This is a genomic window from Breznakia pachnodae, from assembly GCF_030814225.1.
GTDB lineage: Bacteria > Bacillota_I > Bacilli_A > Erysipelotrichales > Erysipelotrichaceae > Breznakia > Breznakia pachnodae.
Map to the genome: position 1 here is coordinate 461,373 of NZ_JAUSUR010000001.1, position 115,343 is coordinate 576,715.

The 115,343-nt window shown below is 32.2% G+C and carries 106 protein-coding genes, 1 pseudogene and 2 other annotated features (2 of these 109 cut by a window edge); of the genes and pseudogenes, 9 read left to right on the forward strand and 98 right to left on the reverse strand.

Translation table 11 applies throughout. From position 1 onward, the window contains the following. The 8 genes from J2S15_RS02210 to J2S15_RS02245 form a co-directional block, all read right to left on the reverse strand. On the reverse strand, nucleotides 1-481 hold the start of the coding sequence (locus tag J2S15_RS02210) for an ABC-F family ATP-binding cassette domain-containing protein (RefSeq protein ID WP_307405053.1). It extends 1,112 nt beyond the left edge of the window; 481 of the gene's 1,593 nt are visible here — the first part of the coding sequence; the start codon lies at nucleotides 479-481; its stop codon lies off the left edge, out of view. Between the two features lie 123 nt (nucleotides 482-604). After that, a complete protein-coding gene (locus tag J2S15_RS02215) occupies nucleotides 605-1,945 on the reverse strand; it encodes a sensor histidine kinase (protein ID WP_307405055.1) in 1,341 nt (446 codons plus the stop codon). Further along, nucleotides 1,935-2,663: a LytR/AlgR family response regulator transcription factor gene (locus tag J2S15_RS02220; RefSeq protein WP_307405057.1), complete on the reverse strand. Its 729-nt coding sequence runs from the start codon at nucleotides 2,661-2,663 to the stop codon at nucleotides 1,935-1,937. Before J2S15_RS02220 ends, J2S15_RS02215 begins: the two co-directional genes overlap by 11 nt. A 336-nt stretch (nucleotides 2,664-2,999) precedes the next feature. After that, entirely contained in the window at nucleotides 3,000-3,179 is a 180-nt protein-coding gene (locus J2S15_RS02225; protein WP_307405059.1) for a MarR family transcriptional regulator, read from the reverse strand. A gap of 98 nt (nucleotides 3,180-3,277) precedes the next feature. Then, nucleotides 3,278-4,984, reverse strand: a complete 1,707-nt coding sequence (ptsP, locus tag J2S15_RS02230) for a phosphoenolpyruvate--protein phosphotransferase (protein ID WP_307405060.1) — start codon at nucleotides 4,982-4,984, stop codon at nucleotides 3,278-3,280. Between the two features lie 138 nt (nucleotides 4,985-5,122). Beyond that, complete coding sequence (locus J2S15_RS02235) at nucleotides 5,123-5,440, reverse strand: MG284/MPN403 family protein (RefSeq protein WP_307405062.1); 318 nt, start codon at nucleotides 5,438-5,440, stop codon at nucleotides 5,123-5,125. A gap of 83 nt (nucleotides 5,441-5,523) precedes the next feature. Next, nucleotides 5,524-5,985: a cupin domain-containing protein gene (locus tag J2S15_RS02240; RefSeq protein WP_307405064.1), complete on the reverse strand. Its 462-nt coding sequence runs from the start codon at nucleotides 5,983-5,985 to the stop codon at nucleotides 5,524-5,526. 60 nt (nucleotides 5,986-6,045) lie between these two features. Beyond that, on the reverse strand, nucleotides 6,046-7,248 hold the full coding sequence (locus J2S15_RS02245) for a 6-phosphofructokinase (protein WP_307405066.1): 1,203 nt from the start codon (nucleotides 7,246-7,248) through the stop codon (nucleotides 6,046-6,048). Nucleotides 7,249-7,388: 140 nt separating this feature from the next. Here J2S15_RS02245 and J2S15_RS02250 point away from each other — a divergent pair, with 140 nt between their 5' ends. Together J2S15_RS02250 and J2S15_RS02255 are read left to right on the forward strand one after the other, a co-directional pair. Continuing rightward, nucleotides 7,389-7,982, forward strand: a complete 594-nt coding sequence (locus J2S15_RS02250; protein WP_307405067.1) for a hypothetical protein — start codon at nucleotides 7,389-7,391, stop codon at nucleotides 7,980-7,982. Nucleotides 7,983-8,036: 54 nt separating this feature from the next. Further along, nucleotides 8,037-8,162, forward strand: coding sequence for a hypothetical protein (locus tag J2S15_RS02255; protein WP_307405069.1), 126 nt, complete (start codon nucleotides 8,037-8,039; stop codon nucleotides 8,160-8,162). A 19-nt stretch (nucleotides 8,163-8,181) separates the two neighbouring features. Here the strand turns inward: J2S15_RS02255 and J2S15_RS02260 are convergent, their stop codons facing one another. The 9 genes from J2S15_RS02260 to J2S15_RS02295 form a co-directional block, all read right to left on the reverse strand. Beyond that, complete coding sequence (locus J2S15_RS02260; protein WP_307405071.1) at nucleotides 8,182-10,023, reverse strand: ABC-F family ATP-binding cassette domain-containing protein; 1,842 nt, start codon at nucleotides 10,021-10,023, stop codon at nucleotides 8,182-8,184. 14 nt (nucleotides 10,024-10,037) lie between these two features. Beyond that, the gene (locus J2S15_RS02265) at nucleotides 10,038-11,369 is read right to left on the reverse strand and encodes a hypothetical protein (RefSeq protein WP_307405072.1); all 1,332 of its coding nucleotides are present in this window, start codon (nucleotides 11,367-11,369) and stop codon (nucleotides 10,038-10,040) included. Continuing rightward, the gene (locus J2S15_RS02270; protein ID WP_307405075.1) at nucleotides 11,369-12,205 is read right to left on the reverse strand and encodes a LicD family protein; all 837 of its coding nucleotides are present in this window, start codon (nucleotides 12,203-12,205) and stop codon (nucleotides 11,369-11,371) included. The genes J2S15_RS02265 and J2S15_RS02270 overlap by 1 nt, the downstream gene beginning before the upstream one ends. Nucleotides 12,206-12,366: 161 nt before the next feature. Continuing rightward, nucleotides 12,367-13,689 (reverse strand): NCS2 family permease, encoded by a 1,323-nt coding sequence (locus J2S15_RS02275; RefSeq protein ID WP_307405077.1) that lies wholly within the window; start codon nucleotides 13,687-13,689, stop codon nucleotides 12,367-12,369. Between the two features lie 129 nt (nucleotides 13,690-13,818). After that, nucleotides 13,819-14,802, reverse strand: a complete 984-nt coding sequence (locus tag J2S15_RS02280; RefSeq protein WP_307405080.1) for a diaminopimelate dehydrogenase — start codon at nucleotides 14,800-14,802, stop codon at nucleotides 13,819-13,821. 78 nt (nucleotides 14,803-14,880) lie between these two features. After that, entirely contained in the window at nucleotides 14,881-15,354 is a 474-nt protein-coding gene (locus J2S15_RS02285) for a RidA family protein (protein WP_307405082.1), read from the reverse strand. An 11-nt stretch (nucleotides 15,355-15,365) separates the two neighbouring features. After that, entirely contained in the window at nucleotides 15,366-16,631 is a 1,266-nt protein-coding gene (locus J2S15_RS02290) for a hemolysin family protein (protein ID WP_307405083.1), read from the reverse strand. 170 nt (nucleotides 16,632-16,801) lie between these two features. After that, on the reverse strand, nucleotides 16,802-17,029 hold the full coding sequence (locus J2S15_RS20295; RefSeq protein WP_370872481.1) for a GNAT family N-acetyltransferase: 228 nt from the start codon (nucleotides 17,027-17,029) through the stop codon (nucleotides 16,802-16,804). A gap of 18 nt (nucleotides 17,030-17,047) precedes the next feature. After that, nucleotides 17,048-17,623 (reverse strand): GrpB family protein, encoded by a 576-nt coding sequence (locus J2S15_RS02295; RefSeq protein WP_307405085.1) that lies wholly within the window; start codon nucleotides 17,621-17,623, stop codon nucleotides 17,048-17,050. A gap of 158 nt (nucleotides 17,624-17,781) precedes the next feature. Beyond that, nucleotides 17,782-18,021, forward strand: a binding site (T-box leader). A 38-nt stretch (nucleotides 18,022-18,059) separates the two neighbouring features. On the opposite strand from J2S15_RS02295, the gene asnB reads away from it, so the two are divergent. Beyond that, entirely contained in the window at nucleotides 18,060-19,640 is a 1,581-nt protein-coding gene (asnB, locus tag J2S15_RS02300; RefSeq protein WP_307405086.1) for an asparagine synthase B, read from the forward strand. A 146-nt stretch (nucleotides 19,641-19,786) separates the two neighbouring features. Beyond that, on the forward strand, nucleotides 19,787-21,124 hold the full coding sequence (gdhA, locus tag J2S15_RS02305) for an NADP-specific glutamate dehydrogenase (protein ID WP_307405088.1): 1,338 nt from the start codon (nucleotides 19,787-19,789) through the stop codon (nucleotides 21,122-21,124). A gap of 60 nt (nucleotides 21,125-21,184) precedes the next feature. On the opposite strand, the gene J2S15_RS02310 is transcribed toward gdhA, so the two are convergent. The 4 genes from J2S15_RS02310 to J2S15_RS02325 are packed head-to-tail and all read right to left on the reverse strand — an operon-like array spanning nucleotide 21,185 to nucleotide 24,797. Then, nucleotides 21,185-22,042, reverse strand: a complete 858-nt coding sequence (locus J2S15_RS02310; RefSeq protein ID WP_307405090.1) for a hypothetical protein — start codon at nucleotides 22,040-22,042, stop codon at nucleotides 21,185-21,187. Between the two features lie 12 nt (nucleotides 22,043-22,054). Further along, nucleotides 22,055-22,561 (reverse strand): tRNA (cytidine(34)-2'-O)-methyltransferase, encoded by a 507-nt coding sequence (locus J2S15_RS02315; RefSeq protein WP_307405092.1) that lies wholly within the window; start codon nucleotides 22,559-22,561, stop codon nucleotides 22,055-22,057. Continuing rightward, nucleotides 22,558-23,139, reverse strand: coding sequence for an XTP/dITP diphosphatase (locus J2S15_RS02320; RefSeq protein ID WP_307405094.1), 582 nt, complete (start codon nucleotides 23,137-23,139; stop codon nucleotides 22,558-22,560). The genes J2S15_RS02315 and J2S15_RS02320 overlap by 4 nt, the downstream gene beginning before the upstream one ends. Continuing rightward, on the reverse strand, nucleotides 23,136-24,797 hold the full coding sequence (locus J2S15_RS02325; protein ID WP_307405096.1) for a B12-binding domain-containing radical SAM protein: 1,662 nt from the start codon (nucleotides 24,795-24,797) through the stop codon (nucleotides 23,136-23,138). Before J2S15_RS02325 ends, J2S15_RS02320 begins: the two co-directional genes overlap by 4 nt. 133 nt (nucleotides 24,798-24,930) lie before the next feature. Here J2S15_RS02325 and J2S15_RS02330 point away from each other — a divergent pair, with 133 nt between their 5' ends. Continuing rightward, nucleotides 24,931-25,746, forward strand: a complete 816-nt coding sequence (locus tag J2S15_RS02330; RefSeq protein ID WP_307405098.1) for a choline kinase family protein — start codon at nucleotides 24,931-24,933, stop codon at nucleotides 25,744-25,746. Here J2S15_RS02330 and J2S15_RS02335 read toward each other — a convergent pair. The 3 genes from J2S15_RS02335 to J2S15_RS02345 are packed head-to-tail and all read right to left on the reverse strand — an operon-like array spanning nucleotide 25,743 to nucleotide 27,628. Further along, entirely contained in the window at nucleotides 25,743-26,108 is a 366-nt protein-coding gene (locus J2S15_RS02335; RefSeq protein WP_307405100.1) for a GntR family transcriptional regulator, read from the reverse strand. The genes J2S15_RS02330 and J2S15_RS02335 overlap by 4 nt on opposite strands. A gap of 21 nt (nucleotides 26,109-26,129) precedes the next feature. Beyond that, a complete protein-coding gene (locus J2S15_RS02340; protein ID WP_307405102.1) occupies nucleotides 26,130-26,933 on the reverse strand; it encodes a hypothetical protein in 804 nt (267 codons plus the stop codon). Beyond that, nucleotides 26,933-27,628, reverse strand: coding sequence for an ABC transporter ATP-binding protein (locus J2S15_RS02345; protein WP_307405103.1), 696 nt, complete (start codon nucleotides 27,626-27,628; stop codon nucleotides 26,933-26,935). Before J2S15_RS02345 ends, J2S15_RS02340 begins: the two co-directional genes overlap by 1 nt. A gap of 108 nt (nucleotides 27,629-27,736) precedes the next feature. On the opposite strand from J2S15_RS02345, the gene J2S15_RS02350 reads away from it, so the two are divergent. Further along, the gene (locus J2S15_RS02350; protein WP_307405105.1) at nucleotides 27,737-28,693 is read left to right on the forward strand and encodes a biotin--[acetyl-CoA-carboxylase] ligase; all 957 of its coding nucleotides are present in this window, start codon (nucleotides 27,737-27,739) and stop codon (nucleotides 28,691-28,693) included. 101 nt (nucleotides 28,694-28,794) lie between these two features. Here J2S15_RS02350 and J2S15_RS02355 read toward each other — a convergent pair whose 3' ends face one another. From J2S15_RS02355 to J2S15_RS02400, 10 genes are all read right to left on the reverse strand, one after another. Continuing rightward, entirely contained in the window at nucleotides 28,795-29,019 is a 225-nt protein-coding gene (locus tag J2S15_RS02355) for a hypothetical protein (protein ID WP_307405108.1), read from the reverse strand. A 29-nt stretch (nucleotides 29,020-29,048) separates the two neighbouring features. Beyond that, a complete protein-coding gene (locus J2S15_RS02360) occupies nucleotides 29,049-29,639 on the reverse strand; it encodes a TetR/AcrR family transcriptional regulator (RefSeq protein ID WP_307405110.1) in 591 nt (196 codons plus the stop codon). 131 nt (nucleotides 29,640-29,770) lie between these two features. Further along, entirely contained in the window at nucleotides 29,771-31,702 is a 1,932-nt protein-coding gene (locus J2S15_RS02365) for an ABC transporter permease (RefSeq protein WP_307405113.1), read from the reverse strand. Continuing rightward, nucleotides 31,695-32,459 (reverse strand): ABC transporter ATP-binding protein, encoded by a 765-nt coding sequence (locus tag J2S15_RS02370; protein WP_307405115.1) that lies wholly within the window; start codon nucleotides 32,457-32,459, stop codon nucleotides 31,695-31,697. The genes J2S15_RS02365 and J2S15_RS02370 overlap by 8 nt, the downstream gene beginning before the upstream one ends. A gap of 98 nt (nucleotides 32,460-32,557) precedes the next feature. Continuing rightward, nucleotides 32,558-33,565, reverse strand: a complete 1,008-nt coding sequence (locus tag J2S15_RS02375) for a sensor histidine kinase (protein ID WP_307405117.1) — start codon at nucleotides 33,563-33,565, stop codon at nucleotides 32,558-32,560. After that, nucleotides 33,562-34,224, reverse strand: coding sequence for a response regulator transcription factor (locus J2S15_RS02380; protein ID WP_307405119.1), 663 nt, complete (start codon nucleotides 34,222-34,224; stop codon nucleotides 33,562-33,564). Before J2S15_RS02380 ends, J2S15_RS02375 begins: the two co-directional genes overlap by 4 nt. 81 nt (nucleotides 34,225-34,305) lie before the next feature. Further along, nucleotides 34,306-35,754, reverse strand: coding sequence for a glycoside hydrolase family 1 protein (locus tag J2S15_RS02385; RefSeq protein WP_307405121.1), 1,449 nt, complete (start codon nucleotides 35,752-35,754; stop codon nucleotides 34,306-34,308). 3 nt (nucleotides 35,755-35,757) lie between these two features. Continuing rightward, nucleotides 35,758-36,096, reverse strand: coding sequence for a PTS sugar transporter subunit IIA (locus tag J2S15_RS02390; protein ID WP_307405123.1), 339 nt, complete (start codon nucleotides 36,094-36,096; stop codon nucleotides 35,758-35,760). Then, nucleotides 36,083-37,393 carry a PTS sugar transporter subunit IIC gene (locus J2S15_RS02395; RefSeq protein ID WP_307405125.1) on the reverse strand — a complete coding sequence of 437 codons (1,311 nt, stop codon included), beginning with the start codon at nucleotides 37,391-37,393 and terminating at the stop codon, nucleotides 36,083-36,085. Before J2S15_RS02395 ends, J2S15_RS02390 begins: the two co-directional genes overlap by 14 nt. 24 nt (nucleotides 37,394-37,417) lie before the next feature. Continuing rightward, nucleotides 37,418-37,714 carry a PTS sugar transporter subunit IIB gene (locus J2S15_RS02400; protein WP_307405127.1) on the reverse strand — a complete coding sequence of 99 codons (297 nt, stop codon included), beginning with the start codon at nucleotides 37,712-37,714 and terminating at the stop codon, nucleotides 37,418-37,420. A 214-nt stretch (nucleotides 37,715-37,928) separates the two neighbouring features. On the opposite strand from J2S15_RS02400, the gene J2S15_RS02405 reads away from it, so the two are divergent. After that, nucleotides 37,929-39,845, forward strand: a complete 1,917-nt coding sequence (locus J2S15_RS02405; protein WP_307406397.1) for a BglG family transcription antiterminator — start codon at nucleotides 37,929-37,931, stop codon at nucleotides 39,843-39,845. Between the two features lie 15 nt (nucleotides 39,846-39,860). Here J2S15_RS02405 and J2S15_RS02410 read toward each other — a convergent pair whose 3' ends face one another. The 17 genes from J2S15_RS02410 to J2S15_RS02490 form a co-directional block, all read right to left on the reverse strand. Beyond that, nucleotides 39,861-40,559, reverse strand: coding sequence for a lysophospholipid acyltransferase family protein (locus J2S15_RS02410; protein ID WP_307405129.1), 699 nt, complete (start codon nucleotides 40,557-40,559; stop codon nucleotides 39,861-39,863). Nucleotides 40,560-40,568: 9 nt separating this feature from the next. Beyond that, nucleotides 40,569-40,895, reverse strand: coding sequence for a holo-ACP synthase (gene acpS / locus J2S15_RS02415; RefSeq protein WP_307405131.1), 327 nt, complete (start codon nucleotides 40,893-40,895; stop codon nucleotides 40,569-40,571). A 4-nt stretch (nucleotides 40,896-40,899) separates the two neighbouring features. Continuing rightward, nucleotides 40,900-41,331, reverse strand: a complete 432-nt coding sequence (gene fabZ / locus J2S15_RS02420; protein WP_307405133.1) for a 3-hydroxyacyl-ACP dehydratase FabZ — start codon at nucleotides 41,329-41,331, stop codon at nucleotides 40,900-40,902. Further along, entirely contained in the window at nucleotides 41,331-42,572 is a 1,242-nt protein-coding gene (fabF, locus tag J2S15_RS02425; RefSeq protein WP_307405135.1) for a beta-ketoacyl-ACP synthase II, read from the reverse strand. Before fabF ends, fabZ begins: the two co-directional genes overlap by 1 nt. Nucleotides 42,573-42,580: 8 nt before the next feature. Further along, nucleotides 42,581-43,318 carry a 3-oxoacyl-[acyl-carrier-protein] reductase gene (gene fabG, locus J2S15_RS02430; RefSeq protein WP_307405137.1) on the reverse strand — a complete coding sequence of 246 codons (738 nt, stop codon included), beginning with the start codon at nucleotides 43,316-43,318 and terminating at the stop codon, nucleotides 42,581-42,583. Then, nucleotides 43,311-44,240 carry an ACP S-malonyltransferase gene (gene fabD / locus J2S15_RS02435; protein ID WP_307405139.1) on the reverse strand — a complete coding sequence of 310 codons (930 nt, stop codon included), beginning with the start codon at nucleotides 44,238-44,240 and terminating at the stop codon, nucleotides 43,311-43,313. The genes fabG and fabD overlap by 8 nt, the downstream gene beginning before the upstream one ends. Further along, a complete protein-coding gene (locus J2S15_RS02440) occupies nucleotides 44,237-45,325 on the reverse strand; it encodes an NAD(P)H-dependent flavin oxidoreductase (RefSeq protein ID WP_307405141.1) in 1,089 nt (362 codons plus the stop codon). The genes fabD and J2S15_RS02440 overlap by 4 nt, the downstream gene beginning before the upstream one ends. After that, on the reverse strand, nucleotides 45,325-46,266 hold the full coding sequence (locus tag J2S15_RS02445; protein WP_307405143.1) for a nitronate monooxygenase: 942 nt from the start codon (nucleotides 46,264-46,266) through the stop codon (nucleotides 45,325-45,327). Before J2S15_RS02445 ends, J2S15_RS02440 begins: the two co-directional genes overlap by 1 nt. A gap of 12 nt (nucleotides 46,267-46,278) precedes the next feature. After that, nucleotides 46,279-47,247: a beta-ketoacyl-ACP synthase III gene (locus J2S15_RS02450; protein ID WP_307405145.1), complete on the reverse strand. Its 969-nt coding sequence runs from the start codon at nucleotides 47,245-47,247 to the stop codon at nucleotides 46,279-46,281. A 1-nt stretch (nucleotide 47,248) separates the two neighbouring features. After that, nucleotides 47,249-48,172 carry an acetyl-CoA carboxylase carboxyltransferase subunit alpha gene (locus J2S15_RS02455; RefSeq protein ID WP_307405147.1) on the reverse strand — a complete coding sequence of 308 codons (924 nt, stop codon included), beginning with the start codon at nucleotides 48,170-48,172 and terminating at the stop codon, nucleotides 47,249-47,251. A 1-nt stretch (nucleotide 48,173) separates the two neighbouring features. Beyond that, on the reverse strand, nucleotides 48,174-49,043 hold the full coding sequence (accD, locus tag J2S15_RS02460; RefSeq protein ID WP_307405149.1) for an acetyl-CoA carboxylase, carboxyltransferase subunit beta: 870 nt from the start codon (nucleotides 49,041-49,043) through the stop codon (nucleotides 48,174-48,176). Continuing rightward, nucleotides 49,027-50,394, reverse strand: a complete 1,368-nt coding sequence (accC, locus tag J2S15_RS02465; RefSeq protein ID WP_307405151.1) for an acetyl-CoA carboxylase biotin carboxylase subunit — start codon at nucleotides 50,392-50,394, stop codon at nucleotides 49,027-49,029. The genes accD and accC overlap by 17 nt, the downstream gene beginning before the upstream one ends. A gap of 8 nt (nucleotides 50,395-50,402) precedes the next feature. Beyond that, nucleotides 50,403-50,834: an acetyl-CoA carboxylase biotin carboxyl carrier protein gene (gene accB / locus J2S15_RS02470; RefSeq protein WP_307405153.1), complete on the reverse strand. Its 432-nt coding sequence runs from the start codon at nucleotides 50,832-50,834 to the stop codon at nucleotides 50,403-50,405. Between the two features lie 49 nt (nucleotides 50,835-50,883). Next, nucleotides 50,884-51,108, reverse strand: a complete 225-nt coding sequence (locus J2S15_RS02475) for an acyl carrier protein (RefSeq protein ID WP_307405155.1) — start codon at nucleotides 51,106-51,108, stop codon at nucleotides 50,884-50,886. A 405-nt stretch (nucleotides 51,109-51,513) separates the two neighbouring features. Next, on the reverse strand, nucleotides 51,514-52,368 hold the full coding sequence (locus tag J2S15_RS02480) for a DUF3800 domain-containing protein (protein WP_307405157.1): 855 nt from the start codon (nucleotides 52,366-52,368) through the stop codon (nucleotides 51,514-51,516). A 325-nt stretch (nucleotides 52,369-52,693) separates the two neighbouring features. Next, nucleotides 52,694-53,221 carry a biotin transporter BioY gene (locus J2S15_RS02485; RefSeq protein ID WP_307405159.1) on the reverse strand — a complete coding sequence of 176 codons (528 nt, stop codon included), beginning with the start codon at nucleotides 53,219-53,221 and terminating at the stop codon, nucleotides 52,694-52,696. Between the two features lie 124 nt (nucleotides 53,222-53,345). Next, a complete protein-coding gene (locus J2S15_RS02490; RefSeq protein WP_307405161.1) occupies nucleotides 53,346-55,229 on the reverse strand; it encodes a MucBP domain-containing protein in 1,884 nt (627 codons plus the stop codon). A 323-nt stretch (nucleotides 55,230-55,552) separates the two neighbouring features. Here J2S15_RS02490 and J2S15_RS02495 point away from each other — a divergent pair, with 323 nt between their 5' ends. Further along, the gene (locus J2S15_RS02495; protein WP_307405163.1) at nucleotides 55,553-56,887 is read left to right on the forward strand and encodes an MATE family efflux transporter; all 1,335 of its coding nucleotides are present in this window, start codon (nucleotides 55,553-55,555) and stop codon (nucleotides 56,885-56,887) included. Between the two features lie 26 nt (nucleotides 56,888-56,913). Here the strand turns inward: J2S15_RS02495 and J2S15_RS02500 are convergent, their stop codons facing one another. From J2S15_RS02500 to J2S15_RS02630, 27 genes and pseudogenes are all read right to left on the reverse strand, one after another. Next, a complete protein-coding gene (locus tag J2S15_RS02500; RefSeq protein ID WP_307405165.1) occupies nucleotides 56,914-64,305 on the reverse strand; it encodes an immunoglobulin-like domain-containing protein in 7,392 nt (2,463 codons plus the stop codon). A 66-nt stretch (nucleotides 64,306-64,371) separates the two neighbouring features. After that, a complete protein-coding gene (locus tag J2S15_RS02505; RefSeq protein WP_307405167.1) occupies nucleotides 64,372-65,541 on the reverse strand; it encodes a hypothetical protein in 1,170 nt (389 codons plus the stop codon). A gap of 19 nt (nucleotides 65,542-65,560) precedes the next feature. Then, nucleotides 65,561-66,832 carry an RNA polymerase sigma factor gene (locus tag J2S15_RS02510; protein ID WP_307405169.1) on the reverse strand — a complete coding sequence of 424 codons (1,272 nt, stop codon included), beginning with the start codon at nucleotides 66,830-66,832 and terminating at the stop codon, nucleotides 65,561-65,563. A 108-nt stretch (nucleotides 66,833-66,940) separates the two neighbouring features. Continuing rightward, the gene (locus tag J2S15_RS02515; protein WP_307405170.1) at nucleotides 66,941-67,405 is read right to left on the reverse strand and encodes a MarR family winged helix-turn-helix transcriptional regulator; all 465 of its coding nucleotides are present in this window, start codon (nucleotides 67,403-67,405) and stop codon (nucleotides 66,941-66,943) included. A gap of 398 nt (nucleotides 67,406-67,803) precedes the next feature. Then, a pseudogene (gene rplT / locus J2S15_RS02520) lies at nucleotides 67,804-68,160 on the reverse strand (50S ribosomal protein L20); the annotation flags it as partial. Between the two features lie 18 nt (nucleotides 68,161-68,178). After that, nucleotides 68,179-68,373 carry a 50S ribosomal protein L35 gene (rpmI, locus tag J2S15_RS02525; RefSeq protein WP_307405171.1) on the reverse strand — a complete coding sequence of 65 codons (195 nt, stop codon included), beginning with the start codon at nucleotides 68,371-68,373 and terminating at the stop codon, nucleotides 68,179-68,181. A 17-nt stretch (nucleotides 68,374-68,390) separates the two neighbouring features. Beyond that, a complete protein-coding gene (gene infC / locus J2S15_RS02530) occupies nucleotides 68,391-68,942 on the reverse strand; it encodes a translation initiation factor IF-3 (protein ID WP_307405172.1) in 552 nt (183 codons plus the stop codon). Nucleotides 68,943-69,527: 585 nt separating this feature from the next. Beyond that, entirely contained in the window at nucleotides 69,528-70,436 is a 909-nt protein-coding gene (locus tag J2S15_RS02535; RefSeq protein ID WP_307405173.1) for a sugar phosphate nucleotidyltransferase, read from the reverse strand. A 9-nt stretch (nucleotides 70,437-70,445) separates the two neighbouring features. Continuing rightward, nucleotides 70,446-71,435 (reverse strand): ABC transporter substrate-binding protein, encoded by a 990-nt coding sequence (locus J2S15_RS02540; RefSeq protein WP_307405174.1) that lies wholly within the window; start codon nucleotides 71,433-71,435, stop codon nucleotides 70,446-70,448. Then, complete coding sequence (locus J2S15_RS02545) at nucleotides 71,428-73,059, reverse strand: ABC transporter permease subunit (RefSeq protein WP_307405175.1); 1,632 nt, start codon at nucleotides 73,057-73,059, stop codon at nucleotides 71,428-71,430. The genes J2S15_RS02540 and J2S15_RS02545 overlap by 8 nt, the downstream gene beginning before the upstream one ends. After that, nucleotides 73,052-73,804 carry an ABC transporter ATP-binding protein gene (locus J2S15_RS02550; RefSeq protein WP_307405176.1) on the reverse strand — a complete coding sequence of 251 codons (753 nt, stop codon included), beginning with the start codon at nucleotides 73,802-73,804 and terminating at the stop codon, nucleotides 73,052-73,054. Before J2S15_RS02550 ends, J2S15_RS02545 begins: the two co-directional genes overlap by 8 nt. A gap of 124 nt (nucleotides 73,805-73,928) precedes the next feature. Further along, nucleotides 73,929-75,350 (reverse strand): LTA synthase family protein, encoded by a 1,422-nt coding sequence (locus J2S15_RS02555; protein ID WP_307405177.1) that lies wholly within the window; start codon nucleotides 75,348-75,350, stop codon nucleotides 73,929-73,931. Between the two features lie 101 nt (nucleotides 75,351-75,451). Then, a complete protein-coding gene (locus J2S15_RS02560) occupies nucleotides 75,452-76,846 on the reverse strand; it encodes a cadherin-like beta sandwich domain-containing protein (RefSeq protein ID WP_307405178.1) in 1,395 nt (464 codons plus the stop codon). A 12-nt stretch (nucleotides 76,847-76,858) separates the two neighbouring features. Continuing rightward, nucleotides 76,859-78,613, reverse strand: coding sequence for a dockerin type I domain-containing protein (locus tag J2S15_RS02565; protein WP_307405179.1), 1,755 nt, complete (start codon nucleotides 78,611-78,613; stop codon nucleotides 76,859-76,861). A 142-nt stretch (nucleotides 78,614-78,755) separates the two neighbouring features. Next, nucleotides 78,756-80,024: a lipopolysaccharide biosynthesis protein gene (locus J2S15_RS02570; RefSeq protein ID WP_307405180.1), complete on the reverse strand. Its 1,269-nt coding sequence runs from the start codon at nucleotides 80,022-80,024 to the stop codon at nucleotides 78,756-78,758. 1 nt (nucleotide 80,025) lies between these two features. Continuing rightward, entirely contained in the window at nucleotides 80,026-81,039 is a 1,014-nt protein-coding gene (locus tag J2S15_RS02575) for a glycosyltransferase family 2 protein (RefSeq protein WP_307405181.1), read from the reverse strand. A 181-nt stretch (nucleotides 81,040-81,220) separates the two neighbouring features. After that, nucleotides 81,221-82,960 carry a threonine--tRNA ligase gene (thrS, locus tag J2S15_RS02580; RefSeq protein WP_307405182.1) on the reverse strand — a complete coding sequence of 580 codons (1,740 nt, stop codon included), beginning with the start codon at nucleotides 82,958-82,960 and terminating at the stop codon, nucleotides 81,221-81,223. Nucleotides 82,961-82,998: 38 nt separating this feature from the next. After that, nucleotides 82,999-83,203: a binding site (T-box leader), on the reverse strand. Nucleotides 83,204-83,246: 43 nt separating this feature from the next. Continuing rightward, nucleotides 83,247-83,684: a GtrA family protein gene (locus J2S15_RS02585; protein ID WP_307405183.1), complete on the reverse strand. Its 438-nt coding sequence runs from the start codon at nucleotides 83,682-83,684 to the stop codon at nucleotides 83,247-83,249. An 84-nt stretch (nucleotides 83,685-83,768) separates the two neighbouring features. Continuing rightward, nucleotides 83,769-84,635, reverse strand: coding sequence for a LicD family protein (locus tag J2S15_RS02590; protein WP_307405184.1), 867 nt, complete (start codon nucleotides 84,633-84,635; stop codon nucleotides 83,769-83,771). 16 nt (nucleotides 84,636-84,651) lie between these two features. Next, nucleotides 84,652-85,719 (reverse strand): NAD-dependent epimerase/dehydratase family protein, encoded by a 1,068-nt coding sequence (locus tag J2S15_RS02595; RefSeq protein ID WP_307405186.1) that lies wholly within the window; start codon nucleotides 85,717-85,719, stop codon nucleotides 84,652-84,654. A 2-nt stretch (nucleotides 85,720-85,721) separates the two neighbouring features. Beyond that, nucleotides 85,722-86,438: an IspD/TarI family cytidylyltransferase gene (locus J2S15_RS02600; RefSeq protein WP_307405188.1), complete on the reverse strand. Its 717-nt coding sequence runs from the start codon at nucleotides 86,436-86,438 to the stop codon at nucleotides 85,722-85,724. 2 nt (nucleotides 86,439-86,440) lie between these two features. Beyond that, nucleotides 86,441-87,286, reverse strand: a complete 846-nt coding sequence (rfbD, locus tag J2S15_RS02605) for a dTDP-4-dehydrorhamnose reductase (RefSeq protein ID WP_307405190.1) — start codon at nucleotides 87,284-87,286, stop codon at nucleotides 86,441-86,443. A gap of 10 nt (nucleotides 87,287-87,296) precedes the next feature. Continuing rightward, the gene (locus J2S15_RS02610; RefSeq protein ID WP_307405192.1) at nucleotides 87,297-88,079 is read right to left on the reverse strand and encodes a glycosyltransferase family 2 protein; all 783 of its coding nucleotides are present in this window, start codon (nucleotides 88,077-88,079) and stop codon (nucleotides 87,297-87,299) included. A gap of 80 nt (nucleotides 88,080-88,159) precedes the next feature. Next, nucleotides 88,160-89,188 (reverse strand): dTDP-glucose 4,6-dehydratase, encoded by a 1,029-nt coding sequence (gene rfbB / locus J2S15_RS02615; RefSeq protein ID WP_307405194.1) that lies wholly within the window; start codon nucleotides 89,186-89,188, stop codon nucleotides 88,160-88,162. A 2-nt stretch (nucleotides 89,189-89,190) separates the two neighbouring features. Continuing rightward, nucleotides 89,191-89,766 (reverse strand): dTDP-4-dehydrorhamnose 3,5-epimerase, encoded by a 576-nt coding sequence (gene rfbC / locus J2S15_RS02620; RefSeq protein WP_307405196.1) that lies wholly within the window; start codon nucleotides 89,764-89,766, stop codon nucleotides 89,191-89,193. A gap of 11 nt (nucleotides 89,767-89,777) precedes the next feature. Next, nucleotides 89,778-90,656 (reverse strand): glucose-1-phosphate thymidylyltransferase RfbA, encoded by an 879-nt coding sequence (gene rfbA, locus J2S15_RS02625; RefSeq protein ID WP_307405198.1) that lies wholly within the window; start codon nucleotides 90,654-90,656, stop codon nucleotides 89,778-89,780. A gap of 62 nt (nucleotides 90,657-90,718) precedes the next feature. After that, on the reverse strand, nucleotides 90,719-91,879 hold the full coding sequence (locus J2S15_RS02630; RefSeq protein WP_307405200.1) for a MerR family transcriptional regulator: 1,161 nt from the start codon (nucleotides 91,877-91,879) through the stop codon (nucleotides 90,719-90,721). Between the two features lie 127 nt (nucleotides 91,880-92,006). Between J2S15_RS02630 and J2S15_RS02635 the strand changes: the two genes are divergently transcribed. After that, nucleotides 92,007-93,053 (forward strand): acyltransferase, encoded by a 1,047-nt coding sequence (locus J2S15_RS02635; RefSeq protein WP_307405202.1) that lies wholly within the window; start codon nucleotides 92,007-92,009, stop codon nucleotides 93,051-93,053. A gap of 137 nt (nucleotides 93,054-93,190) precedes the next feature. Here the strand turns inward: J2S15_RS02635 and J2S15_RS02640 are convergent, their stop codons facing one another. The 20 genes from J2S15_RS02640 to J2S15_RS02735 all read right to left on the reverse strand — a co-directional run. Further along, the gene (locus tag J2S15_RS02640; protein ID WP_307405204.1) at nucleotides 93,191-93,544 is read right to left on the reverse strand and encodes a DUF2304 domain-containing protein; all 354 of its coding nucleotides are present in this window, start codon (nucleotides 93,542-93,544) and stop codon (nucleotides 93,191-93,193) included. After that, nucleotides 93,544-94,242, reverse strand: a complete 699-nt coding sequence (locus tag J2S15_RS02645) for a glycosyltransferase family 2 protein (protein WP_307405206.1) — start codon at nucleotides 94,240-94,242, stop codon at nucleotides 93,544-93,546. Before J2S15_RS02645 ends, J2S15_RS02640 begins: the two co-directional genes overlap by 1 nt. Nucleotides 94,243-94,257: 15 nt before the next feature. After that, on the reverse strand, nucleotides 94,258-96,402 hold the full coding sequence (locus J2S15_RS02650; protein ID WP_307405208.1) for a DUF2142 domain-containing protein: 2,145 nt from the start codon (nucleotides 96,400-96,402) through the stop codon (nucleotides 94,258-94,260). A 12-nt stretch (nucleotides 96,403-96,414) separates the two neighbouring features. Next, complete coding sequence (locus tag J2S15_RS02655; protein ID WP_307405210.1) at nucleotides 96,415-98,889, reverse strand: glycosyltransferase family 2 protein; 2,475 nt, start codon at nucleotides 98,887-98,889, stop codon at nucleotides 96,415-96,417. A 74-nt stretch (nucleotides 98,890-98,963) separates the two neighbouring features. After that, nucleotides 98,964-99,743 carry an ABC transporter permease gene (locus J2S15_RS02660; RefSeq protein ID WP_307405212.1) on the reverse strand — a complete coding sequence of 260 codons (780 nt, stop codon included), beginning with the start codon at nucleotides 99,741-99,743 and terminating at the stop codon, nucleotides 98,964-98,966. A gap of 12 nt (nucleotides 99,744-99,755) precedes the next feature. Further along, nucleotides 99,756-100,913 (reverse strand): ABC transporter ATP-binding protein, encoded by a 1,158-nt coding sequence (locus tag J2S15_RS02665; RefSeq protein ID WP_307405214.1) that lies wholly within the window; start codon nucleotides 100,911-100,913, stop codon nucleotides 99,756-99,758. A 68-nt stretch (nucleotides 100,914-100,981) separates the two neighbouring features. Beyond that, nucleotides 100,982-101,932 carry a glycosyltransferase family 2 protein gene (locus J2S15_RS02670; protein ID WP_307405216.1) on the reverse strand — a complete coding sequence of 317 codons (951 nt, stop codon included), beginning with the start codon at nucleotides 101,930-101,932 and terminating at the stop codon, nucleotides 100,982-100,984. A gap of 12 nt (nucleotides 101,933-101,944) precedes the next feature. Then, complete coding sequence (locus tag J2S15_RS02675; protein WP_307405218.1) at nucleotides 101,945-102,907, reverse strand: glycosyltransferase family 2 protein; 963 nt, start codon at nucleotides 102,905-102,907, stop codon at nucleotides 101,945-101,947. A 20-nt stretch (nucleotides 102,908-102,927) separates the two neighbouring features. Next, nucleotides 102,928-103,788, reverse strand: a complete 861-nt coding sequence (locus J2S15_RS02680) for a glycosyltransferase family 2 protein (RefSeq protein WP_307405219.1) — start codon at nucleotides 103,786-103,788, stop codon at nucleotides 102,928-102,930. A 37-nt stretch (nucleotides 103,789-103,825) separates the two neighbouring features. Then, on the reverse strand, nucleotides 103,826-104,302 hold the full coding sequence (gene pssE, locus J2S15_RS02685; RefSeq protein WP_307405221.1) for a PssE/Cps14G family polysaccharide biosynthesis glycosyltransferase: 477 nt from the start codon (nucleotides 104,300-104,302) through the stop codon (nucleotides 103,826-103,828). Then, on the reverse strand, nucleotides 104,302-104,772 hold the full coding sequence (gene pssD, locus J2S15_RS02690) for a PssD/Cps14F family polysaccharide biosynthesis glycosyltransferase (protein ID WP_307405223.1): 471 nt from the start codon (nucleotides 104,770-104,772) through the stop codon (nucleotides 104,302-104,304). Before pssD ends, pssE begins: the two co-directional genes overlap by 1 nt. 149 nt (nucleotides 104,773-104,921) lie before the next feature. Then, nucleotides 104,922-105,890, reverse strand: a complete 969-nt coding sequence (locus J2S15_RS02695; RefSeq protein ID WP_307405225.1) for an LCP family protein — start codon at nucleotides 105,888-105,890, stop codon at nucleotides 104,922-104,924. A gap of 102 nt (nucleotides 105,891-105,992) precedes the next feature. After that, nucleotides 105,993-107,009, reverse strand: coding sequence for a UDP-glucose 4-epimerase GalE (galE, locus tag J2S15_RS02700; protein ID WP_307405227.1), 1,017 nt, complete (start codon nucleotides 107,007-107,009; stop codon nucleotides 105,993-105,995). Between the two features lie 44 nt (nucleotides 107,010-107,053). Next, the gene (locus J2S15_RS02705; RefSeq protein ID WP_307405229.1) at nucleotides 107,054-108,286 is read right to left on the reverse strand and encodes an aminopeptidase; all 1,233 of its coding nucleotides are present in this window, start codon (nucleotides 108,284-108,286) and stop codon (nucleotides 107,054-107,056) included. A 133-nt stretch (nucleotides 108,287-108,419) separates the two neighbouring features. Then, on the reverse strand, nucleotides 108,420-109,586 hold the full coding sequence (locus J2S15_RS02710) for a nucleotide sugar dehydrogenase (protein WP_307405231.1): 1,167 nt from the start codon (nucleotides 109,584-109,586) through the stop codon (nucleotides 108,420-108,422). 40 nt (nucleotides 109,587-109,626) lie between these two features. Beyond that, on the reverse strand, nucleotides 109,627-111,084 hold the full coding sequence (locus J2S15_RS02715) for a lipopolysaccharide biosynthesis protein (RefSeq protein ID WP_307405233.1): 1,458 nt from the start codon (nucleotides 111,082-111,084) through the stop codon (nucleotides 109,627-109,629). Nucleotides 111,085-111,095: 11 nt separating this feature from the next. Beyond that, entirely contained in the window at nucleotides 111,096-111,968 is an 873-nt protein-coding gene (locus tag J2S15_RS02720; RefSeq protein ID WP_307405235.1) for a WaaS/CpsH family glycosyltransferase, read from the reverse strand. A gap of 21 nt (nucleotides 111,969-111,989) precedes the next feature. Next, on the reverse strand, nucleotides 111,990-112,991 hold the full coding sequence (locus tag J2S15_RS02725; RefSeq protein WP_307405237.1) for an SDR family NAD(P)-dependent oxidoreductase: 1,002 nt from the start codon (nucleotides 112,989-112,991) through the stop codon (nucleotides 111,990-111,992). Between the two features lie 294 nt (nucleotides 112,992-113,285). Continuing rightward, a complete protein-coding gene (locus J2S15_RS02730) occupies nucleotides 113,286-114,692 on the reverse strand; it encodes an O-antigen polymerase (protein ID WP_307405239.1) in 1,407 nt (468 codons plus the stop codon). A 3-nt stretch (nucleotides 114,693-114,695) separates the two neighbouring features. After that, on the reverse strand, nucleotides 114,696-115,343 hold the 3' portion of the coding sequence (locus J2S15_RS02735) for a glycosyltransferase domain-containing protein (RefSeq protein WP_307405241.1). It continues 252 nt past the right edge of the window; only the last 648 of its 900 coding nucleotides appear in the window; its start codon lies off the right edge, out of view; the stop codon is at nucleotides 114,696-114,698.

A 115,343-nucleotide genomic window follows, 5' to 3' on the forward strand; every position in this document is an offset into this window, starting at 1 on the left:
TATCATTACCTTCCAGTTCCTTCATAAGTGAATCATGAAATTCAGTAGTAATACCTAATCCCTGCAGCAAAATTGCTGCATCAGCTTCGGCATTCCAACCATCCATATCAGCAAACGCTTCTTCTAATTCCCCAGCACGAATTCCATCCGCTTCACTGAAGTCAGCTTTTGCATACAATGCATCTTTCTCTTTCATGACATCATATAATTTTTCATTTCCCATAATAACGGTCTCTAATACAGGTTTATCATCAAATTGGAAATGATCCTGTTTCAAGAAAGAAAGACGTTGTCCTTTATCAAGACTTACGTTTCCTTTGGTTGGTTCTAACTCTTTTGATAACAGTTTCAAAAAAGTGGATTTACCAGCACCATTGGCACCAATTACCCCATAACAATTATCTTCTACAAAATTTATATTTACATTATCAAATAATGGTCTCCCATCAAAATGTAATGACAAATCAATTACTTTCAACATGCTATTTCTCCTTTACACGCAATGATAGTATTATAGCATAAACCAACCTATAAATCGAAACTATTTTCGATATAGAAAAAGCAAATATATTCATCTAAGATTACATTTGCTTTATTAATTATTTTATTGTGATAAGAAAATTGAAACATAGAATTTATGCTTATCATACTCATATTTCAAAACACCATTGTACTTTTTTAGTATTGCCTGCACGCTGCTGACTCCAATTGCATCCTGTGCATGTTTTGTAGACACTAGTTTTCCTTTTTCTTCAATAACATTTCCATCAAATGTATTATCAATAGAAAAAACTAACGAATGATTATCCTGTCTCCCCCTTACATAAATCAATCGGTTTTCTTCACTGACCAGCTTACTTGCCTGAATTGCATTCTCAATACAGTTTCCTAAAATAATACTAATATCAGCAACTGACACCTTAATATCATTTCTGATATCCAGTTTAATATCTATAGGTATCTTCTCAGCTTTTGCCATCCCTGCATAATATCGCATTAATAAATCAATTTCTGTATTCTCACAATATCTTATATTGTCTAAAAAATACTGATTTTGCATATACTCCTGTATATAAGCATTGATTTTCTTATAATCCTGATTTTGTGCAAGAGCATCAATTGCTCGCATATGATGAATAAAGTCATGTTTGATTTTACGAAACTGATCCATCTTCTCAACTAACTGATTATATCCTTGATTATGCAAATGTAACTGCAAATCAAGAATTTGTGCTTCACTCTCTAAAATAATATTTTTTCGATATTGTTGAAGCAGATTAAATGATAAATAATAAGTAGATAAAATACTTATAAAAATTAAAATAAATATAGAAAGTGTTGTACCATTAAATTCCAACGTTCTTGCCATCATAAATGATAATAGTGATATAACCATTAAAATTAAAGGCAACAAGCATAGTTTCTTCCAGGTATCCGAAGTTACAGTAAATGTTGATAATCTCTGCATTACAATTTTAATAAACTTACTGACAAGTGGAAATACTAAAACCGTAATTAATGAAATAATCCATAAATCATTTATACCATTAATGAAACGATCTTCAACTGCTGATGTGTTTACAATCCATGCATGACGTATATAGTTTGAAATTGTGCTCACAATAAGTGCATAATGAATTACTAATAAAATAAAAAATACTTTTTCATAAAATGGACGATTGATGAAACTGTCAATTATCGCAAATGTTATAATCACAATCACAATAAACAAGTAATTTACCATACTGTTATCACTTGTATAAGAGTAAAGTATCATCCCCAAAATTGTAAATACTATTGCACTAACTGCAACTAAAAATACTGCGTGAATAATGGTTTTCCTGTTTACTTGATGAATCGCTTTATATGGCATTAGAATAAGATAACAACATGGTATTGTCTGTATTGCATATGCCAAAAAGAGGCGTAGAGCATTAATTGCCATATTTGATATCGCCTCTTACATCATTAAACAGATAATCATAATAATCATTCTTTAATTTAGAGCGAATCTTTCGATTCATTGAAATTTCTAAATGATTCTTTAAAACTAATACACTTGTTTTTACTTCCAAAATAAAATTATAATTCACAATATAACTTCTCTGAGGTCGTGTAAATAAAGTAGGACTTAATTGTTCATATAATACTTCCAAAGTTGAATAAGAACGTAGCAATCCCTGTTTTGTATGAATCAGTGCCACTTTCCCTTCTTTTTCTATATAAGAAATATGACTCTCTGGAAGAATCACTTCTGAGTGACCAACTTTAATCTTTATCTGTTTTGTATCTTCTATTTTTTGTTGTCGCTTATAACGACGCATTACTTCTTGTATCTGTTTACCATTAATTGGTTTTAGAATGTAATGCAACGCCCTTACTTCAAATGCATCAAGTGCAAATTCATTGCTGCTTGTTAGAAAAACAATATTTACATCCTGATATTCACGTATCTTTCTGGCAATTTCAATTCCATTTTCTTTATCTAAATAAATATCAAGAAATACTAAATCATAATGATCATTTAAAATATCACTAAGCTTTTCTGAATTACGAAAATAATCAATCTCCAAGTGAGTTTGATTTTCTTTTTCATATTGTCGCAGCCCTTCAATCAATACTTTAGCATCTTTCTCCACATCTTCTAATATACAAATTTTCATAAACATACCCCTGTCCATTTCTTTTTGTGTTAGAATTGATGCCCCTCCAGTTCAAATTCATTGTTTAAAATAAAGATAAATAATAATCCTTATCTTTTGAATATACTTATCACCTTATTTATTAACTGTCTTTATTATATCATCCTTTCTTTAAATATCACTCATTTGATTTTATACATTTTCTATTAAATTATAATACATAATTCTTAATTTTATGGAAATGAGTATAGGGTTTCTTTTCTTTTTTTTATTTTATTTTTCTAGGAGTATAGGGTTTTTTGAATATAAAATTAAAAAATACCTTTCAAATTATGAAAAGGTATCTCTTATTTCTACTTATTTTGTTGGTTCCCACTTACAACGAACTGGTGAAACAATCGCTTCATCTTTCTTTAACTCTTTAAATGCTTTATCGATTTCTTTACGATCCATTCCCGTTGCTTTTTCCACTTCTCCAGCACTCATTGGTTTACCAAATTCTTTCATTGCTTCTAATACTTTTGCTTTTGTGTCCATTGTTATTTCCTCCATTATGTTAATCATAGCATAGCATATCCTACAATTAAACTCTATGGATTTGCTTAAGAAAAGCTGGCTAATTGCCAGCTTCAACTTTATTTATTAATAACGCTTTGTACGTATGCTTGAACCTCTTCAGCATTGTCCATTTCCAGACATTTTGCTGCTACGTCTTCCATTTCTTTCTTGCTTAGAGAAGTAATTACTTTTCTAGCTTTCAGAATTGATGAAGCACTCATTGAGAACTCATCTAATCCAAGACCTAATAGGATTGCTGCTGCATCTGGCTCTCCAGCCATTTCTCCACACATACCAGCCCATTTTCCTTCTTTATGAGCTCCATCGATTGTCATTTTAATCAAACGAAGAATTGAAGGGTTGTATGGTTGGTATAAGTAAGATACTTTTTCACTCATACGGTCAGCTGCCATACTGTATTGGATAAGGTCATTTGTTCCAATTGAGAAGAAATCAGCTACTTTCGCAAATTGGTCAGCTAATACTGCTGCTGCTGGAATTTCTACCATCATACCAACTTCGATATCATCTGCAACTTTTACACCTTCTGCAATTAATTCTGCTTTTACTTCTTCAAAGATTGCTTTTGCGTCTTTGAATTCTTGAACAGTCGCGATCATTGGGAACATAATACATAGTTTTCCATAAACTGAAGCACGACATAATGCTCTTAACTGAACCTTGAAGATATCTGTACGGTCTAAACATAGACGAATTGCACGGTATCCTAAGAAAGGGTTCATTTCTTCTGGGAATTCAAAGTAAGGAAGTTTCTTGTCTCCACCAATATCTAGTGTACGAACAACAACTCTTTTTCCTTTCATTCCTTCTAATACTAATTTGTATGCTACAAATTGTTCTTCTTCCGTTGGGAAGTCTTGAGAGTTCATGTAAAGGAATTCTGTACGGTATAATCCAATTCCTTCTCCACCATTATCTAACACACCTTGCACATCATTTGGAGTTCCAATGTTACCAGCTAATTCAACATGGTGTCCATCAGTAGAAATAGATGGTGCATCGATTAATACTTTCAATGCTTCTTTTTCTTCTTCAAATGCAGTACGTTTTACCTCATATTCTTTTACAGTTGCATCATCTGGATTTAAGATAACTTTACCAGCGATTGCATCCATAATAATACTGTCACCGTCATTTGCTGTTTCTAAAATTCCAGCACAACCTACTACTGCAGGAATTTCTAAACTTCTTGCCATAATAGCAGAGTGAGAAGTTCTTCCTCCAATTTCAGTAGCAAATCCTTTTGTGTACTTTTTGTTTAACTGAGCAGTATCAGAAGGTGTTAAATCGTATGCTACGATTACTACTTCTTCATCAATTGTAGTTAAGTCAGGAATTTTCACTCCTAATAGATTTGCTTTTAGACGTACAGTAACATCTTTAATATCTGCTGCTCTTTCACGCATGTAAGCATCATCCATTGATTCGAACATTGAAACATACATGTTAGCAACTGTTTCTGCTGCAAATTCAGCATTACAGTTTTCAGTCGTAATTTGACCTTCTACTGCACCAATAAATTCTGGATCTTGTGCTACCATTAAGTGAGCATCAAACACAGCAAGTTCTTCTGCAGATAGGTTTGCTGCTGCACGCTCTTTGATTAGCTCAATATCTTGTACAGTTTTATCTACTGCACTTTTAAGTTTTGCTACCTCTTCAGCAGCATCTGCGGATTTCTTTTCGATTTCCATTTTTGGCATTTCAAGTTTGTATACTTTTGCAATTGCAATTCCACTTGAAGCCGCTATTCCTTTTAACATACTGGTTCCTCCATACATATTTTACATAAAATTATTATAACAAAGATAAGACCCCTTATCAACGAACAAATTGGAAACCTGTTATATTTTTCACAAGAAAAGCAATAATTTTCCTTTAAAGTTGTAAGGGCTCACAAATTATCCATATAAAGCATGGAGAAATGCATTCATACTGCGCTCTTTACATTCATAAAAAGTCGCATCATCATAAAATTCAATATACCAATTTTTACGATAATGACCTAGATATTCTTTTCTGATAATTTGAATCTGGTAGTCGCATAGTTTACGTAGAGCACAATCTACTTGATGCTTTACTTCAAAGTAATGACTTACCTGATCACCAACCTGAAATACACCGCATATATCTGTATGTAATTCACAACTACGATACATGTTAGCTACCTGTTTGATTAAATTATCTTTCTTTTTAAATTCAATTCTTTCAAAATCCATATTATCACCTATTCATACATAAACAGATAATTGAATTATTCCTAAATAAAAGTATTCATCTTTTACAACGAATACTTCTTTTTCTATTCATTAGGATCAGTTTCCCAGTCCTCTAACTCATTTTCTTCTTTAAAGAAATGTGGTTTTCCATTTTCTCTTACCAGATACATGTTATCATTTGGGTAATAACAGACATCATCACGTTCGACAGAACCAACATCTAAAATTTCAAATACATCATCACTATTATTATAAAACTGATGTGCATTACGCTTTCCAGCTGGCTTTGATATAAAATCACCTTCACTTACTTCATATTCATCACCATTATAGCGCATAAGTCCCTTTCCTTTTAAAATTAGAAAGAACTCTTCCTGTAATGAATGAGCATGATAGCGACAACTATAAAAACCAGGCATAATCTTATCAACATTTATATACAGTTTTTCACTACCTGCTGCATTGCCCAGAAACTTTGTTGTCAACCCGTTTTTGCTTTTCCAGATAAATTCATCTTCTAGCTTATTTATATTATTTATTTTCATCACTTACCTCTTAACGTTATTGTATATTAAAAAACACTATGTTTCCATAGTGTCTTGAGATTATCTCATGTGGTAAGGTTTCACGTAAGCAGGAACACCGTTTTCCATAATTAGGTCTGGTTCACCTTGAATTAATGGTGTGAAGTATTCGTAAGCTTCTTTTGTTAATCCTTTGTAATCTGGAAGAATCCATTCAGCTGGAATGTTCTTAACATGGTTAGCAAATTCGCTAGCTGGTCCTGCAATGTAATCTACATCATATTCAGCACCTTCTTTACGAACTACACCAACTACTTGTCCAGTGAATTCTCCATCAGCACTACGCATATGTCCACTCATTCCTAATTTGAATGCTTCTTCAACATCTACGTATGATTGTAAGTAGTTAGCACAACGTTGTGCAGTACTTAAATCTTGTACTTTTGCACGTGGTGCGATACCAGCGTCCAAAATCATGTTTTTAAGAGCGTTTCCAGCTCCACCTAGTACTGCATGTCCGAAACCGTCATTCTTAGCGTCAGCAGCTGCTAAATAGCTACCATCAGCAAAATGAGCACCTTCACTAACAACAATATAACATTTTCCTTTTGTATCCATACAGTTTTTTACTTGTTTTAAGAAGTTGTCTTGATCAAAGTCTTCTTCTGGTAATACAAGTAAATCTACTTTGTCAGAAATAACACTAGATCCTGCTAACCAACCAGCATCTCTACCCATTGTTTCAAGGATAAATACTTCCGCACGAGTATATACATTGTAGTCTAACCAAGTACTAGTTACTACAGCATTTACAAATTTTGCAGCTGAAGCAAATCCAGGACAGTGGTCAGTAACCATTAAGTCATTATCTACTGTTTTTGGAATTCCAACAAAACGTTTTGCAATTCCATTTTTCTTAGCCCATTGGCTAAGTGCATCAACTGTATCCATTGAGTCATTTCCACCAATGTAGAATAAAACTTCAATATCGAATTGATCCATGATATCTACCAATCTACGGTAATCTGTATCGTCATCTCTTTTTAATTTGTAACGACATGATCCTAACGCTGATGATGGAGTTTGTTTTAATATACGGTTCTCCAATTCACTCATATTTGTTAAGTCATATAGTCTTCCTTCTAAAATACCTTCAATCCCATTTAATCCACCATATACTGTTTCATATACTGGGTTCAATTGGTTTGCCTTAACCACACCTGCTAAAGAAGCATTGATAACGGTAGTAGGTCCACCAGATTGTGCAACTAAACAATTTGCCATGTTTTTACGTACCTCCTATGTAATACATACAGGAGTATTTTACCACAGTAAAATGACCTTTTCCAATAAAACTTGTGAATATTAGAACAAATTAGAATAATTCTTTGACAAGACATTTCATTCACGTTATCCTAATGTATATGAAATTATGGAAACCAACCAATACAATTGAGACAATTCTGTGTATTTTAGCTGTTATTGTTATCCCAGTAACTTCCCTAATTTTAGGGCTTCAGGAGTCTGTGTTGTATGAAAACCTTACCTATATTGGAAACCAGCCACAGTATCGTTTACTATTTCAGATATGGGGTGTTTTAGTTTCTGTAGATTATCTTGTTTCCTTCTATTATCTAACAAGAAAAACAGGAGTTTATGGAAAACGACTGATTCCACTTGCCTGTGTATTAACAATTATGAGTATTTCATCATTCTTTATTCCTTATAATACAGAAATATATCCTATGCTTTCTAACTTACATGTATATGCTTCACTGCTATCAAGTGTCTTTACCATCTTCTTAATTATTTATTATGTATATTTATTTCAGTTTATTCAGCCTGTATATTTTGAAAAATGTTTTCGCTTTATGATAAGCTTTATTATCATTGCAGTTACCTTGTTATTTGTATTAGGGGATATCTCTGGAATCTTAGAGCTCGTAATGTCTATCTTCTTAAGTTTATTTCTATATTATATGATTCGTGCATATGATGTTCACAAAACTTTAACATAAACAGCGTTTAGATTTCATTTCACTTCTGTATGATAATCCCAAGAGGTGATTAATATGAAACAAGATGAACTACTATACTTAGCATTATTATGCATTATCAATAAACCGAAAACAAATAAGGCTTCATCAATCAAAACATCACAAAAGCCTAAGAAAAGTCAAAAGCAACTAAATCCATAATAGTTGCTTTTTTAGTTTATTATAAGTATTCGTTGTATTCTTCCCATAACTCCATCATCGTATTGATTTCATTATGAACCTGATCAATTTCTTCATCAAGTACAGACATCTTCTTAGGATCATGATAATACTCTGGTTCAAAACGAAGTTCACGTAGCTCTTCTAACTTCTCTTCTGCAGTGTTAATCTTCGTCTCCAATTTTGAAATTTCCTTACCATAATTAATATGTTTTGGTTTTTCCTTTTTGTTTGTTGTTGGTGCATTTTCCTGTACCTTTACTTCTTCTTTTTGATTTAATTCTTCATATGTAAGGGCATGATATTCTGCTTTTCCTTCATCAATCGTTAAGATTCCATTAGCAATCTTTGATATAAAATATCGATCATGAGATACAAACAACATCGTACCATCATAATTTAGCAAGGATTCTTCCAGTGCTTCTTTCCCTAAAATATCCAGATGGTTGGTAGGCTCATCAAGTAATAACAGGTTTGGTTTTTGAAGCATCAAATCAACAAATGACAATCGTACCTTTTCTCCACCACTGAGTACTGCAACATCCTTAAAGACATCATCACCAGTAAATAAGAAACTTCCAAGTGCCGTCCTTACCTGAGTACGATTTAGGTCTGGGTATTTATCCCATACAGTTTCTAATACATTTTTTGTGTATTGAAACTGAGCCAAATCCTGATCAAAATAACCAATCTCAATCTGATGACCAAACATAAATGAACCACCTAGTGGTTTTACTTGTCCCATTAAGGTTTTCATGAAGGTACTCTTCCCCTTCCCATTAGGTCCAATAATAGCAATCCTCTGTCCTCGAAGAATATCTAGATTGATTTTACACAGTACCTTATCATATCCTATTTCCAAATCTTGAATCGTTAGTACTTGATTTCCACCTTTGATTCTAGAACGGAAGGTTGGATGAAAAGTTTTTGTATCACTGGTTTCCAGTTCAATCTTATCCATCCGATCCAAATACTTAATTTTTGACTGTGCAAGTTTTGCCTTATTTTTCTTATAACGGAATTTTTCAATGATTCCTTCAATTCGTTCAATCTCTTCCTGTTGATTACGATAGGCACTCTGATTTCGTTCCATTTCTACTTTTTTCGTCTGTACATATGCAGAATAATTTCCTGCATATTTTTTTAATTTATGTCTTTCAAGTTCATAAATTGTAGTTACTACTTCATCCAGAAATGTTCTATCATGGGAAACCATGACTACTGCTTTTGGATAACGTTTTACATATCCTTCTAGCCATTTGATGGTTTCCAAGTCCAAATGATTGGTTGGCTCATCCAACAATAAGATATCTGGTTTACTCAACAACAACTTCACAAACGCAATTCTTGTCTTTTGTCCTCCAGAAAACTCATTTACCTGTTTCTTTAAATCTTCCATCTTAAAGCCAAACTTTGTAAATATATTATGTATTTCACTTTTATAGGTATACCCTCCCAGTATTTCATGCTGGTGCTGGTATTTTCCATATTGTTGTAACACTTCATCGCTATAGTCTTCCTGCATCTGTAGTGTTAACTCTTCCATCTTCTTTTCTAATGTATGTAGTTCTTCAAATATTTGTTCAAATTCTTCTTCAACACTGTGATTTTCGTCAAAGAAAGAAGTCTGAGCCAAATACCCAATACTTATTTTCTTATCTTTATGGATTTCTCCTGAATCCATACTTTCTTCGTTCGCAATAATTTTTAATAATGTTGTTTTCCCACAACCATTTCTACCAACAATTGCTACTTTTTCGTTATCTTTAACTTCAAATGTAATATTACTAAAAATTTCTTGCGCTCCAAAAGATTTATATCCTTTACTTATCTGGTAACGCATAATTTACTCCTTTATTATTCTGTATCTAAATCTAAATATACTGCTATCGAATTCGCTACTGAATCAACAATCGTTTCTTTGCTGTTTTTCCAATATGTTGCATTATCACTATTACTAAAGTAACAGAAATAAATATTCAATGTATTGATTCCATATAAATTGTCTTTGGAAAAAGATGCAGTTCCTTCTTGTGAATTCTCTGAATACATTCCAGCCTGTGTTGCTTTTCCACCTGACTCACGAATGTATAAATCACTATCATATACCTCACGACCATCTATATCTCCAGCATTCACACCAGAACTAATCACACCTTGGGTACTATCACCTGAACGCATATGAATCGTATCTCCCACTAAATTCTTACCTGTATTTTTAGGCAAATCATATCCAATCTGAGATGCTAACATTCCTGTTGAATGAGAGGAATGGAATATATTAAATCCATTCAAGCTTGGTGATGTTTCATCAGATGAGAAACCTAGACGGAAATAGTATTTCGCATTTACTTCATATGCTTTTGCGATCCGTCCATCTTCCCCATAAGTAGATATAACTTCATCTTCGCCTCTAAGAATTAATACTTTTAATCCTTTTTCTTCTAATTTTGTTTTTAATAATTCTGCAGCTATATAACTCTCTGTTGCCTCTGTAAGTCCATTCCCTGAACTTCCTGCAGTACTTCCATAACCACCAGTAATTCCACTGTCATTGGCAGCTGGATCAATTACTACATCATATTCATCTTCTTTAAGTTTTGTTTCACTCACTGAAAGATATGCATATGCATAGTTTGTTGTTACATCATAATCATTCAACAACTTTGTATCTGCCAGCAGTTGAACTTTCTTATTTTTTCCATTTCGAGTAACTGTTGTAGTACTTATATCCACTTCATCACTCATATATAATCTTCGCTCTTTTAAATCCTCTACAATATACATTTCATAAAATCCTGGTTCTAAGTTTCCTAACAGAATCTTACGATCAGCCGCACTATCCATTAAAAATGAATATTCTTCATCACCACAGACACTTTTTAACTTTATTGTTTTCGCATTAAATCCATCACTGTTCTCACCTTTATAAGGGTCCTGATAGATTCCTAAACTTTCTCCATAAAATAAATAGTCCTTTACTTCAGTTACATCTTTATATTCTTTTTCCAATGTAGTTTTTGTTTTTTCACTACTAAAGTCACAGACAGTAAATAATACCTGCTGTTCTTCATTACTCTTATTAATAAAATTCACCAAAAAATACGCAATAAAAATTAATAACACTAAAAGTGGTACTACAATTTTATAGTTTAATTTAAATCGTCTTTTTCTTGGTGTATACGCCATTATGCTTCCTCGCTTGTTAAATTAACATCTACAATATGTTTTGGATGTTGCATCTTTTCTGGTGGATAACTCATATGATTCACCGATACTTCAGCATCCAACAGTGATTTTGGGACTCTTGGAATTGGCAGTTGTGTATCCACAAACTTATGATATTGTAATGGATAAATATCATCCTTCTTATAAACTACAGGATGAAATGGTGAGTTAAATACCCATGACAAATCAAATCCAATCAGAGAACTTCCACGTTCTCTACTTTTTCTAGAGTATCTACGAACAAAACGGACAAAGCGTTTCTTTAAACGATATGGATTGATTCCAAGATTTTCAATCAAGGTCACAACAACCAAATAAAGAGTAGCTTTCAGTCTACACAAGACATCAACCCACTTTCGCTCATCAATATAATCAATTATAAAGACATCAATAAATAAACCATCTCCATCTTTACAACGATTTCTCAACAGTGTATTCGCTTCCTTTACATACGTTCCGCGTTTGCGAAACTTCATTGCTGGAATAAATACATTGTATTCTTTGTGTGTATCAAATGTCTGAAAGTAATAGTTCTCTGTATCCAACTCGGTTTTTACAACGTCTAAAAACCGTAAGTAGTCTTCATATAACATTCCAATATCGGCATCATCATCCCAAGGAATAAATCCTTCATGACGAACTGCCCCAAGACACGACCCACCTACTAAGAAGTAAGGAATATCATGTTTTTGACAGATTTTATCAATATCTTTCAACATTTCCAGTAAAACCATTTGTACATCATGTACGGTAATTTTACTGCCATCACTATTCGTCTTTAATATGTACTCTTTCAAAATAAATCACCTGCTCCTATTATACTAATTTTTCTTTTAAAAAGATACTTCAAATAGTTTATCCTCTTATTTTAGAATTCTTAAACTTATCTACCATTTTATAATAAAAGAACACCTAATAACAAGTGTTCTTTTCGATATCTATTTATTTTTATTTATAATTAAGCTAAGAATCCAAAATACAGTACAAAGATAGCTACCAAACACCAAACTACTGGACTAACTTCTTTTGAACGGTTTGTTGCAACCATTGCAATTGCATAAGTGATAAATCCTAATGCCATACCATTTGAAATTGAGTATGTAAGAATCATCATTGCGATTGTAATAAAACTTGCTGCTGCAAATGCAAAGTCATCCCAATCAATTCCTTTTAACTGTTGAGCCATTAAGATACCAACTGCAACTAATGCTGGTGTTGTTACCGCACTTGTTACTACTGATAATACCAATGGTGCCAAGAAAATTGATAAGAAGAACAATACTCCAGTTGTTACTGCAGTAAGACCAGTCTTACCACCAACTGCAACACCACTACTTGATTCTACGAATGATGTAACTGTAGATGTACCTAAGGCAGCACCTGCAATTGTACCAATTGCATCTGATAGTAATGCTTTTTCTACGTTTTCTAATTCACCTTGTTCATTTACTAAACCAATACGGTTACCAATTGCTACAAGTGTACCTGCTGTATCAAAGAAGTCTACAAATAAGAATGAGAATACAATAATGAACATATTTCCAAGATCTGAGAACAATTGGTCAAATCCATCCATAAATGCTCCTACTGTGTTCATTTCGAAATTCATTGCCATTGATTCTGGTAATTGAGGCATACCTTCAACTCCCATAAATCCAGCAATCAATCCAATTACTGCTGTAATAAGTAATCCAAAGAATACTGCTGCTGGTACATTTTTACCAATTAAAGCAATTGTAACTAGAATACCAACAATCGCTAATAATACAGTAGGATCTGTTAAGTTACCTAATGTTACACCTGTTGATTCACTAGAAACAACAATACCTGCATTCATAAGTCCTACAAATGCAATAAAGAAACCAATTCCTGCACCAATAGCAAGTTTCATTTGTTTAGGAATAGCATTGATAATCATCTTACGAACTCCAGTAACTGAGATAACCAAGAAGATTACACCAGAAACAAATACTGCTGCCAATGCACTTTGCCAAGTTTCTCCCATTGTTAATACTGCTGTGTACGTAAAGAATGCATTTACTCCCATTCCTGGTGCCAATGCAACTGGATAGTTTGCAAGAATTCCCATAAGAATTGAAGCAAATCCTGAAGAAATTGCGGTTGCCATAAATACTGAATGCACATCCATTCCTGCTGCACCAAGAATACCTGGGTTAACAGCTAAGATGTATGCCATCGCTAAGAATGTAGTTACCCCTGCAATGATCTCCGTCTTAACGTCAGTTTTCTTTTCGCTAAGCTTAAATAAATTTTCTAACATTTTGTCCCCCTTATTAAAAAAAATACTCTTCTATTATATAATGATTGACATTTTTTTCAAAGGGTAAATTATCGCAAACAACAATATCTAAAAAAGAGAACCTGAATCTGGTCCTCTAATCATATGCTTCTATAATAACTTCTTTCTTAATTCTTCAACACTAGAAGCATGTAAATATACTGGTGCTACTTCAAACACACTCTTACATCCAAATTGTTTTTCATTTGCTAAACGATATGCGGCTCTGGCATAGGCTACTAATACACTGGAAGTAAACTCAGGATTAGAGTCTAAATCTAATTTATATTCAATCACTTGTTTATGCTCATTATCAAACCCTGTATTTGCAGTATGTAATACGACCCCACCATGAGGTAAACCCTGGTGGTCTCTTTGTAATTCTTCTTCACTAATGAAATGAACAATTGTTTCATAATCAGCAAAGTAGTTTGGCATTGTTTTGATTGTTTCCTCAATCACCTTTTTATCTGCACCATCTTCCACTACAACATAACATTCACGTAGATGTTTTTCACGTGCTGTAAATTCACTATTATTTCCACTTCTTACTTTATCTAAAGTTTCTTGAATTGGAATAGTGTATTGACGAGCATCTTTTACTCCTTCAACACGACGAATTGCATCCGAATGTCCCTGGCTAACACCTTTTCCCCAGAACGTTTGTACGTTTCCTTGTGGTAGAATTGCTTCTCCATATAGACGTTGTAATGAGAATAATCCTGGATCCCATCCTACTGAAACAATTCCAACATGATTGCTGGCTCTACATGCATCATCTACACGTTTAAAGTGCTCTGGTATATTTGCATGTGTATCAAAACTGTCTACTACATTAAATGACTTTGCAAATAATGGAGTCTGTTCTGGTAAATCTTTTGCACTACCTCCACATAAAATCATTACATCAATATCATCTTTCATATTCTGCGCATCCTCTAGTGTATATGCAGGAATATTTGTTTTCGTTTTTATAGTACTTGGATCACGACGAGTAAAAACACCTACCAGTTCCATATCTTCATTATAAGATATAACGTTTTCTACTCCTTTTCCTAAGTTTCCATAACCTACGATTCCGACTCTAATTTTCATATCATCACCTCTTTGTTCCTTAATTGTTTTTCTAATTATACCAAAATTTAAAACCAATGGCGAAAAAAAAGGATATCACTATTCGTGACATCCTCCACATCCGCAATCATCTCCACAATCATCACTGCTGCAACCACCACAACTTTGTTGTTGCTGTTGCTCATAAATCAATGTGTCAATTACAAGACATTCAATTTCTACTAATGCATTTTTAGGTAACTTCGCTACTTCAAATGCGCTTCTTGCAGGAAAGACTCCTGAAGTAAAGTAACTTCCATAAATATCATTCACTACTGAGAAGTCATCAATGTTATCCAATAAAATCGTTGTCTTAACGATATGATGCATATCCAATCCTTTTTCATTCAATAATGCTTTAATATTTTCCATTACTTGTTTTGTCTGTGCTTCGATTCCATCAACCATTTCATTCGTTTGTGGATCTAAACCAATTTGTCCAGACATATATACAAAATCTCCCAACTTAACTGCTGGAGAATATGCACCAACTGGTTTTGGTGCATTCTTACTTTCTATTTTTTGAAGAAACATTTTTCCACCTCTTAATCTTCTTCTACTGGTGTTAACACCGTAAGTTCTATCTTTGTTGCCATTCCTTCTTTGGTAGCAAGTACTTTGATATGATAGTTTTCAAATACTATCTGTTTACCTTTTCTTACTTTTCCACCTGCAAGTTCTTTTACCCATTGGGAAACAGAACGTGCCGAAGTAATTGGTAAGATATAATCATCTAAATATTCATCAAAGAAATGTGCTAAATTAACCTGGCCTTCTACTTCAAATGTATGATGACCAAATTCTACTACATGGTCTGGTAATGCATCATACTCATCATAGATTTCACCAACTAATTCTTCAAGCACATCTTCTAAGGTAACTACTCCCACAAAATTCTCGATCTTCGAACTTTCAGTAACAATTGCCATATGCACACGATTCTTTTGAATATCTTCTAATATCTGAGGTAATTTACGACGCTGAGAAACAAATAATGGTTCGCTCATCATCTTTACAATATTCACTTTACGATCAGCTAATAGACAATCTAAAATATCACGTACTCTTAATACCCCTACCACTTTCAATGTCTCATGAGAGATCACGGGGAATCTTGACAATTTATTTTCTGAAATAATCTTTTTAAGTGTTGTATACGATGCATTATCATAAATCCAGATAACATCATCTCTAGGAACCATAACGTCCTTCACACTTGTATCATCAAATTCAATAACACTTTCAATCAATTCGCGTTCATCCTGAACAAGAACACCTTCCTGCTCGATTGTTGAAACAATCTCTAGCAACTCATCCTCTGTTGCAGTTACTTTTTTAACCTCATCATTGTCTTCCCATTTTGTTTGTGCCACTACAGCAATTGAACTAAGCGGTTTAAAGACTTTGACAAGAATTGACATTGGACGTGCCATGAACATACAAATACTTTCTGGCTTTGATTGGGCAATTACCTTTGGAGTAATCTCTCCAAACACCAAAATAAGTACGGTCATAACAGCTGTTGCCACGGCAACACCTGCACTTCCTAATAACTGCGAGAACAACATCGTTGCTAATGATGTCGCTAAAATATTAACAATATTATTTCCTATTAGTATTGATGTTATTACGGCTGTAGAATTCTTCCACACCTGATATGCTAACTCTGCTTTTTTATTACCTTCTTTCGCAAGATTTTTCAATCGTATTCCATTTACTGAAGAATACGCTGTCTCACTTGAAGAGAACAATGCTGACATAGCAATTAACACTACTAATGCTACTATGATACCAATCTGCTGGGGATCCAAAATTTACCACTCCTTCTGTTATTTTTCTCAAAAATATTCTAATAAATATCTAGTAAATAGTATTATAATATAATACGCTCATTTTATCAATTTTTCACGCTTTTTTTTGAAAATTTGCTTGTTCTGATTTTTATATAATTTTTATTGTTTGATTTAGTGAAAATCATTTCTTATTTGTGATTACTTTTCCATTGTGATTTCGTTAGACAATATTCATAAGAATCAAATGTTTTATCAAGACTTGAAGAATAAAAGTTTCCTTCTTGTTGAAGTATAAATCCTAATTTTTCAATTAATTTCTTTGATGAAATGTTTTCCTTAAAACAACATGCCCATACATACTCAATATCATGTATAAACAAATAATTTAATATTTCATTTACTACTTCACTTATAATTCCTCACTCTGACATTTATTATATAGTCACTTTATTATATTTATTCTTATATAGTTTTTTTGCTTTTTTCGTATACTTATTTACAAACTCTGTCTTATGATTTGTATAAGCATCACGATTATGTTCAAAGCGTTTCCATAAACCTAATTTCATTGTTTCATATTCTTTTGCTACTTTGAGATGTTCATTAAGATAATCTCTAAAATATAACTCATCATTATCCCCAATGTGTCGTAAATGCAGATGAAAAACTTTCTGAGCAAATCCATTCTCGGTATAACCTTTATTAAAAGATTTACGATTATCCGATTGAGACATAAAAATATAACCACTTTGAATTAATTGTTTTTCTATTATATTCCAATCCCCATCTGTTTCAATTAAAATATCAACAATTGGCTTTGCATAGATTGCAGGAATTGCAGTACTTCCGATATGAGCGATTCGAAGTGGATATACGTCTTTTAAAATCTGGTCTAATAGCATTTTTTCTTCGTCAAACCAGCATTTCCAATCTTTATTATGCTCTGTCAGTTGTATAGGAAATAACTCCCATAATTCTTCAATCGACATTTGTGATAATTGTTTTTTCATATTATATCCTTATTTGTAATTTACTGTAGTGATCATCTTCTCACTCCTTCGTATATGATATTAGTATATCAATAATCAAATTAAGACTCAATCTCTATTAAAATTCTAAAATTGTGTATTTTTTCTTGACATCAGATTATTTAAGTGTAAAATATGCAATAACAACATTGATGAGGACGAGTACCTTTAGAAACTATTTATAGTGAGTTGGTGACAGTGGAAAACCAATAAGAAGCCTAAAGCGAAAAACACCTTGGAGTTGCTTATGCGAAAACGTAGTGTAAGCCGTGAGTACGACGTTAAAAGTACTTATTAATGATAGTTAATAAAAGAGATCATAAGTTTTCAGTTATGATAATTTGGGTGGTACCGCGGATTCACAGTCATTCGTCCCTTGTAGGATGAAGGACTGTTTTTATTTTAGGAGGCCGCTAATATGTGTGGATTTATGTATTGTAGTGATACAAGTGTATCAGAAAAAGAATTTCAAACATCGTTTGAGAAAATTGCTTATCGTGGACCAGATATGAGTAAAGTGATAAAAAATGAACATGGATACTTTGGTTTTCATCGTCTTGCGATTATGGGACTTGATGAGCATGGTATGCAACCATTTGAAAGAGATGGTAGTTATGTTATCTGTAATGGAGAACTTTATGGATTTCGTAAATTAAAGAAAGAATTAGAAAATGATTATACCTTTATATCAGGTAGTGATTGTGAATTATTGCTTCCAATGTATGAAACTTATGGGACAGCAATGTTTAACAAATTAGATGCAGAATTTGCCTGTGTTCTCTATGATGCAAAACATGATTCATTAATTGCCGCAAGAGATCCGTTTGGGATAAGAGCAATGTTTTATGGATATCACAAAGAAAGCAAAGCTATCATGTTTGCATCCGAAGCAAAAGCACTTGTTGATTTATGCGATCAGATTTTTCCTTTCCCTCCTGGTTACTTTTATCAGGATGGAGTCTTTACCTGCTATCATGATGTATCTCAATCATCCAATTTTATCAACAAAGATATTGATGTAATCTGTAAAGATATTCATGACTTACTGGTTGATGGAATTAAGAAGCGTATGGATGCTGATGCACCAGTTGGATACTTGTTAAGTGGTGGATTGGATTCTAGTATTGTTTGTTCTGTTGCTTCAAAACTTTCAGATAAACCAATTCGTACATTTGCAATTGGGATGAGTGAAGATGCAATCGATTTGAAGTATGCAAAAGAAGTAGCTGATTATATTGGTAGTGATCATACAGAAGTAGTTATTACCAAAGAGGATGTACTAACTATTCTTCCAAAAGTAGTTGAAGTATTAGAGACTTGGGATATTACAACCATTCGTGCTTCAATTGGTATGTATCTGTTATGTCAGTGGATTCATGAACACACTGATATCAAAGTTTTATTTACTGGAGAAATATCTGATGAATTATTGGGATATAAGTATACTGACTTTGCACCAAATGCTACCGAATTTCAAAAAGAAGCACAAAAACGTGTAAAGGAATTATATATGTATGATGTATTACGAGCAGATCGTTGTATCTCAAGCAACAGTCTGGAAGGACGAGTGCCTTTTGGTGATTTAAAATTTGCAGATTACATTATGAGTATTTGCCCAGAGATAAAAATGAATACTTACAACATGGGAAAATATTTATTACGTAAAGCATTTGAAGGAGATACTTTACCGGATTCAATTTTATATCGTGATAAAGCTGCGTTCTCCGACGCAGTTGGTCATTCATTAGTAGACTATATTAAGGAATATGCACAGACACTATATACAGACGAAGAGTTTACAAGAAAATGCAAACAATATACCCATTGTCCTCCCTATACAAAGGAAAGCTTATATTATCGTGAACTGTTTGATCAGCATTATCATGGTCATGATGCTTTAATTTGTGGGTATTGGTTACCAAATCAAACTTGGAGTGGTTGTAAAGTGGATGATCCAAGTGCCAGAGTTCTTTCAAACTATGGAAACAGTGGTGTATAGTCGATAATTACTGGAGAAAATTAAAATCAGCCTTGACAAGCACTGATAGAAAGTATAAAATCGTAAATAACAGCAAAGGTGCTGTAGGCTTCTTTTTCCTACGGCATCTTTTTTTAGTTGCTTAACAACCAAGGGGGAAACAGTAAATGTTAAATAAATTAGCTTATGTAAAAGATGAAGTACTAAAACGTAATCCAAATGATGCTGAATTCATTCAGGCAGTTGATGAAGTTCTTGAATCATTAGAAGTAGTTGCAGAAAAGAACCCAGAGTTTTTAGATGCAGGTATTTTTGAAAGAATCGTAGAGCCAGAACGTCAGATTATGTTTCGCGTTCCATGGGTGGATGACCAAGGAAAAGTACAAGTGAACCGTGGGTTCCGTGTTCAATTCAATAGTGCAATTGGACCATATAAAGGTGGACTTCGTTTTCATCCATCAGTAAATTTAAGTATTATTAAGTTCTTAGGTTTTGAACAAGTATTCAAAAACTCACTAACTACATTGCCTATGGGTGGTGGTAAAGGTGGAAGTGACTTCGATCCAAAAGGAAAATCGGATGCAGAGGTTATGCGTTTCTGTCAAAGTTTCATGAGTGAATTAAACCGTCACATTGGTCAGTTCACAGATGTACCTGCAGGAGATATTGGTGTTGGTGGTCGTGAAGTAGGATTTATGTATGGTCAATACAAAAAGATTCGTAATGAGTCAGTTGGCGTTCTTACTGGTAAAGGGTTAGACTTTGGTGGAAGTCTTGCCAGAACAGAAGCTACAGGATATGGATTATGCTACTTAAGCGAAGCTATGTTGAATGATCACAACAATTCATTCAAAGGAAAAACAGTTGTTGTTTCTGGATCTGGTAATGTTGCAATCTATGCAACTGAAAAAGCTCAACAATTAGGAGCCAAAGTAGTTGCTCTATCAGATTCACAAGGATATATTTATGATGCAAACGGAATCAACTTAGATATCGTAAAAGACATCAAAGAAGTTCGTCGTGGAAGAATTAAAGAATATGTTGAGGAAGTTTCTAGCGCTACTTACACAGAAGGATGCAAAGGAATCTGGTCAATCAAATGTGATATTGCGCTTCCATGTGCTACTCAAAACGAGTTGGATGAAGCAAGTGCGAAAGCATTGGTTGAAAATGGATGTATTGCAGTTGCAGAAGGTGCAAACATGCCTTGTACTCCTGAAGCAGTAGAAGTATTCCAATCAAACAACGTATTATATGCTCCTGGTAAAGCAAGCAATGCTGGTGGAGTAGCTGTATCAGGACTTGAAATGAGTCAAAATTCACTTCGTATGTCTTGGTCATTTGAAGAAGTTGATGCACAGTTAAAAGGAATTATGGAAGAAATCTACCGTAATATCTCAGTAACCGCAAAAGAATATGGTGTTGCTGGTAACTTTGTTGCTGGTGCAAATATTGCTGGATTCTTAAAAGTTGCTCGTGCTATGATGGCACAAGGGATTGTATAAAACATATATTATATAGAAAGAAAGAGTAATAAGACCAAATTTGGCTTATTACTCCTTTTTTTAACTCATTGGTGTTGTTCTTGTTCTGCTCAATTCCATTGGTGTAAATCCAGCATTCGAAATCATTCTTGTGTTATTCCACATATTATTTAATAAATCAAAGAATACAGTCAAGTCATCTTCATCTAAAAGGTCTAATATTTCTTCACCTAGAGAATCCATAACATCTTGCATCTGAGCACCACTACGAATTAGTTCACGTACCTCCATGATGGATGCAAAGATATATTCTCTTTCTGAATCCCCTGCTACCTTAGCAAATAAGAAATCAATTAACTTCTCTACATGTTTGTCAATATCTAGTTCCATTGTTTGAAAAAAGAAATCAACTTCTCTTTTTGTAGGAATATAGTGTCCTTTACCACGTTGGTCATTTCTTATATGGTTATAAGTAGATTTATCCTGCAGTAACTCATGGTCAATAAACTCATTGTCCATGATTGCAAAGTTCTGCATAACACTTTTATTCTTTTTTACTTCTTTCATTACTTCTTCTTCACTTAACTTTTCATCTGCAACCTTGTTGTAGATTTTAGTTAATACACTTAAAGGAACAATCGCATATAAGTCATATGCCATATCAAAACAGACATGTAACTTAAATTGAATTTTTCGCTCTTTCTTAAATTCTTCTGTATATACTTTTTTGAAACTTTCTTTCGCAGCTTTTGTGATTTCAAACTGATGTCCATCACTTATAGCCACTCCATTCTCAGTTAGCATTTCAAGCAATAATACAGCAACTTCATCATGAGTATGAATCTTGCCTTCATGTTCCATCACTTCTTCTAATATTTCAACAATATCATCATTAATGCCACACATCAGTTCTGCTAAGAATTGTTCTTCGTTTTTCATAATCTTCCTCCATTATTGATCAAGAAAATCTTCACCTTTGAGCACTTCATGTTTCACAAGACCAGGATATCCTAACTGTTTATTAGCTTCATAAGCCATGATTGCAACACAGTTACTCAAATTCATACTTCTAGCACTCGCTACCATTGGCAAACGAATACAACGCTCTAAATTCCCCTTCAGAATATCTTTGGGAATTCCTGTACTCTCTTTTCCAAACACAAGATAAATATCTTTATCTTGTGGAAAGACAAACTCTTCAGGTGATTTTTTAGCATACCTAGAAATATAATATTTTTCACCATCTGGATGTTTATTTATAAACTCATTCCAATCTGTATATGTTTGATAATCCAAATCTTTCATATAATCCATACCTGCTCTTTTCAGATGTTGTTCATCCAGATAGAATCCAAGTGGTTCAATTAAATGTAACTGACAGTTCATCGCTACACAAGTGCGCATGATGTTCCCAGTGTTTTGAGGAATCTCAGGTTCATATAATACGATATGAATCATTTCTTTAAATCCTCAAGCAACATAGCCAGTGCTTTTCCGCGGTGTGATACATGGTTCTTTTCCGTATCACTGACATTCGCCAACGTCGTATTGAATGGTGGATAATAGAAAATTGGATCATACCCAAATCCATGTTCCCCTTCAATCTTATGGGCTATCTCCCCTTCACATACACCACGATAAGTTTTGTAAGTTCCATCTTCTTTAATATGACAGATTACACAAACAAACTGTGCTCCACGATCCTTTGCATTTTTTACTTCATTGATGATATAACAGTTCTTTGCGCGATATGGAGTATCTTCCCCCATAAATCTTGCTGAGTATACACCAGGACCGCCATTCATTGCGTTTACACACAAACCTGAATCATCACTGATTACTTCTTTGTGTAGTACATCATATACACTTTTAGCTTTCTTATATGCATTCTCTTCGAATGTAGTGCCATCTTCAATAATTTCAATTTCTTCATCAAGATCCAACAATGACTTTACATCATAACCAAGAGGTTTTAACATTTGCTTAAACTCTCTTACTTTATTTTCATTTGATGTTGCTATAAATATTTCTTTCATTCTATCACCTCTATATATTCCCCATCGATAAACCATCGTTTAGGATATTGTTGCTTTTGGTTATAAAGAACCAACTGATATCCACACTTATTTTGATAATATACCACATCAATATAAGTATAATGATAAATCTTCTGCTCTTCTATTATATCTCTTTTTAGGAATAAATTGATAATTTCTTTACGTTTTTCTGTAGTTATCATTGTCTTTAAAAATAATTTTGGTCGCTGTTTAAATATTTTAAAGTAATCAAAATATAAAAGTCCATCTACTATTTCACTATCTACTCCATCTGATAATTGCTTCATAAGTTCAAATAACTGATGTGGCTGATAAGGATGAGGTAATGTATTCATTCGTTTTCCTAACTCCACAAACAATGTAAATGCATCGCTGTATAATCCCAGTTCTAATATATGGTCGATAGTGTATCTCATTGTATTAGAATTGTAGAACTTTTCAACAGCATGAGCAGCATCATGAATCAATTGCAATTCTTCATGATTCAACCATAATGTTTTTTGAATATCATAAGGTGGCAATGTATTGTATTCGAAACCATACAACTCATGTTTTCGCTTTAAAGGAGTTCCTTTTAATAACTTTAATATTCCTAACTGTATTTCATCTACATGTAAATCAAACAATCGATTAAAAGAATGTTGAAACAATTCATACCCTTCATATGGCAAGCCTGCAATCAGGTCTACATGCATCACAACTTGTGCTTCCTGTAGTCTTTCAATTACTTCTTTTAACCGCTCATTATTTTGGATTCGACCTACTGCCTGTAAAGTAGGCTGATGAAATGACTGTACTCCTATTTCAAAACGAAAGCGTTTTTTATCTGCTTCGTTACAAAAGAAATCAAGCAACTCTTCACTTAATGTTTCTGCTACTATTTCAAACTGAAAGATCTGATTCTTACAATGCTCATTCATATAACGGGCAATCTTTAATGCTCTTTTTGGACTTACATTAAATGTGCGATCTAATAATTTCACAATCTTAATATCAGACTTTGCAATTTTCTCCAAAACAGAAAAAATATATGCTTCTGAATACAAACGCACTTTACCATCTACACTACTTAAGCAATATTCACAATTATAGGGACATCCTCTACTTGTTTCAAAATAAAAGTATCGTTTTCCCATTTCATTTTTATCGATGTCTAAAAAATATGGACTTTCATATTGTTCATTTGTATCCAAATCCACATAAGCAAATCTGGTGTTTGGAAATTCTTTTGTATAGATACCAACAATTTCTTCTTGAATATTTTGTTCATAATTTTTGATATACTGCCAAAATGCTACTTCTCCTTCTCCAATACTGATGGCATTTACACCCTCATTAATCAGATAATAGGATTCATAACTAACCTCAGGACCACCAACTATAATATGTTTATTACACTTTTGCTTAATTAACTTGATAATCTTTCTGGTTTCTTCAATATTCCATATATATACACTAAAAGCTACTACATCATAATCTGACCCAATTAATTCTTCTGCAATTCGATGGATATCATCTTTAATAGTATATTCTTTGATATCTACATTCTCTTTACAGTAACTAGCCACATATAACCAGCGTAAAGCCAGATTTTTATGAATATATTTTGCGTTTAATGTTGTTAGTAAAATTTTCATATATAATCTCCATTTCTATATTTTACCAAAAATAGAACATATTAACTACCTTATCATTTTCATATGCAGTAAATAAAGAATTAGGATTTCTTTCATCGTCTCTTTATGATATTATTTTAAAAAGGTGGTAGTTATGATAGATAACATAATTATGAAAGTATTTGGTCATACTGACTATACATTAGATAAATTAGATAAAGGAATTACCAATCACAATTATTTATTAGTAATCAACCAGGATAAATATATTGTTCGTATTCCTTATGATGATAGTACTCATGTGTTTGAGCGAAAACATGAAGCACAGATACTAAAAGAAGTTACGGATTTAGATGTAACAACTATTTTTTATGATGAATCTTCAGGTATCAAAATTACGGAATATATTGAAGATCTATATGAGTATGAAGAATGTCCATTTGAAGACAAAGTAGAACGAAGTGCAAAATTAATCAAAGAGTTACATAAAAAGCCGGTTCCTGCTTTCTCATTTGAACCGATTCAGACATTATATAAATATAAAGAAAAGGTACATCATCCAATTTATGATATTGAACCATATGAAGTTATCATTGATCAGATACAACACGTAAATCATAAACAGGTCTTGTGTCACAATGACTTAGTATCTGGTAATCTGCTCTTTGGCAAAGATCGAGATTACCTAATTGATTATGAATATGCAGCTAGTAATGATGCATTGTTTGATGTGATGTCATTTATCAGTGAGAATCAAATTAATGATGAACATTTAAGAGAACGTTTCTATCAGGTTTACTTTGATGAAATTACTGATGAAATTCGCCATGACTTATTTTTGTGGGAAGCATTTCATAATATCTTATGGTGTTATTGGGCTATGATGTTAGCTCAACGCAGAGAAGATCCAATCTATAAACAGATTGCAGAAGACAAATTTAACGCATTAAAAAGGATGAAGATTGTTTAATCTTCATCCTTTTCTAACGTTTTTCCAACTACTTCCACAATCATTTTTTTATGGAAGCCCAAACTTTTCATATCGCTGATAAACTTATCCACAATTGAAGTAGCCTGTTCAATTTTTAGTTTTTTAATTAATTCTTCATCTTCACAGATGTAGCGTCCTGATGTTCGCTCACTACGAAGCAGCCCCTCTCTTTCCAACTCGCTAAGTGCCCGTTGAACGGTGTTTGGGTTTACGCCGTATTCAATAGCTAAATCACGGACTGATTTTACCTTTGACCCTAAAGCAAAAGTGTTTGATACTATGTTTTTCTTAAATTCATCCATAATTTGTAAATAAATTGGAATGTTTGGATCAAAATTCATAAAATCACTTCCTTTCTTAAGCTAGTCCAGCTCAATCTTTTTGTCAACTAAATACTTAATCCCAAAGAAACACAATACACTAATAATTAAAGCAAATACAATCCCTGGAACAATTGTACTTGATAGCACATCATTCACAGCAGTTGCTGTTTCATTTAAGTATGCATCCACATTATATGTGTAACCTATACCATTCAATGCATCTATAGCACTGCTATTCATAAATAGATTTTGGACCAATGAAGTTACAAAGTAAATTACCATATAAACTCCAATTCCAATAATCAGACGATGTCCTTTCACATACTTTGTATTTACAAAAGTACAACAGAAGAAGAACAATAAGATTGCCTCAAACAATGAGAATAACAATAATACTAATGTTAACCAAAGTGTAAGGTCAAATCCATATCTTACTAAGAACTCTCCTATTTCACCCAATGCACCTGCAAAGTTAGGAATCATTATAACAAATGATAAGAATACTACTACAGTTGATACAATAATCCAAAATGCTGCCATCAGTAATTTAGATAAAACAAGTTTACCTGTAGATACTGGTAGCGTAAGCGTTAGATATCCCTGTTTCTTAAACATTGATTTATTAAACGCTCGAACGATTGCCACCATTACATAGATATAACATCCCATGATACCAAATATATAAACCATCATTAATAGTCCAACAACAATCCCTGCTGTATCATCGCCTATATTCGTAAAGTTTGTCAATCGAAGCAATAGTGCTAACACTAATACTGCTGCATAGAATGAAAGAAATGCAGAACGGTTTACTTTAAACTCGTGTTTTAATAACTTTAACATTATCTGAATTCCTCCCTGAACAACTCATCAACTGATTTTCCAGTACGCATACGCACTGACTCAACATCATCATCAAGTACTACCATACCATCTTTTAAGAAGACAACACGGTTGAAAATACGTTCAATATCAGCAATCAAATGTGTAGACATAATAATTGTCTGATTTTCATCGTAGTTCTCTAAAATTGTATCTAGGATGATTTCTCTGGCAGCAGGGTCTACCCCACCGATTGGCTCATCCAGTACAACGATTTTTGCTCTTCTTGACATAACAAGTGCCAATAAGAATTTTTCTTTCATCCCTTTTGACATTGATTTAAATCTCATTGCTGGATCGATATTGAATCGTTTCAGCAGATTAATACAACGGTCGTAATCAAAATCTTCATACATATCTATAAAAATCTCAAGTACATCGGTTCCTTTTTGCCAGTTTTCAAAATAAGGTTCATCTGGCAGATAAGAAATCACTGATTTCGAATGTACTCCGATTGGTTGTCCATCAATCGTAATTGATCCTTCGTAATCAGCAAGGACGCTGTTTAAAATCTTAATCAACGTGGTTTTACCACTTCCATTTGGTCCTAGCAATCCTATAATTTCACCTGGACGAATTTCTAAGTTTACATTGGATAATGCTACTTTTTTACCATATAATTTGGTGACATTATCAATTTTCGCAAGAACTTCCATAAGTTTCCTCCTGTTTTACTGTATTAACATTATAACACAGTTTTGATATTTGTAAAGTTTCTTGCAAAAGTATAACACAAACTGCTAGAATCCGATATAATAGATTGTATGAAAAGCAAAATATTACAGATATTAAATGAGCATTGCGATACTTATATTTCAGGAGAAGAGATTTCTTCAATGCTGAAAGTATCAAGAATGACAATATCAAAACAGATACGTAAATTAATTGAACAAGGTTACCAGATTGAATCCTCTACTAAAAAAGGATATCGATTCAGCAGTAATAATGATGTTCTTATAAAGGAACAGATTACGGATAACTTACAACCTTTTTTCTATGATATAGAAATTATGGAGTCTGTTTCTTCCACAAATGATTATCTAAAGACACTTGCTTTTGATAAACAGGAAGGTTATGTATGCGTTGCAGATTATCAGGAAAAAGGAAAAGGCAGGAATGGAAGAAGTTTTTATTCTCCTAAGCAAAAAGGAATCTATATGAGTTTTCTACTCAAGCCTACTCTTTCTGTGTATGAATCCCTAAAAATAACCGCATGTGTTTCGGTAGCTTTGTGGGAAGCAATAAAAAAGAACTATCAGATTGATTCTAAGATCAAATGGGTGAATGATATATTTATCGAAGAAAAAAAGATTGGTGGAATTCTTTGCGAAGCAAGTTTAGAGATGAATACCGCAAGCATGGATTATATGGTTGTAGGAATTGGTGTAAATGTACACAAACAAATATTTGCAAAGGACCTAGCATCAGTTGCTGGCTCAATAGAAGAATTCAGTGACAAAATAATTTCTCGCAATCAGATAATTAAAGATATACTAAATGGTTTTTATAAATACTATAATGAAATTGATAAGAATACATTCTTACCTGCCTATAAAGAGCATTCTTCTGTTCTTCATAAAGATATTATGGTTTACGAGAGAAATAACAGTTATCCTGCAAAAGTATTAGATATTGATACCAATGCAAGTCTGATTATCGAAAAAGAAGATGGAAGTACCTCCACTATTAATTCTGGTGAAGTTAGTATACGAAAAATATAAAAAGACAATGATCGTTAGTAATACGAATTACTTATGAATCATTGTCTTTTTAGTAGGTTTATTCAAGTTCATGTATAGATTATTATACACACTCCTCTAAATTATTTATCTAATGCAAGGGCAGTTGCACCTGCGAGCCCCAGTGTTCCTAATACAACCAACGTTTTACTTGATACTGCAATTCCTGCAACTACAAGACTAGTTCCAGCCACTCCATTAATAGTTGCACATGTAATCTTTGTAGCTTTGCTTGGACGTGGGATTTTTATTGATAATCCAATGTCCTTTGCACACTTTTCAAAAAATGATGCTGTTTCATTAATCATATAATTTACCTCCTGTATCATATAATTATTTACTCAAAAATCTCACCGATTAAATTATTCACCATAAAATCAAATACATCAAAGTAGTCACAGGTAATAGTTAGTAAATCTTTGGTATAAAGTGTAGATAACAATGCACTAAATACACCATATGCTTTTTTCTCATCTATCTTTAGTTTTAAATTAGCACTTTGAATTGCTTCACCAAAAAATTCAATACTTGTGAACTCTAACTTACTAACCATTTCATCAGGTAATTTTGAGAGAAAGGATTGAAAATCTGGAGAATTAATATTATATAAAAGAATTTTATGATCATATTCTCTTAATAGATTACTCAAAGCTTTCGCGAACCCTTCTTTTGAAGGATTGCTTTTACATGTGGCAAGAAACCTATCACTTAATGTATTCTGTACATGATCAATTGTTTCAAAAAACAAGTCCTCTTTAGTTGGATAAAGTTTATAGAACGTACCAATTGATATGTTGTTATTATCACATAACACCTTAATACTTGTCTTCTTATAACCTGATGTTATCCAATGTTGTTCACAATCATCTCGTAGTTTCTTACGTAATCGATTTTTATCTTCTTGTGATAAAACTGGTCCTGATGGCATGTGTTTAACTCCTCTTTTTAAATAGTTATGCGAATATTTATATATTATATTCGCATAACTATAATATCATTTAATTATATAGTCGTCAAATAATAACTTAAAAACCAGCAATCAAAGGATTGCTGGTATCATTAATCTAATACATTTCGTTTAAAACTAGTATAAGTTGCACATATATAAATTGCATATACAATCATAAACAAGAGAACTGAGATTCCAATCATACTCCATACCTGTTGTGCCACTCCGGTTTCGAAGCGAGCACCAAACGCATGAATCATAACTGTACTAATCATTAATGCTGGTACTGCTGGCAAAGCAAAGTAGATTCCTAATTGCTTACGCATCGTTTTTCGCAGAGATCCTTTATCAACTCCTAATTTATATAGTGTCTGATATCTGTACTTATTCTTTGATATCTCACTTAAATGCTGGATTGATAGAATTGTTGCTGCTACCATAATCATAATTAAAGCAATGTAGTAAAGTGGGAATACAAAGATAATTGTAGAAGCTGAATAGGTAAGTCTTTGTATTTCTCTTGATATTGCATATTCAGGTTCATTTGCATCAGCATCATATACCATCGTTTGAATCCCTGTATATTCTTCTTCCGTTATTGGCGTGCCTGTCATTGCTGCATAGATAGTGGAGTCCTCTGGTTGTGCTATAACTATCTCATCAGGGACAATTATGACTAATCCATTCCCATTTCCAAACCATCCTGATTGACTAAAGTTTTCTGTATGTAATTCCTGATACTTTACAGTATCATCATTTAGCGTAAACGTTGGATGATTAGCTACATAATCTTGAATACTATCTTCATAAGCTGGAATACAGTGAATCATAAACTTATCTTTATCTAAATATACTTCAGGTAAATTAAGCATCTCTCTTAATTCTTCATAATCACTATACTTCATGACTACATCTTTATCAAAATCAGCGATTGCATTTCCACGTTCTTCCATTCCTGTAGTATAATCACGTGTATCACTTTGGTAAAGAGTATAGGTATATTCCTGTGTAACATCAATTGTACTGTTATCAATATAATCAACATACTTTTCAATCTTATCAGAATCGTTTACTGTAACCGATAAATCATAAGCTGTTTCTTTCTCAATTCTTGATTCAAACAATGAACTAAATAACAGACCTGATCCAACAGCTGCAATTGTAATTGAGAACAGAAGTGAAAGAGTTGCCATTGTAACACTCATAGAACTTATTTTTGATAACAGTGTCCTCATTATAAACAACTTGTTTCCCTGATACTTCTCTTTTGGATGCATATCTAGGTATTGTGTTGCGAATGAAGATAAACTGATGAAAAATCCATATAAGAAACCAATTACCAATACAAATCCAACCATGATTAACAAGCCACTTGATGCTAATAGAATAAGTAAGAGTCCTGCAATTCCTGCAACTACTGACATAAAGAATAAGGCAACTCGCTGCTTTTTCACATCGACTAATTTCTCTTCGTTCTTTTTATCATAATTGATCAAATCATAAATCTTCATCTTGGTAATCTTTTTACGTGTTCTCATTAAGGCAAACAAGTAAATACATACAAAGTAAAGTAATGTTAATCCAATCGTACCTAGTGATATTGAGAAATTAAATGTATAAGGCATTTGAAAGTTATACATTACCATCATATAAATTAACTGATAAATTAGGTTTCCTACTACAACTCCAAATAGTAAAGCAATACTTCCAATCACAAGATTTTCAATAAAGAACATTTTTGCTACTTGTTTTTGTTCAATACCTAGTAAAATATAGGTTCCTAATTCTTTACTTCGTTTATGTAAGATAAAGTTCATTGTATAACTTACCAGCCATCCGATAATAAAGATGATTAGAATACTTGCTGCTATAATTACATAGGGTAGAAAACTCATTAGTTCTCCTAGTTCACTTATTTCTTTTGAAAATACCAAACCATTAAATGCATAAATAAGTGCTACTGATATAATCATCGTTATAAAATAGATAAGATAGTCTTTTGCCTGTCGTTTGGCATTTCTTAAAGATAATGTTTTAAGCATTGGAAACATCTCCTCCAAGTAATGCCAATACATCTAATATTTCATGATAGAACTGATTACGACTTTTTTGACCTCTTATAATTTCGTTAAATAATTTTCCATCTTTTAAGAATAGGATTCGATTTGCATAACTGGCTGAAAATGCATCATGAGTTACCATTAAGATGGTTGCTTCTAAGCTTTGATTCAAATCTTCCATAACCTCCAGTAACATTTGCGCCGAACGTGAATCTAACGCTCCTGTTGGCTCATCCGCAAGAATTAGACTCTGTTTATTGATAACTGCTCTAGCACAGGCACAGCGTTGTTTCTGACCTCCTGACACCTGATAAGGATACTTATTCAGAATATCTTCAATTCCTAACTTTGCTGCAATCTCTTTTACCATTGGTTGCACCTTTTCTGGTGATAAATTATTAATAGTTAAAACAATTCCAATATTCTCTTCAATAGTTAAGGTATCCAACAGATTGAAATCCTGAAAGATAAATCCTAAATTCTTTTGGCGAAACTTTGCAATATCCTTTTCATCAATATCCGTTATATTAATATCATCTAAATAGATATTACCAGCACTTACTTCATCGATTGTTGAGATACAGTTCAGTAATGTTGTTTTACCTGAACCCGACGCTCCCATGATAGCAATGAATTCTCCTTTGTCTACCCCAAAGCTAACCTTATCCAACGCCTTAGTGACATTGTTTTTACTTCCATAATATTTTTCTACGTTTTCTAATTGTAATAGTGTTTTCATAACTATTCTCCTTCCTTACAACTCCATATTACTGTATAAGAAAGGAGTGTTGTATCGATGTATCTTACCAGAATCTTTCATTTTCGTAAGATAACTATTTAGACTTTCACAAATGTACCTTTAGGAAATACCAGAATCACTTCTGTATATTCGTTTTCTTTTGATTCCATAGAGATATGAATCCCTAACTTCTTACTTAACTTCCTACAAAGATATAGACCAATTCCTGTTGATTTGGTATAAGTTCTTCCATTCATTCCAGTGAATCCTTTTTCAAACACACGTGGAAGATCGCTTGCACTTACGCCAATGCCATTATCTTTTATATGTAACGCTACTCCATTGCTTACTTCTGTAGCAAGAAAGGTAATAACAGGCTGCTTCGACTTATACTTTATACTATTGAACATGATTTGGTTTAAAATAAATCCTAACCACTTTTCATCAGTATAGACACTAGCTGATAAATCTTTACAATCAATCATCACTTTATTCTGCATTAAAATTTGTTTATTCTTACTAATTACATTATCAACGATTTGCTGAAGTGATGTTTCTTTGATTGCATAGTCATTCTCTACTACACCTGAACGAGCATAGTATAAAGAACGTTCTACACTATTATCAATCAATTCTAATTGAGATAGTATTTTTCTTGTTGTTTCATCTTTATTATTTTCTGCAATTAACTTTGCTGCAGTGATTGGCAGTTTTATTTCATGAATCCATGATTCAATATAATCTTTGTATTCTGTAAACTGGTTCTCTGCATTACTAACATAACCAATCATTGACTTACTCATCTTTTTAAACAGCTTATAATACTCTTTACTCATTGCATCTGAATGTTCATCCATACATTCCACAAACAGATACTTCTTATCAAGTTGCTCCATGATACTGTTTAATTCTTCAAAATACTTTTTTTGTTTATGATAACCAATACCAAGTGTTACGAAAAGTACAATTATCCATAAGCCCAATAAGTAATACAATATACTAAGATTAGCACCTGAAAACTGCAAGACAAAAAAAGCAAATAGCATACAAATGATATTTACTAATATAATATACGCTCTATCCTTTATATAGTCTATGAACTTCATATTTTGTATCCCATCCCTCGCTTTGTCTGAATCAGATTTTCTAATCCAAGATTATCTAGTTTTTCTCTTAATCTGGTTATATTCACACTTAACGTATTATCATCAATATAAACTTGAGTATCCCATAAGTATTCAATGATATCAGCACGAGAAACAATTTCTCCTGGTTTACGAGCTAAACAAGTTAATATCTTTAATTCATTCTTTGTAAGTTCTTCTGTTTTCCCTTCATACTCAATGGTACTTTTCAATACATGAACAATACTTCCTTTTACTTCAATTGTATCTTCTTGTGTACTTTGATTACGAAGCAGCAAACGATTGATACGAGCCATCATTACTGGAATATTATAAGGCTTCGTAATATAGTCATCTCCACCTAAAGATAATGCTTTTAATTCATCCATGGGAGTATTTAAACTGGTAATAAAAATAATTGGTGTCTGTAACGACTTGCGAATCTTTCGACAAATCGTATATCCATCTTCTTCAGGAAGGTTTACATCCAACAATACTAAATCAGAATGTAATTCAAATATCTGTTTGTCAACATCCCTAAAATCAGTAATGGCATTTACATTATACCCTGAACTTTCTAAAAGAATTGTTAGTTCCTCTCGAATATCTTGTTCATCCTCAACAATTGTAATTGTTTGCATTTTAAATACCTCCCAATAGTTACTTCTCTATCTTACCACAATAATAAAAAGGAACTTTAATAAAGTTCCAATTTTTATAAATTATAGTTCTTCTCCATTCGTATCAATTACTCTTTTATACCAATAGAAACTATCTTTTCTTGATCTCTTTCCACTACCTTTGCCATAGTTATCCAAATCTACATGAATAAATCCATAGCGTTTTTCCATCTCACTTGAAGAGCAGCTAATAATATCAATAGGACCCCAAGGATAATAACCAATTACATCTACTCCATCCTTGATTGCCTCTTTCATTGCATCCACATGTTTTGATAAATATTCAATTCGTTTATCATCATGGATTTCACCATTCTCTTCTACCGTATCAAAGGTACCATAACCATTCTCTGAAATCATTATTGGTTTTTGGTAACGATCCCAGAAATAGTTAAGAACGGTACGTAGTCCTAATGGGTTGATTCCCCATCCCCATTCGCTCTCTTCAATATGTGGATTCTTTACGGTACCATAATCATTTCCACCACCAGCTAAACTTTCTGCTGATGTACACATATTATAGTAGTATGACATTGAGAAGAAGTCCGCAGTATTTTCTTTTAATACTTTTTCATCTTCTTCTGGAATATCTAAATGAATATCATTTTCTTTAAAGTAACGCAATGCATATCCTGGATAAACTCCACGCATTAGTACATCTGAGAAGAAGTATTCCATATGATTGTATTGTAAGTTTGCAAGTACATCTTCTGGTTTACAAGTCAAAGGTTCCGCTAACCCGTTATATACCATACAACCAATTTGGAAGTCTGGGTTAATCTCATGACCAATCTTCGTAGCAATTGCACTAGCCACCATTTCATTATGAACTCCCTGGTATTTCGCTTCTACAATATTATCTACTTTATCTTCAGGAATTCCTAAGTGATTAAACGATTCATGTTTAATCAGATTGATTTGGTTTACCACAATCCAATATTTTACTTTATCTTTATAACGTCTGAAACATGTCTCGCAGAATTTCACAAAGAAATCAATTGTCTTGCGATTATACCAACCATTATATTCAGTAGCCAGATGTAGAGGCATTTCATAATGTGACAATGTAATTAATGGTTCCATTCCATTCTTAATCATTTCATCAATTAGATTATCATAAAATACCAATCCTGCTTCATTGGGCTCTTCATCATCTCCATTTGGAAAGATTCTGGCCCAGTTGATAGATGTTCGAAATGAATTCATTCCAGTTTCTGCCAGCATCTTTAAGTCTTCTTTATATGTGTGATAAAAGTCGATTCCATAACGTTTCGGATAATATCCTTCTTTGTCATTTAATGCAAATTCAATATCTGCAGTAGAGATTTCTTTATTTGATTTCTTCTTTAAATCCCCACTGTCCTGTACTTTTAAGATATCAGCAACACACAATCCTTTTCCATCTTCTAAATATGCACCTTCTGCCTGGTTTGCAGCAATCGCTCCACCCCAGAAGAAATCTTTAGGAAATCCATTAGGTACTTGTTTCATAGATTACTTACTTCCTTTCAACGCTTGTATTTCTTTTTTATTCTCAATAATTTCAACCATTAACTCTTTTGCCAGTATCGTTGTCATCAAATGATCCTGTGCATGAACCATAATAAAGTTCACTTCTATATCGCTCGCTCCATTTGATTCTTCAGATAACAGTTTAAACTGAATCTGATGAGCATCTGTCAAAAGAACTTCTGCTTTTTCTATTTCTTCATTTGCCTTTTCAAAGTCTCCCGAGTTTGCAGCATCCAATGCTTCAAACACATAACTCTTTGCTTCACCCGCTTTAGCAATTAATCCAAATGCTGTTTCTGTAGTCTTATTAAGCTGATTCAATTTGTGCCTCCGCTTCATTCTCTTCTTTTACTTTACTGTTATCATACATTTTTAGGAATGGATAATAAATTACCATATTGATTAGAAGCATAACTATAACTAATAGAAGCGCTTTAAAGTCCATTGTAGATAACATTGCTCCAAGTGGTGCAGGTGATGTCCATGGAGCGGCAATCGTAGCCATATTTACCAGACCTGATGAGGTAGCTAACCATCCAAGTACAACATTAACCATAGGTGCAATCATAAATGGAATGATTAGAATTGGATTCAAGAAGATTGGTAATCCAAAAATCAACGGTTCATTAATATTGAACAATGATGGAATAAGTGCAACTTTACCAACATCTCTGATTTGTTTTGATCTTGCACGAAGAGTAAGGAATGCTAAACCTAATGTTGCTCCTCCTCCACCAAGGGCTACATAGAATGCCCAGAATGGTTGTGTATATACTCTTGTTGCTTCTAAACCCTGAGCAATCAAACTTGCATTTTCAGCAATGTTCATTGACTCTAATGGGTCAAGAATTGGTCCAACTACAGTTGTAGGGTGAACTCCAAATCCAAATAGTAAGTTTTCGAATCCAGTTAAAATAGTAACTGAGAAAATATTATCTACACTTGCTTTTAATCCTTCAAATAACCCAAAGAATACTTCTGGTAATAATTGTCCTGTTGCTGCTTGAATACCTAGACTTAATCCATAGAATAAGAACATTGCAATTCCAAATGGGAATAATGATGCAAATGAATTTGCTACAATCGGAGGAACTCCAGCTGGCATTTTAAATGTCCAACCTTTTTTCTCCACAAAGTTCATAATCTCAGTACCAATTAATGCAACAAACGCTGCCAATAGAATTCCTTTACCATCAAATGCAGCTGTTGGGATTGCTCCATCAGTTACAGGTGCACATACTAAAATATAAATAGATAAGTTAGCAATTACATATTGTAACGGTTTACGGTCATAGTGACTTGCTAATGAATAAGATGATCCCACACATACAAATAATGATAAGATTGCCATTGTTGCACTAAACGGTGCAATGATTGCTCCCATGTTTGCCTGTGCCCAGTTGTACCATCCTTCTAAGAATGCTCCAATTAATGGAATATCAGGGATATTCGTTGGATCTACTGGTGGATATGCTAAAATTAAAAATATACTTCCGATGATGGTTAGAGGCATTGCCGAAACTATTCCATCACGAATTGCCAATAAATGTCTTTGTTGTCCAAAGAAATTTGCTAATGGCATTAATTTATCTTCTAACTTGTTAAAAAATGCAGTCATTGTTTATATTCTCCTTTTTATTGTTTATAAACTTCGAACAGAATCTAGAATCTTATCTCCATTACATGTTCCATATGCAACAGAATCAATATCTAGAACTTTGATGCCATAAGGTGCTGCTAGTTTTTCTAACATTTTCTTCTGGTATCTAATTTGAGGTGCTGCTAAGATAACATCGTATTTCCCAACACACTCTTTTACTTCCTGTGAAGACTTCGCTTCAATAAACCAATCCTTTTCATCCTCCTTCAGTGCACTCTTCATTGCTTCGACAAGTATACTTGTTGAGGCACCACACGCACATACTAATAAAATATTCATAAAAACCTCCTTGTTGTTAACAACTCTACCTTCTTTATACCAGTCCTATAAGTAAATGTCGCTATGTAAAATGTCCACAGCATTGTGGACATTCCTTTTAATGATGAAAATAGTGAAAAAAAGGCATAAATTCGTGCCCTTTTCACTTCTTTCCATATCATTGTGGACATTTTCGAGAAACATAAATGGACAATAATGGTATACTTTAATTAATATAGAAAGAGGTCTTTTCATGAATAAGCACCAAAAGAAAATATTAAGAGAATTGTTAGACCACACTTCCATTACCGGAGAAGAACTTGCAGAGAAACTAAGCGTAAGTTCAAAAACAATTCGTCGAAATATTCAGGATTTAAAAATTATCTGTAAAGCACATGGTGCAGAGATTATCTCGAAACCAAGTGTTGGCTATAATCTTAACATTCTAAATGAAAAGCAATTCAATGATTTTTTGGAGTTGGAATCAAAAGCAACTCGTTTACCTTCTTCACCAGAAGAACGAGTAGATTACATCATTCATCTGCTTTTATATGCAAATAACTATATAAAACTAAATGATATTGCGAATGAACTATATATTTCTATTTCCAGACTGAATAATGACTTAAAAGAGGTAAAACGAATCTTTAAAAAATTTGCTTTAGAAATAGAGAATAAACCAAATTATGGAATACGAGTTGTTGGTAGTGAACGTAATCGTCGTTTATGTATTTCAGAGCAGCTGATGAATAATGATTATCTAAGTTCTAAAGATATTACTGATTCTTCCAGTGATAAGTTTCAGATTATGGTCAATAATGTAATTAGTAAAGTACTGGTACAAGAAAATCTAAGGATGTCAGATGTCGCTGTAGAAAGTCTTGCGATTCATTTGCTAATTGCAATTGAACGTATTAAAACTAATAATATTATTAATCTTAGTGATGAAGTTGTTCACTTACAGAAAGAAAAGAATGAATATGTCATTGCTACTGCTTTACAGAAAGCAATTGAACATACGTTTGGAATCAGTCTGCCAAATAGTGAAGTTTGTTATCTTACACAACATTTATCTGGTAAAAAACATTTCGAGGGTGAACAGAGTGAATTCAATGTAGAAGTAAATGATGAAGTTAACTTCTTAGTAAATAAAATTCTACGAGCAATCTTCGACCAGACAAGACTAGATTTCTATAATGACTTAGATTTAAAAATGAATCTGATGTTACATATGATTCCCTTTATTGAACGAGTTCAAAATAAGATGTTAATTCGTAATCCAATAATGCATGATATAAAAGAAAACTATAACTTTGCTTATGAACTAGCTTCAATTGGTCTACAAAGTGTTTGTGATGAACTTCAGGTAACGATTACAGAAGATGAAATAAGTTACTTTGCCTTACACTTCATTCTTGCTTTGGAACGTAAACGTGAAGAAGTAAAACCAAGTAATGTATTAATTGTATGTAGTACAGGAAGAGCATCTTCACAGTTACTGGCATATCAAATTCAAAAACACTTTGGTTCTAAAATCAGTACCATTAAAATCATTGAAGCTCATATGTTGAATCATATATCGCTTGATTCTTATGATTTTATTTTCTCAACAGTTCCAATTCAAGAAGAACTGCCAATTCCAATAAGATATATTAATAATTTATTGGCAGAAGATGATTTTGAAGTTATAAATAACTGTTTGGAAAAACGTAAACCATTATTCTCAATTCGTGATTTAATTGATCCTGAACTTTTCTTTACTGATTTAAATGTCAGCACCAAGGAAGAAGCAATTGCTGAGTTAGTGAATCAGGTAAAAGAGAAAGTGGAACTTCCAGATGATTATTATGAACTCATATTAGAACGTGAAGAATTTGCATCTACTGAGCTTAATAACTTAGTCGCAATTCCTCACCCAAATAAAGCAATTAGTAAAACAACATTCATTGCAGTTGGTATATTAAGAAAACCAATTACCTGGGCTTATCGACAAGTACAGATATTATTTCTAATATCGATTATGCCTAACAATAAACAGAATCTAAGAGACTTTTATGAAGGTCTGGTAGAATTTACCAGTAAGAAACAAAACGCTCTTGATTTGGTTCAGGAACCAACCTATGATAAAATCATTGAACTATTAGAGAAGTAAAAAAAGCCGGAGAATTTAATCTTCGGCTTTCTTATGATAAATAATATGTTCTTCAACCAGCTTATATACAATATCTGACATTTCATCATACTTATACTGTTTGTAATCTTCATGTCGAATTGGTTTTCCATAAGTGATTTTTAATTGTTTATTTTTATCTTTCTTATCATCTATACAATAGGCATTGTTTAATGTTACAGGAACAATCGTTGCCTTTGCTAGATATGCAGGTTGTAATGCTCCTGCCTTAAAAGGATTCATTTGGTCTCCTCTTGATCTAGTTCCTTCTGGGAAAATTAATAATCGTTTTCCAGCTTTTAGTTCTCTTGCAGCTTCACGAAGCATAAATACATTTCCTTCACGAGTCTCGTGATCAAAGTGAATTACTCCAATTGAAATTGCCCAACTACCAAACACTGGTAGTTTTTCATTCTTCTTTTTTGATATAAATGCCATCGGCTTGTCACAAGTAGCAATTACAAGTGCTGGGTCAAGTGTACCCTGATGATTTGATACAAAGAAGACCGCTTCATCTTCGGGTATATTTTCTACTCCCTCAGTTTCTAAATGATAACCAAGATAGCGAATAATAAAACGAGACCATCCTTGTGCTTTTTTGTATCTTACTTCCATCGGTTTACGTCGACAAAGTAATGCACTCAACCAAGAAAATGGTAATACAAATAAACATCTAAATATCTGAAAAAAAGTCATTGTCCACCTCTATTTCTCACAGATTGCATAGGCAATGGCATATTCTTTTTCATGGGATATGGATATATGGATCGTATACCCATCCACATTACAATAGGGTTTCCCACTTTCATCATTAAGAACTTCTATATTAGAAATCGCTTGGGCTTCATTACAGGCTTTAAAGATTGCTTCTTTTGCAGCAAATCTTCCAGCTAAAAACTCAACTTTACGACTTTCACTCATTGAAAGATACATTTCCTGTTCCTTCTTCGTCAGTACTCTTTTATAGAATTCATTATTTTGTTTTCTGATTCGTTTCATCTCAACGATATCACAGCCAATACCTACAATCATTACACTATTCTCCTACAGCGCACATGATTTCACCTTTTACGGCAATCTGTCCTTCTACGCTCGCTTCAACATCTGCAAAGTAAATACCTGCACGTTGATTTGTAAGCGTTACTTTCATTGTTAATACATCACCAGGAATTACCTGACGTTTAAATCTCATTTTATTAATACCTGCAAAAAAACCAATTTTACCTTTGTTTTCTTCTTTTGATAATAATAGAACACAACCCGTTTGAGCCAATGCTTCTACAATTAACACCCCAGGCATCACATGTTTTTGAGGAAAATGTCCTAAGAACTGCATTTCATTTGCGCTAACACATTTCTTTCCAATAATAGTTAAACCATCTTCACTGATTTCTTCAATTACATCAACCAGTAAGAATGGATAACGATGAGGAATAATTTCCTGTATTTGATTTGAGTTATATAACATTATGCTTCCTCCCATTTCTTGAAAATTAATGAAACATTATGTCCACCAAATCCAAGAGAATTACTCATTGCACAGTTTACTTCTTCTTCTCTACCTTTATTAGGTACAATATCCAAATCACAATCTTCATCACTATTTTGATAATTGATTGTCGCAGGAATGAAATTTTCCTGTACTGCCTTTAAAGTAATAATTGCTTCTACTGCTCCAGATGCACCTAATAAGTGACCTGTGTTTGATTTCGTAGATGAAACTGCAAGGTTATATGCATGATCCTTAAATGCACTTTTAATTGCCATTGTTTCGGTCTTATCATTTAGTGGTGTACTTGTACCATGAGCATTAATATAAGAAACTTTATCAGCAGATATATTTGCATCGTCAATCGCACGAACCATTGCCTGTGCTCCACCACTACCATCATCTATTGGTGCAGTAATATGATGAGCATCACAACTAGATCCATATCCTATAATTTCTGCATATATTTTCGCATTACGTTTTTTTGCTTGTTCAAGTTCTTCCAGAACTAATACTCCAGCACCTTCACCCATAACAAATCCACTACGGTCTTTGTCAAATGGAATACTGGCGCGTGTTGGATCTTCACCTGTATGCAGTGCACGCATGGAAGCAAACCCAGCAATTGCCAGTGGCGTAATACTTGCTTCACTACCACCTGCTAACATTACATCTTCATATCCATCACGAATCTTATGGAATGCTTCACCGATTGCATTACTTCCTGCAGCACATGCAGTCACTTGTGAAGAACAATGTCCTTTTGCACCAACATCAATTGCTACATTCCCTGCTGCCAGATTTACTAGTGCCATAGGAATAAAGAATGGTGATACTCTAGATGGTCCACGATCATTAAGTGTATCCTGTGCATTCTCAATCGATTCAATTCCACCAATCCCAGATGCAATAATTACACCAAAACGATTGGCATCAATTGCAGTTACATCTAATGCTGAATCTTCCATTGCTTGCTTCGCAGCGATTCTAGCTAATTGAGTAAAACGATCATTAAATTTTAAATCACGTTTACTAAAATATTGTTCCATATCTAAGTCTTTAATTTCACCAGCAAGTTTTGCTTTGAATTCCGTTGTATCAAAATGGGTAATTTTATCAATTCCACATTTACCTTCACGAATTCCTGACCATGTATCACTTACGGTATTTCCGATTGGTGTAAGTGCTCCTAATCCTGTAATTACTACTCTTCTTTTCATAGTTTCACCTACATTACCATTCCACCGTCAACGTTTAATACTTGACCAGTTACATAACGACTTTTATCACTTGCTAAGAAGCAAACCATGTCTGCTACATCTTCCATTGTACCAAAATCATTTAATGGAATGTTACTTAAAATAGCATTTTTTACTTTTTCATCTAATACATCTGTCATCTTAGTTGAGATGAATCCTGGAGCAACTGCATTTGCACGAATTCCTCTAGGTGCTAATTCTCTAGCTACTGACTTTGTTAAACCAATAATACCAGCTTTACTTGCTGCATAATTTGCCTGACCAACATTTCCAATCAACCCAATTACACTTGCCATACTAATGATGGAACCACTACGTTGTTTCATCATTGGTTTTGCAGCATGCTTAATACAGTTGAATGTTCCTTTTAGGTTTACATCAATAACTGAATCAAAATCTGCTTCACTCATACGCAACAATAATGTATCTTTTGTGATACCTGAGTTGTTTACCAATACATCAATTTTCCCAAACTTATCCAGTATTGTTGCAAACATTTCTCCAACTGCTTCAAAGTTTGTAACATCTGCCATTACACAAAGGGTTTCTACTCCATGTGCTTCACATTCTTTACTTACTTCGATTGCATTTGTTTCATCACCAATATAATTAATTACAATATTGTAACCTTCTTCTGCCATCTTAATTGCAATTGTTCTACCTATTCCCTGACTTGCACCAGTTATTAACGCTACTTTCTTATCCATTTGCTCTCACCTCATCTAACATTTTATTTAATGTATCTGTGTTTTCTACACTGTATACTTTGACATCACGACTAATTTTTCTCACAAATCCTTTTAATGCTGATCCAGGTCCAATCTCAATAAAGGTATCAACTCCTTGATCAATCATATATTGTATCGATTGCATAAAGTACACACTCGACTTAATCTGCTTTGTAAGGATATCTGTAACATCTTCGCTCTCTTCTTTACCACTAATGTTATACACTACTTTTATTTCAGGTCTTGAAATATCAAATTGTTTCAACACTTGGTTTAACTCTTTAGAAGCATCTTCTAATAATGAAGAATGAAATGCCCCACTCACATTTAGCGGTATTGCACGTCTTGCTCCTTTTTCTAAAAGTAGTTCACATGCTTTTTCAATTGCAGTACTTGTACCAGTAATTACAATTTGTCCCGGACAATTGTAATTAGCAATCTGGCAAACACCATAGTCTTTTGCAACTTCTTCACAAACACTTGCGATTACTTGTTCATCAAGATTTAGTATTGCAGCCATTCCACTTGTACCTTTTGGTAAAGCATTGGCCATAATCTTTCCACGTTCTCTAGTAATATGAGCTGCTGTATTTACATCAAATGCACCTGCAAAACATAATGCACTATATTCACCTAGACTTAAACCTGCTACATACTCAGGTACAATTCCTTGTGCCTTAACAACTTCAGCAATCGCTACCGAAGTCGTTAACATACTACTTTGTGCATACGCTGTATCATTTAACATCTCTTCTGGTCCATTGAAACATAAATCTTTTACATCGTAATCTAGTGATACATTGTCAAAGACATTCTTAGCTTCTTCATAGTTATCGTATAGGTCTTTTCCCATTCCTATATGTTGAGATCCTTGACCAGCAAATAAAAATCCTATTTTCATACTGTCTCTCCTAACGCTTTGTAAGTAGAAGTTTTTAATTCTTCAATCAGTTCTTTTACAGATACAATTTTATCCACTCTACTTGCATTACTTCCTACAAACACAAGTCCATTATTAATATTTCCTTTCGCTGATTGTATCAGTGCTTCGCTGATACAATAAGGCGTATCTTCTGGTGTACATGGTGTTAGACAATTCAGACATTTACGAATTGTGATATTTCCACGTTCCTTATTTTTACGCATAAAGTCATTCATAATTCCTCGACCAGGAAATCCTGTTGGACTTTGAACTATTTCGATTGTATCTTCACTTGCAGCAACTACTGCTTGTTTAAATGCGATATCAGCATCACATTCATTAGTTGCGATAAAGCGAGTTCCCATCTGAACTCCATCTGCTCCTAATTGTAAGTAATGAGCAATATCTTCACCTGTGAAGATTCCACCAGCAACAAATACTGGGATATCTTTTTCATACTTTTCTTGATACGGTTTCAGTTCAGCTTTTACATCTTCATAAATCTTTTCGATTGATTCACAAGTATCATCAATAAGATCTTCTTTTTTAAACCCTAGATGTCCTCCAGCTTCACTACCTTCAATTACCACAAAGTCAGGTGTTGTCTGATGGCGTTTATCCCATACCTTACAAATCAATCGAGCAGCTTTTCCACTTGATACGATTGGTGCTAATAAGATGGATTCATCATCTACATATTTCGGTAAATCTAATGGTAATCCAGCACCAGATATAATTGCATCTACTTTTGCCATAACTGCCGCTTTTACATACTCTACATAATCTTTGCTGGCTGCCATAATATTAATTCCAAGAAGTCCTTTGCCGCAGGCTATATCTTTAGCTTTTTTTACTTCTTCTATAATCGCTTCACAGTTTGCTTTCAGTGATTCTTTGCGAAAGTAATCTTTACGATAACCAGGATGCGCAGCACTAATAACTCCCATACATCCTTCACTCATAACTGCACCAGCAAGATTTGATAAGGAAACACCAACACCCATTCCACCTTGAATTAATGGAAACGATAATACCTTATCTTTAATTTTTAGTTCTTTTATCATTACAATTCCTCATGTTTCATAATTAATGACTGTAATTCTTTCTTAGCGTCACTCATCATTGTGTCTAAGATTTCTTTTAATGATTTCTCTTCTTTACACATTCCAGCAATTTGACCTAACATCACTGATCCATACTGCATATCACCTTCGAAAACAGCTTTACGAAGCGCACCTAAGGTTAGTTTTTCTAACTCTTCACGATTGCCTGCTTCCGCTTCTATCTTCAAATGTTCTCTTGTCATCTTATTCTTTAATACACGAACTGGAGAGCTTAAACTTCTTCCAGTTACTACAGTATCTGTATCTTTTGCCTTCATCACAGCTTTTTTATAATTTTCATGAATTGGACATTCGTGAGCAAGTAATAAACAAGTACCTACCTGAACTCCAATTGCTCCTAATGATAACGCTGCGTTGAAACCACGTCCATCCGCAATCCCACCTGCTGCAATTACAGGAATACTAACTGCATCAACAACTTGTGGTACAAGCGCCATTGTTGTTTGTTCACCAACGTGACCTCCTGCTTCTCCACCTTCTACAATTAATGCATCTGCACCTGAGCGTTCCATACGAATTCCCAAAGCGACACTAGGAACAACAGGAAATACTTTTGCTCCTGATGCTTTCAACATCTCCATATACACTCCAGGATTTCCTGCTCCTGTTGTGACTACAGCCACTTTTTCTTCAGCAATCATTTCCATGATTTCTTTGGTATATGGGTTCATCATCATCACGTTTACACCAAATGGTTTATCTGTTAGTTGTTTGCACTTATGAATGGATAACTGTGCTTCCTCAACGCTCATTGCTCCTGTACCAATAATTCCAAGTCCACCTGCATTACTCACTGCTGCTGCAAACTCTGCTGTTGCAATGTTCGCCATTGCACCCTGAATAATTGGATATTTAATATTCAACATCTTATGTAATAACATACATTTCTCTCCTTATAATTCGATATACGAGGCAGCATATGTAAATCCACCGCCAAAACCAACCATTATGATTTTCATCCCAGGTTTGATTATGTTTTCTTTCATCGCTTCTGCTAAAGCAATTGGAATACTTCCACCCGAAGTATTTCCATACTTATCTAAGTTGGTATAAAACTTATCATCACTTAGTTTCATTCGTTTTGCTACATTGCGGATAATGCGAATGTTTGCCTGATGTGGAATGATATAGTCTATTTCATCTAAATCTTTACCAGCTTTTTTCAACACTTCTATAACTGCTTCTTCTAGTGCTTTTACTGCAAAACGAAATACTTCACTTCCATTTTGTTTTAGGAAACCAACTTCACGACTTCCATTTTGTAGTGGTTTAGGCAAAACAAGTCCACTTCCCTGAAGAAAACCTTCATGATCTCCAGTACTATTTGCATAATGATACATTACATTATTACAATTTTCCTGTTTCATAATAACTGCACCTGCACCATCACCAAACAATATAGAAGTATTACGGTCTGTGTAATCCATAAGTTTGCTATTTACATCAACACCTATTACCAGTGCGCATTTATAATCACTCAGCATATAAGATGCCGTTTGTAATGCATAAACAAATCCAGTACATGCTGCACTCATATCAAATGCCATTATCGTTTGTTCATTCAACCCTAATTTATCCTGAATCAAACTAGCACATGATGGTGTAATGTTGTCTGGAGTAATTGTAGCAACAATAATCAGATCAATATCTTCTTTACTTATGTTAGCTTCTTCAATTGCCATAAGGGCTGCACGATATCCTAAGTCACTACTGTTTTCATCAGGACTTACTCTTCGTGTCTTAATACCTGTACGACTGCTAATCCATTCATCACTAGTATCTAAAATTTTTTCGAAATCTTCATTGCTAACAATTTCTTTACCAACAGCATATCCACTTCCTAATATTTTCCTGTTTTTCATATTACAATGTTCCTATTTTACGAAACTTAGTATATCGTTTATCTACTAAATCTTTCGTTTTCATCTTTCTTAAATCTTTTAATTCCTGAGCAATATATGTCTTCATATTTTCAACAACATATTCAATACATTCCTGAGCTCCACCTAATGGTTCCTTAATAATTGCGTCAATAACTTTCTTACTCAACAAATCATATGAAGTTAATTTCATAACTTCTGCTGCTTCTTGAGCACGACCTTCATCTTTCCACAAAATAGAAGCAAATCCTTCTGGTGATAAAATCGAGTAGATTGCATTCTCCAACATTGCCAAACGATCAGCAACACTAAGAGCCAATGCACCTCCACTACCACCTTCACCAATTACAATACTAATAATTGGAACTTCAAGATTAGAGAAGGTATACAAGCAATCTGCAATCGCTTGCGCCTGTCCTCTTTCTTCTGCTTCCTTACCAGGAAATGCTCCTGATGTATCCACGATATTAATAATTGGGCGATTGAACTTCTCGGCCTGTTTCGCAAGACGTAACGCTTTACGATAACCTTCTGGATTCATCATCCCAAAGTTACGTTCAATATTGTCTTGGGTTGTTTTCCCTTTTGCCTGAGCCAGTACTGTTACTGGAATACCATCAAAGTATGCAATCCCACCAATTAATGCTTTATCATCTCTTACCCCACGATCTCCATGCAACTCATAGAAATTATCAAACAATAATTCAATATAATCCTGCGCTTTGGGACGATCAGCATGTCTTGCAAGATATACACGATCCCATGCACTTAAATTATTGTATGTCTCTCTTTGAATTCGTTTGATCTGTGCATCAAGTTCATCATAATATGTTGTATTTACGTCTTCAATTTTCGCTTTTTCAGCTTCAAGACTTTTAATTAATATTTCACACTCTCTCAAATTCATATTATTTACCTATATGAAATGCAACCAAATCACTTAACGTCTGTTTCATATCTTTACGTTCAACAATTTGATCCACAAATCCTTTCTCAAGCAAAAATTCTGCACGTTGGAAATCCGGAGGTAATACTTCATTGATTGTTTTCTCAATTACCCGTCTACCAGCAAATCCAATAAGTGCATCTGGTTCTGCTAGTATAATATCTCCCAGCATTGCGAAACTCGCACTGACGCCTCCGGTTGTTGGATTGGTAAGAATCGAAATATACAATCCTCCACGATCACTAAAACGTTTAATTGCACTGCTTGTCTTAGCCATCTGCATTAAAGACATAATTCCTTCCTGCATTCTGGCTCCACCACTTGTACAACTGATAATTAATGGTAATTTCTTTTTTGTTGCATATTCAATTGTACGAGTAATTTTTTCTCCTACAACTTCTCCCATACTTCCCATCATAAAGTTGGAATCCATTACTGCTATCGCAACTTTTTGATGATTGATTCTTCCTACTCCACACACTACTGCTTCTTTTAATCCAGTCGCTCTTTTATATTTATCTAATTTATCATCATAACCAATAAAGTTTTCTTCATTTTTACTTGTTGCATCTTTATCAAATTCTTTGAATGTATTATCATCAATGATTTGACGAAGTCTCTCTCTTGCACTAATTTTCAAGTGATATCCACATCGTGGACAAACATAATGATTTTCAATAAATTCACTATATGGAATATTGTCATTACATTTATCACATGTCTTAAAAACATTATCTGGAATTTCTCTTTTAGGAGCCTGATGAACAATCTTTTTACGAGCATTTTGAAAAATATTCAAACGCTCTTGTCTTTTCTTAAATAAATTCTCCATTTTCCTTCAACTCCTTTATATACTCTTGGGCATATCCAGTATCATATTTTCCTTCAACAAATTTCGTACTATGCAGTACAAGATAATGAAATTCAATGTTTGTCTGTACACCATCAATAATTAACTCTGATAACGCATTACGCATTTTCTTGATACACTCTAGCCGAGTTGGCGCAAAGGTAATCAGTTTTAGAATCATTGAATCATAGAATGGTGGAATTTCATAACCACAATACACTGCACTATCATTACGAACACCACGTCCTCCAGGGATATGTAAGAAGTTAATCTTTCCAGGTGATGGCGCAAAATCTTTTGCGATATTTTCAGCATTAATACGACATTCCAAAGAATATCTATTGCAGGTAATATCTTCTTGTTTGTATTTCAGTGGCATTCCACTAGCTATACGAATCTGATGTTTCACAATATCCACCCCAGTAATCATTTCAGTAATTGGATGTTCCACTTGAATTCTTGTATTCATTTCCATGAAATAATAGTTATTATGTTTATCTAATAAGAACTCTATAGTACCTACACTGTTGTATCCTACATATTTACACGCAGCAACAGCCGAAGCTAACATATTCGCTCTTACAGTTTCATCCAGTACATAACATGGAGCTTCCTCAATCATTTTCTGATTTCTTCTTTGGAACGAGCAATCTCGTTCAAATAAATGAATTACATTTCCAAATTGATCACCCATTAACTGAACTTCGATATGTTTGGGATTTTCTAAATACTTTTCTAAATAAACATCATCATCACCAAAACAAACTTTCGCTTCACTTTTAGCACTATGAAAAGCATTTTCAAACTCTTCCTCTTCCCAGACGATACGCATACCACGTCCGCCTCCTCCACTGGAAGCTTTCACAATTACTGGATAACCCATTTCATTCGCTAGTTTAACACCCTGGTCAACGGAACTTAGTATTTCTTTTGATCCTGGAATAACAGGCACCCCTGCTTCCATCATCATTTTACGAGCTGCACTTTTATTACCTAACTTCTCAATAATTGATGCATCCGGTCCAATAAAAATAAGCCCACATTGTTTCACAAGTCGAGCAAACTTTGGATTCTCACTTAAAAAACCAAACCCTGGATGGATGGCATCACAGCCACTGTTACACGCTGCCTGAATGATATTATTCATATTTAAATACGAATCACTTACTTTGGCGTTTCCTACACAGATTGCTTCATCTGCAATCTGTGTGTGCAGTGCATCCTTATCTGCAGTTGAATAAATTGCAACACTGGCAATTCCCATCTCTTTACAGGTACGAATGATTCTTACTGCAATTTCACCACGATTCGCAATTAAGATTTTCTTAATCATAATAACACCTACTCAATGTACATCAGTACATCATCAAATTGAATCATATCTCCATTCTTTACAGAAATATCTACAATTGTTCCATCTTTCTCTGCTTTGATTTCATTCATTACTTTCATTGCTTCAATAATACAAAGAGTATCTCCTTGTTTCACTTTCTTACCAACACTAACAAATGTATCTTCACCTTCTGCTGGTGCTGCATAGTAAGTACCTACAAGTGGACTCTTGATTGCTTCCCCGACTACCTGTGACTCCTTTTGAGTTTCCAAAGATGGAGCAGCTATCGGTGCAGCAGCAACTGGTGCTGCCTGTACATAACTTACTTCTGCTTTTGGTTTTTCCAGACTGATTTTTATATCATCAATTTCTAAATCCATCTTTGCGACTGAACTTTCTTCAAATAAAGCAATAATTTGCTTGATTTTAGTTGTATCCATAACTTATCTCCTCATTTATATAAAAAGCTAAGATAACTTAGCTTCTGGTTTACTTCTTTGCGTTTATCGTGTCGATGATATCTTGTACCGTTTCTAATTTAGCTAACTCTTCGTCTTCGATGCGTACATCAAATTCTGTTTCTAATTCTAATGCAAGCTCAACTGCTGCTAGAGAATCAATTCCTAAATCGTCTTTTAAATTAGCTTCTGGTTTAACATCATTTTCATCTACATTAATTGCTTCCACTAAAACTCTTTTAATATCTTCAATCATTATATATTCCTCCTAGAACAAAGCTTTGAATATCAAAGCTATTCCTATTATACATACTTTGAATATCAAAGTAAACATTTTTTACAAAAAAATACTTGCATGTTATCGCAAGCATTTTTGTCATATTTACATTTTCCCTATTCGTTGCTTTATCGTAACCGCTACCAGACATGAGATCAAATCACCTGGTAAATATACTAAAAATAAATAATAAAACATCCATCCAAATGTAATTCCTTTTTCAAAATAAATATTCTCATTAATCAAATTTCCAGAAAAAAAAGCCGTTACATAATAACGACTTTTCCGACCGCCTACTGCGATCCTAATTAGTATGGACTATGTCCTTACGTCTATAATATAACATTTGCCACAACCTCAGTCAAATATAATTATTATATTTTATCAATCTTTTCCTATCACTATCATTCCTTTGTTTAAATAGTCCGGATACCCATGTATTTTTCTCTCTATTAATAAAAAACTAGTATCCGATTGACCACCTCGATATTTTTTATAAATTGGATAAGAACATAAATCAGCAATTTCCAATCCCCAAAAAGTAGCACTTGCTTTATGAATATCTTTACTAACACGTTTGGGATTAAAATATACACCAACTATTTTATTAAATTGATTAATACTTACTGATGAAGTCCCGAATTCAATTAAATCTACTACTTCATTTAACAATTTGCAGTCTTCCTTTTTCCCTCTAGACTCTAATATAATTAGTGCCTTATCAGATGTTTTGAGTTGTACTGTTACAAGTGTTTCTAAAATTTTTGTAACTGCTATAGTATAAGGACTTTTAACTAAATTCCCACCTATTTTGTATAAAAAAACTTTATCTATGCAACAACTTGTTATAGAAATTGGTAATTTCTTCATTAATTGATTCAAATCATTCATGAACTTTTGAGAATTTATTTTAGTTTGATTGAAAGGACCCTTTTGCATTCTTATATCTCTAGAATGAAAGCATACTTGTTTTTCCTCGTTCCCATATAGATAAGTAGCTTTATTTCCCCAGTGTTTTGTTTTGATAAACTTTATTTCTTTTCCTATTTTAGTTAAATTTTCTCTATTAATTAGAACAGATGTTAAACAGAAATGACTTGAACCTAAATCTAACTCAACATTATTTTCAATATGATTAATTACATTTTTCATATTAACATTACCATTTTCATCCATAAACGCAATATGCGTTATATTTATAGGACATGAAGTTATTACTGTTGGTTTTTCTCTCCACATATCATCCTCCAGAATTTATTATCACTATAGTAAAAATGTAATGGAAATCGTATACTACTTTAGAACTAAAGTTATTTTGAAAATAACTTTACTATAAATTAATTATAAGGGTAAATCCTAAATGTTATTATGTTTACATCCTTATAAATTCAACTACATTTCTCCACACCTATTCGTCTCTCAGCGATGTTCCATACATATTATTTATTAAATCTATCAAATTAACTATCTTAATATTTAGTTTAATTTGTCCTTACTATATTATTAACTGCTTCATTATTTTATCCTAATAATATATATATATTTCCACAATTTTTCTAATAGTCTACAATTTCCCTATTCGTTGCTTTATCGTAACTGCTACCAGACATGAGATCAAATCACCTGGTAAATATACTAAAAATAAATAATAAAACATCCATCCAAATGTAATTCCTTTTCCAAAATAAATATTCTGGATGAAACAGAAATATAGAAAACCACAAAGATAAATTAATAACATTCCAAGAACTGCTATTATACATAACTGAAGAAATGAGTTTCTATTTTCACTTAATACACCAACTACATATGCAGCAAATATAAATCCTAAAAGATATCCAAAGGTGGGATGAATGATATATCCCAATCCTCCACCAGAAGAAAATACTGGTAATCCTATCAATCCAATTAATATATATAATAATACCGATATAGCTGCTCGTTTCTTTCCTAATAATAATCCTGCCAATATCACAAATAATGTCTGCAAAGTAATTGGAACAATTGATATTGGTATTTTAATAAAAGCACCTACTGCTAGTAATACTGCAAATAATGAACAATATGTCATATCCTTAACTGTTAATTTCATAATCACACCTCATAACCTGTAAATAAGAATATCACTTACCATGTTGATTGTAAATATTTATTTCCACACAAGTTTACAATCAACAAAAAAAGAAAAGCCATTTTCATGACTTTCCATTCTATTCTTATCTATTTACTGATTGTTTTCTTTTTAAGTAAATTACAATCGAGAAAGCACCTACTGCTAGCAGTCCCCATATAAGCTGATTTGTTGTATCACCAGTATAAGGTGAAGTTGTTGTAGCGGTTGTTTCATTTCCCTCTACAGTAACTCCTGGCTGCTTCTCAGGCGATGTAGTTGTTGTATCATCTTCTCCATCATTGTCAGGTGTTTGTGGAGTTTCATCATCTTCATTGTCATCAGTTTTATCTGTATCATCTAGATCCTTTGGATTATCTGTTTCTTCTTCAATTAGTTTGTAAACATAAGTAACCGTTTGGTCCTCATCTAAAAATGGTCCTGTTGCATTGCTTGGCACGATAACTAACTCATATCCATCAAATTCTTTTGGAGTAGTGTTATAGATTTGATCAATTAAGTCTATATGTTCTTTTGGCTCTGTTAAGTCGTTTCCTTCAGTATCTACATGGTATTCTGTAACTTTTCCTTTTGCCAGATAATTCATAACTGTGTTACTAGACTGTTCAAAAGTATTGATTACTGATGTTGCACTATTTTCTATTTCATAACGCATAGTATCAAATTCATCAGTAAGCACCTTTGTTTCAATTACTAATGAATAGTTTTGAGAGTAATTTGCATCCACACCAACAAATGCAGACGCTGCAGTAAATTTTACTGTATTTGTTGTTTCATCATAAGTAATTTCACCATAGTTAGCTAATGCTGTTGCATCAGTGTCTTCATAACTTACTAAGACATTACCATTCTCATCAATTAAATATGCTGTTGTAAATTCCAAATCATCTGTAAGAGTATCAGATAAAACTAAAGATTCATATTTTCTTAAAGTTTCTGATCCTAATATTGGTAGTCTCTGGTTAATCTTATATTTCAAAGTATCTCCAGTAGTTACCCTTGTTTCATCAATATCTACATCTTGCTCATTCAAAACTTCTTTTGTAACAGGATCAATATATCCAAATACAGTTGCAGAGAAAATACTTGTCCAAGTAGATTGACGTTCTGCACCGATATAGAAATTAAGTTTATCTCCTGCTACCTGAAACGATACACCTGACTTATAGAAATTTGAAGAACCTAGTGTATCATTGAATTGATAGTCAGTATAAGGTCCACCACCAACTACCATTCCTGAGTGTGTATAGCGATTTGTATATTCTTCAACAACTGCGCCTTCAGCTAAGTAGTATGGATAAGAATCCATATTCTCATACCCTACATATTCACGACGATCCGCATCCTGAATATATCCACCATTTAAGCTGGCAAATGTAATATAACTATTACCTTCTAAACTAACCATATCTCCACTATCTAAATAAAAGAATTCTATAGATAGTTCATAATAATTTAATCCTTCTAAAGTATATCCTCCATATAAATTATTAGAGAAATAAAACTCTGTTGAAGGTTGATTTGTTGTATTTTGAATCAAATTAGAAAAAGTCAAAACTGCACTTACTTTTTCTCCATTATATGTCCCTGCTTGTGGATACCTAACTTGAATATAAGAACTAGCATTCATATCATTTGTATCTGGAATAATAACTTTACCACCACCATAGTTTCTAATATTACCCTGAAACATATAGTATCTAGCTACATAAGATAATCCTGCAGAATTATTTTGTACCTGTTCTTTTGTGAAATACGTTAAGTTATGCTCTGTACCATCACTACCAAGTCCACCTACGCTTATCTCTAAATCCACATCGTCTGGTGTTGCATCAATTAATAAATTATTCTTTACCATTGCATAATCTGGATCAAAATCATCTACAGTTATTGCCGCCGCATCAATAACTGTAACACTTGCTACAATCGTAACAAAAAATACTAATAAACCTAAAAATGTCTTCTTCATTTTTTGCCCTCTAACTATTATTCAAAACATAATAATTCTCTTTCTACTTAATTTAGACGGATAAATCACCTAAATCGTTCATTTTTTACATATATTTTTATATTTATTTTTATTTTCTAGTTTATGAGTTTTTTCCGCCTGTAAATATTGACATTGAATCTTTGTATGTTACAATAAGTAACTGACGCGGAGGTATAACTCCAATAACTATACCGGATAAGCGAATATTTCATTACGATGGTAAGCCACTGTATTGAAGGATTTGTTTATCCTTTTATTATCTTTTTTGCACCATCGTACCGACTTATAGGAGGTACTTTTTTATGTTAAAAGTCAACAATCAAAACAAAACAATCAGAAAGGAATTTGCAAAGTATGCAATTCCGGCAGTCATTGGTATGGTAGTGTCATCTCTCTACAATATCGTTGATGGTATTTTCGTTGGTAGAGGTGTTGGAGACAGTGCACTTGGTGCAATCAACATTGTCTATCCATTCATTATGTTTCAAATAGCAATTACAATGCTAATCGCAATTGGTGGAGCAACACAGTTTTCAGCTGCAAAGGGACGTAAGGATTATACTACTGCTAATAGTATATTTCTTCAAAGTATTTATTTATTAATTATTTTAAGTACAATACTTAATCTTCTTGTACTAATATTCCCAACTCAAACATGTCAACTTCTTGGAGCTGATGCAAATTTACTTTCTTATGCAAGTGACTATATCTGGTGGATTTCACTTTTTGGAATCATCTATCTACCAGGATTAGGGTTGAGTATTTTCGTACGTAATGATAATGCACCTAATCGAGAACTGGCAGGAACGCTTGCAGGTACTGTTATTAATATTGTTTTAGATTACTTATTCATTATGGAGTTTGATATGGGGATTGCTGGAGCTGCAATTGCGACAGGAATCGGACAAAGTGTATCAGTGTTAATATTCTTAACCCACTTCTTACAAAAGAATCGAGTATTACAGCTTGGTAAAGTTGTCTGGGATAAAGTTACTCTTAAGAAAATAACAATGAATGGTCTTCCATCATTTCTAATGGAGTTCAGTCAGTCAGCAGTAACATTTAGTTTTAACGCTGTCATACTTTCCTATGTAGGGACTATTGGAATTTCTTACTATAGTATTGTAATGTATATTTGTTCCATGTTTAATATGGTCTTAATTGGGCTAACTCAAGGTGCTCAACCCATTATGAGTTTTAATCATGGAAAAGGAAATGGAGAAATTGTAAAAGCAGTACGTAAAATTGCTTCGCAGACTGCACTAATCTTAACAACTATTATTTATGGAGTAATATTCATTTGGGGATCTTCCTTAGCATCTATCTTTATTTCCAATAATCCTGAACTTGTTTCTATGGCATCTAATATGATGAAATATTATTTCTTAGCCTTTTTCCCTATTGGTTTAGTTTTAATTAATATTCTTTACTTCCAAGTAACAGAACAAGGAAAAGAATCTATACTTCTAGCATTTTTACGTTGTATTGGATTTATCCAAGTATTTCTTTGTATTCTTCCTCCAATTTTAGGAGTTAATGGAATCTATTTATCATTTCTTTTTGGTGAACTATGTCATTATCTACTATCACAGTACTTTTTCACCAAACGTCAAAAATCAATATTAGTAACAGTTTAAAGGACGCCACTGAGCGCCCTTTATAGTTATCTTCTATATTTTCTTCTAATCATGATTGGCATACTGCTAATACCTAATAACAAGATATAATACAGCATGTTTGTTGAATCACTTGTACCTACACTATTATTTGTTGTAGTTGATTCAGTTGGTGCAGTTGAAGCTTTTCCTTCAGGTAATACAGTTACTTTGATTGTTACTGTATTTGTAACTAACTGCCCATCTTTGCTAATATATTCTGCTGTAAATGTAAGGTCATATGTTCCACCTTTTGATGTAACACCTCTAATCATATCTAACTGATTTCCGCTTACTTTAATTGTAATCGAATCAGTTGAAGCATTTACAAGATCTGGATCAGTTTTTAATAGATAAGCTTCCACTTCTGATAAATCAGTTGCAGTTGTTTCATCAATAATCAGTGCTTCTTTATACGTTATCGTAAAGTCATTCGCACTAATTGCTAATTCATCACCATCAGGTGTTACAACAATTGGTGGGGTTCCAGTTCCTTGAACCGATACTTTTACTAATTTACTTACTGATTTTCCATCTTTTTCTACTTCAAATATTAAATCAAAAATACCACCACTCTTTGTGACATTATTGATTGCAGTAAGTTGTTCAGTATATACTTTCGCTGAATCTGAAACATCATTATAGCCAATTGTAGTTCCATCCACATCTTTAATAATTTCAAATGCTTTCACATCTCCATTTTTAATCGCTTCTTTTTCAGTAAGTTTCTTTGCATCATCTTGTGTTAACTGGAATCCTACACCACTGATTTTTAGCGTTCCTGTGGCGTCAACAATTGTTCCACTATCTTCAATCAATACATCTATAGTAACACTATCTGTCTTACCATCTGTGTTCGTTACTCTATAAGTAACTTTGTAGATTCCCACTTTACTGAAATCAGTTGTTCCATCAGGTCCAGACTCTACGGTTACTTTGATATCAGAACTTAAGTCTATACTCACTGGTGCACTTCCCACTCCATCACTTGCTTTCAAGTAACTTGCACTAGCTGCACTTTCTACCTGACTCAAGATTGTTGCATCATCACTTAAGTATTCTTGTGCACTTGCTTCAATCTCTACCAGTCCATGTACTTTCACTGTTCTTGTCTTTGTCTGTGTGTTTCCAAAGCGATCAGTGATTTCATATGTCACTTCATATGTTCCGGGTGTTGTGTACTTACCATCAGTTACTGGTATGTTGTGTGTTACTACTGTATTCGTTAATGCTCTTGTAGTTAATAATGGTATATTGGTGTTCGTTGCATCTTCTGCACTTACTCCATGTAACACATCAAAACTATCTCCTACATAATGTTCACAATCATCTGCTGTTATTGTTGGTTTGATTAGTGTTGCACTAATTGTCACATCTACTGTAATTGCTGATGTCTTTCCATTATCTTCTGCTGTGAAGGTTAGAGGTTTTGTATCTCCTTCCAATCCCACTGCATTGATATCTGTTAGATCAGTTGTATCAGCTTCAATATCGATGATTGGTGTTTCATCTTTTAATAGATATGCACTTACACTTCCATTACCTTGGGATGTAGAGTCATCTAGTGTAGCTGCGTCAGTATTCGCTATTGTGAATCCTTTTGCTTTCACTACAATTCCATCATTCTCTTGAATCTCTGTTCCTTCTACTACAACTAGAATTTCTTTTGTGATACTTCCACTTGTTCCTGTTGCAGTGAATGTAAGTCTGAATTCTCCACCTTTAGTTGATACATTTTTAATATCACTTACATCTGCACTTGTGATGTTTGTAAGTGTATCTACACCCGTAATGTTTCCATCTGTTCTTGTGTATTCATATGCTTTCACATCTGCTTTTGTTATTGCATCTACCTTTGTGAATGCTTTTGCTTCATCTTGTGTAAGAACGATATTATCTGCTCTTATTGCTAGGTCATTTTCTACTTTTGTAGTGTCATCCAGAATTAAGACATTTACTTCTTTGATTGCTGTCTTTCCATCTGTATTTGTAACTGTATACTCCACTACATAGGCTCCTACTTTACTATAGTCTGTACTTGGTCCACTTTTGATTGTATTGGAGATTCCTGTTACTTCTGTAGCCGTTGGTGCCACTCCTACTGTATCATCTGCCTTCAAATAACTAGCACTTGCTGCACCATCTACTTGTGTAGCGATTGTAGTATCACTTAAATAGTATGTTTGCACTGGCACTGTGATTTCAGGTAATCCATTCACCTTTACTTTTCTAGTTTCTGTTGACTCATTTCCAAATTGGTCAGTTACTTTAATACTTACTTCATACGTTCCTGCTGTTGTATACTTATCACTACCATTTGGAATACTATGCGTTACTACTGTATTCTTATTTGGATCTTCTGTTTTTAATGTAATTGCTGTTGATGTTGCATCTTCTGCAGTTACATCATGTAATACATCAAATGCATCTCCTACATAATGTTCACAATCATTTGCAGTTATTGTTGGTCCTGTTAGTGTTGGACTTACTACCACACTTACTGTAATTGTTGAAGTTTTGCCACTATCTTTTGCAGTGAATGTTAAGTCTTTCGTAGCTCCTGCTAATCCCACTGCATTGATGGCAGCTAATTCTGTCGTACTTGCTTCAATTGTAGTTACTGGTGTTTCATCTTTTAATAGATATGCACTTACATTTCCTCTACCACTACTTTGAGCAATCGCATCCGTTAATCCAATTGCATCTGTATTTGCAATTGTGAATCCTTTTGCTTTCACTACGATTCCATTATCTTCTTGAATCTCAGTTCCTTCCACTACAACCAGGATTTCTTTGGTGATTGTCCCACTTACTCCTGTTGCTGTAAATACTAGTTTGAATTCTCCTCCTTTTGCACTTACTCCTGTGATTGCACTTACATCTGCACTTGTGATGTTTGTAAGTGTATCTACACCAGTGATATTTCCATCTGTTCTTGTGTATTCATATGCTTTCACATCTGCTTTCGTTATTGCATTTGCTTTTGTGAATGCTTTTGCTTCGTCTTGAGTTAATACAATATTATCCGCTCTAATAGCTAAGTCATTTTCTACTTTTGTATTCTCATCTGTAATCAACACAGTTGTTTCTTTGGTAGCTACTTTGCTGTCTGGATTCGTAACACTGTATTCAATTTTATAAGTACCTACTTTACTGAAATCAGTTGTACTTGGTCCACTCTTAATTGAGTAAGTGATTCCAGTAATCGCAGTATCTGCTGGTGCTGTTCCTACTGTATCACTTGCTTTTAGATAACTGGCACTCACTACTGATGAACTTTTTATTTGGGTATCAATCGTAGCATCACCTAATGCATAGGTTTGAACACTTGTAGTGATTGATGGTAACCCATTTACTTTTACTACTCTATTTTGAGTTTTCGTATTTCCATAGGTATCTGTTATCCTATACTCTACATTATATGTTCCTTCTGTAGATAATGTACCTAATGTCATTGGTACTGTACTAGTATCCCATTCTACATTCTTTCCTGGATCACTTGGCTCAAGTATTATCGTATCTCCATTATCATCAATGGCAGTTACTTCAGTACCTAACCAGTTAATCACATCACCTTTGTATGCATTGATGGTTGGTAAGGTTACTGTTGGTGCAGTTGATGTATTTACTTTTACTTCAACTACTTCACTCTTCTTTTGACCATAAATATCTTTAATTGTAAGTCTTATTTCTACTGTTTGTGTTCCTGTTGTTTTACTTACTCCAGTCACATTTACAGTTTTTGTGGAAGTACCTGCAAGCGTTATATAAGCCGAATCAGATGCATTCACTAATTCCCATGTATATGCAGTTGTAGGATTCTTAATACTTTCCCAAAAATCTGGTTCAATTTTGGTTGGTGTAATATTAATGTTCTCTCCAACTTTTACCACTTGCGTATCACTTGGAACAGTTAATTTCAAATCAACTGGAGGATTATATTCCAAGAATCCACAACCAATTGTTTTTGCGACTGGTTTGGTTGCATCAATCCCCAATACCCAACCTCTGTATGTATCGCCTAGATTAGGAATATCATTTGCAACGATTGCATCACTGTCAATTGTAGTATCTACTGGATTATTAACTGTATATTGGTAAGTAGATCCTGTTTTTTCTACAAACTCTACAGCGTAGGTTCCATACCCCATACCAGTTGTATAGTCAAACAAATATACTCCACTTGCATCGGTAGCTACACTTACTTGATTTCCATCTTTCATTACTTTTTCATATACATTCGTAGTTTCATTTAATTTCCATAATCTTATTTCGTGATTATCTACTGGAGCATCTCCATCTTCTGTTTTGTATAAACCATCTCCATTATTATCAATAAAGACAGTTCCACCAACTTCCGCAATTACTAATTCTGTACCAACTTTAGTACCTGATAAAGTCCCTTTAAAATCAGTACTGATAACATCATATGATGGATTAAATATATTTCTAGTTCCTATCTTATTTCCACTAGTAGCAGTATCAAATGTTTCATCAACATTTAATGGAATTTTGAAAGTTGCCCCATCCCCTGAAGGAATTGGAGTATTAGAAGAAATACGTATCATATTTACTTTTGATAAATCTGATACTGTTGTTGAATAAATACTATCCTCTTTATAATTCGTTTCAGTTGCTGTTGAAGTATAGCTAATATCAAATCCGGATATTGGTGCTAATGTGCTTTTAAGTTTTGTATTCCATTTAAACGCTTCACTTTGAAAGGATTCTCCAAAATTTGCTCCTGCTTTAGGTATTGGAATATAGACAACAAACGTGTCTGCAGGAACATCTCCATTATTTGTAACTTTTACTGTATAGTCTGCATCTGTACCAGGTGTGAAATAAGCTAAAGTGTTTATATCACCTTCTACATACGGATCTTTTGGTTCTTCGCCTTCTAAATTTAAATATGTATCAACAAGTACGTTTTTGTTTTCTGACACTTTAATTATATTATTGTATACACCAAGCAAAGTATCTGATGTTGAACCATCATTATCCATATCGTAAATATCCGTATACGCCTTTAATGGATATGTACTAACTGCAGTTGTATTTGGATCACCCCAGGCAATCATATCTTGAGCATTATATTCACCAACTAATTTTTGCTCCGTTACTACATCATAAGAAACCGTTAATGTAGTACTACTTAGACTAGAACCAAAGTACCTACCTATTGTTGCACCTTGTGTTTGAATAACAAATATTTTTTCTCCATTTGGACGATCATAACTAGTAATAACTTTTGCTACTTCATTACCTTGATTATCAACAATTTTAATTGAAGATTCAGATATTTTCATCCCTTCTGGTTGACGCAAATATATTTGTGGATTTTCAATCGCATGTACTGTCTCATATAAAGGTTCGTGTGTCGCAATATTAAGTAACGTACTCATTTGCACAGTTTCTCCTGCTACAATCGCATTCGTTGTGGCTCCATCTTTTTTATATGTAGTAGTGGACATTGATGCCACTTTTCTATTATTTGACTGCGTACTTGAAATCGTTCCACTTCTGGAAACTCTTGTAGCAAGTTCATCACCATCTTGATACATAGAAAATGTCACTGTCGCATTTGTACCATCATCCAATATTCCCCAGGCAGCAACATGACCAGAGGTTGCTAAATAATCACCACTAGAAAAACCTTGCCTAAAATTTCCAACCTTCACTCTCATGGCAATAAAGTAATCTGTAGACGATAATCCAATTGATGTATTTGTAATTGCTACTTTTTCCGTAGTAGGTTTCAGTGGTGTTGCATAAGTATACGTTCGATATGTAGTATCGCCAGGCAACATATATTCTATTTCTGTAATCTGATTGCTACTTATACTTGTATCAAATGGAAAAACAATTCTTGTAACTTTATAGTTCTCATCTATCTGAAATTCCGCTACCTGATCCTTCTTCACACCCGCTGTTGTATTTTTCACTTGAAAAGTCGGTCCATACATAAAATGGTTTGTCACACTTGAATCATATGTTGTGTTATATGAACTAGGTATTGACATCTTTTGATCTGCTGCAGTAACTACATTCACAGAATATGGTGAGCCTGTTCTTGTTTTTACTGTTGTCGTTCCATCATACCAAGTTAATGTTATCTTCTCTAACCCACCATTCACATAGTTTCCAACACCTAAAGATTCCGGCACTTTATAGTTAACATAATATGTTGCATTTGACATCCATCCTGTCGATGTCATGGTTACTTTTCTAGCAGTTGAATCATGATTAATTGTATAGCCTGATGCTGGTGATACACTCACATACTCCGTACCATCAGGATAATATAATTCAACCTCTGCTTTCTTTGCATAGTAATATTTAATTTTGGTATTTTGATTTTCCATTCCACCACTTCGCATAGCAGTTGTATTTCCTTTAGAATCATAATCCGTTTCGCTTGCTACAATATTAGTAGTTCCTGTTGGAAGATGAGTTGCCCAGTTTAATGTTGCAATTGCTGAACCTGATCCTTCAACTGTAATTGATGCATCTCCTACAACATCATTAGAAGCATTCTTCGTTGCAACTGCACGAATTGGGTTTGGAATTGTATGCGGTCCATAGTATCGTGCCATATCTACACTGACTTTAAATTTAATAACTACGACTTCAGCACCAGGTGCAAACGTATATTCGATATTACCTGAAGTTGCACCAATTGCATCCTTTGTAGGTAATTTCATTGTGGTAATACTATTACCCAAAGGGTCACCACTACCATATTGTGCTAGCAATGTTGTATCTACATTTGTTGTAGTAACACCATCAATAACTGATATCATTTCATAACGCATTCCTTCTGGAACTGTAATAGATAGTTTTTTATTTGCAGAACTTGCATCACCAAAATCTACTCTTACAGAAACATCTTTGATATTACCATTTGCCCATCCTATTCCATCATATGCAGGAATATCTACAGTTACTCCTAGATTCGTTTCTGCGGTTCTTGCAAAAATCCTTTCTGATTGCATCGTTTCTGTCAATGTTTTATCAGATTGTGATTGCGAATTATTTGATTCGTCACTGTCAAATCCGTCTACTATTACTTCCTTTTCATAAGTGTATTCTTCATCACCTTCACTATACACAATATTGAATTTGTATGTTTCATTTTCATTTACTGTATATGTTCCTTCTAATCCTAAGCTGATTCCTTGTGGATCAACTATATCCAGAATAGTATATTTCTCATTGATATTTTCAATATCAAATGAAATAACAGCTTCTGTTTTTTCTTCATTATATGTTACTGACTCTTTTACTTCGAATTCTTCATTTGCCAATATATTAGATGCTTGTAAAAACGTTCCAATACATGTAATTGATAAAGTAAAAGCTAATGTAACTTTCCAAAATACATTTAGTTTTCTTTTCATTTGCTTGCCCTCCATTGTTAATTTTTTTATTTGGTTTCCAATTAAACCAGTGGTTAGATAAACTTGTTACTGCTTTGGTTCATTTTTTCTCCAAACAAATATAATCAACAATATGGCTAAGACTATTAAGATTGGTAAAACTGCAATATTCATCTTCTCTTCAACATAAATAGTAATATTTTCATCATCTAATTTATTATTCTCTTCTTTATTACTACCCTTTGCGCTCCAGTGATATGTTTTATCACTAATTAGTTTCCCACTTCCTTGTATTGATGATTTCTCTGATATCTTTAAATTGTTTTTCTTTTCCTCTTGCTTATCAACATCTTCAAAAACTGCATATACATTTATATTGTCTGTAATATTATCAAGACTTTTATCCCATTTCAAAAATTTCTTTTCATTTGTATCGTTTATTTTTACTCCTTTAGCATCGTCACCAAAAGATACCTGTTCACTATAATAAAGAGTTTCATCTATATAGTAACTTACAGTAAATACTCTCTTTTTAAAAACTGCATAGTAACTCATATCACTAAAGATTGCTTCTTGATTATAATATGTGCCATTTCCATCTTGTAATGTATTAAAACCTACAAATTGATAACCATAAGGTTCCTCTACATTTGGAATTGTTACAGTATCGCCACTTAAAACAGTAGTTAATGATAATAAGTCATCATTACTATAAAATTTAACATTATAATAACTTGCTTCATTAAAACTCCCATAAAACACATGTTCTGTTCTATTTGTTTTGATACTGGAAGAAATATTTGGAGCATATACACGAAGATTACCAGTAATTTTATCTCTTGCAGCTCCAATTGATTTCACTTGTAATTGAATGTTTGTATAATCGTTACCAAGAGAAAGTGATACACCTGTATTGTTAATGAAATTCTGATACTGTTCTTGTGTAGCATTTACTCCATTGATAACAAGTACACCTGAATAATATGAATGGAAAGTAATTCCATACTTCGTTTCAAATCCTATATATGTATCAATTACTGAAGATTTGTTTCTAATTTGAAAATTCAATTGTATAGTTGATCCATAAGCTACTTGTGTTGAACTATTTAATTCAATTAAACTACCATTTTGTATTACATATGCCTGAGAACTCTGTTCCAATGCAAAAGAGGCTGATGCATCCAGCCTTTCGTTCATTGGTATTATTAAAAGCAGTGTAGTAAGTACTACTGCTGTAATCTTTCTAAATCTATTCATCCGCCCATCCTTCTAATCTTTAATTAATTTCTATCTCGTACTGTGTTAAGTTACCTACAATGTCAACTACAACAACTTCGACAGTACCATCAAGTTCAATTTTTAAATTATGATCTTCAGGAATCAATATGTTTTCATTATTATTTTTTATATAAGAATTTTTATAGTCTATTTCACTATTATCAGTAATATCTAATGATAAAATTCCTTCTTCATAAGAAGCATTTTGAAGAATTGGCTTTTTCTTATCAATATTTGAAATGGTAACAACTGCTTTCTCTTTTGCTATTTCAACTGTATACTCACCATTACTCTTTGCTACAAAAGTAATCTGATTATCTGCATATGTATAGTCAATACTCTTATTTTCTTGAAATACTTCTATCTTATTTGTTTCAACGACATCTGATAATGTTACCAATACTTCAACATCACTATTGGTTAGTTGATCATAATATGCAATTTCTTTAATCACTTGTTTTTCCTGTGTATTCAGTTGACTGTATCCAACAAATCCAGTTCCCCCTACTAAGGCAAATGTAATTGCTACTTTTGCACCAGTTGAAATTGTAAATGTCTCTGCTGTTGCCGCAAGTACTGTTGGAAATGTTGAAGATGATACAATGCTATTTATAATTTTCTTTGATGTATCTACAGACATCTGATTCTGATTCACTAACACCTGGAATGCTTCATACATCATTGGTGTGAAAGCAACCGTTAGATATTTTGCAGGATTGAATCCCTGTTCAGTTAGAATTGGTTGTACAGAATCTCTTATTTTAGATAAACGCGATTTTACTGTACCTACAGGCATTTGCATAACCTCTGCTATTTCGCTAACTGTTAAATCATCAAAATATTTAAGAAATGCAACCTGATGAAATCGTTCTGGCATTTCTAAAATTGCATGTTCAATTGCAACCTTTAATTCATTATCACTAACTTCTTGCGTGAGTGTGCGTTTGTATTCGATAATTTCTTCAAGATTTGTATCATCTGACAACTCCATCTTTCTTTTCCCTTTATTTTTTATAGAAAGTGAATGATTAAATGCAATTGTAAATATCCAAGAATGAAATGATGCATCATTCTTTAGTTTATTAATATTCTCAATTACTTTTATAAATGTTTCTTGTACAGTTTCCTCCGCATCTGCTTCATTTCTTAAAAGCGTTAATGCAAAGTAATAAATAGAATCTTTGTAATAATTATAAATATAATCAAAGGCTTTTCGATCACCATTTTTTAACTTCTTTACATACTTCAAGTCTATTTTCTGTTTTGCCATATATACTGCCCTCCAAATTTGAGTATACCCACTCTTTGGTTAGACGTAGAAAGCATTCAAATGGTTCAAAAAAAACACTACACATAGTTACCCATGTATAGCGTCTGTTTAAATATTCGCTTGAATTCTATATTCTTCTCTAAAGTATTGTAAGATACGCTCAAGCGCTTCATTCAATACAATATTCTCGTCTAGTTGTAAATCACCGATTGCTTTATCAATTAGGTTTTTATGAAAATCCTCGTGAATTTCCAAAATAGGTTTTGCTTTTTCAGTTAAACGTAATCTTACAATTCGTTTATCCTTTTCATCACGATATCTTTCAACATATCCCTTATCAATTAATTTCGCAACGTTGGTTGTTAAGGTACCTTGTGTAACCATCATTCTCCCCGCTAGGTGAGACATTGAGTTATCACTTCCCTTTTCGATATTCTCAATAATGTGAACATCATTCATTGAAAGTGCTACTCCTTTATCTTTTAGGTTACGTTCCTCAATATACAAAATATAATTAAACAACCCAACTAATAACTCGTTCAGTGTATGACGAGTATTATATGTTTGATCCATAACTATTTAAGATCGAATTATTCTGCTTCCTTGTCAGCAGCTTTTTTCGTTGTCTTTTTAGCAGCTGGTTTCTTTGCTGCTGGTTTCTTTTCAGCTGTTTCTTCTTTTGCTTCTGCCTTTTTAGCTGGTGCTTTCTTTGCAGGAGCTTTTTTTGCTGGCTTATCTTCTGCTGCTACTGTTGTAGCTGCTTCTTTTTTAGCCGCTGGCTTTTTAGCAGCCGTTTTCTTTGCTGCAGGTTTCTTTTCAGCTTTTTCTTCTTTTACTTCTGCTTTCTTAGCTGGTGCTTTCTTTGCAGGAGCCTTTTTAGCTGGCTTATCTTCTGCTGCTACTGTTGTAGCTGCTTCTTTCTTAGCTGCTGGTTTTGCTTTTGGTGCTTCTTCCTTCACTGCAACTGGTCCTTTTTCAAGTGCCTTTTTTGCAGCTTCACAAATAGCTGTAAAACCTTTTTCGTCGTGAATTGCCATTTCTGACAACATTTTACGGTTGATTTGGATATTCGCCCATTTTAAACCACAAGTAAGTCTTGAGTAGCTTAATCCATTCATTCTAGCTGCTGCGTTAATACGAGCAATCCATAATTTACGCATATCACGTTTTAATTGTCTTCTATCGCGGTATGCATATTTTAATGAATGCATAACTTGTTCATTAGCTGTACGGTATAGGATGTGTTTTGATCCAAAGTACCCCTTCGCTAATTTAATTGTCTTTTTTCTTCTAGCGCGTGTTACTGTTCCACCTTTTACTCTTGGCATATCAAGTTCCTCCTATTTCTACTTCTTAAGCATTAGCTTGATACGTTTGTAATCGCTACTGCTCACTAATGTTGATTTCGCTAAATGTCTTCTTTGTTTCTTTGTTTTCCCGTGGAAACGGTGTGATGTATATGCATGTCCTCTTTTTAATTTTCCAGAACCTGTTTTCTTCACACGTTTTGCAAGTCCACTATGTGATTTCATCTTTGGCATAATATTCTCCTCCTAAATTATTGTTGTTTCTTCTTAATTGGAGCTAATACACATGACATTGTATTACCTTCAAGTGAAGCTCTTTTTTCTACTTGCGCAATATCTGATATTTCTTCAATGAATTGATTCATTGCTTTTCGACCAACGTCAAGTCTAGTAATCAAACGACCCCTAAAACGCATATCGACCTTAACCTTATGCCCTTGTTCAATAAACTTACGAGCATGGCGCATCTTTGTATCAAAATCATGTTTATCAATATTCGGTGGCAAACGAAGTGATTTAAGTTCCACAACATGTTGTTTTCTTTTCGCATCCTTTGCTTTCTTCTGCGCTTCAAAACGATAACGTCCATAATCCAATATTTTACATACTGGTGGATTTCCTTTAGGTGCAACACATAGTAAATCTAACTCCTGGTCCATTGCTCTTTTCAAAGCATCATCACGACTCATAACTCCTAATTGTGTTCCATCCGCGTCAATAACTAGTACTTCTCTAAAACGAATTTTCTCGTTAACTAAATCTGTATTGACATTATTTGGTACTACTTTTCTAATAACAGACACCTCCTTGCATATAAAAAGCGAGCATTAATTGCCCACTTGTTTTGCTTTCTATCATTAACTTTCATTAAGATGTAGCCTACAACCTTTGTCCTCTGACAGCAGGTGAGAAGTGGGACTTCTACTTTCTACTAACTTTTCTTGCTTACTTATATTACTATTTAATTGACTGATTGTCAATCATTATTGTGTTTTTCTTCCATCAATTCAAAGATTTAATTATTATAGATTAAAAGGGAAAAACTTTTTCTATTGTACTCATTATTCAGTTACGCTATAATATGCATAGTGGTGATACTCAATTACCTAAAGAAAGACACATTGCGCTAACAATGTGTCTTTTATTGTGCAGGTGATGACACTCAATTAATCCTTGTGCTTAATTATAATAATAAGTAAACAAAGTACAAGAATAATCTCGTACATATTAACCTCCAGTCACCACCTACACGTAGAGTTACTTCTTTCATTGAAGATTCCTCCACTTGTAGTTATGCAGTTTTCTACACAATACCTAAATATTGAATATAGTATTCACAAGAAGAAAAAGCTTAGTATGATTATATCTAAATCACACTAAGCTTTAAATTAACTTCCATAGGAAGGATCTACTGCCTTTAATTCATTAAAGGTATCAATTTCAATAATGTCTCCTTCTTTTACAGGTTTAACTCTTACTTTATAGTTATCAAGACATTCACGAAGGGCTACTTCATCCCAGTATTTTTCTTTTCCTCCTGGCATTAAATATACATCTTCAATGTCTTTTGACATCTTCTTTCCATCCTCAGCTGTCCAATACGAAATACCAAACATGTGGTGGCAGTTTTCTCCACCAACTGCTAGTTTTGAAATGTATCCTTTGGTTGTGTAGAAGCACCAGTCATCAGTGCGATCTACTTTCATTCCTAGATAGTTTGTTGAATACTCATACTTACGAATAATTTCAGGATTATATAAAACTAGATCCGATTCCAGTACATATGCATTTTCCATCATATCTTTTAATAAGTATGCACTTCCAATATTATTTGCTTCATTGTAAGTAGGATTCTCAATGAACTTAAGCATTGGATACTTCTTTAATAATAAATCAAATTGCTCACCTAAATATCCACGAACAATGGTAATGTCTTCAATACCTGCATCAATTACTGCATCTAACAGTGTATCAATGATTCGTTTTCCTTTTACCTGAATTAATGGTTTTGGTGTATTCAAAGTTACTGGTACCATTCTTGAACCAAATCCTGCAGCCATAAAGATTGCTCTTTTTACTTTGTAAGGTTCTAGAGCTTTATATCCTTCTTCACTTACTTCATAGTAACTGTTTCCTTTGGATACTAAATAGCCTGCTTCAACTAATTCTTTAATCGTACGATTAACAACCCCTAAAGAAACATCAAGTAAATCTGCAAGTTCACGTTGTGAATGCTTTTTATCTTGATATCTTTCAATTCTAACTAATACTTCAAACTGATATTCGTTTAATTGCATATGTTCCTCCTATTCCCATGCCTTCATTCTACATTTTTCTGATAAATCTAAATGCTCTTGTAGTAATTCAATTGTAAGTGGCTGTGAAAAAGTCTTTTCATTTCCTGATACACTACCCGATTCTACTTCTTCACCTTCATATAATGGCATTGGATAATTTTCCATAACATCATCACGTCCATCTTCAATGATACACTTTGCCATCGCTTTTGCCAACTCTGTTTTTTTCTCACTTCGTTTTACTACAGCAATTGATTCAGTAAGAGTGAAGTTTCCCTCTTCAGGATCAATATAGTCAATAGGTAACCCCTCTGCCTTATCTGCAATCGCCTGATGACGCAATCCAAATCCAATTGCGACTTCACCAGCCCTTACTTTTTTCAAAGGTCCAGATCCAGAACTTTCTAAATGAGGTCCTGCATTTTCCATCATTGCGGTTAGGATTTTCTCTGCTTCTTTTTCACCATACTCTTCAATTAACGCCTGTACTAACAGCCATCCCGTACTTGAACCCGCCATATCCACAATAGATATATTATCTTTGTATTCTGGTTTTGCCAAGTCCTTTAATGAAGTAGGTCTTTCTAATCCAGCTTTTTCTAATTCTGTGGTATTTACTATAATGGTTCCTTCAATTGCTAATAAAGGAGTGCGATAAGATGGTACATCATCAATTGTCTGTTTATCAATATCCAGATCAACAAACATGTCGTTTTCTTCTTGCGCACTATCAATATAGTAAGAACTCATGGTAATAAGATCTGCTTCTATATCAATTCCTTCACCTAATAGTTTACCACCTAATTCGTTTGTTCCATAGGTTTGCAGGATATATTGTCCTTTAAATCCATTTTTATCCAATACTTTTTGCATTGCTAACTGTGCTTCTTCATCTGCATTTGTGTAAATAATTACTTGTTTACTTTCTTCTTTTTTACACCCACCAAGAAAAGCTACACAGAAACATGCAACTAGGAATAGTTTTGTTAGTTTAGACATATTTCTTTTCACTCTCTTTCTTTGTTAGATAATTCATAACAATTTTAATAATTACATTTGCAATAAAAATCAGAATTGATAATACAAAGATATCTGTAAATTTAGCAAAATGTTGTAATTCCTTAATTTTCGTTGTAATAACACTTGTCTGTGCACCAACCAGGAAAATAATTGCACTAATTGTAACCATTGAGTTAATAAAGTAATATCCAAACATTTCAAATACGGTTGAAATTGAACAAGGAATCATAACTTTTCTCAGTGTTGCAAACCAACTGTCCCCTAATAGTCGACCTGTTGTTTCCCAAGTTGAATTCATTTTCATAAACGCATTTTTAATCATTACATATGGTGTTGAAAAGAAATGGACAATATTACATATAATCAGAATCGTAAATGTATTCTGAATATTTGTTCCTTTAAATGCAAACATAAATCCTATCCCCAGTACCATACCTGGTAATGCATTGGTAAGTGTTGATACAAAATCAATACTCTTTGTAATAAACTTTGGCATTTTTCCTCTTGCTGTAATAATTGCAGCCACATAGCAGATAACCGTTCCAATTACTGCTGTGGCAAGTGCTACAATAAAGGAATTCTTAACTACATCAATTAAATTCGATGACTGGAAGGTTTCTATAAAGTGTTGGAATGTAAATGCTGTATTATATGGCCATTCTTTTACAAACGGCAAAATAAAGATAACTGCAAATACGGCAATAACTACAAATAAAATTAATGCAGAGAATACACTGCATATACGATCTTTAACTTTGTATATTGGTAGTGCAACTTCTGAAATCTTGTCATAACGAACGTTTAAACGTTCTATATAACTTACTACAAAGACAGCTACAATTGAAGGTATTAATAGTACCAATGCAATTACTGCTCCATTGTGAAAGTTTGGAATTGATCCAAGCATCTGATTGTATAAGGTACTGGCAATAACTTCATACTGTCCACCAATTGCAGCTGGAATACCAAAATCAGTAAAACTTAAAAAGAAGGTCTGAATAAATGCAATTACTACTGTATATAACAGAGGACGAAAGATGGTATGAAAAAATCTTCTTCTTCCGTTATCTCCCATAATAATTGATACGACGAATTGTTTCTTATCAACATACTTCATTGTGTTTTTGATTAGAATAAATGCTATTGGTAATGTATAGATTACATAGCCAATTAATAATCCATTAAATCCATATAACTGAAATGGCTGAAAACCAAATAGTTTGGTAAATACTCCTTGTTTTCCAAATGTATAAATAATCGCAAAACCATAAGTAATGGTTGGCATCAGCATTGGCATAACGGCAATTATATTAATAGCTTTTTTAATCCATTTTGATACATGTGTATAGTGAATCACATAAGCTAAAAAGAATGCAAGAGTTGTAGATATTAATGCACTCAAACTAGCAATCTTTAAACTATTTCCAAGTGAAATTAAAAACCGTTCTTTGGTAACAATCTTAATAATGTTATTTATACTGATGACTCCGTTTGTCTGGATGGCACGAATCAGCACAAGTGCCAAAGGGTAAAACAAAAAGAAAGCAAAGAATGCAAATAACACAATATAGATAAGTTTAAGTTCTCTGTTACTCTTAAGCATGAGTATCTCCAAATAACTTCATGATATTATCTTTCTTAATATATAACTGATTTAAAATAAATGTTTTCACAAACTCATCCTGAGGATGTTTAATAATATTTTCTGGTGTATCAAACTGAGCAATTTTACCTTTGTTTAAAATAAGAACTTTATCGGACATTGTAAGCGCCTCTTCAGGATCATGAGTAACGATTATCGTTGTAAGTTGAAATTCTCTTGAGATTGTCTTAATCGTTTCCTTAATTGATTCACGAATAACTCCATCAAGGGCACTTAATGGTTCATCCAATAATAATACTTTTGGTTTTAATGTTAGAGTACGTGCTAATGCTACCCTTTGTTTCTGACCTCCTGAAAGTTGATCAATATCTTTATCCAAATGTTCTCTTAATTCTAGCAGATCAATTAATGAATCAACTTCTTCTTGAGTACAAACAGATGGATTGTTTCTCCAACCATATACAATATTACGGTACGCACTTAAATGAGGAAATAATGCATAGTCCTGAAATACAATATTAAATCCTCTTTTTTCAATTGGTTCATTTGTAATATCTTTATTATCTAAGATGATTTCTCCACCATCTAAATCAACAATTCCTAATAAACAATTCAGCAATGTTGTTTTCCCACTACCACTAGATCCTAATACAGATACTATTTCACCTTTTTCAATCGATAATGATAAATCATTTAACACTTTTTTGTTATCATACGATTTAATTACATTTTTTAAATTTAGCATAACACTCTCCCTGTTATCATTCTTTGACAATTTTATACCAATTTAGAACGAATTACAACAGTTTCTTATGTTTTAGTGTTCATATTCATTGTTTAACACCCTTACAAATGAACAAAAGCAGAAGTTATTTCTTCAATAACTTCTGCTTATATAACTTGGATTGCTTACGTAATTGCTGATCCATATAATCAAATCCATACTTTTCTAATAGTGTTTCTTGCTCTGAGAAAAGATTGACTCCCAGTCCTAACTGATTCGTATCCATTCTCACGCCCATACTGGCCAATGTCGTTGGAAACATATCAAAACTGGTAAATTGTCTGTCTTTCATCTTTTGTGCCTCCACAGGGCTATTTATAAATGAATTAAAGATTGTTCGTTCATAATTCTTATCATAGGTATCATTAATATACTCGGCAGCCATACTAAGATGATCTCCAGTTATAACAATTGTTGTATTCTCATAGAATGGTTGTTGTTGAATCCACTCTACAAATTCTCCTACCTGTTTGCAGTTACACGCTATAATATTTGATAAACGCTCATCATATTGATCTTCACATTTATGACATTTATATCCATAAGGATGATGTGTATCCACTGTTAGCATTGTAAAGTTAAATGGTTTATCTTCCTTCGCCAATGCAGTTACTTCTTCTTTTGCGAATGCAAATAACTTTTCATCTTCATATCCCCAGAACTCTTTATAGTCTGCAGGAATTTTACTATCTTTATAAGCACTCTTTAAATCAAAAATTTTATAATTTCCATGCTTTTTAAAATAGAACTCTCTTCCGCCAAAGATAGCATCAGAACCAATTAAATATTCCTGATTGTATCCCTGATCTTCCAGTATATCTCCTAGTGCATATATCCCAGGAAAGAAATCCGTTTTATTAGAGAAACGTTTTTGACTGATTGGAACCAGTAAGGGAATGCCTGCGCTTTGAGCCACAATTCCACCAGTTGTCCATCCAGTACCAGAAACGACCTTTGCTCCTCCCAATTGTTGATTATGAGAGAAGTTAATGTGTTCAAGTCCATAGGTAGAAAGTGGATAGATTAAATCATGTTTATGATTCCCCCCATTTTCTTTTGAAGTATATGTGGTCTCTAATGATTCAACATAAATATAAATTAAATTACGTTTCTTTTCTGGAAATGTTAATTCCACACTTTTCGTATCTACATAATTATCTTCATAGAAATTACTTTTTCTAAACAAGTTAATTACAAACATAAATAAGCCTACTTCATGTGCTGCCAGTATTAATAAGATAATACCTGCTACAATTGCAATTATAGTAAAGTTCTCTGCATAGGTTTCAATTAATAGAGGAGCACAAAGGATAGCAGTAAAAATACAAGCTTTCACAAAACATTTTTTAATCCAGTCAAATATAAAATCTGTATTGGTACCTTCTAAAGGAACTTTTAAATGAAAGATAATCTGTTCGAAACAAGACAATCCAAAATAACTAAGCGCCCACTTTGCGGAAGTATACAATGTTGCAGATATTAATATAATTAATATTCCAATAACCATAAGTTCTCCATTTCCATATCGTTTACAATAATACTTAATATTATACGAAAAAAGATGACATTCAACAAGTTCAACTTGCGAATATGTCATCTTTTCAGTTATTATTCTTTATTTATTTTAGGTCTGCTTGATGTAATCGACTTCTTCTTCATTAATAGTAATGCTACTAATAATCCAGCAGTCGCTACTCCCAATCCTATTGTTGAATATAATAAGATATTCTTCATATCTGCATCACTCTTTAGTGATTCATACTCTTCCTGAGTGATTGGTGCTGCTCCACTAAATGGTTGTAGGGTTTGTGATTCTGACTCATACTGATATAACCTCATTACATCATTTTCATCCATCAGATACACTAACTTATAGTTCTTGAACTTTGTATTCTCAAATGCCCATCCTTCTAACTCGGTTTCTCCTACTGTTACCTTTCCAAATTTATACCCTTCCATCTTCTGCATCTCTTCTGGTATTGTGATGATTGCATAGTTCTTTCCAAACAATGCTGTCGGAATATAAATTGAGGTTACTTCTTTTGTCTTCTCATCATAGATGTAATAGTTTCTTTCACCTTTTTCATCTACCATATACAACAAGATTAATCCTGTACTTATTTTCTTTTGAGCTGTTACTTCATTTCCATCTATTGTTAGTTTGTATTCTTCGAATCCTTCTAACTTTGGTGCTGATTTTAGTGTTAACACTCCAAGTTTACTATTTCCTAAATTCAAATATACTTCAGGTGTTTTTTCTACATAAGCATTGATTGTATATACTTTGCTTTGCTCCTTTGAAGTTACCGTTACTTCAATCTTATTTTCACCTTCTTTTAATTCTTTCTTTCCTGTTCCACTTACGCTTGCTGCTGCATCTGCTGCTGTCGCTTCCACTGTAAGTTCTTTTATATCATTTGTTAGTTCTACTGTATAGTTTGTTGTTCCTGCTGCAAACGCTGGTGACAACTCTCCTGATGATACACTCAAAGATGCAAGATCTACATTTACTGTTTCCTCTTCCTCTTTGGTTGGATCTTCTGCTGTTTGATTATTGTCAGTAGCTCCACCACTATTTCCTCCTGATGAGCCTCCTGAAGAACCTCCACTGCTTCCTCCTGATGATCCTCCACTGTTATTTGCTACTACGGATACAGATACACTTTGACTTCCTGTTACTGGCTCAAACGTGCTTGAATCACTTACATCGGTTGCAGTTACTGTTACTGTTGTTGTTCCTGCTCCTGATGGTGTTACCGTTACTGATTGTGTATTATCTTCTACCCAAACTGATGTAGTTGATAATGTTCCATTACTTACAGCTAAATCAAATCTACCTGTTACACTACCTCCCACACTTACGGTGAAGGAAGATCCTACGTTTACCGATCCCGTAGATGCATATACGCTAAATCCAGCTGCTTGTATTGTCGTCGGTATAATCAGTGTCAATGACACTACTACTGCAATTGCTGCTACTGCTATTCTTTTAATATTTTTCATCATTATCTCCCACTAAAATCCACTGATTGTACCCATGATATAGGCTTTAATCTTTAAATAATCAGCTGATGTGACTTTTCCATCACCATTTACGTCAGCTGCTTTCTGTTGATCACTTGTTAGTGACTTTGTACCCATAATATAGGCTTTAACAAACAGGTAATCTGCCGAAGTGACTTTTCCATCACCATTCACATCACCCTTTACTGTACCAGTACTTCCACCACTACCAGTATTTACAATTGTTACATAACTCGAATGAATATAACCATAATAATTATTGTAATCATAATCACCCTTATCTTGAGTTAATGCTGTTCTATTTGCATTTAATGTAGTATCTGATTGTATTTTATACCATACATTATTGCCATTAATTGATTCCCCAGTAACTGTACCTAGAATAATAAATGGATAATCTCCTGATGTTCCAGTCTGATATAAAGCAGTTGAACTTGAACTAGCTTCTTTTCGCACATTCAGATTCGTACCTTTTGATTTAATTGCAATTGTATACTTACCAGCATCACCTGCCCCATAAGTTTTACTCATCTGCCAACTAATTGCAGCAGCCTTTTCACCCCAATATGGATCCGATGCATACTTCACATTAATACCACTGGCCTTATCTCCTAAATGAGAACCATAGTATCTTCCAGAATAATCTTTTGTATCTAGATAACCTTCGGATATAAATACCTTTGTATGATAATAGATACTGTATGCTGCACTTGAATACCCATTTGCACTACCACTAGGATCTGAATCATAAGCAGCATGTCCAAATAAGTTATTCTTATTTTTAGCTATTGAACTTTGTCCCCATGCACTTTCATTTGCTGCAATGCCAAATGTCAACGATGCATTTACACCATATGAATTTTGATATTGAATAAATGAACTACCTAAGTTGTTCATCTTAGATGAACTGTTTGTTTTTGTAAGCAAGAAACTATTAAAGTTTGCTGCTGTAAAATTTGTCTTTGTTCTATGACTTAAATATTGATAATAATTATAATAAGGATTGTTTGGGTTTATTGAATTTGCTCTAGTTCCTGCCTTATAATCACTAATCATTTTTGAATATGTAGTATAGAAATAATGTCCATCATAACTATAATAAACAACATTATCTTGCATGTAAGATTGGCGTGGACCAACATTGGTTTGTAACCAATAAGAACTTGATGAAATATTATTCGTTCCATAATGAATAATCGTTCCACCTTCACTTCTATAGAAGTTTACTGACTTAACTTGATTAGTATTTGTATAATCTAACACCTGTACCTCAGATGCATTTACCCAACCAATCACTCCAGCTTGCATAAACTTAACTTTTGAACGATCACTGTTGTAACCCAAGAAAGCTGCATCTGCTGCATAATAACCATTTACATATCCTGATCTGTTTGTACCATCTTCAGTATATGTTGTATTAAGTGATGAACTTGATTTTGTCTTAAAGTTAACTACCCCAACACTAACATCTGCATAAGTAGCTATTGTTCTGGACCTCATTTGAGCTGAATTTTCTGCTGCAGTTTCTTCTTCAAGTTCACTCATATCATATTCAATGATATTTCCTTCTGCATCCATCGTTGTGAACATATGATCTTCATCCAACTCTTCACCAACTTCAAAATTTTGTGCTTCATCTGCTGATGTATCTTCACCTGCGCCATCATTCGCTAAAAACTTATCAGATGCAAAGATACTAATTAATATAAATAAAGATGTAAATATTAATAAACCTTTTTTCTTCATAAACTAAACTCCTTATATCCCATTTTATTATAACAAAAACGACTTCTCTTGTTAACCCCAATTAACATTCTCTTGTTTATATCTCAAAAAAAATATTCATTTTAGTGATAGTAGTCACTAAAATGAATAATCTCTAAACTCATTAATTATCTATATTTTCCATTTTATTATTTTCTTCAAATTGGCGAAGCTTATTTCTCAAAAGTAGTAACATCATAGCTAATACAATCGCAACATATATAAGTAATACATAGGTTACACCATCCATTGAGTATTGTTGAATAACAAAATAAGAACCACACAATACAACTACTAAACCAATTATATTAATTATTAATAATTGCTTTAAACATCTCAATATAATTAAAAGGTTCCACAAAAACCAGACAAAAGCAGTTAATGAAGTATACAAAATAATTGGAACTAATAGATAGCTATAATTAGCAATACGTTCTCCATATAAGATTCGTAATCCAAATGTACCTAGAAGTTGTCCACCAATGATACAAATAACGGAAATTCCAATAAGTACTAATATAATCTTATTTACCATCTTTTTAAATCCAGCAATGTCATTTTTATTTAAATAATCAGCAAAAATCGTTAAGAATGGATTAAATATATAAGATGCTGCAACTTGAACAATTACAGTTGGTGCTGCAACATAGCCATACACTGCAAGTACTGCATTCCCTTCTAATAAATCTAACATTTGTCGTGGAAATGACGCAGAGAATGTTGATAGAAATGATGCTATTGTCAGTGGTAAAAACTCAATAAACATTAATTTCATTGAAGCCAAAGAGGATGAGAACTTAATATGAACAAAATTTTTCACATTTGGAACATCGTATATTAAAATACATATAAAACTAAATATTGCCATTATTAATACACTTAAACTAATATTTCCTGTAAATTTCAAAGCAAAGTAAAAACTAAGCAAAGAAACAATTCCTCTTAATAAAAGCGATCTACCTCCAATATCCATTCTCGACTCACGTTGTTCAAATGCATGCATAATATCAACAATCGCCTCACCTATCTTATATAACATATACAACATAATACACAAGACTTCATTAAATGAATAAGCAAAGAACATAATATATACAAAACATAAGACGTAACCTAATATACAAGTGAATGCGCGAAAAGAAATATATTCATCATCTTTATATTTACTTTTCATATCAGAGATTAGATATGGTCTTACATTGAAACAAGAAACATTATAAAATATATTTGTTATTGTAATTGCAAGTGTCAATATTCCTGCAATTGATTCATCATTTGTTATCCTTAAAACTAAAAAAGATGAAATAGCCCATTGGCAGGCTAAATAAACAAATGAGCCTATTGAGTTCCATAATAGATTGCGCGATAAACTTAATTTCTTATTATTTTCCATATTATAGTACCTTTGAAACAATCAATGAAAATGGATACAATAAATGCATTCGATAACTTAACACAAATAGTTTTGTTGCAACACGATGTGTAAGTGGTAATTGTTTTAGTTTGAAGAAACCTACATATGGATTTTTTTTCACATTTGGAAAATTATCTTTTATAAAAGAGTAACAAAATTCGCATATTTCTTTTCTGGTTTCCTTATCACAATTCTTATACATATTTGTTGTTAATCCAGCTAAAATTTTTATAATACAATACTCTAATATTTTATCTTTTATTTCATCAGTATTATGGTTACGAACTGTTGCAACTGCTTGACGCACTCCATTGTAAGGAACTTTAGGTTTTTGTCCACCCTTTTTTCTGACATTCCCCATTGTTGATGAACTATGTATTCGATAATGGTACCCTACGAAATCAATTACTTTCACACTTCTTGCTAAAATATCACTCATGCAACAATAAGGACCATCTTCTAGTTGTTCTCCAACACTAAATTTAATATCAAAACGTTTTAGAAAATCGGTACGAAACAGTTTGGCACAAGGCGTATAGTGAAACAGATGTTTATGAGTAGCATCAAATTCTACCCACCATGCAAGTGGAAGACGAGTCAATGTTATTTCATTCGTCTCACTAATAAATTTTTCATAAGCACAGGCAACTATATCTGTTGTATCATCTACTTCATTCATTAATTCTTCCAACATTGTTGACTCTAAGATATCATCAGAATCGACAAAACTAATAAACTCTCCATCTGCATAATTCAAAGCATTATTTCTCGCAGCAGATTGGCCTTGGTTTTCTTGAGTATAAACTTTAATAACATCAGGATATTTTTTTTCCCAATCCCTTAAGATTGTATTTGAACCATCAGTAGATCCATCATCCATAATAATAAGGTTAAAATTCTTATAGGATTGTTGAAAAACTGATTGTAAACTTTCTTCTAAATATTTTTCTGAATTATACACAGGCATAATTAATGAAATTTTTTGATTACCCATTCTAAACCTCCAAATTAAATTTACACGCAATGTAGATTCACTTAATGTGTAAAACAATTTAATTACTGTATATCATTATACGAAAAAAGACTACAATCAACAAGAGCTGCTTTAACTTTATTTTAATTTCCATATAAAAAGCACAAACCACATTAGTTAATGATTTATGCTCTTCATCTTCTTATTTATGCTCTTCTTTTGTATCGTTTTCGTTTTTGATAAGTTCAACAAATTCTTCCTGACTTAAAGTAGTAGTCTTTTGTTCCCCGTATCTTCTAAAACTGATTGTTTTTTCATCACGTTCACTGTCTCCTAAAATCAACATGAATGGTAATTTCTTCATTTGATTTTCTCGGATTCTGTAACCTAACTTTTCTTCACGATCATCAATCTCTACACGAACATTGTTGTCTTGAAGTAGTTTGTATACTTCTTGTGCATATTCTTGGTGATATTCATTCTTAACTGGTAATACACTTACTTGTACTGGTGCTAACCAAGTTGGGAATGCACCTGCATAGTGTTCAATTAAGATTCCGATAAAACGTTCAATTGATCCAAAGATTGCTCTGTGAAGCATGACTGGGCGTTTCTTGCTACCATCTGAATCAACATAAGTTAAATCAAAACGTTCTGGTAAGTTTGCATCTAACTGAATAGTTCCACACTGCCAGCTTCTACCTAATGAATCACGGATATGGAAATCAAGTTTTGGTCCATAGAATGCTCCATCACCAGGATTGATCTTATATTCTTTTCCTGATTTCTTGATTGCATTTTCCAATGCAGCTTCTGATTTATCCCAAGATTCAATAGTTCCAATGTATTTATCTTCTGGTCTTGTACTTAGCTCAATTCTATAATCCAAGTTAAAAGTTGAGTAAATACGATCAATTAGTTTTAATAGTTCAATAATTTCACTTTCAATTTGATCTTCTCGCATAAAGATATGAGCATCATCTTGTGTAAATGTACGAACTCTAAATAAACCATTTAAGGCTCCACTTGCTTCATGACGATGTACCTGACCTAATTCCCCACTACGGATTGGTAAATCTTTATAAGAATGTAATCCATTCTTATAAACTAACATTCCTCCTGGACAGTTCATTGGTTTAATTGCAAACTCACGATCATCAACCATTGAAATATACATATTGTCTTTGTAGTTTGCCCAGTGTCCACTAAGTTCCCAAAGATCTTTGCTCATCATAATTGGAGTTTTAATAAACTCATAGTTTTCTCTTTCATGTTCTTCATACCAGTAACTTTCTAATAAGTTACGAACAATCATTCCTTTTGGTAAGAAGAAAGGCATACCAGGAGCGTATTCACTCATCATGAATAGTTCTAACTCTCTACCTAGTTTCTTATGATCACGTTTCTTAGCTTCTTCTAAAAGTGCTAAATAATCATCTAATTCTTCTTTTGTAGGGAAACAAACACCATAGATTCTTTGCAGAACTTTGTTGTTTTTATCCCCTTTCCAATAAGCACCAGAATGTTTCATTAACTTAAAGTTACGACATTCTTTTACTGTATCCACATGAGGACCTCTACACAAGTCCACAAAGTCTCCCTGACGATAGATTGTGATAGTTCCATCCTCTAAGTCATTAATCAAATCAATCTTGTAAGGATCGTCTTTAAACATCTCTAATGCATCAGCTTTTGAAATTTCTTCACGAGTGATACGTTTACCATCCTTACAAATCTTTTTCATTTCCTTTTCAATTCTTGGAATATCTTCGTCTTTAATTACATCATCACCTAAATCCATGTCATAGTAAAATCCTTCACTTACAACTGGACCTACCCAAAATTTAGCATTTGGATATAAGTGTTGAACTGCCTGTGCCATAACATGAGCACATGAGTGATTTAATTTACTTAGATATTCATCATTTAAAAAATCAACCATAATATTTTTTCCTTTCGTACATAATAAAAGTCTCATCGCCAAAGGACGTTGAGACTTACGTGGTACCACCTTTTTTTGTATATGAATTTCATATACCTCATTACAGTTAACGTCTGTTTTCCGGCACACCTTTTCAGGGGCAGCTCCAAGGGAGTAAATCCATAATCTCTTCAAGAAGTTTTCACCAACCACTTCTCTCTCTACATCAAGTTTAAGAATTCATATCCTTTTCATTGCTTTTTACTTTTACACTTTAGTTTATACACCTTTTTTCAAAGGTTGTCAATTATTGTGAAAGAGAATCATCTGCTTTGTCTTTTTTAAATACTAGTAGTTTACTAAATACATAATTTAATACAATCACAAACACACTAATAAATGCTTTTGCGACAAATCCTTTAATTCCAAACATTGTCTGATCCATTCCAATAAATACTAATAGTGAGAATCCACCAATTTCAACAATTCCTGATAAAACACGTGATCCAAAAAATAGGCTAAGTTCTTTCATTACAAGTGTTACATCCCATTTCTTTGACTCAAACACAAATAATTTATTTGTGACATAAGCAAATAATACAGCTCCAAACCAAGCAATTATATTAGCAATATTAATATCTATTCCAATTATATTTGTAGTAATGGTATAAATGACCCAGTTTACTGCCGTTGTTAATACACCAAATATAATATAATTAATGATTTCTTTATTTTTCTGATACATAAACATCACTGCTCTCTTTCTTCACTTAAACCTATATACACAATAAACTTATAATTAACTCAATTATCTAATGTATCATAGACCTTATAAGTCATTATCTCCAAACTCTCCAAAGTCTAAAATATATGGTGGATGATTATGTCGCTTATCTTCTGGAGGAAGTTGCATGTAATCACCATATCTTGTAGCTAGATATTCTTCCACTTTATGTGGTACCCTAACTTCGATATTTTCAAACTTTCTTTTTTGAGTAGGGTAAATATCTGCTTTATTTACAATACTAGTAAATCGTGAAGGATCAAACATATAAGCCATTCTTTTTGTCTCAACATCTTTATATTTCAACATATGTTTGCTAGCCTTGTTATAAAATAAACGAGGTTTCAAATGTAAGATTTTAAAAATACGATGAGCAAAGAAATAAACGAATAATACAATCTTTGCTTTAATACCATAAACATATAATACTGGTTTTGGCACTCCACTTACTACTAATAGTTTCCCCCAGAACCAAGCCCATGTTCCTTGCTTTCTCATTTCTTTATCATCATCAGGAATATTATCAAAACAAAAGATGTCTAGAAATATACCAAAATCACCTTTTACATTTTTGAAATCTTCTGGTACAAATTGTGTACCATTTAATCCCCAACGAGTATTCATTAAAGGAAAGTCAGCTCTCTCTTGATTATTTACAATCGTATATCGATCACTATACTGATCTTTCGCAATTGCTAGAAATTTATCGTAATCCTTACGGCTCATCCCTACATCGATATCATCATCCCAAGGTATAAATCCTTTATGACGTAAAACACCAATTGCTGAACCTCCAACTAAAAAATAGTCAAGATTGTTTTCATCGCATATTTTTGAAAAATCATTTAAAATTGATAATTCTATTTCTTGTAACTTTTTTAGAGTATTATCTTCATATTTATAATCTGCCATCTTTTATTCTCCATATTTAAGTTTGATTGTTAGTATCTATATTTTCACGCAATATATTAATTGTCTGTTCAATACCAGAATTAAGACTATAATGACTCTGCCAACCAATACTTTTTAACTTGTTATTTTTTAATATTGCTGCAGGAACTTTAGAAAAACCTTTTTGTTCAGTCTCTGAAGGAATATCAAAAGTTATTTCTGTATTTGCATAATTACATATTATTGAAGCTAAATCTTTTATTGCAGCAATGGAGCTATCTCCAGCAACATTATAAGCTTCACCTGTTTGACCATTTATAATTGCATAAACAATTGCCATGGCCATATCTCCTACATAACAATGAGATCTAATTTGATCTCCTTTACTTTTTAAAACAATATCACGTTGAAAAACACCATCTCTGATAAACGAAGATATTGCTCTTGTATCCGAATTTGTCATAGTTGGACCATAAATATGGCAGGGTCTTAGAATTACAGAATCAATATTATACTCGTCTAAGTAGCTTTGACATAGCACCTCTGCTGCTCTTTTTCCTGAAGGATAGCAGGCGCGTGATTTACTGTAATCGACATAACCACTATCTGTTTCTACAAATCCGTCAAAATCATCAATATCAAATGGTATTCCATACATTTCTCCTGAAGAAATATAAATTACTCTTTTTGCATTAACTTCCTTTGCATAATTTAATAAATGTAGCATCCCCAAGAAATTTCCATTTAATGTTTCAACTGGTTGTGTAGCATACAGCTTGGGATCTGAATTACTTGCTGCATGAACAACATAATCAGCTTTTACATCTGAAACAATAGTTTTTGTAACATCACCTTCAACAAAATGAAAATTAACATTATCAAAATGAGTCTTAAATCTTTTCGATGCGGATTCTTTAGATCTTCCCATAGCATAGATTTGTATTTTATAACCTTTTGCATTATTTAAATACATTAACAAATCAACTAGGTAAGAACCTATCATACCAGTAGAACCACTTATGAAAAATACTGATTCTTGATTCAGTTTGTTAAATATTTTGTCATTTGAAAATAAATCTAATTCTTTTTCATATCGCTTATTCATCTTTATTTCATCCAATCATCTTTGCTAGATTTAAGCATACTTTTAAATAATTCTAAATCATCTTGGGTTGTTAATTTAATATTTTTATCAGAACCAGCTGCAAAATATAAACGTTCTCCTAAATCAACCATCATTGTATTTGTATAAGAAGATCCATAAATACCAATTTCCTTCTCAAACGCTTCTTTGTATGCCCAGCTTAATTTTCCATATTTATAGGCTTGTGGTGTTGAAACTCTTCTCAACGTTTCACGAGGAATATATTGTGTAGTTGATAGTTCATCATCAACTACAAATATTTGTTCATTATATGGCATTGATGTTACTGCATTTCCATATTGTTTTGATTTAATAATTACATCTGAAAGAACACTTGCATCAACAAGTGGACGAATTCCATCATGTACAATTACAATATCCTCTTGCGTACAAACATCTTTTAAATTCTCCACACCATTTCTTATTGATTCTTGTCCTGTACTACCACCAGAAATTACCCATTTCAATTTTGTAATATTAAATTGTTTTGCATAAGCCCACAAAATATCATGCCATCCATCAATACATACAACTTCAATGGCATCAATTTCTGGATGCTTTTGGAAACCTTCTAAAGTATAAATTAAAACTGGTTTATCATATACATTAATAAACTGTTTAGGAATATCTTGGGCCATTCTAGACCCACTTCCACCTGCAATAATTAGTGCTACGTTCATAATTAGTTCTCCTCAATTATTTCAATATATCGACGCAATGCATCCTTCCAATCTGGTAAGCGAGAAAATCCATTCTTATCTAATTCGTTTTTGTTCATTCGACTATTCTTTGGGCGATGAGCTTTTGCTGGAAAAGCATCACTTGTTACTGGATTCACTTTTATATCAATATTTGATAAGCGAAAGATTTCTTGCGCAAATTCATACCAAGTACAAACACCTTCATTTGTTGCATGATAAGTTCCATATTTATCTGTATCAATCATATCAACTGATAGTTTTGCAAGATCATATGTATAGGTTGGTGATCCAAACTGATCATTAACAACATTTAGTTCATCTCGATCACTTGCTAGTTTTCTCATTGTTTTTACAAAGTTATTACCATTGTATCCAAATACCCAAGAAATACGAATGATAAAATGTTTTGCTAGTTTTTCAACTATTTTCTCACCTTCACATTTGGTATCACCATATACACTTAATGGCTCTCTTTTATCATATTCATTCCATGGCGTTTCACCTTCACCATTAAAGACATAATCCGTACTGAAGTACATCATTGGGATATCAAGTTGTTCACAGATGACTGCAATATTTCTTGTTCCATCTACATTAACTTTTGTACATAATGCAACTTCATCTTCTGCTTTATCTACTGCAGTCCATGCTGCACAGTGAATTACAGCATCATAATCACCTTCATTAATAACCTTTTTTACAATTGCTGCATCTGTGATATCCATTTCTTCAACATCTACTCCAACTGCATCAATACCTCTTTTTTTACATTCATTGACAATATCATAACCCAATTGTCCTTTGTATCCTGTTACTAAAACTTTCATAGTTACCTCGCTACTCCTGATTGCTTTTTTCAGCATTCTTATAGAACTTATTAATTGCTCTGGCAATAAATGATGGCCAGAATCGTTTTAACATTATATAATCCTCTTTTGTTCTTATATTATCATTTATAATTTCTGTAGTTGTTGATTCAACATGGATACGATGACCCATTAACTTTTCTGAAATAAAAATGAATTTACCTTTTTGATTTGAGAGATTTTCCCATCCATTCCAATCTATATTACATTGAAAATCACTTGCAAACACCTTTTCTGAAGTTATCTGCTTTGTATTAAACGTAACTGCGGGACAGCAGATTGCATTTCCTAAGCGAAGTGCAGAACGTTTGATAAAACGAGAACCAGCCCAACTTTGCAAGCGCAAAGGAAACAATAGGATTCGTTTAATCTTAAGATTGGTATTTGTTTCTACTTTTTGATTATCTCGGATTTCATAATAATCACTAAATAGAATAATAGCATTTTGATTTTTATTATATGCCTCCACCATTTTTTGAGCATATGTTTTTTCATATACATCATCTTGATGGGCAATTGTAACTAAACCTTCAGCAGCATGTAAAGCAAAATCAAAATCATAACCAATTCCTTTTTTTCCTTCATTTATTACTACACTTAAATTGTATTTAGTTGCCATTTTATCAATAAATGCATTTGGCGTTGATGTTGCAATCATTACTTCACTGGAATGTGTCTGATTCATTACGGATTGAATGCACATTTCCAGATATTTAGATTCTTTATATGCCAACACTACAAATGTATGTTTCATATACAAACTACCTCTCATTTTTTATACTAGTATATAGTAACATATTTACTAAAGAAAAGAATCTATTCAAATAGATTCTTTTAAGCTCTTCCCTTTTCTTTGTACATTTTTTCAAAGTATTCTTGGTACTCTCCACTAAGAATGTTTTGCCACCATTCTTTATTGTCTAAATACCATTGAATTGTTTGTTGAATTCCTGTATCAAAGTTATATTTAGGTTTCCATCCTAATTCTGTTTCTAATTTCTCTGGATCAATTGCATAACGCATATCATGTCCAGGACGATCAGTTACATATTTAATTAAACTTTCTGGTTTATCTAGTGCTTTTAGAATCGTTTGAACAACTTCTAAATTTGTTCTTTCGTTATGTCCACCTACATTATATACTTCACCAGGTTTCCCTTTACGTACAATTAAATCAATTGCTACACAGTGATCGTAAACATGTAGCCAGTCACGTACATTTTCACCTTTTCCATATACTGGTAAATCTTCATCCGCCAATGCTCTTGAAATCATTAATGGAATTAATTTTTCTGGAAAATGGTAAGGCCCATAGTTGTTTGAACAACGACTAATTGTCACTGGTAACCCAAATGTTCTTTCATAAGACATTACAAACAAGTCAGCAGCTGCTTTTGAAGAACTATATGGACTAGATGTATGTAACGGTGTTTCTTCTGTAAAGAATAAGTCTGGGCGATCTAATGGTAAATCTCCATAAACTTCATCTGTAGATACTTGATGAAATCTTTTTACTCCATACTCTTTTGATGCATCCAATAGTGTTGTTGTCCCCATTACATTTGTACGCACAAAACTTTCAGGGTCTTCAATACTGCGATCTACATGAGATTCAGCAGCAAAGTTTACAACAACATCGAATTTCTCATTTTTAAATAAATCAAAAATAAATTTACGATCTGCAATATCACCATGTACAAATTTATAATTACTTTTATCTTCTACTGATTTTAATGTTTCTAGATTTCCTGCATAAGTAAGTAAATCTAAACAAACGATTTCATCTTCTGGGTATGTTTCTACCATGTAGTGTACAAAATTTCCACCAATGAAACCAGCACCACCTGTTACTAAAATTTTCATTACTATTTATCTCCTTCGTATACGAAATTCGCATCACTTTCATCAAGTGTTGGCCCATTCATATCTTTTTCACTTAAAATTGGTTCAATTCCATTCAATAAACTACCCCAATCCACATTGATAGATGGATCATCGTAGCGAATTCCACGATCACATTCTTTAGAATATAAGTTATCAACTTTATATTGGAATTCGACATCGTCACTTAAACATAAGAAACCATGAGCAAATCCACGTGGAATATAAAACATACGTTTATTTTCATCACTTAACTCTACACTTACCCACTTCTTATAAGTAGGACTTCCTTTACGAATATCTACAGCTACATCGATTACTTTTCCTTTTGTACAGCGAACTAATTTCGCTTGTGCACAAGGATTGTTTTGAAAGTGTAATCCACGTAACGTACCTTTCTTTTGTGACATTGAATGATTATCTTGAACGAAATCATTTACAATTCCCATTTCTTTAAATTTATCAGTTGAGTATGTTTCCATAAACCAACCTCTGTGATCACCAAAACAATCAGGTTCAATGATCTTTACATCTTTAATCTCTGTATCAATTACTTTCATTATTGCTCCTTCTATACGATATACTTACGATCAATTAATTTCTTTAAATATTCTCCATATTGGTTTTTCTTATATATTTCATATGTTTCTTTTAACTGATCAAGGGTAATCCATCCTTGGTCGTATGCTATTTCTTCCAAGCATGCAATCTTTCTGTTTTGATGTGTTTCAATAGTATGAACGAAGTCTGTAGCATCTGCTAAAGATTCGTGAGTTCCTGTATCTAACCATGTGAAGCCATCACCTAATAATGTAACATTTAGTTCATCATTTTCCAGATAAATACGATTCAAATCCGTGATTTCTAATTCACCACGTGCACTTGGCTTTAAATTCTTAGCATACTCAACGACTTTATTGTCATAAAAATACAATCCAGTAACAGCATAATTTGATTTTGGTTGTTCTGGTTTCTCTTCTAGAGAAATCGCTCTTCTGTTTTCATCAAACTCTACTACGCCAAAACGCTCTGGGTCTTCTACATAATAACCGAATACAGTAGCTCCTACTTTATTATTAGCAGCTGAAACCAATCGTTTAGATAAACCATGTCCATGGAAAATATTATCTCCTAAGATCATTGCACAACTATCATCACCAATAAATTCTTCACCAATAATAAATGCTTGCGCTAATCCATCTGGAGAAGGTTGCACCTTATAACTTAATTCAATTCCAAATTGATGACCATCACCTAATAATTCTTCAAATCTAGGTGTATCATCTGGAGTTGAGATAATCAAAATCTCCTTAATCCCTGCACTCATTAAAATCGATAGTGGATAATAAATCATTGGTTTATCATAAATTGGCAACAATTGCTTACTTGTTACCTTTGTTAACGGATATAACCTCGTACCACTACCACCTGCTAGAACAATACCTTTCATAATGTTACCTCCAACATAACTATACCATAAACCATGACGCTACGTCATGGTCAAGTTATATTCTATTTATTTTTGCATTCAAACATACCACATTCTTTTGTGATATGAATATATCCATTCTCGTCAATCTTATTTTGAAGAAATGTTTTAAATTCAGTTATTCTTTTACTTAATCGTTCTCTCTGATTTCCATGACAACTTAATATGTAATCAATCAAGTCCTCAGCATCAGTAACTTCTAAATGATCTTCATAGATATGCAAATGAACATCTTTAAACTTACATTTTAATTTACTCATACCATTATGAAGCCCAAAGGCATCGTATAAAGGTTCTTTCGATAATACGATGCGAGAGTCAAACTCCTCAGCAAGTTCTCTTACTTCTTTCATATGCCCTTCTCCATAGGTACTACAATAGAAATAGCCATCTGGCTTAAGTGCTCTAGAAATTTCACTGATTGCTAGTGGTAAATCATTCATATAAAACAGTACATGATTTGCAATCACTACATCAAAATAATTAGATTTAAAAGGGATACTTTCTCCAGAAAACTTCATATAACTAAAATCATTACCTAGATTATTTCTTGCACTATCCAACATCCCTTCTGAAATATCACTTAGAAAGATTTCGTGATGACGTAAATTCTTCTTTTCATTTTTCCAAAGACTACCATCCCCACAACCAACCTCTAATACCTGATTTGCTTTTTTTAAGTTTAAATTACTATATAGCCAAGGAAACCAGCCAGTTTTATTTACTGAATATTTATCATGCAGATTCATTCGGATTACTAGATTATTTGAATTTATATATTGTTCCACTACCATATCATCATGAGTATGATTAAGAAGTGTAATAAATTTACTCCAATCTAGAGTTCCACTTTTATTGGTTTTTAAAACCGTATCAATTGAAATTTTAAGATTAGAAAAATAATCAATCTTTTTATTTATTAAGTCTTTTTGAAGTAATAATGATTTTTCAAGATCTTCTTCTCCCTTACCTATAATCAACAATTGAATATCTTCTAATGAAAATCCAATTTGCTTCATTGCTAAAATTCTCTGTAATGTTACAAAGTCTTTATCTGAATAATGACGATACCCATTTTCAGGATCTTTCTTTGGTTTTAATAAACCAATCTTGTCATAATATCTTAGTGTTCTTATTGTTACATTTGCTTTATCCGCAAACTCTCCAGTTAAGTATGTTTTCATATTATTTTTATTCTACCTTATTATTTTCTCATATTCAATAATACAAACATATTATTTTTCCAATCTAATTATGTATCAAAATAATAATTAATTTGATACAATATTTGAGATACGAGGAGAGAATTATATGAAAAGAATTAGTGGAATTGACATACTAAAGATTTTTAGTATGTTTATGATTGTTGGAGTTCACATCTTAAACATTGGTGGAGTATTGCAAGCATTACCACCCTTTCAATCCAATAAATATTATCTATTTACTGGATTGAATACCATTTTTTATATTTGTGTGAATTGCTATGCTTTAGCAAGTGGATATCTAATGGTAAATTCAAAATTTAAAATATCAAAAATTCTTAAATTATGGGTGATAGTATTATTCTATCTATTATTGTTTGGAATTATATTCAACGATAAAATAAATACATTCTATTATTTTTTCCCTATCCTATCTAATCAATACTGGTATTTTATTGCTTATGTAGGCTTATATTTTTTATCTCCTTTTCTTAATCACTATATGATTGAAAATAGAAATAATAAAAATTTGAAAACATTTATAATTCTATTAATTATTATATTCGCTGTATTGCCATACTTTTCATATACACCAAATTTATTCACTCTAAATAATGGTTACTCTGTATTATGGCTAGTTATTTGTTATATTATTGGTGCTTATATCAAGCTATGTAATGTTCAATTCAAAAAGAAATTTCTTATACCTATTTTATTCTCAAGCCTATTTATTGAATATATTATAAAACTTGTAAAGACATATTCTGATATGAATGGTATAAAACTTCCAATAATTCTTAATAGTGGTATATATACATCTGTTTTCATGTTGTTAGCTGCAATTTGCTTAATGCTTTTATTCCTAAGGATTAATATAAAAAATCCTACACTCACTAAATTTTTCTCCACATCTGCTGCTATAACTTTTGGAATTTATATAATCCAAGAAAATATACTTTTCCGTGCTCAATTTATTGAAAATAAATTCGGCTCTATTGGAACCATGAGTACAGTAAATAGCATACTTTATTATATATGTAGTGTTGTAATTATTTATTTTGTATGCCATCTGATAGAATTTATTAGAATGCATATTTTTAATTTTTTAAAAATTGATACTCTTCTTAAGAAATTCGATAAAATTCTTATCGAGTAAAACCGTTTGATGAAAATTTGTCGTCTAAAAAAGAATTAGATTTCCTACAATAAATAGGAATACTAATTCTTCTTTTTTATGACTTATACTCAAAGTATGAGCCTTGATGATAATCCATCTTTTTCAATCGCAAAATTTTATTTTCTATTTTCTAAATTATCTACTTCTTCTTTTAAAATAGACACTTCCTGAATTAGAATTCTAATTTTTTCCCTTTGTCCAGATATAATGACTGTTAATGAAATAGTAATAAATATTAGTATTACAAATAGAATTCCTATAATCAAATTTGATAATGTAACAAAACCAACGAGATTCATCAACCAAAGTAACATATCAGGAAGTATAGCTACAATTAATAATAGAAGTATTGCTGTAAACCACAACAATGCAAATTTAATTGGTAATCTTCCTTTTCTCAATAAATACATAACAAATAGAAGTAATACTAAAGCAACCAAAAAGATTGCTAACCTTAAATTATTTTCCATTATTTGTACCTCCTTGTAGCAACTACAAAGATTGAAATTAATACATTAATCATATAGTATGCATTTTTCCATGTATGAATAGATGATTTTCCACCCATCCGTTCCTTCATATCCACTGCTACCTCACTTACTCGATACTGCTTCTTTAGTACTTCGGTAGTAGTAATAGGTTCGGGATATTCAATTGGATAAATGTTAGCGAATTCGTGAAACACCTTTTTATTACTAGCTCTAAACCCTGAAGTCGTGTCATAGATTTTTTGTTTCGTAAATAATCTCATCCAAGCTGATATTACTTTTATTCCAGCTCTACGAGAAGCACTTGACTGAAAAGAACTTTTTTCACCAACAAATCTAGATCCTATAACAAAATCAGCTGTATCATCTATTATTGGTTGTATAATTGATTGAATGTAAGCAGCATCATGTTGACCATCACCATCAAATTGTATAGCAATATCATAGTCATTAATAACCGCATACTTATATCCTGTTTGAACAGCTCCCCCAATTCCAAGATTATGGATTAAGTTAATATGAGGAATATTGTTTTCTTCACAAATTTGTTGGGTACTATCCAAAGACCCATCATTAATTACAATAACATCATAAGGATAATCCAATAAAGTTTTATAGGTTTTAAGTATATTCTCTTCTTCATTATACGCAGGTATAATGACTAAAACTTTATAATCCATAGTGACTCTCCTTTTCTATATATTTACATACTTCATAAATTCAAATATGTTAATCAGTATTATTGAATGTAGAACTAAAAGAATAATAACATAATTCTTAACATAATTCTCAATTAAAATTTTTCTTTTACCAACAAACAGTAATAAAAGTAATATGAAGATTGGAATAAAGTACCTTCCTTGAACTCCTAGAACTAAATCAGCTCCAACTGATGTCCAGCTTACGTACATTCCAAGAATTACTAGAATAAACATTGCAATGAATAAGATAAATATCCAAGCTTTTTCTAATTTCTTTAATTTAAATTTTTCCTCTTTTACAAACATTGAAACTAAAAGTAAACCAATGAATACAAAGATGATGAAATCATTGATTGGTAGTGTTAGCCAAGACAATGGTGATGCAATCATTGAAAATAAGAAATAAGTTCCTTGAGTGTTCAATGTGTTTCCCAATGTTTCTAAAAATTTCATTGGTGAACTAAATATCCAACGCCATTGTGCTGTAGAGTCAACACCAACTTCTTCATAGTAGGTTGCAAAGGTTGAGCCTACTCCAGGTGCTTTTTCAATAAACGTGAAATATCCAATGATTACTAAAGCAACAAATATTAGTCCAATCAATAAGAGCCATTGCTTCCATGTTAATTTTTTTATTTTATCAAACAATAAGAATACTAATCCAAAAATTGGTAAGTATACATATTTTGTCAATCCTAAAATCGCAAATAAAATACATGCAATTATTATATCCCTTGTAGTAATTGGCTGATCACTACTTTTCAATTGTAATAAAAATACAATTGATACCAAACTAACGGTATTTAATAAACAATCAGGAGACAGCGAAGCTGCCTGTTGAATACACATCGGGAATAGTAAGTATACAAAGAATACCATCTTTCCTAAAGGTGCTTTCTTTAATACGTAATATCCACCTGCAATGTAAATAGAAGCATTTAATAATCTTGCACCAATATATCCAATCATTAATGGTAAATTAAGCAATCTAGAAATAGTAAAACTGATACTAGGAATAATATAGTTTACAACTGAATAAGTTGCTGTTGCATCCGAACTTACTACACTACTGTAATCAGTAGCTGTAGTTAAATAACTTTGAAGTGTATGATAGTTATAATAGATTGAACTATCGTATGCTTTTGGAACATAGGTTACATTTTGCTTAGAATAATCAAATCCAGATACTAAATATGTTTTTAGGAAATGTTGAATTTCATCTGGCGCTGAATTAGGAACAAGTGCAAATGTATATGCAATTACAAGAGGTATTGCAATTACTACAAATAGTTTTGCTAAGTTTCCTTTATTCATTACTAGTAAATTCATAAAATACCAAGCAAATAACATAAAACATATAATAAATAAACTAATACTTATGATACTAATATGTTTAATATACAATAGACCAACAATAACATTTAATAAAGATAAAATTACCAAGAAGGCTAATATCACCTCAACAATATATAGTAATTTCCATCTTTTTAAATATTGATTTATCTTTTCTTGTACACTGTTATAAATCTTTTTATTTCTAATTGTATTTACATACAATACAACAATACCTAATATTACTACTCCAAAAAACAATAGGATTAATAAATTATTATGTAGACTACGATCAGTACCAGTAGAACGCATAATTAAATCATTCACCGTTTTCCCAGTCGTATCATCTACTCTTTCTCTGGTAAAGATATCCAATGTTCCTTCCCCCTGATAGGAAAGTTTCATTGTATAACTTGTATCTACATAAGTTGCTTGATCTGGCATTGCAATACTAACTACATCATTGTAGTCATCCAGATTTAGTTCATAACTTGTAAATAGATTTTTTCCATTATAGAATTCTACAGTTAATATACCTGCTTGTGCATTGCCCTTATCAATTTTGAACTCTAAAGTATCTACATCTAAGGTAGAGAAAGTAATCTGTTGTTTAAACTTCTTATTATTTTTTAAAGTATAGAATTCATTAACTTCACTTTTATCAGGTTCTTCAAAATTACCATTAAACCAACTAGCAGTTGGATAGGTACTACTTTTTTGTGAAAGTACAACAAGAGCTACTGTTAATATACAAAAAACAGCACAAACAATTTTATTTATATAATTTTTCTTTTTGTTTGATTTCATACTTCCCCCAAACTAACCTAATATAAACGGTCCGTGTTCAATTTTGAAATTCTTATTATAATAAGGATCTCCTTTTCTTAAAACATCTCCCCATTTATCTTGGAAATGTTTTATTTCCCCTTCCAATCTGCGAATCTTCTCAGCTGTATCTTCATAACCTCTAGATTTTGATTCATAATGATACCATAATGAGAATGCATTAAATACTACTAATTTATTAATCTGTCTTACTTTCAGACAGAAATCAACATCGTTTAATCCAACTTTGAACGATTCATCAAAGCCGCCAACTTCTTCAAATACTTTTTTATCTACCATCATACATGCAGCAGTTACTGCACTATAATTACCATTGATACGAGCACGTACCATAAACCCAACATCGTCTCTTCCAATCCCAGTAAAGATATGACCTGCAAATCCTCCAAAACCTAAGACAATTCCAGCATGCTGAACAGTATTATCTTCATAGAGCAACTTTGCTCCAACAATACCAACTTCTTCGCGCATACAGCATCCTAGAAGCTCACTAACGGCAGTTTTGGCAATGACCTCAGTATCATTGTTCAAGAATAACAAATACTCACCTTTGGCAAAGCTTACACCATAATTATTAATAGCCGAGTAATTGAAATCATTTTCCCAATATACAACTTTAATATTAGTATGTTTCTTTTCAAGTTCTTTGTAGTACTCAAAGATCTCTGTTGATTCACTGTTGTTCTCAACTATGATAATCTCAAAGTCTTGATATACGTTTTTCTTATACAAAGATTCAATACATGTTTTTAATGTTTCTTTTTCATCTTTATTAGGAATTATAATTGATACTAAAGGATTTCCAGGTGTAGCATAAGTCGTATGATACATTCCCCATAAATCCATAATTTCTACTTTAGCATCCACACCTACACGCTTGTAGTGTTCACTAATAGCTTTTTGTCCAGCTTCATAACAATACATCTTACTTTCTGGATTCTCTGCTGTAGAGTTCGCATGCATTCTCCAGTGATATAATACTTTCGGTATATGATAAATCGTTTCTGCCTGCTCAATACAACGGAACATTACATCATAATCCTGTGCACCATCAAATTCACTACGGAATCCACCAACGCCATTAATGATATCTGTTTTCACTACAAAGAAATGTGTTATATAGTTATGTGATCGTAATAAATCAAGACTAAAATCAGGCTTTAAATTTGGATCATCAAATTCAGTTCCATCACTATTTACTTTATCCTCATCAGTATAAAGAATGTCATACTTAACATCCTGTAAAGACTTAACAATTTCATATAACGCATCTGGTGTTAATAAATCGTCATGATCAAACAATCCAACATACTCTCCTGTTGCCATTGCAAGTGCTTCATTGGTATTACCAGCAATTCCAAAGTTATCATTCAATACTTTATAAATAACGCGTGCATCCTTTTGATGATACTCTTCTAAGATTGTTTGAACTTCAGTATTACCTTGACTTCCATCAGCAATACACAATTCAAAATTTCCATAACTTTGATTCAAAACTGAATCAATCATTTCATGAAGAAACTTTTTAGGCGTATTATACGTTGGAACAATCACACTTATTTTAGGTTGGTACTTAAACTCAACCTCTCTTTGCTTCTTTAGTTGTTCATCAGTTACTTTGTTTGCATTAAACCAAGTATCATAATGAATCTTATCATGTGATGGACCTTTTCTAACTCTTTTCAAGAAACCGCTGATTCCATTTCTTCTTAAGTATTTTAATCCACGCTTGATATTCTTCCAATTCATCAATCTAAACAAATACATAATCTTTTGAAAGAAACTTCTTCCTTTCAGCTCTTTAGCCAAATCAATAATTACTGTTTCTTTTTGATTTGTCACTTTAATAAAATAATTCTCATTTTCTATCGCACGAAAACTAGTTCTGAACCCACAATATTTTTGTTCAACAGGAACCATTTTTAATTTATATAAATCTTCACGATTATAAACACGAGTAGTCGATTCAATTTCATTTCCTTTACTGTCTATAACCACAAATGCTAATTCCTTATCACCTAATAACGAATATGCCCATCCTTGAATTGATGTATTGCCATCATTTTCTAAATGCTTGTAGTCGATCGCATAAACAATACTTTCATGATTTAGTAAAGCAGTTACTTGATTGCTATCAGCTTTGAATAAACGTTTAGTTTCACCATCAATTGATGCAAATAAATCTATTGATGTTATATTGCTTATTTCACTTATATCCACATATACACGAAAACCACACTTCATACGAGGGTGATATTTTTCATATTCATGTAATATATCAGGACGAATTGTTTCACTAAAAATAACAGGCATATCTTGTTTGTTAACCTGTAGTGAATAATTAATAGTTCCACCTGTAGTCGAAAATGCCCATCCAGTAATAGCGATATAACGTATGCTATCTACTTCTCTGATGTCGATTCGATCAATGCGATATTTAATCTTCATAAATAAACTCCTTTATTCAGTTATTAGTAAACCATAAAAAGATTGACGATTCGCTCCCCAACCTTGATTAATATTTAAATTTCTTCTGCAAATCCTTTTTCCAATTTCTTGAAAATCACGTATCCGATTAATAATACAACCATACTAAATGCAAATACATATCCTAAGGATCCTAATGTTGGTAATTGGTGATATAAAAATATATCACGATATGCATCAATAATATGTGCCATTGGATTTAATTTAAACACCCACATCATAAGTTGATTTTCAGCAAATCTATCAGCCGTGTATAAAATAGGTGTTGCATAAAACGCCATATTTAAAATAAAACCAACAATGTATTCTGTATCTTTTACATAAATATTAATTGCACTTAATGCAAATGCTAATCCTAATGATAATAGTGATTGAAGCAAAGCCAATACTGGCAACAAAATTAAATGCCAGCTAATGCCAACTCCGCCTGCTACTGTAAATATTAAAATAATAATACAAGAAATCAGAAAGTTAATTAAACCACTAATAACAACCGAAATTGGTAATAATTCTCTAGGAAAATATACTTTCTTGATAATTCCAGCATTCGAACGTACGGTAACCATTCCTTGAGTTACTACAGTTGTAAAGAATGTCCATGGAATAATACCACAAACCAGATAAATCAAATAGTTATCAACTGTATTTCCCATTAAATAAGGGAATATCAGCCAATAAATAATAACTTGTAATAGTGGGTTAATAAATGACCATAAGACACCTAAAAAAGAACCTTTGTATTTACCACGAATTTCCTTTTTTACATTTGTCATTAAAAATTCTCTGTAATTATATAGACTACGAATTAATTCCATATATAACCCCACTTATTCTACTTCAATGTTTACAACAACATCTTTTGTTGTTAAACATTTATCTGTATTGTCATATAACTCTGCCACAATTTTGAAAGAACTTTTTCCACTTTCCTCAATTACATCTCTGTAATCATCCAATAGAACCTCTTTCATGAATCCAACTCGTTCAGGATCAGTAAATCCTAAAAAGTCTTCATGATATGCTGCCACAGCATCATCTCTACGCTCAGGTATAAATCCTTCTACTTCTTTTCCATTAATCGATACTTTATAATAAGAATCTTCACAATTTGCTAGTGACCATCCTCTTAAACGAAATACTTGACCATATTTCACATCTGAGAATGCTACTGGTTCATCAATGAACATAACCCCTCTGGTTTTATGTTCACCACTTTCCTGCGATTTTTTCACTTGCTCTTTATGATCAATTGCAATTTGCTTTAAATATTCAGAAATTACATATGCAGGATCTCCATCTAACTGAACTCCTCCATGATAAATCCAAACCGCACGATCACAAATTTCTTTTACTACATCTAAACTGTGAGATACAATAACAATCGTTTTATCACTGCTCTTTAATTCTTTTAATTTTTCAAAACATTTATCCTGGAAATGTTGATCTCCTACTGCAAGAATCTCATCTAACAATAAGATTTCCGCATCTACATTGATAGCTATTGAAAATGCTAAACGCATATACATTCCAGAAGAGTATGTACGTATTGGATTATCAATAAAGTCTCCTAGTTCTGAGAAAGCAATAATCTCATCAATACGTCCGTCAATTTCTTTTCTAGTTAAACCAAAAATTGACGCATTAAAATAAATGTTCTCACGTCCAGTAAAGTCTGGATGGAACCCCGCCCCAAGTTCTAGTAAAGAAGTAAGTTTTCCATTTGTACTTAGAGTACCTTGATTTGGATATAGAATTTTCGTCATTAGTTTTAATAACGTACTTTTCCCACTACCATTGGTACCAATAAGCGCAACAGTTTCACCCTTCTTAATATTTAAATTTATATCTTTTAGTATTTCTTTACGTGTTACATTTGATTGCTTAAACAAAGTCAATAACCTTTCTTTCAAGGTATTCGGTTTATCATAAACTAATTTGAAACTTTTATACAATCCACGAACTTCTATTGCGTTTGTAGAATCCATAGTTCCTCCATAATCATTGTTATTAAGTATAGCATATATACTATATATTTTCCATTTCTTATGAAACTTTAATACTTCTTTAGTATTGAAGTAATATCTCCTAAGATTGGACGTATTTTAGCCAACTTTCTGTATTTGCTGAATAGCGAAAGTGAAAGTAGGGAAAACACTTTTCTTTTTTGTATTAATTGTATTCTTAATTCATAATATTCTTTTCTAAATTTCAAGTTCTGATATATTTTATCATTTTGATTTGCATACTGCAAAGAAAATAGAATTCTTTGTAATTCAAGTGATACTACATCTTCTCTACTCTTCATTCGCTTTTTATCTGCGAGTTGAATTGTATCCAGTCCAATTGCATTATCTGAATGGACTCGATATTTAATTAAAGGCTCTTTATAAAAGTAACAACCTTTATGAATTGCAGCGATTAAAGAAAGTGACCAGTCATGTTCTAAGTTATTGGTCTCATCTTGTTTTAATAACTGAATTAGTTCCTTTTTAACGGCCATTGTACAACCTTGAGCATAGTTTTTCATTAGTAAATCTTCATACGATACTTCAACAATAGAAAATTCGTTAATATTGAAATCTAACATCCCATATTTGTCTCTAATATTATTAGAATTTATGTTTTTTCCATTTTCATCAATAAGTACAAAATCACTGGCTAAAGACAAAATATTATCTCGATTTAAATGCAGCATCATTTTCTCAATTTTATCCTTCATCCAAATATCATCCTGATCACATAAGAAGACAATATCTCCATTACTTCCATTTAATGCATGGCGAAAATTCTTGTTGAATCCCAGATTTTCTTTATTTACATGTATCTTCCAGTTACTTAGCTTGTGACGTTTTATATAATCATTCACTAATATTACTGTTTGATCAACTGAACCATCATCAAAAATAAGCACTTCATCTGGTTGTACACTTTGATTAAGGATGCTATCCAGTTGCTCATTAATATATTTTTCGCCATTGTAAGTTGTCATTACCAGAGATATCATTATATACCACCTTTAATTCATTTTATTCTTTTCCTTAAAATATATAACTGTTGCCAGTAACAGATTAAACTGTTTTAAGTAAGTTGATTTTCCATTCTTCTCATTCAAGTATTTATTCTTTTTATAGCTAGGAAACTGTTCATTTACTTTTTTCATTACATATCTGGTTCCCTCTTTAAACTTTTTATAGTCTTTTGCTTTTGCCAGACGTTTGATAAATGTTCCAAACAAGTATCGTACATATGTATACTCCAACTCATCTCTATAATCATCATAATATCCATGTTGTTTATAGTAATCTACTAAATCATCCATGTTTTCAACTAACTGGTATAACTTATCATTATAAGTGTACGTTATAGAACCTTCGTTTTGAACATAGTAATATCCAACATCGGAAATACCAGCTACTTTTTTTATTTCTGGATATATCTGATTTAAAATCAATACATCCTCATACCATACATTCGGTTTGAAACGATAGTTTTTTACTATTTCAGTCTTATATAGTTTATTCCAAAGAACTGTATATGCATCAATTAGAAGTTCATGATTATCCTGATAATCATACATGCCAGAATTTACTATATCCTTGCGATCAGGATAGATTGATAAGCTATTACAAGCAACCACATCAAAATCATCTTCTGTAATTTTAGCATAGAGCTTCTCATACATATCCTTAGCGACATAATCGTCACTATCAATAAAACCCATATATTTTCCACTAACTCTCTCTATACCTGCATTACGAGCCTCTGAGACACCTCTATTCTCTGTGTGAATAGCAATTAGTTTATCTGGGTACTGTTTTTGATAATCATCTAGAATTTGTTTCGTATTATCTGTTGATCCATCATTCACTACAATAATTTCCATATGCTCATAAGATTGCGATAATAGACTATCTAAACATCTGCCAATCTGTTTCTCTCGGTTATATGCAGGAATGACTACACTAATTATATCTTTCATACCTATCCTCAATTTCCTTACTATGATTTTATACTATAAACTATCTTAAATATCATATAACTAAATCCTCTTGTAAAGTTCAGTAAGAATCTCTCCAGAACATTTGCATGATTGTATTGTGTCTGAAAATAATACTGACTCTTTTTTAGCTGTTTTAATTTTCCTAATCGATTCAAACTCTTATCAATTGATACCGAATGATTATGGAATACTTCAATTCCTAAATCAACAATCACTTTATAATTTTTCGCTTTTAGTTTCTTACCAATAATATGTTCCTCATAATACAAAAATGTATGTTCATCAAAATATCCAACATCTTTTAATGCTTTTGTATCAATCAGAAAGAAACAACCAAGAACTGTATCTACTTTAACCACTTCTTTATCTTTATAAAATTCATCATTATACTCTAAGTATTTCTTCGTGAAAAAGCGATGAATATAAATCATATTTAAAATTGCATCCTGTACTGGAGTAGGAGTTTTCATTCCTTTACTGAATCCAGTATGTTCGCGAATTACAGGAGCTGTAATTGCTGAATTATATTGCTTTTTTGTTTTTATCAATTCGTCAATAACACTATTATTATCAATTTCGATATCTGAATTACTAACAATCAAGTTACAGTCACCAAGCAACGTAGTTGCATAATTGCATCCATAATTAATTGCATATGCATATCCCTTGTTTGCTTCACTTTGAATTACATGAATATGCTCACTATGATATTTATCATATAAATACGAAAAAGAATTATCACTTGATTTATTGTCTAATACTGTAATCAGATCAATACTGGGATAATCTTTTATATTCTCTATTAGCTTTTCACTTGTTAGTGCATCATTATAATTAATAATCAAAAAAACTGTTTTCATAATCACCCCGTAATTCTCTATCTTCCATATTACAAAATTATTCTTCTATTAATCGTTCAATCATTGAACAAAAATTCATATTATTTGATTCATATTGTTTTACTTTAAAGTCACCAAGAAGTTTCAATTTATCTTCCAATTCATCAACTTCAATGCAGCCAATAATATATCCAAGTTTTTCAAACTTTTGTGTTATCTCCACCTGATGATCATTTTCATGTTCACCATACTTCACTCGTCTCGCAACTGCAATTACTTTCTTATCATGATGAATCCCATTCATAATAGTTCCAACACCTGCATGACATATTAAATATTCACATTCTTCTATATAACTATTAAACTTATCCATTTGAATAAAAGGAAGTATTTCCATATATTTACTATCATACTTCGTAGCCCCAGCCTGAACCACTATATCGCTATCAATAACACCTTTCTCAATCAGTTCATCCAATTTTTCTAGTAACCGATGAAATGACTTATCTTGTGTTCCCAACGTAACAAATATCATTAGAAAATCCACCCGCCATATTCTGCATCCGGATATAACTCCAGCATACTTTCCCACTGAACAATAAAGTGATCAGCAATTGGATAAACGATCTTCCCAGCAACGGTTTTTGTATAGATATTTGCGAATGTTTCAATATAGATTATTTTCTTTTTGAAGAAATGTGCAATATAGCACATTGGTACAGCTGTATGTGATCCCGTCGAGATAATAACATCTGGACGTATCTTTAAATATAAATATAAACTTCTAAGGCAGTTAAAAGGAAAAACAAACATATATTTCAACATGTTATGTTTTGTTGCATACGCTAAATAAAAAACCTTATTCCCATATTGATTTCTAAGTGAAACATTGGAGTCAGTTTTTTCAGTAACGATTGTATATTGATATTTTTTAAACAATGGTGATAACTGTAATAACTCATTCAAATGACCACCAGTGCTTGATATAAACATAACTTTCTTCATCACACTATCCTTTTATTAACCGCTTTTTGCGTATCATATATATTATAAAGCAAACCTATGAATATAGGAACTACTTTTTAAACGAATAAAATGGTCATAACGAATTATCTCATTTATGACCATTTCATTTTTTATAGTATTGAAATAAACTAATATCCAGCCATTTCTTTTGTTTCTCGATCAACCTTTAATACATTTTCACTTACAGTATAATCTCCACCATAAATATTATCATGCATAAGTTTTACTTCACCTGCAAAATCATTCAACACATAGTGAGGTCCATATCCATATAATGATAATGAAGCCAATATAGAACTATATCCGCCTGAAGGGAATTGGTATTGGTTCAGACTTTTATCAAAAGTTAAATAACTAGTTGCATAGTTTTTGAAACTACCATTAGACACATTCGTTTCAATATAAGGCATAACGTCATTAACTACACTTAGAAGTCCTGTCGCAGACTGATCTCCAACTTTCGCTAACAATGCATCAATAACATTATTTTGACGTTGCATCCGCTCATAATCACTATCAATTTTTCTGATTCTAGAATATGCTAGAGCCTCTTCACCATTAAGGTGATAAGTCCCTCCTCCACCAATGCCTAATTGAGCTGCTTCTGCATCTGTCATTGTAATATCCACACCACCTAGAATATCAACAATATTTACAACAGAATTAAAGTCAAATTTAACATACTGTGTAATATCCAAATCAAAGTTATAATTCAACGAACTTAAAGTTCCTTGAGCTCCATCATACCAATAAGCATGATTTAATTTCTCATATCGTTCTTCCATCGGTTGATAAACTAAGTTGTCACGTTGAACTGATGTAATACTAATTTTCTTTGTATCAAAATTCAAAGAAATAATTTTGACTACATCGGAACGTGCCGTTCCATCTGATTCATCAATCCCTATTAACGCAATGTTTACAACATCTCCATCAAGCTCAGTCGCATTTACTTCACTAGCTTCGAACTCATCAGTTTTATTCATTTTATTTAAAATTGAGTCAATGTACAAATTCCCTGCCACAAACACAACTAGTATTAATGCAAGTATTGACGATAATACTATGATTAATCTTTTCTTGGCTTTCTTACTCATAAAGACCTCCTAATTAATAAAATATACTATTTAAGAATACTACATATTGATATAAAAATCTATATATAAATCCTTTTCATTTATGTGAAATTTACGATGAAATTATTCCTGAGTTTGTTTAGCTGTTTGTATAAAGTTCCACGAGTCCTTCATCATATCATCTATATTTTTTTCAGCTTTAAATCCGAGTTCTTTAAATGCTTTTTGCGGGTTAGCATAATAAACCGCTACATCTCCAGGTCTTCGTGAATTAATTTGGTAAGGGATATCAATAGAATTTGCTTTTTCAAATGCGTTAATAATATCAAGAACGCTGTGTCCTTTTCCCGTTCCTAGATTATATGTTTCTATTCCCACATTATCTTTATCAAGTTTCTTAAGTGCACTTACATGTCCTCTCGCTAAATCCACAACATGGATATAATCTCGAATTCCTGTTCCATCAGGGGTATCGTAATCATCTCCATATACATATAAGAATGGAAGTTCTTTATTTGCTACCATTACAATATAAGGCACTAAATTATTTGGTATTCCATTTGGATTTTCGCCAATTAGTCCACTTTCATGAGCACCAATAGGATTAAAATACCTTAATATAGTTATATTCCATTTATTATCTGATATATATAAGTCTTTTAAAATTTGCTCAATAAACAGTTTTGTAGTTCCATAAGGATTTGTTGTAGGACCCAAAGAACTATTTTCATTAATGGGAACTTCTTCAGGATCACCATATACTGTGGCACTACTACTGAATACTAAATTTTTACAATTATATTCTTGCATGATTTCACATAATACCAATGTACTAGTAATATTATTATCATAATACTCTAATGGCTTACTAACTGATTCGCCAACTGCCTTAAATCCGGCAAAATGCATAGTAGCATCAATTTTATTTTCTTCGAATATTTTGTGCATTATTTTTCTATCACAAACATTTCCTTGATAAAAAATTATACCTTTTCCTGTTATCTTTCTGATATAGTCTTTTACTTCAATTTTTGCATTGGATAAATCGTCAATAACAATTACATCATTTCCACTATTCAATAATTCCACACAAGTATGGCTTCCAATAAAACCCAAACCACCTGTAACTAAAACATTCATAAATATTACTCCTTCACTAAGTAACTATTTTAAACTATAAGTATTTAAAATGCAAAATCACCGTTTTTAAACACTTGTACTTCTGTTTCATCTTGTGAAAGACCAATAATTTCCATATCTTCATTACCAAACATAAAGTCCACATGAGTCATAGAATTATTAGAACCTACGTTGTCAAGTTCTTCTTGACTCATTTCCACTCCACCTTTTACATTCATTGGGTATGCTCTTCCAAGTGCAAGATGACAAGAAGCATTTTCATCATAAAGCGTATTATAAAATAATATATTACTCATTGAAATTGGAGAGTGATAAGGAACTAATGCAACTTCTCCTAAATAACAGCTTCCTTCATCAAACTCTATTAATGTTTTTAAAACATCTTCATTCTCTTCAGCCCTATAATCTACAACTTTTCCATCTTTGAATGTTAAAGAGAAGTTAGTAATTAAACTTCCATTGTAACTTAATGGTTTTGTACTATGTACAATTCCATTTACACCATATTTATATGGCATTGTGAATACTTCTTCAGTTGGCATATTAGCATTAAATAAGACTCCAGAAGGAGTTTCTTCATCCCCACCTGCCCAAATGTGGTTATTTACTAAATCAACTCTTAAATCAGTTCCTAAACTATTTTTGAAATGCAGACTCTTAAAATTATAATCATTTAACAAATTAACATATGTTCTTAAATCAGCATCATGTTGTTGCCAGTATTTAACTGGATCATTATCTTCCAGTACTTGGACACTTTCTAAAATTGCATCTGTAAGTTTATGCATGGCAACTACATCTATTTCATTGGGAAAGACTTTTCTCGCCCAATCAAGATTTGGATATCCTACAATGCTCCATTGCACCTTGCTTGCCATTGTAATCTCACTTGCTTCCTTAAGTGCAATTTGTCTAGCTATAGTTGCTTCTTGCATCTTTTTAGGGTCAATTCCTGCCATAACTTCTGGAATTTCACTTATGATATGCAATACACAAGCACCTTCACGCAAAGGTGCAGTTTTTTGTTCAACAATATAATCAGGAACATTTTTTAAAGTTTCAACATCTTGATATTCATAATGAAGGCGGCTAATTTTATCATCATAAAAGTTAACGACTACTTCTTTTGCGCCTACTTCATATGCTTCCTTTACTACAGCCTCTACCAAATCACGTGTATTTACTGGTGCATTTATAACCAGTGTTTGTCCTTTTTGAACATTCACACCCATTACCACTGCTAGTTTCGCATATTTATTAATTATTGAGATATTCATTGCGATTTCCTCCTTAATTTCATTTACACTTATTATACATGAATTCTAATTTTAAATATATAAATATTGTAATGCGGATAAAATAAAAAATGTGCATCATTTTTATTTGAGTACACATTCTTTTTTTACAAATTTAATCTCTACTATACAAATCACGTGTATAAATTTTATCAGTTACATCTTTTAATTCATCAGATAACCTATTAGCAACTATTACGTCACATTCAGATTTAAATTTCTCTAAATCATTTACTACTTTACTATTAAAAAAATACTCTTCTGTCATTGAAGGCTCATAAATAATAACTTCAATACCCTTTGCTTTAATTCTTTTCATAATTCCTTGTATTGCTGACTGTCTAAAATTATCACTATCCATTTTCATTGTTAAGCGATATACACCAACAACATTAGGTTTTTTTTGTATAATGGTATCTGCAATATAATCTTTTCTAGTTGAATTAGATTTAACAATAGCTTCAATTAAATTATTTGGAACATCCTCGTAGTTGGCTAGTAACTGTTTCGTATCTTTAGGCAAGCAGTACCCACCATAACCAAAAGATGGATTATTATAGTGTGTTCCAATTCTTGGATCTAACCCCACTCCTTCAATTATTTGTTTAGTATTTAAACCCCTTGTTTCAGCATATGTATCTAATTCATTAAAAAAGGATACTCTCATAGCTAAATAAGTATTTGCGAATAGTTTTATGGCTTCTGCCTCTGTACTATTGGTAAATAAAACATCTATATCTTTTTTTATAGCGCCTTCTATCAATAAATTTGCAAAAACCTTAGCATTTTCACTTTGTTCTCCAACAATAATTCTAGAAGGATGTAAGTTATCATACAATGCATTTCCTTCCCTTAGAAACTCGGGTGAAAACATAATATTGCTAGTTTTATGCTCTTCTTTCATCTCTTTAGTAAATCCCACTGGGATTGTACTTTTGATTACCATAACAGCATTTTTATTAATGCTTATGACTTTATTAATCGTTGCTTCTACGGTACTTGTATCAAAATAGTTCTTTTTTTCATCATAATTAGTTGGTGTACAAATTATCACAAAATCAGCATGTTTAAAAGCCTCAGTAGCATCACATGTTGCTCTTAAATTAAGAACCTTATTCTTTAAATACTCTTCAATTTCATCATCTTTAATTGGGGATATACGTTCATTAATCATCTGAACTTTCTTTTCATCAACATCATAAGCAACTACTTCATTTTTTTGTGATAATAATGTTGCTATACTTAATCCCACATATCCTGTTCCAGCTATTGTTATCTTCATTCTTCTCTCCTTTTAGTAAAATTTACATCTTCAAATTCATTTATGGCTTTTTTATATTTTTAACCAATTGTATAAAAACCTTCCTTTTTATAACTAAAATAACAAGTAAAATTAATAGTAATAGTAATCTTATTAAATTATAGTTGTATAGAAGTGTTATCACTATTGTAGAAACTAACAATATCATACTAAATATCAAAATAAATTTTCTATCAACTGGTTGCTCTAAGCCAATATTTTCTTTACAAACTTTATTCATGAAAAAATAATGGAGCATAGAAAACAAAATATAACTAAATAATGTAGTATATCCACAAGCTATATATCCAAATATTTCTATTGCGAAATAATTCAAAACAATATTTACCAATGCGCAAATAACAGAAACTACTGCAATATATCTTGTCTCTCCATAATACGATTCTATATCTGTGAAAATATTGTATAAAAACATAAAATAGACACTTAAAGTAACTGAAGGTATGATCCATATTGCGTCATAATACTCAGGGTTAAATAATAATTTCATAACTTCTGGTGCTACTAAAATAAATGCTAATACTACAACTCCCATAAAAATAAGCAAAACATTGGATACATTTTTCACATCACTATAGTTCTTATCTTCTAATTTCTGATACCTCCATGGTTTAAATGATTGGTTAATTGATACTTGAAAAATTGATAAAACACTTGCTAAACTATATGCAACTGAATAGATAGCTGTTTCAGACGTTCCTACCATACTACCAATCATAATTCTATCGGCTTGTCCCAATACTAAATATGACAATGAATGAAATACTAAAGGAATTTGAAAACGCAACAAATACTTCCAATAAAAAATAACCTCCTCCTTATTTTTTATTATATTTCTTACATTAATATTCTTTAAGTAGAATGGAAGACAAAATAGAATTTCCATCCATAACATAGATGTTACTTTCATATATGCTGTACTTTCAATAAAAGTTACAGCAGCCATTGATGCTCCCACTGTTAAAATAGCAAATAAAACAGTCACTATTACGGATTGCTTATACTCATAATAAAATCGTTTTCTCGTCAACCAAGCATTATACGCGGGTTGTAGTATTAAATAACCAAACATTACCGAAAAAACATTAAAAGGGATTCCTGTTAGCTTCACTATCTGATCAGAAAACAAAAGAAATATCACAAGAAATATCATTGTGAGTGACGTAGACAACAATTGCATTGATTGTGTAAACAGAGGAATATCTTCCTTAAATTTTAATACACCTCTTTGATATGCACCTAACGAAAGTTCAAATGTTGCAAGTATAATAAATATTTGCTCATATGAGTAATATAAGCTTGCAACTCCATATTCACTAGTTGATAACATTCTAGTAAATATCGGAACTGTAATGAAACTTATTCCTTTTAGAATAAAATTACATATTGTAAACCAAAAAACCGCTTTTACTGGTAAAGATAAATTATTATATTTTTTTAATAAACCTTTTAAATTCATTGATTATCTCCTTATATAAATCTCTTTATCCATTGATTAAACTCATAATAATCAACTATTTTTTTGTCAATTTTACGATAATCAGATGATAAGAAGTCTGATAATTTTCCTATGTCATCTTCTCCTAAAATAAAAATGTTTGTTTTATCATAAAAATCATATCCTTTGATGCTTTTATTATTTGTAATAATTTTCTTTTCAAAAAATAATGACTCCATGAACCGAAGAGTTAATCCTTCCTGATAAGAATTCGTAATATCCAAAATACATTTACTTTTATCTACCAATTCTAAATACGTATTATAATCAATAAAATCTTTTTGGCTTTCTATAACACAAAATAATGTTTTCAATCTCAAATTATCACATGATTTTTGAAAATCACATATTTGCTCTTTCCTCTGCTTAGTTGTTCCCAAAAAAACTATATCATATTCTATATTTTCATGATCTAATGTAATATTCTTTGAATATGTTGTAGAATTATAATTAATCCCATATTTTTTTACATCATTTTTATCAAATGACCAAAATCTGTCAATATTTTTATCATTTAATAAGTATTTTTTTTCATTACTTATTGTATTAAACAAATACAAATGGATAATACATTTGGGATTCTTCTTCTTTATATAATTGGTAATGACTGGAGAATAACCCGAATCAAAGACTATTACTTTTTCCATATCATTTATATTTCTTTTCCAATTTCCCAAAAATAAAAATTTACCAGGTAATTTGAACTTAAACAACAATTTAAATAAATATAGAAAAAAACCTTTTTTTCTATCAGTAAAACTATTCTCTATATTATAAATGTTGTCAATTCTTGGAAAAAAATACAAATCTTTTTTATATAATAAAATTAAAGTTTTTTTAGCCAATTTAATCTCTCCCTTTATTCATTACATGTTTTCTTCAATATACCATTTTACAAATTTGGCAATACCAGCATCAATTTTCACTTTAGGATTATAGCCCAAAGTCTTTTTAGCATGTGAATAATCACTATAAGTAATATTCACATCCCCTGGTTGCATAGGTAGTTGATTAATTAATGGTTTAATGTTTAATTTTTCACCTATTTCATTTATCAAATCTAAAAGTGTAATTGGGTTACTTCCACCTAAATTAAAAATATCAAATATTTCCTTATTTTTTTGTGAAACATAATCTAGTGCAAGCAAAGTTCCTTCCACTATGTCACTCACAAAAGTGTAATCCCTTGCAGTACTTCCATCACCATACATTGGTATGGGCTTTTTATCAATCATTAATTTAGTGAACTTATTAATAGCCAAATCTGGTCTTTGTCTTGGTCCATAAACTGTGAAGTATCTTAGACATGCTATATTCATTTTAAACAAATGGTGGTATGTATAACACAATAGTTCACCCGCCTTTTTTGTTGCTGCATATGGACTTATTGGTTCATCCACTGAGTCTTTCTCAGAAAATGGTACTTTCTTATTATTTCCATATACTGAAGATGAAGATATAAAAACAAAATTCTTAATCTTACAGTTTTTTGCAATCTCTAAAAGATTAGTTAATCCAACCAAATTTACATCCACATAATAATTAGGATTTTCAATAGAAGGACGTACTCCTGCATTTGCTGCAAGAGAAACAATGGAACTTATTTGAGCGTTTTCTTTAAAAACTTTATCTATAAGATCAGAGTCTCTTATATCTCCTTTATACATTTTAAAAATCACATTATTATCTAAAGCAACCTTCTCTATACTTTTTAAATTTTTTTCTTTTAGCTTAGGATCATAGTAATCATTAAAATTATCAATCGAAATAACATCATGTCCCATTGATAAAAGTTTTTCTGAAAGATGGGAGCCAACAAACCCTGCTGCACCAGTAACTAAAATCATTTTTCCAATATTTTTATACATATCTATTTTCCTCCCAATATATTATAGTTATTATTAAACTAGATTATAAACAATTAATTCAAAATAAAAGTACATCACTTATAATTCTAACAAATTTATCAAGATAATAACATGTTTTTTTAAATAAACTATCTAAAGCCCTTTAAAAGAAATTAACATGAATTTAAACTTGATATCAATTCTTATATTCTTGTGTTTTTATGAGAAATAATTCTCATATTTGAATTTATAATATTTAATCATTTTCTACTGATTCACATATACAAAACTATTAATTTTATCATAGAGAAATACTTATTTTTGTATACTATCTTCCTTATTTTTCAACTTAATAAACTTATTGAATACAATTACAATAATCACAAAATAAAAAACTGTATAAATTGTTGTTAAACTTAAATAATTAGTCATTATTCTTTCTTCAATTGAAGCAGAAAAAATCGGATAAAAAAAGTTAGCATATAAAATCAAACCTAAACCTGCATATTTACTGTTTACAAGCACTTTTAAGAAAAAACCATATATAAGTCCTGTTATAAATTGTATAAAAAATAAACCTGTGTAAGAATAATCTTGTATATACCTACGAAGAGGAGTGAAAATATTAGTTCTAACATTTTCACCAATTTGAACATGCTCAAAAAAGTATTCATTATAGATTGGAACGTCAAATCCGAATTTTCCAATTCCTGCATAAAATAACCTTAATGTACTCTCACCAAAAAATGCGCTAGTAGTCGGATCTAATAACCATTGATTTAATGCCAGAATAGAACTTCCTGTATAAATTAGCAATGAATTTATTATTCCTAATGATTGTGTCTTTCCAGTAAATAGGCCCAAGAAGGTAAACACAACAACCAATATAACAGCACCTACTGCACCAAATTTCAAAATACGAAAGTTACTTTTTTTAGTATTAACTTCTTCCTTTCGTATGATAATCATATATATGATTAATACAAAAGATACAAATGCAATCATATTAGCTCTTTGTGTTGATAAAATCAAATCAAAGAAATAGATTATAATTGGAATAAAATAGAGCAGATTATATCTGTTGAAATTTTTTTTCACTACATTAAACACTATTGCATAGGCAAAATAATATGCAATACATCTTGATAATAGAACTCCTTGGTTAATTATAATTCCCATATCTGAATCAATATCTACTGAATTATATGCTACTCTTGCATAATATATCATTTTAGAAATACCCTCAGTATTGCCTGCTTTAATTGATAAATTCCATATGCAATATAAATAGTAAACTGTGATGATTAACATAAAAGAACAAACAATTAAAACAATGTGTAGTGGGACTTGAATTGAGTCGATATCAACAAATCTATGCGGATTTATTAAATTACTCATCTTATTTTTTATCTTACTTATCAAATTAAGATTAGCATCTTTATTATATGATGATTGTTCTAATTTCTTCTTATTTCTAAATTTATATAATGCCGTTCCGATTAATTCACCTAAAAAAAACATTATGATGCTACTAAGTATTATGACAATTGTTATAGTGCTAATATTAATATCCCAATTATTGAAATTAAGAAGCACCGCCAATGTGGACATTATATACATACATACTGTAAATAATGATGGAGATAAAATGTCTTTATCATTTTTTTTGAAAATAATAAATAATAGAATTAGCAACCCTAACAATAACACTATTGTTCCCATATATTAACCTCCATGATTATATCTTCTAAAATTTCCATCAACTGCTATATTTTCTCCTAGGCATCCAATACTATTTATTGAATATCCATCTTTCCAAACAATGTATGGCCATGCAATTTGATCTCTATAGCTTCTCCATTTTAAAAATTCATTCCACCATGATGATAATAACTTAAAGCTATTTTTATTTTTTAAATCTCTAACAATAACACAGCATTCGCACATACCAAAGTTTATTGGCATTCCCTCTGATTGATAGTGTTCAACTTGTTCGTATATGGCTTCATAATTTCCCTTTTTTTGGATTTTACAAGCTTTGGCCTCATTATATATATCACCTCTAGATGAATGATTATACATTGCTAGACCTGTTTCACCATCAACATATTGGAGCATGCTATTTAGATTGCCATATATTTCCAAATTAGCGTCTATATAAATTGTATAATCATAATTTTTAAAATTGTTACTCCCAAGCATTTTAAAGTATCTATTTTTTTCAATTGCACTCATTGATTCAATTAATGATTTTTCCTCGTTTGTTAGTTTAACGCAAGTCCAGTCAGAATCATCAGGAACTATTTGATCAGTTATAATAAAAAAATCACAATTATTTGGTTTTACATATATATTTCTAATTTGATCATAATT

What these genes read in the sequence shown, in the direction of transcription:
- J2S15_RS02215 (WP_307405055.1), bottom strand. Translation starts at nt 1,945, where the DNA reads ATGGCAATTAATGCTCTACGCCTCTTTTTGGCATATGCAATACAGACA.
- J2S15_RS02220 (WP_307405057.1), bottom strand. Translation starts at nt 2,663, where the DNA reads ATGAAAATTTGTATATTAGAAGATGTGGAGAAAGATGCTAAAGTATTG.
- J2S15_RS02225 (WP_307405059.1), bottom strand. Translation starts at nt 3,179, where the DNA reads ATGGACACAAAAGCAAAAGTATTAGAAGCAATGAAAGAATTTGGTAAA.
- ptsP (WP_307405060.1), bottom strand. Translation starts at nt 4,984, where the DNA reads ATGTTAAAAGGAATAGCGGCTTCAAGTGGAATTGCAATTGCAAAAGTA.
- J2S15_RS02235 (WP_307405062.1), bottom strand. Translation starts at nt 5,440, where the DNA reads ATGGATTTTGAAAGAATTGAATTTAAAAAGAAAGATAATTTAATCAAA.
- J2S15_RS02240 (WP_307405064.1), bottom strand. Translation starts at nt 5,985, where the DNA reads ATGAAAATAAATAATATAAATAAGCTAGAAGATGAATTTATCTGGAAA.
- J2S15_RS02245 (WP_307405066.1), bottom strand. Translation starts at nt 7,248, where the DNA reads ATGGCAAATTGTTTAGTTGCACAATCTGGTGGACCTACTACCGTTATC.
- J2S15_RS02250 (WP_307405067.1), top strand. Translation starts at nt 7,389, where the DNA reads ATGAAATTATGGAAACCAACCAATACAATTGAGACAATTCTGTGTATT.
- J2S15_RS02255 (WP_307405069.1), top strand. Translation starts at nt 8,037, where the DNA reads ATGAAACAAGATGAACTACTATACTTAGCATTATTATGCATTATCAAT.
- J2S15_RS02260 (WP_307405071.1), bottom strand. Translation starts at nt 10,023, where the DNA reads ATGCGTTACCAGATAAGTAAAGGATATAAATCTTTTGGAGCGCAAGAA.
- J2S15_RS02265 (WP_307405072.1), bottom strand. Translation starts at nt 11,369, where the DNA reads ATGGCGTATACACCAAGAAAAAGACGATTTAAATTAAACTATAAAATT.
- J2S15_RS02275 (WP_307405077.1), bottom strand. Translation starts at nt 13,689, where the DNA reads ATGTTAGAAAATTTATTTAAGCTTAGCGAAAAGAAAACTGACGTTAAG.
- J2S15_RS02280 (WP_307405080.1), bottom strand. Translation starts at nt 14,802, where the DNA reads ATGAAAATTAGAGTCGGAATCGTAGGTTATGGAAACTTAGGAAAAGGA.
- J2S15_RS02285 (WP_307405082.1), bottom strand. Translation starts at nt 15,354, where the DNA reads ATGTTTCTTCAAAAAATAGAAAGTAAGAATGCACCAAAACCAGTTGGT.
- J2S15_RS02295 (WP_307405085.1), bottom strand. Translation starts at nt 17,623, where the DNA reads ATGAAAAAACAATTATCACAAATGTCGATTGAAGAATTATGGGAGTTA.
- asnB (WP_307405086.1), top strand. Translation starts at nt 18,060, where the DNA reads ATGTGTGGATTTATGTATTGTAGTGATACAAGTGTATCAGAAAAAGAA.
- gdhA (WP_307405088.1), top strand. Translation starts at nt 19,787, where the DNA reads ATGTTAAATAAATTAGCTTATGTAAAAGATGAAGTACTAAAACGTAAT.
- J2S15_RS02310 (WP_307405090.1), bottom strand. Translation starts at nt 22,042, where the DNA reads ATGAAAAACGAAGAACAATTCTTAGCAGAACTGATGTGTGGCATTAAT.
- J2S15_RS02315 (WP_307405092.1), bottom strand. Translation starts at nt 22,561, where the DNA reads ATGATTCATATCGTATTATATGAACCTGAGATTCCTCAAAACACTGGG.
- J2S15_RS02320 (WP_307405094.1), bottom strand. Translation starts at nt 23,139, where the DNA reads ATGAAAGAAATATTTATAGCAACATCAAATGAAAATAAAGTAAGAGAG.
- J2S15_RS02325 (WP_307405096.1), bottom strand. Translation starts at nt 24,797, where the DNA reads ATGAAAATTTTACTAACAACATTAAACGCAAAATATATTCATAAAAAT.
- J2S15_RS02330 (WP_307405098.1), top strand. Translation starts at nt 24,931, where the DNA reads ATGATAGATAACATAATTATGAAAGTATTTGGTCATACTGACTATACA.
- J2S15_RS02335 (WP_307405100.1), bottom strand. Translation starts at nt 26,108, where the DNA reads ATGAATTTTGATCCAAACATTCCAATTTATTTACAAATTATGGATGAA.
- J2S15_RS02340 (WP_307405102.1), bottom strand. Translation starts at nt 26,933, where the DNA reads ATGTTAAAGTTATTAAAACACGAGTTTAAAGTAAACCGTTCTGCATTT.
- J2S15_RS02345 (WP_307405103.1), bottom strand. Translation starts at nt 27,628, where the DNA reads ATGGAAGTTCTTGCGAAAATTGATAATGTCACCAAATTATATGGTAAA.
- J2S15_RS02350 (WP_307405105.1), top strand. Translation starts at nt 27,737, where the DNA reads ATGAAAAGCAAAATATTACAGATATTAAATGAGCATTGCGATACTTAT.
- J2S15_RS02355 (WP_307405108.1), bottom strand. Translation starts at nt 29,019, where the DNA reads ATGATTAATGAAACAGCATCATTTTTTGAAAAGTGTGCAAAGGACATT.
- J2S15_RS02360 (WP_307405110.1), bottom strand. Translation starts at nt 29,639, where the DNA reads ATGCCATCAGGACCAGTTTTATCACAAGAAGATAAAAATCGATTACGT.
- J2S15_RS02365 (WP_307405113.1), bottom strand. Translation starts at nt 31,702, where the DNA reads ATGCTTAAAACATTATCTTTAAGAAATGCCAAACGACAGGCAAAAGAC.
- J2S15_RS02370 (WP_307405115.1), bottom strand. Translation starts at nt 32,459, where the DNA reads ATGAAAACACTATTACAATTAGAAAACGTAGAAAAATATTATGGAAGT.
- J2S15_RS02375 (WP_307405117.1), bottom strand. Translation starts at nt 33,565, where the DNA reads ATGAAGTTCATAGACTATATAAAGGATAGAGCGTATATTATATTAGTA.
- J2S15_RS02380 (WP_307405119.1), bottom strand. Translation starts at nt 34,224, where the DNA reads ATGCAAACAATTACAATTGTTGAGGATGAACAAGATATTCGAGAGGAA.
- J2S15_RS02385 (WP_307405121.1), bottom strand. Translation starts at nt 35,754, where the DNA reads ATGAAACAAGTACCTAATGGATTTCCTAAAGATTTCTTCTGGGGTGGA.
- J2S15_RS02395 (WP_307405125.1), bottom strand. Translation starts at nt 37,393, where the DNA reads ATGACTGCATTTTTTAACAAGTTAGAAGATAAATTAATGCCATTAGCA.
- J2S15_RS02400 (WP_307405127.1), bottom strand. Translation starts at nt 37,714, where the DNA reads ATGAATATTTTATTAGTATGTGCGTGTGGTGCCTCAACAAGTATACTT.
- J2S15_RS02410 (WP_307405129.1), bottom strand. Translation starts at nt 40,559, where the DNA reads ATGACTTTTTTTCAGATATTTAGATGTTTATTTGTATTACCATTTTCT.
- acpS (WP_307405131.1), bottom strand. Translation starts at nt 40,895, where the DNA reads ATGATTGTAGGTATTGGCTGTGATATCGTTGAGATGAAACGAATCAGA.
- fabZ (WP_307405133.1), bottom strand. Translation starts at nt 41,331, where the DNA reads ATGTTATATAACTCAAATCAAATACAGGAAATTATTCCTCATCGTTAT.
- fabF (WP_307405135.1), bottom strand. Translation starts at nt 42,572, where the DNA reads ATGAAAAGAAGAGTAGTAATTACAGGATTAGGAGCACTTACACCAATC.
- fabG (WP_307405137.1), bottom strand. Translation starts at nt 43,318, where the DNA reads ATGGATAAGAAAGTAGCGTTAATAACTGGTGCAAGTCAGGGAATAGGT.
- fabD (WP_307405139.1), bottom strand. Translation starts at nt 44,240, where the DNA reads ATGAAAATAGGATTTTTATTTGCTGGTCAAGGATCTCAACATATAGGA.
- J2S15_RS02440 (WP_307405141.1), bottom strand. Translation starts at nt 45,325, where the DNA reads ATGATAAAAGAACTAAAAATTAAAGATAAGGTATTATCGTTTCCATTA.
- J2S15_RS02445 (WP_307405143.1), bottom strand. Translation starts at nt 46,266, where the DNA reads ATGTTATTACATAAGATGTTGAATATTAAATATCCAATTATTCAGGGT.
- J2S15_RS02450 (WP_307405145.1), bottom strand. Translation starts at nt 47,247, where the DNA reads ATGAAAAACAGGAAAATATTAGGAAGTGGATATGCTGTTGGTAAAGAA.
- J2S15_RS02455 (WP_307405147.1), bottom strand. Translation starts at nt 48,172, where the DNA reads ATGAATTTGAGAGAGTGTGAAATATTAATTAAAAGTCTTGAAGCTGAA.
- accD (WP_307405149.1), bottom strand. Translation starts at nt 49,043, where the DNA reads ATGGAGAATTTATTTAAGAAAAGACAAGAGCGTTTGAATATTTTTCAA.
- accC (WP_307405151.1), bottom strand. Translation starts at nt 50,394, where the DNA reads ATGATTAAGAAAATCTTAATTGCGAATCGTGGTGAAATTGCAGTAAGA.
- accB (WP_307405153.1), bottom strand. Translation starts at nt 50,834, where the DNA reads ATGGATACAACTAAAATCAAGCAAATTATTGCTTTATTTGAAGAAAGT.
- J2S15_RS02475 (WP_307405155.1), bottom strand. Translation starts at nt 51,108, where the DNA reads ATGATTGAAGATATTAAAAGAGTTTTAGTGGAAGCAATTAATGTAGAT.
- J2S15_RS02480 (WP_307405157.1), bottom strand. Translation starts at nt 52,368, where the DNA reads ATGTGGAGAGAAAAACCAACAGTAATAACTTCATGTCCTATAAATATA.
- J2S15_RS02485 (WP_307405159.1), bottom strand. Translation starts at nt 53,221, where the DNA reads ATGAAATTAACAGTTAAGGATATGACATATTGTTCATTATTTGCAGTA.
- J2S15_RS02490 (WP_307405161.1), bottom strand. Translation starts at nt 55,229, where the DNA reads ATGAAGAAGACATTTTTAGGTTTATTAGTATTTTTTGTTACGATTGTA.
- J2S15_RS02495 (WP_307405163.1), top strand. Translation starts at nt 55,553, where the DNA reads ATGTTAAAAGTCAACAATCAAAACAAAACAATCAGAAAGGAATTTGCA.
- J2S15_RS02500 (WP_307405165.1), bottom strand. Translation starts at nt 64,305, where the DNA reads ATGAAAAGAAAACTAAATGTATTTTGGAAAGTTACATTAGCTTTTACT.
- J2S15_RS02505 (WP_307405167.1), bottom strand. Translation starts at nt 65,541, where the DNA reads ATGAATAGATTTAGAAAGATTACAGCAGTAGTACTTACTACACTGCTT.
- J2S15_RS02510 (WP_307405169.1), bottom strand. Translation starts at nt 66,832, where the DNA reads ATGGCAAAACAGAAAATAGACTTGAAGTATGTAAAGAAGTTAAAAAAT.
- J2S15_RS02515 (WP_307405170.1), bottom strand. Translation starts at nt 67,405, where the DNA reads ATGGATCAAACATATAATACTCGTCATACACTGAACGAGTTATTAGTT.
- rpmI (WP_307405171.1), bottom strand. Translation starts at nt 68,373, where the DNA reads ATGCCAAAGATGAAATCACATAGTGGACTTGCAAAACGTGTGAAGAAA.
- J2S15_RS02535 (WP_307405173.1), bottom strand. Translation starts at nt 70,436, where the DNA reads ATGCAATTAAACGAATATCAGTTTGAAGTATTAGTTAGAATTGAAAGA.
- J2S15_RS02540 (WP_307405174.1), bottom strand. Translation starts at nt 71,435, where the DNA reads ATGTCTAAACTAACAAAACTATTCCTAGTTGCATGTTTCTGTGTAGCT.
- J2S15_RS02545 (WP_307405175.1), bottom strand. Translation starts at nt 73,059, where the DNA reads ATGCTTAAGAGTAACAGAGAACTTAAACTTATCTATATTGTGTTATTT.
- J2S15_RS02550 (WP_307405176.1), bottom strand. Translation starts at nt 73,804, where the DNA reads ATGCTAAATTTAAAAAATGTAATTAAATCGTATGATAACAAAAAAGTG.
- J2S15_RS02555 (WP_307405177.1), bottom strand. Translation starts at nt 75,350, where the DNA reads ATGGTTATTGGAATATTAATTATATTAATATCTGCAACATTGTATACT.
- J2S15_RS02560 (WP_307405178.1), bottom strand. Translation starts at nt 76,846, where the DNA reads ATGAAAAATATTAAAAGAATAGCAGTAGCAGCAATTGCAGTAGTAGTG.
- J2S15_RS02565 (WP_307405179.1), bottom strand. Translation starts at nt 78,613, where the DNA reads ATGAAGAAAAAAGGTTTATTAATATTTACATCTTTATTTATATTAATT.
- J2S15_RS02570 (WP_307405180.1), bottom strand. Translation starts at nt 80,024, where the DNA reads ATGGAAAATAATAAGAAATTAAGTTTATCGCGCAATCTATTATGGAAC.
- J2S15_RS02575 (WP_307405181.1), bottom strand. Translation starts at nt 81,039, where the DNA reads ATGGGTAATCAAAAAATTTCATTAATTATGCCTGTGTATAATTCAGAA.
- thrS (WP_307405182.1), bottom strand. Translation starts at nt 82,960, where the DNA reads ATGGTTGATTTTTTAAATGATGAATATCTAAGTAAATTAAATCACTCA.
- J2S15_RS02585 (WP_307405183.1), bottom strand. Translation starts at nt 83,684, where the DNA reads ATGTATCAGAAAAATAAAGAAATCATTAATTATATTATATTTGGTGTA.
- J2S15_RS02590 (WP_307405184.1), bottom strand. Translation starts at nt 84,635, where the DNA reads ATGGCAGATTATAAATATGAAGATAATACTCTAAAAAAGTTACAAGAA.
- J2S15_RS02595 (WP_307405186.1), bottom strand. Translation starts at nt 85,719, where the DNA reads ATGAATAAGCGATATGAAAAAGAATTAGATTTATTTTCAAATGACAAA.
- J2S15_RS02600 (WP_307405188.1), bottom strand. Translation starts at nt 86,438, where the DNA reads ATGAACGTAGCACTAATTATTGCAGGTGGAAGTGGGTCTAGAATGGCC.
- rfbD (WP_307405190.1), bottom strand. Translation starts at nt 87,286, where the DNA reads ATGAAAGTTTTAGTAACAGGATACAAAGGACAATTGGGTTATGATATT.
- J2S15_RS02610 (WP_307405192.1), bottom strand. Translation starts at nt 88,079, where the DNA reads ATGAAACATACATTTGTAGTGTTGGCATATAAAGAATCTAAATATCTG.
- rfbB (WP_307405194.1), bottom strand. Translation starts at nt 89,188, where the DNA reads ATGAAAATTTTAGTAACAGGTGGTGCTGGTTTCATTGGTGGAAATTTT.
- rfbC (WP_307405196.1), bottom strand. Translation starts at nt 89,766, where the DNA reads ATGAAAGTAATTGATACAGAGATTAAAGATGTAAAGATCATTGAACCT.
- rfbA (WP_307405198.1), bottom strand. Translation starts at nt 90,656, where the DNA reads ATGAAAGGTATTGTTCTAGCAGGTGGTAGTGGTACGAGGTTATATCCG.
- J2S15_RS02630 (WP_307405200.1), bottom strand. Translation starts at nt 91,879, where the DNA reads ATGAAAACATACTTAACTGGAGAGTTTGCGGATAAAGCAAATGTAACA.
- J2S15_RS02635 (WP_307405202.1), top strand. Translation starts at nt 92,007, where the DNA reads ATGAAAAGAATTAGTGGAATTGACATACTAAAGATTTTTAGTATGTTT.
- J2S15_RS02640 (WP_307405204.1), bottom strand. Translation starts at nt 93,544, where the DNA reads ATGGAAAATAATTTAAGGTTAGCAATCTTTTTGGTTGCTTTAGTATTA.
- J2S15_RS02645 (WP_307405206.1), bottom strand. Translation starts at nt 94,242, where the DNA reads ATGGATTATAAAGTTTTAGTCATTATACCTGCGTATAATGAAGAAGAG.
- J2S15_RS02650 (WP_307405208.1), bottom strand. Translation starts at nt 96,402, where the DNA reads ATGAAATCAAACAAAAAGAAAAATTATATAAATAAAATTGTTTGTGCT.
- J2S15_RS02655 (WP_307405210.1), bottom strand. Translation starts at nt 98,889, where the DNA reads ATGAAGATTAAATATCGCATTGATCGAATCGACATCAGAGAAGTAGAT.
- J2S15_RS02660 (WP_307405212.1), bottom strand. Translation starts at nt 99,743, where the DNA reads ATGGAATTAATTCGTAGTCTATATAATTACAGAGAATTTTTAATGACA.
- J2S15_RS02665 (WP_307405214.1), bottom strand. Translation starts at nt 100,913, where the DNA reads ATGGATTCTACAAACGCAATAGAAGTTCGTGGATTGTATAAAAGTTTC.
- J2S15_RS02670 (WP_307405216.1), bottom strand. Translation starts at nt 101,932, where the DNA reads ATGATATCTCTGGTAATGACAACTTACAATGGCGAAAAATATATTAAT.
- J2S15_RS02675 (WP_307405218.1), bottom strand. Translation starts at nt 102,907, where the DNA reads ATGAAAGATATAATTAGTGTAGTCATTCCTGCATATAACCGAGAGAAA.
- J2S15_RS02680 (WP_307405219.1), bottom strand. Translation starts at nt 103,788, where the DNA reads ATGAAAACAGTTTTTTTGATTATTAATTATAATGATGCACTAACAAGT.
- pssE (WP_307405221.1), bottom strand. Translation starts at nt 104,302, where the DNA reads ATGATATTTGTTACGTTGGGAACACAAGATAAGTCATTTCATCGGTTA.
- pssD (WP_307405223.1), bottom strand. Translation starts at nt 104,772, where the DNA reads ATGAAGAAAGTTATGTTTATATCAAGCACTGGTGGTCATTTGAATGAG.
- J2S15_RS02695 (WP_307405225.1), bottom strand. Translation starts at nt 105,890, where the DNA reads ATGAGTAAGAAAGCCAAGAAAAGATTAATCATAGTATTATCGTCAATA.
- galE (WP_307405227.1), bottom strand. Translation starts at nt 107,009, where the DNA reads ATGAATGTTTTAGTTACAGGTGGTTTGGGTTTTATTGGAAGCCATACT.
- J2S15_RS02705 (WP_307405229.1), bottom strand. Translation starts at nt 108,286, where the DNA reads ATGAATATCTCAATAATTAATAAATATGCGAAACTAGCAGTGGTAATG.
- J2S15_RS02710 (WP_307405231.1), bottom strand. Translation starts at nt 109,586, where the DNA reads ATGAAGATAACAATAGCTGGAACAGGATATGTGGGATTAAGTATAGCA.
- J2S15_RS02715 (WP_307405233.1), bottom strand. Translation starts at nt 111,084, where the DNA reads ATGAATTTAAAAGGTTTATTAAAAAAATATAATAATTTATCTTTACCA.
- J2S15_RS02725 (WP_307405237.1), bottom strand. Translation starts at nt 112,991, where the DNA reads ATGTATAAAAATATTGGAAAAATGATTTTAGTTACTGGTGCAGCAGGG.
- J2S15_RS02730 (WP_307405239.1), bottom strand. Translation starts at nt 114,692, where the DNA reads ATGGGAACAATAGTGTTATTGTTAGGGTTGCTAATTCTATTATTTATT.